Source organism: Microbacterium sp. (assembly GCF_051860965.1).
Taxonomy (GTDB): Bacteria; Actinomycetota; Actinomycetes; order Actinomycetales; family Microbacteriaceae; genus Microbacterium.
The window spans coordinates 1-110,429 of record NZ_JBIMKU010000006.1 but is presented as its reverse complement, the minus strand read 5'-3'; the positions used below and the strand labels follow the sequence as shown (position 1 = coordinate 110,429).

Here is a 110,429-nt window from a genome sequence, read left to right as displayed (position 1 = left end):
GCGGCCTTTGCGGATCGCCGGCGGCATCGCCGGCATGCCCGACGATACGTCGACATCGCAACTAGCTCAAGCAACCACAGATCGCTTGAGCATGTTGCGTACATTAGCGACTGATCTGCGTGCTATCGTTTCGCACTATGAGTTCACTCGACCACGTCGACCTCGAGCTGCTCGAAGCTCTCGCGGCCGATCCGCGCGCGACCGTCGTCGCACTCGCCGATCGCCTCGGACTCTCTCGCAACACCGTGCAGGCGCGCATGAGCCGCCTCGACCGCTCGGGCGTCTTCCTCTCGTATGAGCGCGCGATCTCCTCCGCCGCCCTCGGCTACCCGATCGAGGCCTTCATCAACGTCATCGTGCGCCAGGCCGACCTGCCCCGCATCACGGCGGAACTTCAGCGCGTGCCCGAGGTCGTCCAGGCGCACGGTCTCAGCGGTCAGGTCGATCTGCTCGTGCGGGTCGCGTGCCGCGACACGCAGCACCTCTTCGACACGGATGCCCGCATCCTCGCGATCGAGGGCGTCGAGCGCACCGAGACGTCGCTGGTCATGGGCGAGGTCATCGGCCACCGCGTGACCCCGCTCATGGAGCTGTCGCGCCGCGAACGCTGAGCGACGTCAGGGAGCGGGCACGACCGGGATGGTCGCCGCCGCACCCCGCGGCTCGCCGGCGGACGAGGCGTCCATCCTCACGAGCACGACGCCGACGAGGATGAGCGCTCCGCCGACGAACTGGATCGGCGCCGGGGTCTCGCCCAGCAGCAGCCAGGCGAAGCCCAGGGCGAACAGCACCTCGGACAGGCCGACGAACGACGCGATGCGCGAGCCGACCCGGGGAACGGCCATGACGCCGAAGGCGTAGCCGATGGTCGTCGCGACGCCGGCGACCCAGAGGAGCGGCATCCACCACGGCACCGTGACCCCGGCGAACGTCACGTCCACCATCGGCGCGACGAGCGGGAAGACGCCGATGGCGGCGAGGATCACCATCAGCGCGGTGCCCACGAGCAGTCCTCCCGACGCGAGCGCGACCGGTGGCAGGTCGTCGCCCGCGCGCTCGGAGATGAGGAAGTAGGCCCCGACGCAGATGGCCGCCGCGAGGGCGAAGAGCGTGCCGAGCAGATCGAACTGCGCACCCGAGATGTCGACGACCAGGACGAGTCCGACGATCGCCACGAGGGACCCCGCGATGACCAGCCGCGACGGCGCCGTCCGGGTGCGCGCCCACGCGAAGAGCACGAGCAGCACGGGCGCGAGGTACTGGATGAGCAGGGCCACCGCGACGGGCATCCGCTGCATCGCCGAGAAGAAGAAGATCTGGCAGCCCGCGACGGCCGTCAGCCCGAACCCGACGATGAGCACGCTGTGGCGGCGCACGAACCGCCTCTGGCGGCGGATCGCGAGGAGCAGCGCCGGCACGAGGATGAGCCCGGACACGCCCATGCGCACCAGGAGCGCGGCGCCGATCGACCATCCGGCCTCGAGGAGCGGCTTCACGAGCGGCCCGCTCGACGAGAACGCGAGCGCGGATGCCACGGCCAGCACGATGCCCGAGGACATACGGCTCGCAGGAGTGACCGGCGAGAGCACGGGGATGGGCGCGGTGGCGGTCATGGCGTCCGTCTGTCATGAGTGAAGGGTGGTTACACTGGTGACTGTACGGGATCACGATGTCAGGAGTCAACATGGTTTTCATCAATGACACGCGGCAGGCGCTGACGGCCGCCGTGCACCTCGTGAACACGCTCCCCGGCTACGACGGCGAAGACACCCTGCAGACCGCCGACGACCTCGACGTGTACCTGCGCGTCAACCCCTACACCGGCACGATCCGTCGGGATGCGGCCGAGATCGACGCCGTGCGCGGCATCCGCTCCCGCCTTCGCGAACTCTGGGACGTCGACCGCGAGAGCGCCGTCCCCCTCGTCAACCGGATGCTCTCCGACGGGCACGCCCTCCCCCAGCTCTCGAAGCACGACGAGTTCGACTGGCACATCCACGCGACGTCCGACGACGCGTCCCTCGCGACGCGCATCCTCGTCGAGGCGGCCATGGCGTTCGTGGATGTCATCCGCTCCGACGAGTACGACCGCGTGCGGGTGTGCGACGCCGACGACTGCGAGTCGGTCTATGTCGACTTCTCGCGGAACGGGTCGAAGCGGTACTGCGACACCGGCAACTGCGGCAACCGCATGAACGTCAACGCGTATCGGGAGCGGAAGGCGCGACGAAGCGCCTGATGGCGGACGCCGCGACCTGCGGCGTCTCGTAGTGGATGAGGTGCCCGACGTTCGGGATCTCGACGAGCTCGGCATCGGCGAACATCGTCGCGAGGCGCCGGACGTCTTCGATCTGGGTGATCTCGTCCTCCTGCGCGGCGATGAGCAGGGTCGGCACCTCGATGAGCGGCGCCGAGGCCCGCACGTCGTTCGAGACCGACGCGAGGAACCCCTCGTGCAGCACCGTGCGATCCGAGAACCGCGAGAAGTACAGATCGTGCTGATCGCGCACGAAGCGGCGGATGGCGGGATCCTTCGAGTTCGTCATCGAGGCGCTCATGATGCGCACCACCGCCTTGCTGCGCAGGAGCTTGTCGCCCACGCTCTCGGGCAGCTTCGCGCCGACCTGGTAGTAGAGGACGGCGAGCCGTGTGAGCACGCCCATGCCGCCTTCCAGTGCGGGCGCGCCGATCGGGTTGATGAGGATCAGGCGCGGCGTCTCGAGACCGCTCGCGACCGCCGCGGCGCTCACGATCGACCCGAACGAGTGGCCGACGAGCACCGCTCGTGGCGCGACGGCCGCCGAGAACGCGGTGAGCCACGCGACGTAGGTGTCGAGATCGTGCGTGCGACCGGGGAGGGGCGGCGTCTCGCCGAAGCCCGGGAGATCCGGAGAGACGACCCGGATGCCGGGCAGATGGGCCACGATCGGCTCGAGCCCGTGGTGCTCGCCGCGATAGCCGTGCACCGCGAGGATCGTGGTCTCCGCGTCGTCCGGACCGTAGACCCAGTAGGCGGTGGGCGAACCGAGCACCTCGACCTCTCGCCGCTCGACCGGGATCGCGTCGAGGAGGGGAGCGTAGGGGTTCACGGCAGTCACCCGTGAATTCTACGAGGCGCAGGCTGTGAACCCGGGGCGTGGCACGCTCGCCATGTCGGAGGCGTCGCATACCTTCGGAGGCATGCAGCCCGAGATGCTCCCCCTCTTCCGGAGGCCGGAGTGGGTCGAAGTCGTCGGGGTCTTCGACCTCGAGACGACCGGGGTCGACGTCGCGGGCGACCGCATCGTGACGGCATACGTGGGAGTGCTGGATGCCGCGGGCGCCGTCGTGCGCGAGCGGCACTGGCTGGCCGATCCCGGCATCCCCATTCCCGACGGCGCATCCGCCATCCACGGCGTCACGACGGCGCGCGCTCGCGCCGACGGGCGCCCCGCCGCTGAGGTCGTCCGCGAGATCGTCGCGTCGCTGCACGGGCTGCTGGATGCCGGTATCCCCGTCGTCGCGTACAACGCGGCGTACGACTTCTCGCTGCTGCACCACGAGGCGCTGCGGCACGGTGTCGCGCCGCTCGACTCCCCCGCGCCGGTCATCGACCCGCTCGTGATGGACAAGCGGTACGACCGCTACCGCCGCGGCAAGCGGACGCTGTCCGTGGTGGCCGCGCACTACGCCGTGCGGCTCGACGACGCGCACGAAGCCTCGGCGGACGCCATCGCCGCCGGCCGGGTCGCTCAGGCGCTCGCCGAGCGCTTCGCGGCCTGGCTGCCCGGCAGCGCGCACGAGCTGCACACGCGGCAGATCGCCTGGGCGCGCGCGCAGGCCGACAGCCTCACCGAGTACTTCGTCCGGATCGGCCGGATAGATCCCGACGACCGCCTCGACGGCACCTGGCCCGTGCGCTGAAACGACAAGAGCCCCGCGTGACGCGGGGCTCTTGGAAGACCTGGGCTTACTTGCCGAAGTTCTTGAAGCGCTGGTTGAACTTCTCGACGCGACCGGCCGAGTCCATGATGCGCTGCTTGCCCGTGTAGAACGGGTGCGAGGCCGACGAGATCTCGACGTCGATGACGGGGTACTCCACGCCGTCCAGCTCGATCGTCTTGCTGCTCGACACGGTCGAGCGCGTGAGGAAGGTCTCGCCCGAACCGAGGTCGCGGAACACGACGGCCTGGTACTCGGGGTGGATGTCAGTCTTCATGGGAAGTCCTTCGAGATGTGATGCCCTGGATTTTGCCAGAGCGGACAAAGTCTGAATGGTGCGAGCGCACCAACCATCTAGCCTACCAGACCGGAGTCAGGATGCCGCGCGGGCCGCGTAGCGGCCGTCGGCCTCGGTCAGCACGATCTCGACGCCGAACGTCTCGGCGAGGGCCTCGGCCGTCAGCGTCTCGCGCAGCGGCCCGGCCGCCACGACTCCGCCTTCGCGCAGCAGGAGCACGTGGGTGAACCCGACCGGGATCTCCTCGACGTGGTGCGTCACCATGATCATGGCGGGCGTCGACGGCGCCTGTGCGTAACCGCCGAGCAGTGTCAGCAGCTCCTCGCGCGCGCCGAGATCGAGACTCGCGGTGGGCTCGTCGAGGAGCAGGAGCTCGGGGTCGGTCATGATCGCGCGGGCGATCTGAACCCGCTTCTGCTCGCCGTCGCTCAGCGTGCCGAACGTGCGATCGGCGAGGTGATCGAGCTTCCACTCCGCCAGGACCCGCAGCGCGCGACGCTCGTCGATGTCCTCGTACGCTTCGCGCCAGCGACCGAGAACCGCGAACGCCGCGGTCAGCACGACATCGAGCACCGTCTCCTCGGGAGGCACGCGACGCGCCATGGCCGAGGATGCGAGTCCGATGCGCGGGCGCAGATCGAACACATCCGTCCGCCCGAGGCGCTCCCCCAGGATGGTGACGACACCGGACGTCGGGTGCAGGAGCGTGTCGGCGAGCTGAAGGACCGTGGTCTTGCCCGCGCCGTTGGGTCCGAGGATGACCCACCGCTCGTCGTCCTGCACCGACCACGTGACGTGATCGACGATGTCACGGGCGTTTCTGCGGACGACGACGTCGGAGAACTCGAGCACCTGCGGCATGCGTCCAGCCTATCGGGCGAGGCGGGTCGCCCTCTCGCGCCTCACCCGCGCGCGGCCAGAACCTCCGCATACAGCGCCTCGGTCTGCTCGGCGATCCGTGCCCAGCTGAAGGCGGTCGCGGCGCGTTCGCGGCCGGCGGCGCCGAAGCGCTCCGCCTGGGCGGGATCGCTCGTCACCTCGGTGAGCACCCGTGCGAGATCCGCGACGAAGCGGTCGGGGTCCACGGGCGTGCCCGTGCCGTCCTGCACCTGCTCGATCGGCACGAGCCTGCCCGTGACGCCGTCGACGACGACCTCGGGAATGCCTCCGGTCGCGGTGCCGACGACGGCCGCGCCGCAGGCCATCGCCTCGAGGTTCACGATGCCGAGCGGCTCGTACACGGACGGGCAGACGAACGTCGTGGCCGCCGAGAGGATCGTGCAGAGCTCATGGCGCGACAGCATCCGGTCGATCCACACCACGCCGTCGCGGGTCCGCTGCAGGCCGCGCACGAGTTCCTCGACCTCCGTCATGATCTGCGGCGTGTCGGGCGCGCCCGCGCACAGGATGACCTGGACTTCGGCGGGGAGGCGCTCGGCGGCCCTCAGGAAGTAGGGCAGGCCCTTCTGCCGGGTGATGCGCCCGACGAAGACGACCGACGGCCGCGTGGCGTCGACGCCGAGCTCCGCCAGCAGCGCGGGGTCGTCGACGGGATGCCACGCCTCGACGTCGATGCCGTTGTAGATCACCCGCACCTTGGCGGGGTCGAGCTCGGGGTAGCTGCGCAGGATGTCGTCGCGCATGCCGTCGGACACGGCGACGACGGCCGCGGCGCCCTCGTACGCGGTCTTCTCGATGTAGCTCGAGACGGCGTAGCCGCCGCCCAGTTGCTCCGCCTTCCACGGGCGCAGCGGCTCGAGCGAGTGGGCCGTGACGATGTGCGGGATGCCGTGGAGCAGGCCCGCGAGGTGACCGGCGAAGTTCGCGTACCAGGTGTGGCTGTGCACGACGTCGGCGCCCGCGACGTCCGTCACGATCTCGAGGTCGGTGCCGAGCGTCTGCACCGCCGCGTTCGCCGAGGACAGCTCGACCGGAACGCCGTACGAGGTGGTTCCCGGCTCGTCGCGGTCGGCGCCGAACGCGCGCACCCGGACGTCGATCGACGCGCGCAGCGCCTTCACGAGCTCGGTCGCGTGGACCCCCGCTCCCCCGTAGATCTCGGGCGGGTACTCCTTGGTGACGATGTCGACGCGCATGACTCGCAACCTAGTGCACGCGACACGGCATGAAAACCCGCTGACACCGGGCGCCGCGCGGATCTAGTGTGGTGCCATGCCATCAGCGCCGAAGGTCTTCGGAATCATCCTCGCCGGCGGCGAGGGCAAGCGCCTCATGCCTCTCACGGCGGACAGAGCGAAGCCCGCCGTGCCCTTCGGCGGACAGTACCGGCTCATCGACTTCGCCATCTCGAACCTCATAAACTCCGGTCTGCGCCAGCTCGTGGTGCTGACCCAGTACAAGTCGCACAGCCTCGACCGGCACATCTCCCAGACGTGGCGCATGTCGCCGCTGCTCGACTCGTACGTGGCATCCGTCCCGGCGCAGCAGCGTCTCGGCAAGCGGTGGTTCTCGGGATCGGCGGATGCGATCCTGCAGAGCCTCAACCTCATCACCGACGAGAAGCCCGACATCGTCATCGTGATCGGCGCCGACCACGTCTACCGCATGGACTTCCGCCAGATGCTGACGGCGCACATCGAATCCGGCGCACGCGCCACCGTCGCCGGCATCCGCCAGCCCATCGGACTCGCGAATCAGTTCGGCGTCATCGACGTGGATCCCGAGGATCCCGTGAAGATCCGCGACTTCCTCGAGAAGCCGCAGGACCCGACCGGACTCGTCGACTCGCCCGGCGAGGTGCTGGCGTCGATGGGAAACTACATCTTCGACACGGACGCCCTCATCGAGGCCGTCGAGTCCGACGGCGAGCTCGCGACCTCCAACCATGACATGGGCGGCGACATCGTGCCCTACTTCGTCGGTCGCGGCGAAGGGGCGGTGTACGACATGAACCGCAACGACGTCCCCGGATCCACTCCGCGGGATCGGTACTACTGGCGGGATGTCGGAACGATCGAGTCGTTCTTCGACGCGCACATGGACCTCATCTCGACGCTGCCGATCTTCAACCTCTACAACACCGAGTGGCCGATCCACTCGCAGGCCGTCAACTCGCCGCCTGCGAAGTTCGTCCGCGACTCCGTCGGGCGCATCGGCACGGCGATCGACTCGGTCGTCTCGCTCGGATCCGTGCTGTCGGGCACGCACCTCGAGCGCAGCGTCGTCGGACCGTGGACGCTCGCGGGCGGCGGCTCGACCATCACCGACGCCGTGCTGTTCGACCACGTGCAGGTCGGCGCGGGCGCTCGCATCGCGCGGGCGATCATCGACAAGAACGTCGTGCTCGAAGACGGCGCGACGGTCGGGGTCGATCGCGAGAAGGACCTCGCGCAGGGCTTCACCATCACCGAGACGGGCATCACCGTCGTGGGAAAGGGCATGCGCGTCCCGCGGTAGTTTCGGAGCATGCCCGCTCCGCGCTTCCTCGTCGTGCTCGACGCCGATTCGACGCTCATCCGCAACGAAGTGATCGAGCTGCTGGCCGATGAGGCGGGCCGCGGTGCCGAGGTGGCGGCGGCGACCGAGGCGGCGATGCGCGGCGAGGTTGACTTCGCCGCGAGCCTGCGCTCGCGGGTCGCAGCTCTCGAGGGCGTGCCCGTGTCGGCGTTCGCGCGCGTGCTCGCACGCATCGAGCCCACGCCGGGCGTGCGCGAGCTCCTCTCCGCCGTGCACGATCGCGGTGGTCGCGTCGGCGTCGTCTCGGGAGGCTTCCACGAGATCCTCGACACCATCGCCCCCGCGCTCGGCGTGGACGTCTGGCGCGCGAACCGCCTCGGAGTGCGCGACGGGTCGTTGACGGGACTCGTCGACGGCGAGATCGTAGATGCCGCGGCCAAAGCCGCGTCGCTGCGCGAGTGGGCGGCGGCAGACGGCATCCCCATCTCACGCACGATCGCGATCGGCGACGGCGCGAACGACGTGAAGATGATGGATGCCGCGGGCCTCGGGCTCGCGTTCAACGCCAAGCCGACCGTGCGCGCTCAGGCGGATCTGGTCGTCGGCCCGGTGGACCTGCGCGAGGTCATCGCTCTTCTGCCCTGACCGTGTCGGACGCCCCCAGTAGCGTCGGGCCATGGACATCATCCTCATCCCCGGACTCTGGCTCGACGCCGACTCGTGGAGCGACGTCATCCCCACGATCGAAGCGGCAGGGCATCGCGCGCACCCGCTCACGCTTCCCGGCGTCGGTGCTCCCGCTCAGGAATCAGCCGACATCGGCATCCAGGACTGGGTCGACGCGGTCGTCGCCGAGATCGATCGGATCGACGCGCCCGTCGTGGTGGTCGGCCACAGCGGCGGCGGCAATGTCGCGTGGGCGGCGACCGAGGCGCGGGCCGACCGCGTCGCGCGGGTCGTGCTCGTCGACACGGTCGCACCGCCCGAGGGCGGCCAGATCTCGGAGTTCGAAGTCGTCGACGGCGTCATCCCGTTCCCGGGGTGGGACTTCTTCGATGAGGACGACGTCGCCGATCTCGACGCCGAGACGCGAGAGCGTACGGCGCCGGCGGGGAAGAGCGTCCCGGCGCGCGTTCCGACGGATCCGATCGCGCTGGGCGAGGGCAAGCGCCACGCCGTACCGGTCACGCTGCTGTCGGGCGGAATGGATGACGCGACGTTCCGTCAGGTCATCACGCAGTGGGGTCCGTACGCCGACGAGTTCGCCGCGATCCAGGATGCCGAGGTCGTGCGCCTCGGCACGGGCCACTGGCCGCAGTTCTCGAAGCCCGTCGAACTGGGTGAGGCGATCGTCGCCGCGGCGCGCTAGTGCCCCATCCCCAGGCCGCCGTCGACGGGGATCACGGCCCCTGAGATGTAGGCGGCGTCGTCCGACGCGAGCCACGTGACGACGCCGGCGACCTCGTCGGCCGTCGCGAAGCGGCCGGCCGGGATGTTCTTCTTGTACTCGGCCTGCGTGTCCTCGGGCAGTTCGGACGTCATGTCGGTCTCGATGAAGCCCGGGGCGACGACGTTCGCCGTGATCCCCCGCGCGCCGAGCTCGCGGGTGAGTGAGCGGGCGAAGCCGACCAGCGCCGCCTTCGACGACGAGTAGTTGATCTGTCCGGCCGAGCCGTAGAGGCCGACGACCGACGAGATGAGGATGACGCGCCCCCAGCGGGCGCGCAGCATCCCCTTCGATGCCCGCTTGACCACGCGGAACGTTCCACCGAGGTTCGTCGCGACGACGGAGTCGAAATCGTCCTCGCTCATGCGGAGCAGCAGCGTGTCCTTCGTGATGCCCGCGTTGGCGACGACGACCTCGACCGGGCCGAGCTCGTTCTCGACCGCGGTGAAGGCGGCGTCGAGGGCGGCCGAGTCGGTCACATCGGCGCGGACGGTGAAGGTGCCCTCGGGGCCTTCGCCCGAACGCGCGGTGACGGCCACACGGTAGCCCTCGGCGACGAAGCGCGAGGCGATCGCGCGGCCGATGCCGCGGTTTCCGCCGGTGACGAGGACGACGCGATCGGTGGTCATGGCGATACTCCTGTACGACGGGGATGGAACCGCCCCAGCCTATCGGCGCGGCGTTTGACACCCGATGCCACGCGCTGGGAGCCTGGAGCGAGCATCGACGAAAGGCCACAATCGTGAGCACGCCCGACTCCTCGACCCCCGCAGAGCCGACGCCCCCGGCAGAGGGCACCGCCCCGCCCCCGTACGCGCCGCCCGCGTACACGCCTCCGCCCGCTTATACGGCACCGCCCGCCTACGCCCCCGCAGCCGAGCAGCCGTACGGCTCCCCGCCCGCATACGGCACCGCGCCCGCGGCACAGGGACCGGGATCGTATCCCCCGCCCTATCAGGCCGCTCCCCCCGCCTACGGCGCTGCTGCTCCGGCCTACGGGTACGGTCAGGCGCAGCCCAAGACCAACACCCTGGCGATCGTCTCCCTGGTGGCGAGCATCGTCGGCTTCCTGTGGATCCTCCCCTTCATCGGCAATCTCGCGGGCGTCATCACGGGTCACATCTCGCTCAAGCAGATCAAGCAGACGGGGGAAGGCGGTCGCGGGATGGCGCTCGCAGGCGTCATCGTCGGGTGGGTCGGCCTCGGCATCCTGATCCTCGTGGCGCTTGGATTCCTCTTCTTCTTCGTCATCGCCGTCTCGTCGGGGAACGGGCGCTACTCGTAGCCCGATACCGATCCCGACGCGCCCGGCCGGGCGTACCCTGGAACCGTGAGGAACTCCTCGGAACGCCCGTCTGCGACCTCGCTTCCCCCGTCGCCGCACGATGAGGCGCACGGCCGCGAAGTGCGGTATCTGGTCATGATGGGCATCCGCGTCGTCTGCATCATCCTGATGGTCGCCATCACGCCCTACGGCTGGTACACGTGGGTGCTGGGCGCGGGTGCCGTCTTCCTCCCGTACGTCGCGGTCGTCCTCGCCAATGTGGCGAGCGACGTCGGCGGCGCCGAGCCGGAGAACCCCGAGCGTGCGCTCCCGCAGCGTCCCTCCCCTGCGACTGCCCCCGCTCATGCGGTCGACGTGATCCGCATCCAGGAGAGCCCCGCCGTCGAACCGCCTCGTCGCGAGGAAGACGCGTGACCGAGGACGACGTCGACCGCACGTGCTCGCGGGCGGGATGCCGCGCGTCGGCGAACTGGCGGATCGACTGGCGCAATCCCAAGATCCACGGACCCGAGCGGCGCAAGACCTGGGTCGCATGCGACGAGCACGTCGACTATCTGCGCTCCTTCCTCGCCGCGCGCGACTTCCCCCTCGACGTGTCGACGCTCGAGGTCGTGCCGTGAGCCGTCGCGAGTCCGCACCGGCGGCCGTCCGCTGGACCGCGTACGTCGCCGTCGCGATCGTCTTCGCCATCGCCTGCGCGTTCCTGTCGAACTGGCAGTTCACCCGCAATGCCGCGCGTTCCGCGCAGCTCGCCCTCGTCGAGGCGAACTACGACGCGCCAGCCGTGCCCCTCTCGGACGTGCTGCAGGCGGACGGCGCCCTGAACCCGCTCGACGAATGGCAGCCCGTCGAACTGGTGGGCGAGTACCTGTCGGGCGATCAGCTCCTCGTGCGCAACCGCCCGCACGGTGGAACCGCGGCGTTCGAGGTGCTCGTGCCGTTCCGGCTCGACGACGGTCGCATCATCGTCCTCAACCGCGGGTGGGTGCCTCCGGGTCGGGATCAGCCCGATCCCGACGCCGTTCCCGGTGCCCCCGAGGGCTCAATCACGGTCGTCGCCCGCGTGCGTCCGGGTGAGGCCGATCCCGGCGGCGGGCGCACCGCCGACGCGGGCAAGGTGCCCAACATCAACCTGCCGATCATCGCCGAAGCCGTGTCGCCCGAGGTCGCCGCGGATCTGGAACAGGGCGCCTACGGCATCGTCGTCTCGGAGGATCCCGCCGCGGCGTCGATGCCCAACGCACTCGAAGCTCCGACGGAAGACCCCGGACCCCATCTGTCGTATGCGATCCAGTGGATCCTGTTCGCGATCATGGGCTTCATCTTCATCGGCTACGTCATCCGCACCGAGCTGCGGCACCGCCGCGAGGACGCGGAGGATGCCGCAGTCGGCATCACGACGGTCCGCAGGCCCGCGGCATCCGCCCGTCGCGACCGTGACGCGGAGGACGAAGACGCCCTGCTCGACGCTCGCTGAGCCGGCAGGCCGAGCGCGGGATCCGCCGCGGCTCCCCGACCTCCGTCGGCGGGCTACGCCAAGGTGATGAGGTCGGCGTAGTCGCGGCCCCAGATGTCCTCGACCCCGTCGGGCAGGATCAGCACGCGCTCGGGGTTGAGCGCCATGACGGCGCCCTCGTCGTGCGAGACCAGCACGACCGCGCCCTCGTAGTGCGCGAGGGCGTCGAGGATCTCCTCGCGCGACGCGGGATCGAGGTTGTTCGTCGGCTCGTCGAGCAGCAGCATGTTCGCCGACGAGACGACGAGCGTCGCGAGCGACAGCCGCGTCTTCTCGCCGCCCGAGAGAACGCCGGCGGGCTTGAGCACATCGTCGCCCGTGAAGAGGAAGGATCCCAGCACCTTGCGGGCTTCGGTGGCCGTGATGTCGGGGGCGGCCGACATCATGTTCTCGAGCACGGAGCGCTTCACGTCGAGGTTCTCGTGCTCCTGCGCGTAGTAGCCGATCTTGAGTCCGTGACCGGGTTCGAGCTGGCCGGTATCGGGCTGGTCCACGCCTGCGAGGATGCGCAGGAGGGTCGTCTTGCCCGCGCCGTTGAGGCCGAGGATGACGACCTTCGAACCGCGGTCGATCGCGAGGTCGACGTCCGTGAAGATCTCGAGCGAGCCGTAGGACTTCGACAGTCCCGAGGCCATGAGCGGGGTCTTCCCGCACGGCGCGGGCTTGGGGAACCGCAGCTTGGCGACGCGGTCCTCTTGACGCACGTCATCCAGTCCCGACAGCATCTTCTCGGCACGCGCGACCATCTGGTGCGCGGCGGCGGCCTTCGAGGCCTTCGCGCCGAACCGGGCCGCCTGCATCTGCAGCTGCGTCGCCTTCTTCTCGACGTTGACGCGCTCCTTCTTGCGGCGCTCCTCGTCGGCCACCCGCTGGCGCAGGTAGTTCTTCCAGTTCATGTTGTACGTGTCGATGACCTGGCGGTTCGCGTCGAGGTAGAAGACGCGGTTGACGGTCTCGCCCACCAGCTCGACGTCGTGGCTGATCACGATCAGCCCGCCCTTGTAGTTCTTGAGGAACTCGCGCAGCCACACGACGCTGTCGGCGTCGAGGTGGTTGGTCGGCTCGTCGAGGATCATCGAGTCGGCATCGGAGAACAGGATGCGAGCGAGCTCGATACGCCGGCGCTGACCGCCCGAGAGCGTCGACAGCGGCTGGTCGAGGATGCGGTCGGGCAGCGAGAGGTTGTTGGAGATGATCGCGGCCTCGGCCTCGGCCGCGTACCCGCCGAGCGACTCGAAGCGCTCCGTGAGGTGCGCGTAGCGCTTCATGGCCTTCGCGGCGACCTTCTCGTCGGCATCGCCCATCGCGAGGGTTGCCTCGTGCATCTCGATCGCGAGCGTGCCGAGCCCACGGGCGTCGAGGATGCGCGTGCGGGCCAGCATCGTCGGATCGCCCGACCGCGGGTCCTGCGGGAGATAGCCCAGCTCGCCGCTGCGCTCCACCTTGCCGTCCGCGGGCATGAGGTCACCCGCCAGGACCTTCGTGAGCGTCGTCTTGCCGGCACCGTTGCGACCGACGAGACCGACCTTGTCGCCCGCCGAGACGCGGAACGAGACGTCTGACATGAGCACGCGCGCGCCGACGCGGATCTCGAGATCGTGTACGGCGAGCACGGCGAAACGTCCGTTCCATCGGTGGAGTGTGGGGGTGAGGTCCTGGGACGAGCCCAGGGACCGCGGCAGGATCCAGAGGGATCACGGCCAGCCTCCCAGTATAGGCGGGCGCACCTGCCCGTCCGCTGTGACCGGCCCACAGGCGAACGCACGAGAGATCGTGCACTGCGTCCAAGAAGGTGCACGTTCCTGCCCCTAGGCTGAACCCATGTCTGCCATCGCCTCTGCGCCGCATCGCCCGGTGCTCGCCGATCTCATCGCCCGTCCCTCGAGCCGCGCTCGCGCGTTCGCCGTCGATGCGGGCCTCGTCCTCGCGGGCGCTGCGCTGGTCGCGGTGCTCGCACAGGTCTCGATCCCGCTGTGGCCCGTTCCGATCACCGGCCAGACCCTCGGCGTCATCGTCGTCGGGGCGGCGCTCGGCGCCCGCCGCGGCGCGGCCGCACTCGTGACGTACATGCTCATCGGCCTCGCGGGGCTGCCCGTCTTCGCCGACTTCATCGGCTCGCTGGCAGCCGTCGCCAAGCCGAGCTTCGGATTCGTGATCGGGTTCGTCTTCTCCGCCTACGTCGCCGGGTGGTTCGCGGAGCGCGCGTGGGACCGGCGCCCGGTCCTCGCGTTCGCGGGCTTCGCGGCTGCGAGCGCCGTGCCGTTCGTGTTCGGCATCCCGTACATGGCCGTCGTCCTCAACGTCGTGATGGGCCTCGACCTCTCCTTCGTGCAGATCCTGGAGGCCGGCCTGTTCCCGTTCATCGTGGGCGGTCTTGTCAAGGCTGCGATCGCGGCGCTCGCCATCCCCGGCGCGTGGGCGCTGGTCCGCAGAGCGGACGCGCGCAAGCGCTGACCCCGACGCGCGAAGAGACCCCCGACCGAACTCGGCCGGGGGACTCTCGTCTCGAGCGTCAGCCCTTCGCGACCGCCGTCGCGGCAGCGAGCTGCTCGACGATAGAGGGCAGGATCCACGGCAGCGTCAACGCCGTCGGCGAGATCGCCGCGACGTTCTCCTCGCCGACGATGGCGCCCACGGCACCCTTCGCGACGGCGGGGATGAGCTGTGTGCGAGCGGAGGTGAGGAAGGTCTCGTTGTCCGCCTCGAGCTCCGCCTGCGTGAAGATCACCTCGGCGTCGATCTGATCGAGGTTCTCGCTGCTCACGGTGGTGTAGAAGGTCGACTCGCCCGTGTCGAGCGCGGTCACCGACGGCGCCGTCACGAAGCCGAGGTCCTCGAGGATCTCGACGCGCGGGTCTGCCGGCAGGTACAGGTAGAACGTGTCGACGTCGTCATCCGCGAAGGCGATCGTCGTGCCCGCGAAGTCCGGATTCTCGGCGGCGGCATCCGCCACCTGCTGATCCAGGTCCGCGACCAGCTGCTCCGCCTCGGACTCGAGCCCGATGGCCTTGCCGGTCTCGGTGATGACGTCGCGCCACGGCGTCGACCACAGGGCCTCTTCAGGCGCGACGACGGCGATGCCGGCATCCGTCACCTGGTCGTACTCCTCCTGCGTGAGACCCGAGTACGGCGCGATGAGCACGTCGGCGTCGGCCGCGAGCAGCTCCTCGACCTTGAGCTCGTACGTGGCGTTGTCGAGGATGACGGGCTCCTCGCCGCCGAGGTCGGCGATGGCCTCCTCCACCCACGGCGTGATGCGGTTGTCGCCCCCGCCGTAGTCCATCGAGGCGATCGCGACCGGAACGATGCCCAGCGCCAGGACGGCGTCGGTGGCACCCCAGCCCCACGTCGCGATGCGCTCGGGCTTGGTCTCGATCGTGGTCTCGCCGTAGATGTGCTCGAACGTGACCGGGAAGCCCGCGCTCGCACCGGTGTCGCCGCCGGCGGTGTCGTCCGCGGCGCTGTTCGCGCCCGCGCAGCCGCTGAGGACGAGCGCTCCGGCGACGGTGAGCGCGGCGAGGGACGCGGCGCGCGTGGAGAGGGAGGTCATGCTGTGTGTTCCTTTCGGTGGGGTCAGGCCTCGTCCGCAGCAGCGTGAGCGCCGCCGGGGACCGGGATGACGAGGGGTGTGGCGGTGAGGGGGTCGGGGATGACGAGGGCGTCGAGGTCGAACGCCTGAGCGACGACCTCGCTCGTGAGCACCTCGCCAGGCGCGCCGTGCGCGACGACACGGCCCGCGCTCATCACGATGAGGTCGTCGGCGTAGCGGGCCGCGAGGTTCAGCTCGTGCAGCACCACGACGATGGTCGTGCCGTCCGTGCGGTTGAGCTCGCGCAGCAGATCGAGCACCTCGATCTGGTGGCTGAGGTCGAGGAACGTCGTGGGCTCGTCGAGCAGCAGGATGCGGGGCTCCTGCGCGAGGGCCATCGCGATCCAGACGCGCTGACGCTGACCGCCCGACAGGTCGCCGACGGGTCGCTCGGCCAGGGCCGCGACCCCGGTCTTCGCCATCGCGTCGTCCACGCGGGCCGTGTCGGCCGCGCTCCAGCGCTGGAAGACGCCGCGGTGCGGGTGCCTCCCGCGCGAGACGAGTTCCGCCACAGTGAGTCCGTCGGGAGCGGTCGGATGCTGCGGGAGCAGCCCGACGCTGCGGGCGAAGCGTCTGCGCGGCAGGGTGGCGACATCCACCCCGTCGAGCTCGACCCTCCCGCCCAGCGGCGGGTTGACGCGCGCCAGGACGCTCAGCAGCGTCGACTTTCCGCAGGCGTTCGCGCCGATGATCATCGTGATGCGGCCGGGGGCGAACTCGAGATCGAGCCCGTCGATGACGCGACGGCCGGGGTAGCCGGCGGCGAGTCCTCGCGCGGCGAGGCGCGGCGGTGCGATGGCGGAGGTCACAGCTGGCGTCCTTTCGACGTCGCGAGCAGCCAGAGGAGGAAGACGGCGCCGAGGGCTCCTGTCACGACGCCGACCGGCACCGAGATGCCCGGCAGCGCGAACTGTGCGACGAGATCCGCCCCCGCGAGGAGGGTGGCCCCGACCGCGGCGCTCGTGCCGATGCCGATCGCGCCGTGACCGAGGAGCGGGCGGGCGATGGCGGGCGCGCACAGGGCGATGAACGAGATGGGTCCGACGAAGGCGCAGGTCACCGACGTGAGGATGACCGCCGTCACGACGGCGACGATGCGCACGGTGTCCGGCTTCACGCCGAGCGACGATGCGCTCGACGCTCCCATCTGCGTGAGCGGCAGCCAGCGCGCGCAGGCGACGACGGCCGGAAGTGCGAGCACCACCACGACGAGCACTGTCACGAAGTTCCACCACGGGGTCGAGGCGAGACTCCCGGTCAGCCAGATGAGGGCAGCCTGCGCGAGCTCCACCTGCGCCCGCACCATGAGGTAGCTCGTGATCGCCGTGCACAGGAAGGCGACGCCGACGCCCGCGAGGATGAGTCGATACCCGCCGTCCGCCCGGTGGTGTCCCGCCAGGAGGAGGAACGCGGCGACTGCCAGGCCGCCCGCGAAAGCGGCGACGGCCAGCAGCGGTCCGGTCAGGCCCACGATGAGGATCGCGAACACCGCGGCGACGCCCGCTCCGCCGCTGATGCCCAGCAGATCGGGACTCGCCAGCGGATTGCGCAGCAGCGACTGCAGGAGCGCACCCGCGATGCCGAGGGCGGCACCCACGACGACGGCCATGGCGAGCCGCGGCATCCGGACCTGGAAGACGACGTAGGACTGCGCCCGGTCTCCCCCGCCCCACAGCGTGCGCCAGAGGTCCGCGGGGGCGATCGCGTACTGCCCCGCCGAGAGCGAGACGACAGCGACGGCGAGCAGGGCGACGAGCACGACGAGCACGACGAGCAGCCGCCGACGGCGCACGTGCGCTCTGATCTCGACCACCGACCGCGCGGCGACCCGGTGCTCGGCGACGACCGTCCGGTTCACAGCGCCACCGCCTTGCGGCGCAGCACGAGCGAGATGAGCACGGGTGCGCCGACGAACGCGACGACGAGCCCCGCCTGGATCTCACCGGGGAGCGCGATGACACGGCCGAGCACATCCGCCGCGAGCAGCAGGATCGCCCCCGCAGGTGCGCCGATCGCCAGCAGCCAGCGATAGTCGCCGCCGACGATCGCGCGCAGCAGGTGCGGCACGACGAGACCGAGGAAGACGATGGGTCCGGCGATCGACGTCGCGCCTCCGCAGAGAAGGATCGCCGCGAGGATTCCGAGCCCTCGCGTGCGCGCTACGTTGTGGCCGAGTCCCGTCGCGGTGTCCTCGCCGAGCGCGATCAGGTCGAGGCCGCGCGCCGACGAGAATGCGATGACGGCGCCCAGGACGATCGGGATGGCGACGATCGCGACGGTGTCGAGACCGCGCATCGTGAGACCGCCGACCTGCCAGTAGCGGAACACGTCGAACGCCGTGATGGAGGTCGTCAGGATGAGGGTCGTGACCGCCGTGAGGCCGGCCGTCACAGCGGCTCCGGTGAGGGCGAGCTTCGCGGGGCTCGAGCCGTCCGGTCCGCGAGTGCCGATGACCGCGACGAGGACGGATGCCACCGCAGCGCCGGCGAAGGCGAACCAGACGAAGCCGGACGGCGCGGTGATGCCCCAGATCGTGATCGCCGCGAGGACCGCGACCGATGCTCCGGCGTTGATTCCGAGCAGGCCGGGATCGGCGAGCGGATTGCGCGTGAGTCCCTGCATGAGCGTGCCCGCGAGCGCGAGTGCCGCTCCGGCCAGGACGCCGATGACCGTGCGAGGGACGCGCTGGGTCAGGACCACGATGTGATCGGCGATCGAGAGATCCGGTCGCAGCAGCGCGTCGATCACGACGCCGGGAGCGATGGGGCGCGCGCCCACCATGAGGCTCACGACCACCATCGCCACGAGGAGGAGGATCGAGAGGACCAGCACGAGACGCCCGCGTCGATCGCGAGCGCTCGTCATTCCTGTCGCTCGGACTGCCCGAGCCGCCAGTAGCCCATGAAGGCGACGCGCTTGCGGTCGACCCCGCAGCCGGAGACGAGGTGACGTCGGAGGCTCTTCACCATCGCTGCTTCTCCCGCGATCCAGGCGTAGAACTCGCCGTCGCTGACCTCCGGGCTGTCCCACAGCAGCTCGAGGTCGACGTCGATGTCGGCGAGCTGCTGTCGTCGCGGTGCGGCGGCGAGGGAGAGCAGGCCGGTGGATGCCTCGGTCCAGGCCGCGATCGCCTCGCCGAGCGCGGCGCCGTGCCCGCGCTCATCTCGCGCGAGCCAGGTGACACGGAATCCCGGCGGCAGCTCGAGGTCGAGGATGTCAGCGGCCGTCGGCACCTCGATGAAGGCGTCGACGTCGCAGGCCGGGTCGAGCGACTCCAGGATGCCGCTGACGGCGGGCGCGGCCGTCTCGTCGCCCGCGAGCAGCAGTCGACGGGCCGAGCCCGGACGCCAATCGATCCCCGAGCGCGAGTCGGGACTGCGCTCGTCGGGCCCGACGATCACGAGCCGCTGTCCGGGACGCACGGCATCCGCCCACGCCCCCGCCGGCCCTGCGTCGTGGTGGACGACGAAGTCGACCGTGAGCCGCCGCGACTCCGCATCGATGCGCCGGACCGTGTACGTGCGCAGCGGGTTGCGGACGTCGGCGGGCAGATCGCGCCACCGGGTGTACCAGCTGCCGTCTTCGACCTTCTCGGGGTCCTCGTGACCGATGTCGCTGAACGTTCCGTCCGGGAGCGGCAGGAGGAGCTTGATCCGCTGATCGAGACCCGCCGTGCCGAAGACGTCCAGATCCGGTGCCGTGAAGACCACGCGGACGAAGTGCGGGGACAGCCGGATGACGTCGACGACGCTCGCGAGGTACGGCCGGTACGCGGGGCGGGTGGGCGTTTCCGTCGAGGAGGTCACGAAGTAAGGCTAGCCTTGCCTTCCCCGCGTCTCCAAATCCTGGCGTCAGTCGTAGAGCTGCCTCGTCGGGTAGCGGTCGCTGATCGTGCGGTTGAAGTAGGCGCCGGGGCTCGCGGCATCCACCAATCCCCGGTGCACCGACGGAGGCACCGCGAAGCAGCGGTAGACATCGCCGCTCGTGAACTCGATCTCGAGCACAGCGGTGCCCGCGTCGTACCCGACCGACGCGATCACGCTCGAGGTCACGGGCTGTCTGCGCACGGCTTCAGGCTAGCGAGCGGCTTCGTGCGCGTGGCCCATCCGAAGGCCCGGCACGAGCGCGAGGAGCGCGAGGACGCCCGCGATCGCGAACACGATCGGGAACCCGGCATCCGTCACCGTCAACGCCGTGAAGACGAGTCCCATCGTCGCGATCGCGCTCGCGGCGCCGACGGCGTCCGAGATCGACAGCGCCGACGAGTTGAATCCCTGATTCTGCGGCGTCGAGTACGCGAGGGTGAGCACCGTCAGCCGCGGATACATGAGGCCCATTCCCGCTCCGGCCAGCGCCCAGGTCGAGATGAGCACCCATGCCGGGAGCTGCCACAGCGCCGTCGCGGCGGCGAACGCGGTCGCCGCGAACAGCAGCGTCGTCCCGATCACGGTGATGCGGGTGTTTCCGAGGCGATCGCCGAACCGTCCCTGAACGTCGGCGGCGGTCGCCCAGGTGAGCGCGGCGGCCGTGAGCCCCAGGCCGGCCCAGGTCGGCGAGAAGTCGTAGTGGTCGATGAGCAGGTACGGCACGTAGATCTCGGCCCCGAAGAGCGAGCCGGCGATGAGACCCCGCATGAGGATGACGCTCGGCAGGCCGCGACCGGACCGCAGCGTGCGCGCGGGCAGGAGCGGCCGGATCGCGAGGACGATGACGACGATGGATGCCGCGACCCCCGCCCACGCCCACTCCCCCAGTTCGCCGGCCAGGCTGAGGCCGAGCGCGCCGACGGCGACCGCGAAGGCGCACAGCATCCGGGGCAGGATGCGGTCCGTCGAGGGATGGGCGCTGTCCATGGGCGTCGTCCACAGCCGCGCGGCGACCAGGACGTACGCGACGAGGGTCAGCCCCGCGACGCCGAGGAAGACCCACCGCCAGTGCAGGTACTCCGTCACGGCGCCGGCGAGGAACGGCCCGATCAGCGAGGGGACGACCCACGCGGCCGAGAAGGCCGCGAAGACACGGCCGTGCAGCTCCGAGGGGTAGATCCTGGCGACGACGACGTAGAGGGCGACGGTCATGCCTCCCGTGCCGAGCCCCATGATCAGCCGTCCTGAGACGAGGACCTCCATCGTCGGCGCGACGCCCGCGATCACGAGCCCAGCGAGGAACAGCAGGACGGCGCTCGACAGCGGCCACGCGGGACCGGATCTGTCGCACCACGCGCCCACCGCGACCATGCCGATGACGCTCGTCGCGAGCGTGCCGGCGAACGCCACGGCGTACAGCGCCGCACCGTCGAGGTCTGCCGCGACGATCGGCATGACGGTCGTCACGGCCAGCGCCTGCATCGCGGCGAGGAAGATGAGTGCGACGGCTCCGATCGTCACCCAGAGGTACTGCGGCGCCCAGACACTCCCGGGAGCGTCCTTCGCGACGAGGTCGACCGGCCCGGTCGGAGCGGGCTCGTGCGGGTGGCTCATGGCTGCGCGAGCGCACCGACGCGCTCGATCGCTTCGCGGAGCATGTCGGGTGAGCACCCGAAGTTGATGCGCACGAAGCCCTTGCCCTCGTCGCCGAAGAGCGGACCGTGATGGAACGCGACCTTCGACCGCCGCAGGATCTCGCGCGCAGGGTTGTCGCCCCAGCCGTAGGCGGAGACATCCACCCACGCGAGATAGCCGGCGTCCGGCTCGACGTAGGTCGCGAGAGGAAGGTGCTCGGCCAGAAGCTCCGACAGCAGCGTGCGATTGATCGCGAGCGCCGCCAGCAGACTGTCGACCCAGCCGTCGCTCTCGGGCGAGCACGCGGCGACGTGCGCAAGACCTCCGAAGATCCCCGTACGCCACTCCACCTCGGCAGGAAGACGCCGGAGCTCGTTCGCCTGACGATCGGCCCCGCCGATCATGACGGCGCATTTGAGGCCCGCGAGGTTGAACGTCTTGCTCGCGCTCGTGACGGCGTAGCCGACACGACGAGCGGCATCGGAGGCCGTGAGGAACGGCGTGAACACGATGGGCGCGTGCGCGAGGGGTCCGTGGATCTCGTCGCTGACGACCGGGATGCCGAATCGCTCCGCGAGTTCGGCGAGGGCAGCCAGACTCACGCGCGAATGGACGGTGCCCGTCGGATTGTGCGGGTTGCACAGCAGGATCGCCCGCGCTCCCGCCTCGAGCGCCGACTCGACGCCGTCGAGGTCGATCTGCCACCCGACATCCGTCCGCTGCAGAGGGACGCGCTCGACGACCGCGCCCGCCTCTTCGACGGTGTCGTAGAAGGGGGGATACACGGGCGGCATGACGATGACGCGGTCACCCGGTTCGACGATGCGTCGCAGGATCTCGACGACGCCCATCATGACGTCGGCCGTCCAGAAGACGCGGGACGGGTCGACGTTCCACCCGAAGCGGCGCTGCGCGAAGCCGACGAAGGTCTCGCGGATGCCGGGCGCCGGCGGGGTGTAGCCGGTGTCGCCGAGCTCGACGGCGCGCTGGAGAGCCCCCGTGATCGCCGGCGCGAGGGGGTAGTCCGTCTCGGCGACGAAGAACGGGAGGACGTCGTCTCCGTACTTGCGCCACTTCGTGCTCGACCGCTGTCGCAGAAGATCCAGGGGAAGTGCTTCGAGGGGGGTGACGCTCACCCATCGAGCCTATCTGCGGACCGCTCCCCGACGAGAGGTGTGCGTCACCGTATGAAGGTGCCCGTCAGATGCTCGTGAACGTACTCGGCCACGACGATGCGGCACCCGCCGCGCACGTCGCCGAATCGGTCAGATGGCGAAGCCGAGGGCGCGCATCATGTCGCGGCCGTCGTCGGTGATCCGCTCGGGGCCCCACGGCGGCATCCACACCCAGTTGATCCGGAAGCGCTCGACGACATCGTCGAGTGCCTGCGCCGTCTGCTCTTCGAGCACGTCGGTCAGCGGGCAGCCGGCGGACGTCAGGGTCATGTGGATCACGAGAGCATCGTTCTCGTCGTCCCAGCCCAGGTCGTAGATTAGCCCCAGATCGACGACGTTGATCCCCAGTTCGGGGTCCATGACGTCCTTGAGCGCTTCGGTGACCTCGTCGTACTTCTCGGGTGCGAGGGTTGCGGTCATATAACGATCCTACGCGTCCGCGTCGACGACGGGCTCGAGGAACCGGTCGTAGCCTTCGTCTTCCAGGCGGTCGGCGAGCTCGGGGCCGCCCTCCTCGACGATCCGGCCCGCAACCATGACGTGCACGAAGTCGGGGCTGATGTAGCGGAGGATGCGGGTGTAGTGCGTGATGAGCAGCACACCGAGGTCGGTCTCGGCCTTGGCGCGGTTGACGCCCTCGGACACGATCTTGAGCGCGTCGACGTCGAGGCCGGAGTCGGTCTCGTCGAGCACGGCGATCTGCGGGCGCAGCAGCTCGAGCTGCAGGATCTCGTGGCGCTTCTTCTCGCCGCCCGAGAAGCCCTCGTTGACGTTGCGCTGCGCGAACTTGGGGTCCATGCGCAGGTTCTTCATGGACTGCTTGACGTCCTTCGTCCACGTGCGGATCGCGGGCGCTTCGCCGTCGATCGCGGTCTTCGCGGTGCGCAGGAAGTTCGTCACCGTGACGCCGGGGATCTCGACGGGGTACTGCATCGCGAGGAAGAGTCCGGCGCGTGCGCGCTCATCGACCGACATGGCCAGGACGTCCTCGCCGTCGAGCGTGATGGAGCCGCTGACGACCTGGTACTTCGGGTGACCGGCGATCGTGTACGCCAGCGTGGACTTGCCCGAGCCGTTGGGGCCCATGATCGCGTGGGTCTCGCCCGTGCGGATCGTGAGGGTCACGCCGTTGAGGATCGGGGTGGTTCCGGCATCCGTCTCGACGGTGACGAACAGGTCGCGGATCTCGAGGACAGTCATGAGATTTCCTTAAGGATGGTGGGGTCGATGAGCACGTCGTCTCCGTCGATCACGACGGCGTAGACGGGGACGGGCTCGTACGCGGGGAGGTTGAGGGGGCGGCCGGTGCGCAGCGAGAACGCCGAGCCGTGGGCCCAGCACTCGAGCGTCTCGCCGTCGACGAAGCCCTCGGCGAGGGAGATGTCGCCGTGCGTGCAGGTGTCGCCGATGGCGTGCACCTCGCCGTTCGAATCGAGCACGACCGCCATGGGCACGCCGTCCACCTCGACGCGGATGGCGGCGTCCTGCTCGAGTTCGCTGAGCGCGGCGACGCGCTGCGCGCTCACAGCTGCGCTCCGCGGGTGAGCTCGACCTCGATCGCCGCGAAGAGCTCCTCTTCGAGGTCGGGGATGCCGATCTTCTGCACGATCTCCGCCAGGAAGCCGAGCACGACGAGGCGGCGAGCCTGCTCTTCGTCGATCCCGCGCGCCTGCAGATAGAACAGCTGCTCGTCGTCGAAGCGACCCGTGGCGCTGGCGTGGCCTGCGCCCTGGATGTCGCCCGTCTCGATCTCGAGGTTCGGGATCGATTCGGCGCGCGCGCCGTCGGTCAGCACGAGGTTGCGGTTGGCCTCGTAGGAATCCGTGCCCGTCGCATCCGGCCCGATCAGCACGTCGCCGATCCAGACGCTGCGGGCGCCGGCACCCTGCAGGGCGCCCTTGTAGAGCACATCGCCCTTCGTGTGGGCTCCCTTGTGGTGCAGGTAGACCTGGCTCTCGAGGTGCTGTCCGGCGTCGGAGTACGACAGGCCGAACAGCTCGGCCTCGGAGCCCGTGCCGGCGAGCTCGACGGAGGGGTTCACGCGTACGACGCCGCCGCCGAAGCTCACGACGATGTGGCGGAGCTTGGCATCCTTGTCGACGCGGGCCTGGTGGGCCGACACGTGGATCGCGTCGTCCTCCCACTGCTGCACCGAGACGACGTCGAGCTTCGCGCCGTCGCGGACGATGATCTCGAGGTTCTGCGCATGGGTCGCCGTGCCGCGATGACGCAGCAGCACGGTGCCGCGCGAATTGGGCTGCGCTTCGATGACGACGTGCGCGTGGGCGAGGCCGGGGGTTCCGACGAGGTCGATCACGACGGGCTCGTCGAGCTCGACGCCCGCGGGGATCCGCACGAGCGGCGCGACCGGCTCCTGCGCCCACGCGATCGCGCTGGGCAGGTCCTCGGGGCGGAACACCTCGCCGCGGGGCGCGTCGCCGATCTTCAGCTCGATCTGCTGGACGACGTCCGGCGCGTTCACCGTGACGTCCATGACCCCCGTGGGGCCCGCCTCGTCGACGAAGAGCGGCGCGAGACGCGCGATCGGGGTGTGCTTCCAGTTGACCTCGAAGCCCGCGGGTGCCTCGAAATCGGCGGGGTCGAACGACCACGGCCGGGCGGAGCGGGTCTGCACGGGCACGAAGGCCGCGGCAGGGTCGATGTGGCCCTTCTCGCTCACGGCGGGGGCCTCTGTCGTGGAGCTCATCTAGCCGACACTGCCTTCCATGCCCATCTCGATGAGCTTGTTGAGTTCCATCGCGTACTCCATCGGCAGCTCACGAGCGATCGGCTCGATGAAGCCGCGCACGATCATCGCCATCGCCTCGTCCTCGGGCATGCCGCGGGACTGCAGGTAGAAGAGCTGCTCCTCGCTGACCTTCGAGACCGTGGCCTCGTGCCCGAGCTGGACGTCGTCCACCCGGATGTCGATCGCGGGATACGTATCGGAGCGCGAGATCGAGTCCACCAGCAGCGCGTCGCAGCGGACCGTGTTCGCGGAGTGGTGGGCGTTCGCATCCACTCTCACCTCGCCGCGGTACCCGGCGCGGCCGCCGCCTCGCGCGATCGACTTCGAGACGATCGACGACTGCGTGTACGGCGCCATGTGGATCATCTTGGCGCCGGCGTCCTGGTGCTGGCCGGGGCCGGCGAACGCGACCGACAGGGTCTCGCCCTTGGCGTGCTCGCCCACGAGGAAGATCGACGGGTACTTCATCGTGACCTTGGAGCCGATGTTGCCGTCGATCCACTCCATCGTCGCGCCCTCGTGCGCGATCGCGCGCTTGGTGACGAGGTTGTAGACGTTGTTCGACCAGTTCTGGATCGTCGTGTACCGCACGCGGGCGTTCTTCTTGACGATGATCTCGACGACGGCCGAGTGCAGCGAGTCGCTCTTGTAGATCGGGGCCGTGCAGCCTTCGATGTAGTGCACGTACGAGCCCTCGTCGGCGATGATGAGCGTGCGCTCGAACTGGCCCATGTTCTCGGTGTTGATCCGGAAGTAGGCCTGCAGCGGGATCTCGACGTGCACGCCCGGGGGCACGTAGACGAACGAGCCGCCCGACCACACCGCCGTGTTGAGCGCGGCGAACTTGTTGTCACCGGCGGGGATGACGGTGCCGAAGTACTCCTCGAAGAACTCGGGGTGCTCGCGGAGGGCCGTGTCGGTGTCCATGAAGATGACGCCTTGGGCCTCGAGCTGCTCGTTGATCTGGTGGTAGACGACCTCGGACTCGTACTGCGCGGCGACGCCGGCGACGAGGCGCTGACGCTCCGCCTCGGGGATGCCGAGCTTCTCGTACGTGTTGCGGATCTCCTCGGGGAGCTCCTCCCACGAACCCGCCTGCTTCTCGGTCGAGCGCACGAAGTACTTGATGTTGTCGAAGTCGATCTCGCTGAGGTCGGCGCCCCACGTCGGCATCGGCTTGCGCCCGAAGAGCTGGTAGCCCTTCAGCCGCGTCTTCAGCATCCATTCGGGTTCGCTCTTGAGACCCGAGATGCCTCGCACGACGTCCTCGTTGATACCGCGCTGCGCGACGGCGCCCGCGGCATCCTCGTCGTGCCAGCCGAACTCGTATTGGCCGAGCGAATCCAGCTCGGGCCGGTCGATCAGGACATCCGACATCGTCACACTCTCCATCTGGGCCGCAACGGTGTCATCCGCCCCGGCATTCCTGCTCCCCCGGTGGAGTTACCGGTGGGGGATGCCGCTGGTGGGCCCTCATCAGGTGGCGCAGTCCATCGCGCCTAAACTGTCAATGGACGGCGGCGCCTTCGCGCCCGCAGTCCGACCCCTTGATTCTACAGGCTCCGCCCCGACACCGGGTGGCGCCCGCCGCCCATTCGGGCCCGATCCTCAGGAGGCCGCGCCCCATGACGCCGGAATCGACGAGCGCCGCACGCCCGGGTCTGCCCACGCGGCTGTGGCGCCGGCTGCCCTCCCGCGTCGGTCGCGGCGCCCGTGTGCTGGCATGGCTGGTGCTGATCAGCAACGTCGTGATCGTCGCGACGGGCGGCCTCGTGCGTCTGACCGGCTCCGGAATGGGATGCGAGACATGGCCGTACTGCACGGCGGGCTCGCTCGTCCCGACGCAGGAGCTCGGCATCCACGGCCTCATCGAGTTCGGCAACCGCACGCTCACGGGTGTCCTCGTCGTCATCGCGCTCCTGGCGTTCCTCGCCGTCGTGCGCGTCCCGCGCCGTGACCTCAGGACCCTCGCCTTCGCGAACGGCATCGGCATCATCCTCCAGGCCGTCGTCGGCGGCGTCATCGTGTGGCTGCACCTGCCGCCGGTCCTGGTCGGCATCCACTTCGTCATCTCGGCCGCCCTCGTCGCCAACGGCGCGGCGCTCGTTCACCGCACGAACTCCGCGGGCGGCGCGCGCACCCGCGCCGTGTCGAGCGGATTCGCCGGGCTCGCCTGGGCGACCGCCGCGGCGACCGTCGTCACGGTGCTCGTCGGCATCCTGCTCACGGGCTCCGGTCCGCACGCGGGTGACGACGAGGCCGCCCGCAACGGACTCGACCCGGTGCTGTGGCAGCACATCCACTCGTGGCCCGCCTACGTGCTGTTCGCGCTGACGATCGCGCTGTTCATCGCATCCTGGCGCACCGAACCGGCACTGCGTCTGCGCCTGTGGGTCGGACTCCTGCTCGCGACCGAGGTCGTCCAGATCGCCGTCGGGCTCTGGCAGGCCCGTACGGGCCTGCCGATCGTCCTCGTGAACATCCACATGGTGCTGGCCGTGACGCTCGTGGCCGCGATGACGGCGGTCGTGATGAACCTCTCGGCTCCCGTCGTGACGGCGCCCGACTCGGCGACGGCCGAAGCAGAGGCATCCATCGCCCGCTGACGGTCACCGGCCCACCTTCGTAGCAGATCCATAGGAAGCGCATACGCTCGACTCGGGTCGGCAGGCGAGGGTGATGGATGCCGCGGCCGCCCGTGCCGCATCGACTCCGAGGAGACTCCCCCTATGTCCAGCCGTCCCAGCCTCGTCCGCAGCATCCCGTTCTGGGTGCTCGTCGTCGGATCCCTTGCGAGCGCCGGAGCCGGTGCCGCGATCCTCGCCGACAAGATCGGCGTCATGACGACGACCCTGACGGACGGCAGCGCGACCGGCCTCGAGGTGTACGTCGGCCAGACCGTGGCCGTCGTCGGCGCCGTGCTCGTCGGCGCGGGCGTCGTCGGCATCCTCCTGGCGCTCACCGTCGCCTCCCTCGCCACGCTCCGCCCCGCTGCTCGGATCGAGATCGTGGAGCCCATCGACTGGACCGACGAGGTCGCGGACGACGAGCCCGTGATCGCGGACGAGCCCGAGCAGCTCGCGGCGGCGGACGAGCCCGTCGCCCCCGGATCCGACCCTGTCGAGGCTCCCGCGCAGACGCCGTCGCGCTGAGCTCGCACGCACCTTCGCGCCCCCGCCCGATGACGATCGGACGGGGGCGCGTTCTCATCGGGCGCGCGGAGGCAAGATACTGACAACGTGGATCCCGTCGCTTCGATCACCTGGATCGTCCTCTTCGTCCTGACGACGGTGATCGTGACGGGCATCGTCGGCCGGATCGGCTGGTCGGCCCCCGTCGCCCTCGTCGTCGTGGGCGGGGCCGTGTCGTTCCTCCCCGGCATCCCGCAGGTCGTCGTCGAGCCCGACCTCATCCTCTACGGCATCCTGCCGCCGCTCCTGTTCGCCGCCGCGATCCGCACCTCGGTCATCGACGTGCGCGCGAGACGCGACAGCATCCTGCTGCTCTCCGTCGGTCTCGTCGCGTTCTCGGTCGTGACGGTCGGATTCGCGACCTGGCTCCTGGTGCCCGCGATCACGCTCGCCGCCGCGTTCGCCTTCGCCGCCGTCGTCGCGCCGACGGATGCCATCGCCGTGACCGCGATCGCCGGACGGCTGGGCCTTCCCCGCCGGGTCGTCACGATCCTCGAGGGCGAGAGCCTGCTGAACGACGCGACGGCGCTCGTCGCGCTGAACGCGTCGATCGCGGCCATCGTCAGCGTCGTGACGCCGCTCGAGATCGCCGGCGACTTCGTGCTGGCCGTCGTCGTCGGCGTCGCCGTCGGACTTGCGGTCGGATGGACGGTGTCGTTCGTGCGGGCACGCCTGCACTCCCCCGTTCTCGACACGAGTCTCATGCTCGTGATCCCTTTCGCGACGTTCCTGGTCGGCCAGGTCCTGCACGGATCCGGCGTGCTCGCCGTGGTCATCGCGGGGCTCTACCTCGGGCTCCGGGCGCCGACCGTCGCCTCGGCCGAGGCGCGCGTCGCGGAGCGGATCAACTGGAAGACGATCCAGTTCATCCTCGAGAACGCGGTGTTCCTGTTCATCGGTCTCAACCTGAGCGGCATCCTCGAGGGCGCCCTGCGGGCCGGCCCCGGCGTGTGGCAGACGGTCGTGATCTGCGTCGGCATCCTCGTCGCCCTCGTGGTCTCGCGCTTCGCCTGGGTGATGGCGACGACGCTCCTGTACCGCAAGGGTCCACGGCGCCTGCGGGAGCGCAGCTGGGCTTGGGGCAACGGCGTCGCCGTCGCGTCGGCCGGCGTGCGCGGTGTGGTCACGCTCGCGGCGGTGTTCCTGCTGCCGCCCGAGACCCCCAGCCGCGAGTACCTGCAGTTCCTCGCCTTCGTCGTCGTCGTCGCGAGCCTCGTCGGCGGCCTCGCGCTGCCCACGATCATCCGGTGGCTGCGCCTGCCGAAGCCGAACGACGCGCAGGAGCTCGCGGAGCGGCGTCTGCTGATGGCCGAGGCGCGGCGCGCGGGCATCCGCCGCCTCGACGAGGAGGCGACGCCGGCCGACGAGCCGAGGGTCATCGAGCAGCTGCGGGCGGACGCCGGCTTCCTCGGCGAGACGCTCGACCTCTACGGCGCGGACGCGTCGATCCCGCAGCTCCAGTCGAAGCTGCGGCTTCGCAGGTCCATGCTCGAGGCGGAGCGCTCAGCGGTGCTCGACGCACGGCGCGAGGGGCGATACCAGGAGCCCGCCATCATCGCGGCGCTGCAGGCCATCGATGCGGAGGAGACCGCGCTCCGGGCGCAGAACCCCACGTCGGAGGGCTAGAAGGGCAGCAGCGGGTCGACGGCGATCGCGACGAACAGCAGCGTCAGATACGTGATGGATGCGTGGAACACGCGCATCGGGCGGGGCTCGGTGCCGCGCACGGCCCGGTTGTAGAGCCGGTGGGACTCGTAGATGAACCAGCCGCCGAACACGAGCGACGACGCCGTGTAGACCACGCCCATGCCCGCGACGGGGATGAGGAGCAGCGAGCAGGCGACCGTGGCCCACGCGTAGAGGATGACCTGCAGACCGACCTGCGAGCCGTTGCGGGTCGCGCCGAGCATCGGCACGTGCACCTCGTCGTACTGCTCCTTGTACTTCATCGAGAGGGGCCAGTAGTGCGGCGGCGTCCAGAGGAACACGAGGGCGAAGAGGATGACGGGCGGCCAGGCGAGGGAGCCGGTGACGGCGGTCCAGCCGATCAGCACGGGGAAGCAGCCGGCGATCCCGCCCCACACGATGTTCTGCTCGGTGCGGCGCTTGAGGATCATCGTGTAGATGACGACGTAGAAGAAGATCGCGATCGCCGAGAAGGTCGCCGCGAGCCAGTTCGTCGTGAGCCAGAGCCACGCGGTCGAGAAGACCGCGAGCGACCACGCGAAGATCAGCGCGCCGCGCGGCGACACCTCGCCCGTGACGAGCGGACGGTTGACCGTGCGCTGCATGTGCGCGTCGATGTCGCGGTCGAGGTACATGTTGAACGCCGCCGCCGAACCCGCCGAGGCGGACCCGCCGATGACAGTGGCGAGAACGAGCCACAGGCTCGGGAACCCACCCTGCGCGAGGATCATGACCGGCACCGTGGTCACGAGCAGGAGCTCGAGCACGCGGGGCTTGGTGAGCGCCACGTAGGCACGGATCGTACGACCGAGGGAAGGACGCCGAGTCGGCGCCGCCACGGCGTGTGCCGCGCCGGCCGCCGACGCTGTCGAGATGTCCATCGCCCCCGCAATCGCCGTCTGAAGAACGCCCCAAGTCTAGGGCATCCGCCGAGGCGGGCTGTTTTCGCGCCGCCCGCAACATACCCGCGTCACACTGCGTCCCGCATCGCCGCCGCGGTATACGCCTTCGCTATGCTGAGAACACACGCGCGCCTTCGCGCCGGCTGCTCCTCCCGTGGTGACGCGGTCCGCGGACCGGCCTCGAATGGCGCACTCCCTCTCTCTTGGAAGGCGGCCGGGTGTCGGATCTGCGTTGGGATGAAATCGATCGGCGCGCGGTGGACACCGCCCGAGTTCTCGCGGCAGACGCCGTCGAGAAGGTGGGCAACGGCCACCCGGGAACCGCGATGAGCCTCGCCCCCGCGGCGTACCTCCTCTATCAGCGGGTGCTGCGCCACGACCCGTCCGACACGCACTGGGTGGGCCGCGACCGGTTCATCCTGTCCGCGGGCCACTCGTCGCTCACGCAGTACGTGCAGCTCTACCTCGGCGGCTTCGGCCTCGAGCTCGGCGACCTCGAGGCGCTGCGCACGTGGGGCTCGCTCACGCCCGGTCACCCCGAGTACGGCCACACCAAGGGCGTCGAGATCACCACGGGGCCGCTCGGCCAGGGTCTCGCGTCGTCGGTCGGCTTCGCCTACGCGGCCCGCTACGAGCGCGGGCTGTTCGACCCCGAGGCGCCGGCGGGCGAGAGCCCGTTCGACCACCACATCTACGTCATCGCCGGTGACGGCGACCTGCAGGAGGGCGTGACCAGCGAGGCATCCTCGCTCGCCGGTCACCAGAACCTCGGCAACCTGATCGCCATCTACGACTCGAACCAGATCTCGATCGAGGACGACACGAACGTCGCCTTCACGGAGGACGTCGCCAAGCGCTACGAGGCATACGGCTGGCAGGTCCAGATCGTCGACTGGAAGAAGACCGGCCAGTACGTCGAGGACGTCGCCGAGCTGTACGCCGCGATCGAGGCGGCGAAGGGCGAGACGGCCAAGCCGTCGCTCATCATCCTGCGCACCATCATCGGCTGGCCGTCCCCCGGCAAGCAGAACACCGGCAAGATCCACGGCTCGGCTCTCGGCGCCGACGAGCTCGCCGCGACGAAGAAGGTCCTCGGCTTCGACCCCGAGCAGCACTTCGTCGTCGCCGAGGACGTCCTCGCGCACACGCGGCAGCTGCAGGACCGCGCGAACGAGGCGCGTGCCGAGTGGCAGGAGTCGTGGGATGCCTGGGCCGCCGCGAACCCCGAGCGCAAGGCGCTGTGGGACCGCGTGTCGGCGCGCGAGCTGCCGGGCGACATCGCATCGGCGCTCCCCTCGTTCGAGGCGGGCAAGGACGTCTCGACGCGTGCCGCGTCGGGCGTCGTGATCAACGCCCTCGCCGCCGAGCTTCCCGAGCTGTGGGGTGGATCGGCCGACCTCGCCGAGTCGAACCTCACGACGATCAAGGACGCGAAGTCCTTCATCCCCGCGGAGTGGTCGACCCACGAATGGTCGGGCGACCCGTACGGGCGTGTGCTGCACTTCGGCATCCGCGAGCACGCGATGGGCGCGATCGTCAACGGCATCGTGCTGCATGGCCCGACGCGCGCCTTCGGCGGGACGTTCCTGATCTTCAGCGACTACATGCGACCGCCCGTGCGCCTCGCCGCGCTGATGGACATCCCGAGCCTCTTCGTCTGGACGCACGATTCGGTCGCCCTCGGCGAGGACGGTCCCACGCACCAGCCGATCGAGCAGCTCGCGACGCTCCGAGCGATCCCGAACTTCACCGTGGTCCGCCCTGCGGATGCCAACGAGACCGCCGCTGCGTGGCTCGAGCTGCTCCGCCGTCACGAGGGTCCCGCGGGCATCGCGCTGACGCGCCAGAACATCCCCGTGTTCCCGCGCGGCACCGACGGCTTCGCCACGACCGAGGGCGTCGCGAAGGGCGCCTACGTGCTCGTCGATGCTCCCGACGGCGAGCCCGACGTCATCCTCATCGCCACGGGATCCGAAGTGCAGCTCGCGGTCGCCGCGCGCGAGACGCTCGCCGCCGAGGGCGTGCAGGCCCGAGTCGTCTCGGCGCCCTCGCTCGAATGGTTCGCCGAGCAGACACCCGAGTATCGCGAGTCGGTGCTGCCGAAGGCCGTGAAGGCCCGCGTGTCGGTCGAGGCGGGCATCGCCCTGACATGGCGCGACATCGTCGGCGACACGGGCCGCTCGGTCTCGATCGAGCACTTCGGTGCCTCCGCCGACTACAAGACCCTGTTCGAGAAGTTCGGCATCACCGCCGACGCGGTCGTCGAAGCGGCGCGCGCAACTCTGAAGGAGAACGCATGAGCACCCCCACCGAACAGCTCTCCGCGGCGGGCGTCAGCATCTGGCTCGACGACCTCTCGCGCTCGCGCATCACGACCGGCAACCTCGCCGAGCTGATCGCGACGCGCAACGTGGTCGGCGTCACGACGAACCCGAGCATCTTCCAGGCCGCCATCGGCGGCGGCGCCGAGGCCTACACGGCGCAGATCTCGGAGCTCGCGGCATCCGGTGCATCCGTCGACGACGCCATCTTCGCGGCGACGACCGACGACGTGCGCGACGCGTGCGATCTCTTCCGCCCGCTGTACGACGCGACGAAGGGCGTCGACGGGCGCGTGTCGATCGAGGTCTCGCCCGACCTCGCGCACGACACGGCGGCGACCGTCGCCCAGGCGAAGGAGCTCTACGAGAGCGTCGATCGTCCGAACGTCCTCATCAAGATCCCGGCCACCAAGGCCGGACTCCCGGCGATCACCGAGGTCATCGCCGCCGGCATCAGCGTCAACGTCACGCTGATCTTCAGCCTCGAGCGCTACGACGAGGTCATCGACGCCTACCTCGCGGGTCTCGAGCGCGCGCACTCGGCCGGCCTCGACCTCTCGTCGATCCACTCGGTCGCATCGTTCTTCGTGTCGCGGGTCGACACCGAGGTCGACAAGCGCCTCGTCGCGATCGGCACCGACGAGGCCGTGGGTCTGAAGTCTCTCGCCGGCGTCGCGAACGCCCGGCTCGCCTACGAGCTGTTCGGGAAGAAGTTCAGCGAGGCCCGTGCGACGCAGCTCGTCGCCCTCGGCGCGAACCCGCAGCGACCCCTGTGGGCCTCGACCGGCGTGAAGGACCCTGCGCTCCCCGACACCCTCTACGTGACCGAGCTCGTGGCGCCCGACACCGTCAACACGATGCCCGAGAAGACCCTCGAGGCGACGTTCGACCACGGCGCGATCGCCGGCGACACCATCACCGGCACCTACGACGCGGCCCGCAAGGTGTTCGCCGATCTCGACGCGGTCGGCATCGACCTCGCCGACGTCACGCAGCTGCTGGAGGACGAGGGCGTCGACAAGTTCATCGCCTCGTGGCACGACCTGCAGAACACCGTTCGCGAGGCCCTGAGCGCGGCGGTGGTGGCACGATGACCTTCGACATCCACCTCACCGGCCACGTGAAGGCGGTCGTCGCCGAGACGCTGCCCGGGCTGATCGCCGACCTCGTCGCATCCGGCATCACGGCCGGCGACGCGACCCTGTGGGGTCCTGCCGCCGAGGCCGAGGCATCGAAGCGCCTCGGATGGGTGCAGGCCGTCACCGTCTCTCGGCCCCTCGTCCCCGAGATCGAGGCGCTCCGCGCCGACCTCGTCGCGAAGGGCGTCACGCGTGTCGTGCTGGCCGGGATGGGCGGATCCTCGCTCGCCCCCGAGGTCATCGCCCAGACCGCCGGCGTGCCGCTGGTCATCCTCGATTCCACGGCCCCCGGGCAGGTGCTCGCCGCGCTCGACGGCGACGCCGAGTCCGGCGGACTGCAGCAGACCGTGCTCGTCGTGTCGTCCAAGTCGGGCTCGACGGTCGAGACCGACTCGGCGAAGCGCACGTTCGAGGCGGCGTTCCGCGACCTCGGCATCGACCCGCTCGAGCGCATCGTGGTCGTGACCGATCCGGGCTCGCCGCTCGACGTCGCGGCGCGCGCAGACGGCTACCGCGTCTTCAACGCCGACCCGACCGTCGGCGGACGCTACTCGGCCCTGACCGCCTTCGGCCTCGTGCCGACGGGTCTCGCGGGCGTCGACATCGGCGAGCTGCTCGACGAGGCGGATGCGACGCTGCTCGAAGTCGCGATCGACAGCCCCGACAACCCCGCACTCGTGCTCGCGGCGGCGATCGCCGGCGGCAGCCCGCGTCGCGACAAGCTCGGCCTCGTCACCGACGGCACCCACATCGTCGGCCTGCCCGACTGGATCGAGCAGCTCGTCGCCGAGTCCACCGGCAAGGAGGGCACCGGCATCCTGCCCGTCGTCCTGCTCCCGGTCTCGCCCGAGCTCGAGGCGCGACCCGCCGACCTGCAGATCGTCCGACTCGTCGACGAGGCGAACCGGTTCCACCTGTTCGAGCACCACGAGGGCGAGGTGCTCGTGTCGGGTTCGCTCGGCGCGCAGCTCATCGTCTGGGAGTACGCGACCGCGATCGCCGGCCGGATGCTGGGCATCGACCCGTTCGACCAGCCCGACGTCGAGTCGGCGAAGATCGCCACGCGCGGCCTCCTCGACGCGCGCCCCGAACCGACGGCGCCCGCCTTCACGGTGGACGGTGTCGAGGTGCGCGTCTCGGACCCGGAGCTCGCGGCATCCGGCACCATCGCCGGCGTCCTGGACGCCCTGTGGTCGCGACTCGACGCCGACGGATACGTGTCGGTGCAGGCGTACGTCGATCGTCTGCGACTCCCCCAGCTGCAGGGCCTGCGCGAGCTCGTCGCCGCGGACTCGGGTCGCCCCGCGACCTTCGGCTGGGGACCGCGCTTCCTGCACTCGACCGGGCAGTACCACAAGGGCGGGCCCGCGAACGGCGTGTTCCTGCAGATCCTCGAGCAGACCGAGGTCGACCTCGAGATCCCCGGTCGTCCGTTCACGTTCGGCCAGCTCATCCAGGCGCAGGCGGCGGGCGACGCGAGCGTGCTCGCCGATCACGGCCGTCCCGTCGTGACGCTCACGCTGACCGACCCGCTGGTCGAAGTGCTGACGCTGTTCGAAGCAGCCCAGTAGCAATCCGCACGGATCACCAGGAAGCGACACATGTCAGTCGAGATCTCGCGCGGGCACAATCCGCTGCGCGACCCTGAAGACCACCGCCTGAACCGCATCGCCGGACCCAGCGCACTCGTGATCTTCGGGGTGACGGGAGACCTCTCCCGCAAGAAGCTCATGCCCGCCGTCTACGACCTCGCCAATCGCGGGCTGCTGCCGCCCGGTTTCGCGCTGGTCGGATTCGCACGCCGCGACTGGGACGACCAGGACTTCGCCCAGGTCGTGCACGACGCCGTCAAGGAGCACGCACGCACGGAGTTCCGCGACGAGACCTGGCAGCAGCTGATGGAGGGCATCCGCTTCGTCCAGGGCGAGTTCGACGACGAGAAGGCGTTCCAGCGTCTCAAGGAGACGGTCGACAAGCTGGATGTCGAGCGGGGCACGATGGGCAACCACGCGTTCTACCTGTCGATCCCGCCGAAGGACTTCCCGATCGTCGCGGAGCAGCTGAAGGCCTCGGGGCTCGTCGACGACACGGCGGACCAGCCCGAGCGGTGGCGCCGCGTCGTGATCGAGAAGCCGTTCGGCCACGACCGCGAGTCGGCGCAGGCGCTGAACGACGCGCTGCGATCGGCGTTCCCGACGGACTCGATCTTCCGCATCGACCACTACCTCGGCAAGGAGACCGTCCAGAACATCCTGGCGCTGCGCTTCGCGAACGAGCTGTACGAGCCGATCTGGAACGCGAACTACGTCGACCACGTCCAGATCACGATGGCCGAGGACATCGGCGTCGGCGGACGTGCGGGCTACTACGACGGCATCGGTGCGGCACGCGACGTCATCCAGAACCACCTCCTGCAGCTGCTGGCGCTCACGGCGATGGAGGAGCCCATCACCTTCGACGCGAAGAATCTCCGCGCCGAGAAGGAGAAGGTGCTCGCGGCGGTCACGCTGCCCGACGATCTCGCGCGCACGACCGCCCGCGGTCAGTACGCGGGCGGATGGCAGGGCGGCGAGAAGGTGCTCGGCTTCCTCGAAGAAGAGGGGATGAACCCCGAATCGACGACGGAGACCTACGCGGCCGTGACGCTCGAGATCAACACGCGCCGGTGGGCGGGTGTGCCGTTCTACCTGCGCACGGGCAAGCGCCTCGGCCGCCGCGTGACCGAGATCGCCGTGATCTTCAAGACCGCTCCCGAGCAGCTCTTCTCGCGCTCGCAGACGGCGGGGCAGGGCCAGAATGCGCTCGTCATCCGCGTGCAGCCCGACGAGGGCGTGACGATCCGCTTCGGCTCGAAGGTGCCGGGTGCCGGCGCCCAGGTACGCGATGTCACGATGGACTTCGGCTACGGCCACGCTTTCACCGAGGCGAGCCCCGAGGCCTACGAGCGACTCATCCTCGACGTGCTCCTCGGGGATCCGCCGCTCTTCCCCCGCCACGAAGAGGTCGACCTCTCGTGGAAGATCCTCGACCCCATCGAAGAGTTCTGGGCCCAGCAGGGCGGCCCCCTCGAGCAGTACGCGCCCGGCTCGTGGGGACCGGCATCCGCCGACGAAATGCTCGCCCGTGACGGGCGCACCTGGAGGCGACCGTGATCGTCGATCTGCCCGACACCACCGTGAGCAAGATCTCGCGGGCTCTCGTCAACGTCCGCGAAGAGGGTGGCGCCGTCGCCCTCGGTCGAGTGCTCACCCTCATCATCCTGACCCGCGAGGGCGCGATGGAAGAGGTCATCGAGGCCGCGAACGACGCCTCGCGCGAGCACCCGATGCGTGTCATCGTGCTCGTGATCAACGAGGACGACACGGACTCGCGTCTCGACGCCCAGATCCGCGTGGGTGGGGATGCCGGAGCCAGCGAGGTCGTGACGCTGCACGCTTTCGGCGAAGCGGGTTCCTCGAATCTCGAGAGCCTCGTCACGGGCCTCCTGCTCCCTGACGCACCGGTCGTCGTGTGGTGGCCCAACAAGACGCCGGACTCGCCGTCGACGACGTCGATCGGTCGCATCGCACAGCGTCGGATCACGGATGCCGCGACGAAGTCCGATCCGTCGGCCTGGGTGGCACATCTCGGCGCGAACCACGCCGACGGCGACACCGATCTCGCCTGGACGCGTCTCACGCACTGGCGCGAGCAGCTCGCGGCCGTGCTCGACCAGCCGCCCTACGACGCCGTGACGGCGGTCGAGGTGCGGGGCGCGAGCACCTCGCCCTCGACGGCTCTCCTCGCGGCGTGGCTGCGGCTCAAGCTCGACGTCCCCGTGGACTGGCGCTACCTGCCCGAGGACCAGTGGCACGACGGCATCAAGTCGGTGCGGCTCATCCGCGACAGCGGCGACGTGCTGCTCGAGCGCTCCTCCCCCGCGATCGCGTGCCTGACGCAGCCCGGTCAGCCGATGCACGACCTGGTCCTGCCGCGCCGAACGCTGCGGGAATGCCTCGCGGAGGAGCTCCGTCGACTCGATCCTGACGTCCTGTATGGTCGAGTCATCACCGAGGGCTGGGCCCTCTTGGATCCACCCGCGACGACGGAGACGCATGCCTGAGAACTCGACCGAGAAGCGCGTCGTGATCGCCTCCGATCCCCGTGCTCTCGCCGAGTCGGTGGCCGAGCGCTTCCTCCATCGCATCAAGAAGCGCACCGCGCTGGGCAAGCGCGTGCACATCTCGCTCACCGGCGGTTCGATGGGCGGCGCCGTGCTCGCCGCTGCGGCCACCCAGCACCGCTCCACCGAGATCGACTGGTCGCTCGTGCACTTCTGGTGGAGCGACGAGCGCTTCGTCGCCGTGAACGATCCGGAGCGCAACGAGGTGCAGGCCCGTGCCGCGATGCTGGACGCGCTGCCCATCCCGCCCGAGAACATCCATGCCGTCGCCGCGACCGACGACGGCCTCTCCCTCGACGAGGCCGCCGAGGCCTACGCCGACGAACTCGCCCGGTTCCGCTGCGCCGAGTTCGCGTGGCCGTCGTTCGACGTGTGCTTCCTCGGCGTCGGACCCGACGCGCACATCGCATCGCTCTTCCCCGATCGGCCCGAGATCCAGATCGTCGACCGCGCGGTCGTGCCCGTGCGCGACTCGCCGAAGCCGCCCGCCGAGCGGGTCACCTTCACCAGGCCCGTCATCAACTCGTCGAAGCGCGTGTGGATGGTGCTCGCCGGCGCCGACAAGGCCGCGGCTCTCGGTCTCGCCCTCGCGGGAGCCAGTTACGAAGGCGTCCCGGCGGCGGGTGCCAAGGGACGCAAGCGCACGATCTTCTTCGTCGATCAGGCAGCGGCCGCCCAAGTGCCGCCCGAGCTCATCGACAGCGAGTACTGAACGCCCGAGGATACGAGAATCGCGGGTGCCGAGGCATCCGCGATTCGTCGTCTGACGCTCTCTCAGTCCTGACCGCGACGCTCGCGCAACTGGTGCAGGGCGTCGTCGAGGAGGCTCTCGGCCTCTTCTTCGGTGCGGCGCTCCTTCACGTAGGCGAGGTGCGTCTTGTAAGGCTCGGTCTTGGCCACCGCGGGCGGATTCTCCTTGTCGCGCCCGGCGGGCAGACCGGAGTGCGGAGAGTCGATCGTCTCGGGGATCTCCTCTTCGGGGATCCCTGCGGCGAAGTAGCGCACCGTCTCGTTGCCCAGGGCGTCCCAGTACGAGATCGGGATGCGATCCGCGTGGAAACCGTGGTCCTGCTCGCCCATCGGACCCGCACCGACGCGGGTGCCGCGGATCGCGTTGCCACCGGTGGCCATCAGATGCCCTGGAACTTCGTGATCAGGCCGAGGGCGACGATCGAGACGAACCACGCGAGCGCGAGCACGATCGTGAAGCGGTTGAGATTGCGCTCCGCCAGACCCGACGAGCCGAGCGCCGACGTCATACCGCCGCCGAACATGTCGGACAGGCCACCGCCGCGCCCCTTGTGGAGCAGGATGAGGAGGGTCAGCAGGAGACTCGTGATGCCGAGGAGCACCTGCAGGACGAACTCGAGGATCTGCACTGTTCTTCAAAGCCTTTCAGGACGACCCGTCGGATCGCACAAGGGTCAAGTATACGCGGCCGGTGCGTTTCGTCTCGTCGCACCGCTTCTCGCCCGGCGAACGGGAGTCGGACCGGTCGTCGAGCGAGGAGCGAGACGAACGTGCCTAGACGCCGACGTGCTTCTGATAGCGGATGATCGCTGCGAACTCGTCCACGACGAGGCTCGCACCGCCCACGAGCGCTCCGTCGACATCGGGCTCGCGCATGAAGCTCGCGATGTTGGATGACTTGACAGAGCCGCCGTAGAGGATGCGCGTGCGAGCCGCCGCATCGTCGCCCAGCTTGTCGGCGATGACGGCGCGCAGAGCTGCGCAGACCTCCTGCGCCTGGTCGGGCGACGCCACCTGGCCGGTGCCGATCGCCCACACGGGCTCGTAGGCCACGACGACGCCGGCAGTCGAGGGCACGCCCTCGAGCGCGACCTCGAGCTGTGCCACCGAGACCGCCGTCGGGCCGGACTCCTCGCGCTGCTCGAGCGTCTCGCCGACGCAGATGACCGGCACGAGTCCGTGACGCAGAGCCGCCTGCACCTTCGCCGCGACGACCTCATCGGTCTCGGCGTGGTACTGCCGGCGCTCGGAGTGCCCGATGATGACGTAGCCGCACTGCAGCTTCGACAGGAAAGCGCCCGAGATCTCGCCGGTGTAGGCGCCCGCATCGTGGGCCGAGAGGTCCTGCGCGCCGAAGGCAAACGGGATCTTGTCGGCGTCGATGAGCGTCTGGACCGTGCGCAGGTCGGTGAACGGCGGGAAGACCGCCACCTCGACCGACGAGTCGTCGTGCTTGGCGTCCTTCAGCGCCCAGTGCAGCTTCTGCACGAACGCGACCGCCTGCAGGTGGTCGAGGTTCATCTTCCAGTTGCCCGCGATGAGCGGGGTTCTGCTGTTCACTGCCATCCGAGGACCTCCAGTCCGGGGAGCTTCTTACCCTCGAGGAACTCGAGACTCGCGCCGCCGCCGGTCGAGATGTGACCGAACTGGTCGTCGCGGAAGCCCAGCTGCCGCACCGCGGCGGCGGAGTCGCCGCCGCCGACGACCGACAGCCCGTCGACCTCGGTGAGCGCCTGCGCGACGGTCTTCGTTCCCGCGGCGAAGGCCGGCATCTCGAACACGCCCATCGGCCCGTTCCAGAAGACCGTCTTCGACGTGCGGATCGCCTCGGCGAAGATCTTCGCCGTCTCGGGTCCGATGTCGAGGCCGAGTCCGGTCGCGCCGAATGCGGTCTCTTCGAGGGAGTCGGCCGGCGCGACGACGTGATCGGCGTCGGCGCTGAAGGATGCCGCCATGACGGCATCCACAGGCAACAGCAGCTCGACGCCCTTCTCGGCCGCCGTGGCCATATAGCCCTTGACGCGCTCGATCTGGTCTTCTTCGAGGAGGGACTTGCCGACCTTGAAGCCCTGCGCGGCGAGGAAGGTGAACAGCATCCCGCCGCCGACCAGGATCTTGTCGGCGCGCGGCAGGAGGTGCTCGATGACGCCGAGCTTGTCGCTCACCTTCGAGCCGCCGAGCACGACCGTGTACGGGCGCTCGGGGTTCTCGGTCAGGCGGTCGAGCACGTCCAGCTCGGTCGCGATGAGCAGACCGGCTGCCGAGGGCAGGATCTCGGCGAGCTCGTAGACGGATGCCTGCTTGCGATGGACGACACCGAAGCCGTCCGAGACGAGCGCGTCACCCAGCGTCGCGAGCTCCTCGGCGAAGGCACGGCGGGTCGCGTCGTCCTTCGCCGTCTCACCCGCGTTGAACCGCAGGTTCTCGATCACCGCGACGTCGCCGTCTTCGAGCACGTCGACCGCTTCGTGCGCGGACTCCCCCACCGTGTCGCGCGCGAACGCGACCGGCTTGCCGAGGAGCTCGGACAGCCGCTGCGCGACCGGCTCGAGGCTGTACTTCGCGTCGGGAGCGCCGTCGGGGCGACCGAGATGAGAGCACACGACGAGGCGTGCTCCCTGGTCGATGAGGGCGTTGAGCGTGGGAAGCGACGCCCGCACGCGGCCATCGTCCGTGATCCGGCCGTCCTTCAGGGGGACGTTCAGATCGCAGCGGACGATGACACGCTTGCCGGCGAGCGACCCCAGCGAATCGAGGGTGCGCAGGGCCATGACCGTCAGAGCTTGTCGGCGACCAGCTCGGTGAGGTCGACCAGGCGGTTCGAGTAACCCCACTCGTTGTCGTACCACGCCGAGACCTTCACGAGGTTGCCGCTGACGTTGGTCAGGCCGGCGTCGAAGATCGACGAGTGCGGGTCGTGCACGATGTCGGTCGAGACGATGGCATCGGTGTTGTACTTCAGGTAGCCGGCGAGGGCGCCCTCGGCTGCCGCCTTCTCGTAGGCGGCGTTGATGACGTCGACCGTCAGGCCCTCGGTGGGCGTGATGATCGTGAGGTCGACGATCGAGCCGGTGGGGATCGGCACGCGGTACGACGAGCCGCTCAGCTTGCCGTTGAGCTCGGGCAGCACGAGGCCGATCGCCTTCGCCGCGCCGGTCGAGGCCGGGACGATGTTGATCGCGGCGGCGCGAGCGCGGTGCAGATCGCTGTGCGGGCCGTCCTGCAGGTTCTGGTCGGCGGTGTACGCGTGCGCCGTCATCATGAAGCCGCGCTCGATGCCGAAGTTGTCGTTGAAGACCTGGGCGAGCGGCGCGAGGCAGTTCGTCGTGCACGACGCGTTGGAGATGATGTTCATCGTCGCCGGGTCGTAATCGCCGTCGTTGACGCCCATGACGAACGTGCCGTCGACGTCGGTGCCGGGAGCGGAGATGAGGACCTTCTTCGCGCCGCCGTCGATGTGCTTCTGCGCGTCGACGGCCTTCGTGAAGCGACCGGTCGATTCGATGACGATCTCGACGCCGAGCTCGCCCCACGGGAGGTTGGCGGGATCGCGCTCCTCGAACACCTTGATCGACTTGCCGTTGACCGTGATCGAGTCGGCGTCGTACGAGATGTCGGCGTCGAGGCGCCCGCCGACCGAGTCGTACTTCAGCAGGTGGGCGAGGGTCTTGTTGTCGGTGAGGTCGTTCACCGCCACGATGTCGAGGTCCGCGCCCTGCTCCAGCGCTGCGCGGAGGAAGTTGCGTCCGATGCGGCCGAAGCCGTTGATCCCGATCTTGACAGTCACGGAATGTCTCCTGAGTGTGTCGTGCGCGAATGCGCGAAATGATGCGATTACGACGGTGGACAACGGCGTCCCGGCGGGCGAACCCGTCGGGACGCCGCGCTTGCTATGACAGTACCAGCAGGCCCGAGGTCTTCTCGCGGGCGGCCGCCAGTCGATCTGCGACGTTCTGCCAGTTCGCGATGTTCCAGACGGCCTTGACGTAGTCGGCCTTGACGTTGAGGTAGTCGAGGTAGAAGGCGTGCTCCCACATGTCGAGCTGGAAGACGGGGATCGTGCCCTGCGCGGTGTTGCTCTGCTGGTCGAAGAGCTGCTGGATGATGAGCTGCTCGCCGATCGGATCCCAGCTCAGGACCGCCCAGCCGGAGCCCTGGATGCCGGTCGCGGCCGCCGTGAAGTGGGCCTGGAACTTGTCGAATCCGCCGAAGAACTCGTCGATCGCGGCCTTGAGCTCGCCTTCGGGCTGTCCGCCGCCGTCCGGAGACAGGTTCGTCCAGAAGATCGAGTGGTTGACGTGGCCGCCGAGGTTGAAGGCGAGATCCTTCTCGAGCTTGTTCACGTTCGCGAGGTTGCCCGAATCGCGGGCCTCGGCGAGCTGCTCGAGGGCGGTGTTCGCGCCCGTCACGTACGCCTGGTGATGCTTGTCGTGGTGCAGCTGCATGATCTTGCCGCTGATGTGCGGCTCGAGCGCCGCGAAGTCGTAGGGGAGGTCGGGCAGGGTGTACTTCGCCATGTTCTCTTCTTCCTGTCGACACCGCGCACGGAGGCTCCTCGCGCGGCGAGGGTGACGGGTTTCATCCTACTGAGAGGCAACGCAGGAGCGAGGGGGTTGTTCCCTCGATGACGGGCTGTTATCAGTCCTCGGCGCCGACCGGAACAGCCGACTCGGTGTCGGGCAGACCCTCGACTTCGGCCTTCTTGTCGGCCATCGCGAGGAGGCGACGGATGCGGCCGGCGACAGCGTCCTTCGTGAGCGGCGGGTCGGCGTGGTGGCCGAGCTCGTCGAGGCTCGCGTCGCGGTGCGCGAGGCGCAGCTCGCCCGCTTCGCGCAGGTGCTCGGGCACCTCGTCGCCGAGGATCTCGAGCGCACGCTCGACGCGGGCGCACGCCGCGACGGCGGCCTGCGCCGAGCGACGCAGATTGGCGTCGTCGAAGTTCACCAGACGGTTCACGCCGGCGCGCACCTCGCGGCGCTGTCGCATCTGATCCCAGTCGGCCGCGGCGTTCCTGGCCCCCATCATCGCGAGGGCGACGCGGATCGCCTCGCCTTCGCGGACGACGACCCGCGGGATGCCGCGGACCTCTCGCGCCTTGGCGGGGATGCCGAGCCGGCGGGCCGCGCCCTCGAGCGCCATCGCGGCTTCGGGCGCGGGGCACGTGATCTCGAGCGCGGCGGAGCGACCGGGCTCGCTCAGCGAGCCCGCGGCGAGGAACGCACCCCGCCAGATGGCGGCGAGGTCCTCCCGCGAACCGGTCGTGAGCTTGTTGGGCAGGCCGCGCACGGGCCGGCGGCGCTGGTCGAGGAGCCCGGTCTGGCGCGCGAGCGTCTCGCCGCCCTCGATGACACGGACGGCGTAGCTGCCGCTGCGCCCGCCGGAGCCCTGGACGTGGACGAGCTCGGGCCGGACGCCGTAGATCTCCATGAGGTCGCGCGCGACCCGGCGTGCGAGAGCGTCGGTGTCGAGCTCGGCCTCGACCGCCACCCGGTTCGCGATCGAATGCAGCCCGCCCGAGAATCGCAGCAGCGAGGTGAGTTCGGCAACGCGAGCGGTCGGGCGCGGGTCGCGCACGGCGGTCAGCTCGGCCTTCACGTCGGCTGTCAGCGACACGTTTCTCCTCTGGGAATGGGACGGGGCACGATCGTCCAGCCTACCCCGACGTCACTCGCGACCGAGATCGCGATGCTTGACCCGCACCGCGACCCCCGGCACCTGCGCGAGCCGCGACGCGAGTTCGCGCGCGGTGACGACGGAGCGGTGCTTGCCGCCCGTGCAGCCGATCGCGACGACCGAGTGGCGCTTGTTCTCGCGCTGGTAGCCGGCGAGCACGGGACGCAGCGCCGCGGCGTAGGCGTCGATGAACTCGACCGCGCCCTCCTGCGCGAGGACGAACTCCCGCACGGCGTCGTCCTCCCCCGTGAGGGCCTTCAGGTCGTCGTTCCAGAACGGGTTCGGCAGGAACCGCATGTCGGCGACGATGTCGGCGTCGGGCGGCAGGCCGTACTTGAAGCCGAAGCTCATGATCGTGAGCGTGTGACGGGCGGAGCCTTCGTCCGAGAACAGATCGACGATGCGGGTCGCGAGCTGGTGGATGTTGTAGGCCGACGTGTCGATGATGACGTCGGCGCTCTCCCGCACGGCGGCCAGACGCTCGCGCTCGAGGCGGATGCCGTCGATGATCGTGCCCTCGCCCTGCAGCGGATGAGGGCGACGCACGGCTTCGAACCTGCGGACCAGGACGTCGTCGGAGGCATCCAGGAACAGCAGTCTGAGCTTGCGCCGCTCGCGCAGCGAGAGCAGTGCGACGGGAAGCTCGGCGAAGAGGTCCCGCCCGCGGACGTCGACGACGACGGCGACCCTCGGCAGCGCGTCCGCGGCGATCTCGGTGAGATCGAGCAGGGGCTTGAGCATCTGCGGCGGCAGGTTGTCGACGACGTACCAGTCGAGGTCTTCGAGCGCGTTCGCCGCCGTCGAGCGCCCGGCGCCCGACATCCCCGTCACGATGAGAACTTCGCCGCTCTCGCGTCGCGACACATCGTCGCTCATGACCACCCCCGTCGTCGGGTCCAGCCTAGCCACTCGCGAGGTGCTCGTGAATCGTGGAAGCGAGCTTGGGACCGACACCCGGCAGTTCGGCGATCTCGTCCGGCGTCGCGCTCTTGAGCGCCGCGACCGAGCCGAAGTGCCGCAGCAGCGCGCGGATCCGGGCGTCGCCGAGCCCCGGGATCTCGGCGAGCACGCTCTGGATGTCGCGACGGCGGCGCTTGCGCTGGTGCGTGATGGCGAAGCGGTGCGCCTCGTCGCGCAGGCGCTGCAGCAGGTACAGCGCCTCGCTCGTGCGGGGCAGGATCACGGGGTACTCCTCCCCCGGCATCCACACCTCCTCGAGGCGCTTCGCGATGCCGCACAGCGCGATCTCCTCGTGCCCCGCGTCGCGCAGTGCGCGAGCGGCGGCCTCGACCTGCGGCTTGCCGCCGTCGACGACCAGGAGCTGCGGCCGGTAGGCGAAGCGCGGCTTCTTGCGGGTGGTGACGACGGAGCCGTCGGCCGCGGCATCCGGGATCTCCTCCTGCTCCTCGGGGCGATCGAGATAGGCGAGCCGGCGCCGGAGCACCTGGTAGAGCGAGTCCGTGTCGTCGGTCGTCTCAGGAACGCCGAACGACCGGTACTGGTCCTTGCGCGCCAGTCCGTCCTCGAACACGACCATCGAGGCGACCACGTTCGTGCCGCCGAGGTGCGAGACGTCGAAGCACTCGATGCGCAGCGGCGCCTCGGCGAGGTCCAGCGCCTCCTGCAGGTCGGTGAGCGCCTGCGTGCGTGCGACGTAGTCGCTCGTGCGCCGGGTCTTGTGCAGCATGAGCGCCTGCTGCGCGTTGAGGTGCGCGGTCTTCATCAGCTCGGCCTTGCGTCCGCGCTGCGCGACCTGGATCACGACGTTCTTGCCGCGCTTGTCGCGCAGCCACTGCTCGAGGTCGGCGGCATCGTCGGGCAGGGACGGCACGAGCACCTGCTTCGGGATGTCGGATGCCGGAGCATCGCCGTAGGCCCGCTGGATCACCTGGTCCACGAGATCGGCACCCGCGATGTCGATCTCCTTCTCGATCGTGGTGGCGCGCACGCCGCGCACGCGACCGCCGCGGATGACGAAGTGCTGCACGGTCGCGGCGAGCTCGTCCTCGGCGATGCCGAACAGGTCGGCGTCGGTGTCCTCGGCGAGCACGAGCGCGCTCTTCTTCAGCACGGCGTCGATCGCCTGGAGCCGATCGCGGTACGTCGCAGCGGCTTCGTAGTCCATGGCGGCGGATGCCTCGCGCATGCGCCGCGTGAGGTCGCGCGTGAAGCGCTGGTCGCCCCCCGCCATGAAGGCCACGAAGTCGTCCACGATCGCGCGGTGCTCCTCGATCGTGACCTTCATCGAGCACGGACCGCCGCACCGGCCGATCTGCCCCGGGAAGCAGGGACGCCCCGTGGCCATCGCCTTCTTGTACGACGAGTCGCTGCACGTGCGGATCGGGAACACGCGGATCATCTGGTCGATCGTGTCGTGCACAGCCCAGACCTTGGGGTAGGGGCCGAAGTACTTCGCCCCCGGGATGCGACGGTTGCGCGTCACGATGACGCGCGGCGCCTCATCGCCGAGCGTGATCGCCATGAAGGGGTACGACTTGTCGTCGCGGTAGCGCACGTTGAACGGCGGATCGAACTCCTTGATCCACATGTACTCGAGCTGCAGGGAGTCGACGTCGCTCGCGACGACCGTCCATTCGACGGATGCCGCGGTCGTCACCATGCGGCGCGTGCGCTCGTGGAGCGTATGCAGGGGCGCGAAGTAGTTCGACAGGCGCGCGCGGAGGCTCTTCGCCTTGCCGACGTAGAGCACACGACCGTCTTTGTCGCGGAAGCGGTAGACCCCCGGGTTGGTCGGGATCTCGCCCGGCTTCGGCTTGTAGGAGACCGTGGGGCGACGGGATGCCGGCATCCGCTCAGCCTGCCTTGCGGGCCGCCTGCGTGCCGAGCACCTCCGCGAGGAAGGTCGCCGTGTGGCTGCCCTCGACCAGAGCGACCTGCTCGGGTGTGCCCGTCGCGATGACCTCGCCGCCGCCCGAGCCCCCTTCGGGTCCGAGATCGATGACCCAGTCGGCGGACTTGATCACGTCGAGGTTGTGCTCGATGACGATGGCGGTGTTGCCTTTGTCGACGAGGCCGTTCAGCACCTCGAGGAGGCGCGCGACGTCTTCGAAGTGGAGCCCCGTCGTCGGCTCGTCGAGCACGTAGATCGAGCGGCCGTTCGAGCGGCGCTGGAGCTCGGTCGCGAGCTTGACGCGCTGCGCCTCGCCACCCGAGAGCGTCGTCGCCGACTGCCCGAGCCGCACGTAGCCGAGGCCCACGTCGACGAGGGTCTTCAGGTAGCGGTGGATCGCCTGGATCGGCTCGAAGAAGTCGGCCGCCTCGGAGATCGGCATCTCGAGCACCTCGGCGATGTTCTTGCCCTTGTAGTGCACCGCGAGGGTGTCGCGGTTGTAGCGCTTGCCGTGGCAGACCTCGCAGTCGACGTACACGTCGGGGAGGAAGTTCATCTCGATCTTGATCGTGCCGTCGCCCGAGCACGCCTCGCAGCGGCCGCCCTTGACGTTGAAGCTGAACCGACCGGGCAGGTAGCCGCGGACCTTCGCCTCGGTGGTCTCGCTGAAGAGGGTGCGGATGCGATCGAAGACCCCCGTGTAGGTCGCGGGGTTCGATCGCGGCGTGCGGCCGATCGGAGCCTGGTCGACGTGCACGACCTTGTCGAGGTTGTCGAGACCCGTCACGCGCGTGTGCTTGCCGGCGACCCGGCGTGCGCCGTTGAGGCGCTGCGCGAGGACTTCGTACAGGATGCCGTTCACGAGCGAGGACTTGCCCGAGCCGCTCACGCCGGTGACGGCGGTCATGACGCCGAGCGGGAAGTCGACGGTGACGTTCTTGAGGTTGTTCTCGCGAGCGCCGACGACCGTGATCTGACGCTTCTTGTCGACGCGGCGCCGCTTCTTCGGCGTCTCGATCGAACGCCGACCGGTGAGATAGTCGGCCGTGATCGAGCGCGGCTCGTCGAGGAGCGCGGCGAGGGGCCCGGAGTGCACGACGTCGCCGCCGTCCACCCCCGCCCGCGGGCCGATGTCGACGATCCAGTCCGACGCGTGGATGGTCTCCTCGTCGTGCTCGACCACGATGAGCGTGTTGCCGAGATCGCGGAGGGTCAGCAGCGTCTCGATGAGACGGCGGTTGTCGCGCTGGTGCAGACCGATCGACGGCTCGTCGAGCACGTAGAGCACACCCGTGAGACCGGAGCCGATCTGCGTCGCGAGCCGGATGCGCTGCGCCTCGCCGCCCGAGAGCGAGCCCGCCGAGCGACTGAGGCTCAGGTAGTTCAGGCCGACCTGCAGGAGGAAGTCGAGGCGCGCACGGATCTCACGCAGCACCTGCGCGGCGATCTTCGCCTCGCGGTCGGTGAGCTGGAGGTTCGCGAAGTACGCGTGCGCGTCGGCCAGACTCAGGCGCGCGGCATCCGCGATCGAGTGTCCGTGCACGAGGACGGCGAGCACCTCGGGCTTGAGCCGGTTGCCGTCGCAGACGGGGCACGGCACCTCGCGCAGGTACTCCGACCACCGCTGGCGCTGAGAGTCGGAGTCCGCCTGCACGTACTGGCGCTCGATGTAGGGCACGACGCCTTCGAAGCCCGACGAGTAGCGCATCTCGCGGCCATAGCGGTTCTTCCACTTGACGGTGACCTTGTAGTTCTCGCCCCGCAGCACGGCCTCCTGCACGTCGACGCGCAGGTCTTTCCACGGCGTCTCGAGCGAGAAGTTCAGATCGGCCGCGAGTCCCTCGAGCAGACGCTCGTAATACTGGAACAGCCCCTTGCCCTGCGTGGTCCACGGGATGAGCACGCCCTCGCGGATCGAGAGGTCCTCGTCGCCGAGCATGAGCTCCTGATCCACGGACATGCGGGTGCCGAGACCCGAGCATGCGGGGCAGGCGCCGAAGGGCGCGTTGAACGAGAACGTGCGCGGCTCGATCTCGGTGAGCTGCAGGGGATGTCCGTTGGGGCACGCGAGCTTCTCGGAGAACGACTGCCATGCGGCATCCCCCTCTTCGTCGACGAAGTTCACCTGAACCACGCCGCCGGCGAGACCGAGGGCCGTCTCGACCGAGTCGGTCACACGACCGAGGATGTCGTCGGCGGCGACGAGACGGTCGACGACGACGGCGATGTCGTGCTTGTAGCTCTTCTTGAGCACGGGCGGCTCGGCGAGCTGGATGAGCTCGCCGTCGACGATGGCACGGGCGTAGCCCTTGGCGCCTAGCTCCTTGAAGAGGTCGACGAACTCGCCCTTCTTCTGCGTCACGATCGGCGCGACGATCTGGTAGCGCGTGCGCTCGGGCAGCTCCATGAGCTGATCGGCGATCTGCTGCACCGTCTGGCGCTGGATGACCTCGCCGCACTCGGGGCAGTGCGGCACGCCGATGCGCGCCCAGAGGAGCCGCATGTAGTCGAAGATCTCGGTGATCGTGCCGACGGTCGACCGGGGGTTGCGGTTCGTGGACTTCTGGTCGATCGACACGGCGGGCGACAGACCCTCGATGAAGTCGACGTCGGGACGGTCCACCTGACCGAGGAACTGGCGCGCGTAGGCGCTCAGCGACTCGACGTAGCGGCGCTGGCCCTCGGCGAAGATCGTGTCGAACGCGAGGCTCGACTTGCCGGAGCCCGACAGGCCGGTGAACACGACGAGCGAATCGCGCGGGATGTCGAGATCGACGTTCTTGAGGTTGTGCACGCGCGCGCCGCGGACGCTGAGCGTGCCGCTCGAGTTGCCCCGCGGGTGCGCGTCACGCCCCCCGGGAGACGACGGGAATCCGGGCGCGACGACAGGAACGATGGGCACAGTACAAGTCTAGGCGGGGCCTCCGACACGGAGGCCGGAGACCCCGCCCTGACAGGTTGCTACCAGATGAGCACGGGGAACGCCGGGCTCTTGGAGGCCTTCACCGTGTCGCTGCCCGCGTAGGACGCCGACAGCAGGTGCAGGCCCTTGCCGAGCGCCGGGAGCGTCACCGTGACGAGGCCGTTGCTTCCCGCGGCGATCGTCGCGGTGGCGATCGGCTTCTTGCCGTCCAGGATCGTGACCTCGCCCGTGACCGGCGCCCCGCCCTCGGCGAAGACGATCGCGGTGTACTTCACCGTGGCGCCCTTCTTCGCGAGGATCTTGCTCGGGATGCCGAAGGTGTACGAATCCGCCTTCTCGAACACCGTGATGGGCACCTCGACGGATGTGCCGGTCGCAGCGCCCGTGAGGACGAGCGACTGGGCGCCGGCCGGCGCGTTCGCCGGGAGCGTCACCGACACCGAGGCGGTGCCGTAGTCGTCGTACACCGCGGTGCCGATGGTGTTGTCGACGGGGAAGCTTCCGAGCGACACCCCGCCGAGCGACACGTCGATCGCCGTGTCCTTGACGTCGGCCGCAGTCGACAGGGCCCACGACTTCACGTCGAAGGCGACCGTCGATCCGACCTCGTACGACGCGGGCGCGCCGGCCGGGAAGGTGACCTCGACGGCACGCTGGGCGTAATCGACCGGAAGCGGGGTCTCGGCGGCGAACGCGTCCATGTAGTCGACCATCGCCGACAGGTCGATCTTGCCCGTGTCGCGCTTGGCGGTGCCGTTGGCGAGCTCGCGGAAGTTGTCACCACCGGTGGAGAGGAACGAGTTGACCGTGACCGAATACGTCGCGGTCAGGTCGATCGCCTCGCCGTTCAGCCACATGCCCGTGATCGTTCCCTTCGGCGCCTGATACGTCAGTCCCTCCTCGTTCACCGCGGCCGTGGCAGGGTTGTCGCGCTGCGTCTCGGTCACGATCTGCTGCGTGTAGGTGTACTGGAAGGCGTCCGACACACCGAGGCGCAGGAAGGGCCGCGACGGCAGCGCGTTGTAGGCGTCGCGCTGCCACTGCTGCTCGAGCACCGTCTTGATCTGGGCGCCGGTCAGCTGCAGGTTCACCAGGGTGTTGGCGAACGGCTGCACGACGGCCGCCTGCTTGTACGTCAGCGTCCGCGGGAAGGCACCTGTTCCGGTGCCGACCATGTCGGCGCGGAGGCCGCCCGGGTTCATGAACGCGATCTGCGCCGATCCCGATTCCGGCTCCTGCGTCGCCCACCGCTGGACCTCGGCGACGAGGTTGCCGAGCGTCGATTCCCCACCGCGGTTCTCGTTGGGAAGGCCCGTCGTCGGGTTGACGCTGCTGAGCTGGGCACGGTTGAACGCCCCGGCGATCTGTCCGAGCGGCTGAGCGCCGAGCTCGTCCGCGGCGACCTTCGCCGCGTCGACGATCGGCACGACGGACGGGTCGGGCGGGTACACCGAGCCCGTGAGACCGAGGATCGTCTGCGTCTTGGCCGTGACCACGCCCTCGTCGACCGTGAAGGTCAGCTTGTTGAGGTTCGTGCCGTACTGGCCGGCCGAGACGACGGGACGCGTCGTGACGGGACGGTTCTCCCATCCTGCGACGGGGAAGTCGCAGTTGTACGCGAGATGCGTGTGGCCGGAGACGATCGCATCCACGTCGCCCGAGACGTTGTTGACGATGTTCGCCCACGCGCCGGTGCCCTGGTTCATGGTCGCGCAGCTCGTCGACGGCGCGCCCTCGTGGACGAGCATGACGACGATGTCGGCGCCCTCGGCGACGAGGTTCGCGGCCTCCGTGTTGACGGAGTCGACGATCGACGTCACTTCGAGGTCGGCGATCCCTCCCGGACTCACGAGCGCCGGAAGCTCCTCGGTCACTGCTCCGACGAAGCCGACCTCGACGCCGCCGCGCTCCTCGATCCACGTGGCGGGGACTGCGGGGTCGCCGGTGGCCTTCAGCTTGAGGTTGGCCGCGATGTACTGCCACTCGGCTCCGCCGTAGGGGTTGTCGGCGCTCTCGGGGGCCATCACGCGATTGATGAGATCGTCGTAGCCCTGGTCGAGCTCGTGGTTGCCCACCGCCGACACGTCGAGCCCCGCTTCGTTGAGGGCGTCGATCGTGGGCTTGTCGCTCTGGATGAAGGACTCGAAGATCGACGCGCCGATGAGGTCGCCCGCCGCCGCGAAGATCGTGTTCGGGTTCTGACCGCGAAGCTGCTTGACGGCGCCCGAGAGGACTGCGGCGCCTGCGGCGTTCGCGCCGTCGGCGAGGATGCGCCCGTGGAAGTCGTTCGTCGCGAGGATCTGGATCTCGACGGGAGCAGCCTGCGCGGGGGCTGCCGCGAGCAGGCTCGCGCCGAGCGCGGCGACGGTCGCGGCCGCCAGAGCGGCGCCGCGGCGGCGGGTGGGTGATGACGGGTGGCCGGGGTGTGACCGAGATCGCATGGAATTCCTCTGGTGTCGGACCGATGGGGACGCGCAATGGGCACGATCATGTCGCGCCGCGGTGCGCACCTACGACCCTATGATTCCGCCGAGAACATGCCCACAAAGATGAGAAGGAGTTCATCGAACGGCAACGAAACCGAGACAGTTCGATCCCCTGGCTGTCACATCGCGCTCGTCGCGCCCGCTCCGCGCCCCGCGAATCGCGAGAGCGCATCGCGCAGCGTTCCGATCTCCGCGACGTCGAGTCCCGTGCGCGCCATGATCTGGCGCGGCACGTCCAGAGCGTCCGCCCTCAGCGCTCGCCCCTCGTCGGTCAGGTCGATGTCGAGCACCCGCTCGTCGTCCGCCCGTCGGGCTCGGCTGACGCGGCCCTGCGCCTCCAGCCGCTTGACCAGGGGGCTCAGCGTGGCCGGCTCCATGGCGAGCTCGTCCGCCAACTCCCCCAGTGCGCGCGGAGAGCTCTCCCACAGCGCGAGCATCACGAGGTACTGCGGATGCGTCAGCCCGAGCGGCTCGAGCACCGGACGGTAGACGGCCACGACGTTGCGCGCCGCCGTCACGACGGCGAAGCAGAGCTGGTTCTCGAGCCGCAGCAGGTCCTCGTCGCTCATGCGGAGCATCCTATCGACACGAATAGTTAGTACACTAATTGATATGGATGAGATGGATGCCCCCGACTCCGGCACGCCGGCCGAATCCCGCTCGCTGCGCGAGCGGGCGCGTGCGGCCGGGGGCTGGTACGCGTATCTGAACGCGCGGCTCATCCGCCTGGCCGGTCCGGCCGCGGTCGGACCCTATGAGACGACGCCCGAGCCGGTCCGCACCGAGCGTCCGTGCCCGCTCTGCGGCGCGGCCATGTCGGCGCACACGTTCGACCGCACGGGCCCGAAGCCGCTCATGCACTGCCCGTGAGGGCGGTGGCCGGGGTCAGGCGTGCCCGGCCCGTTCCATGGCGCGGAGCTCCTTCTTCATGTCCTGCACCTCGTCGCGCAGACGCCCCGCGAGCTCGAACTTGAGCTCGCCCGCCGCTGACAGCATCTGAGCCGTCAGGTCGGCGATCGTCGCCTCGAGCTGTTCCGCGCCCTCGGCGGCGATGCCCTCGCGACGCAGACTCGGCGTCGGGGACTTGCCCTTGCCGCTCTTGGTCTTGGCCGAGGCGCGCGACAGCATCTTCTCGGTGTCGGCGCCTTCGCGCGCGAGCGCGTCGGTGATGTCGGCGATCCGCTTGCGCAGCGGCTGCGGATCGATGCCCCGCTCGAGGTTGTAGGCGACCTGCTTCTCGCGTCGACGGTCGGTCTCGTCGATCGCCTTGCGCATGGAGTCGGTGATCGAGTCGGCGTACATGTGCACTTCGCCCGACACGTTGCGCGCGGCGCGGCCGATCGTCTGGATGAGCGACGTGCCGGAGCGGAGGAAGCCTTCCTTGTCGGCGTCGAGGATCGCGACGAGCGACACTTCGGGCAGGTCGAGGCCCTCGCGCAGCAGGTTGATGCCGACCAGGACATCGTAGACGCCCTGACGCAGTTCGCTCAGCAGCTCGACGCGACGGAGGGTGTCGACGTCGGAATGCAGATAGCGCACGCGGACTCCGTGCTCGCCCAGGAAGTCCGTCAGCTCTTCGGCCATCTTCTTCGTGAGCGTCGTGACGAGGACGCGCTCGTCGCGACCGGCGCGGACGCGGATCTCTTCGAGCAGATCGTCGATCTGACCCTTGGACGGCTTGACGATGATCTGCGGATCGACGAGACCCGTCGGCCTGATGATCTGCTCGACCACGCCGTCGGCGATCCCCATCTCGTAGCGACCGGGCGTGGCCGAGAGGTACACCGTCTGGCCGATGCGCTCCTTGAACTCGTCCCAGCGCAGCGGTCGGTTGTCCATCGCGCTCGGCAGGCGGAAGCCGTGCTCGACGAGCGTGCGCTTGCGCGAGGCATCCCCCTCGTACATCGCACCGATCTGCGGCACGGTCGCATGCGATTCGTCGATCACCATGAGGAAGTCGTCGGGGAAGAAGTCCAGGAGCGTGTGAGGCGGCTCGCCCGCCATGCGGCCATCGAGGTGACGCGAGTAGTTCTCGATGCCCGAGCAGAAGCCGAGCTGCTGCAGCATCTCGAGGTCGAAGGTCGTGCGCATGCGCAGGCGCTGCGCCTCGAGCAGCTTGTTCTGCGACTCGAGCTCCTTCAGCCGCTCTTCGAGCTCGTGCTCGATCGTGCCGATCGCGCGCTGCACGGTCTCGGTGCCGGCGGCGTAGTGCGTCGCCGGGAAGATCGGCACCGAGTCGAGGCGCTGCACGACGTCGCCCGTGAGGGGATGCAGCATGTAGAGCGCCTCGATCTCGTCGCCGAACAGCTCGATGCGGATCGCGTACTCCTCGTACACCGGGATGATCTCGATCGTGTCGCCGCGCACACGGAAGTTGCCGCGCGAGAAGTCGACGTCGTTGCGGTTGTACTGCATGGCGATGAACTTGCGGATGAGGGCGTCGCGGTCGTAGCGCTCCCCCACCTGCAGGGCCACCATCGCGCGCATGTACTCCTCGGGCGAGCCGAGGCCGTAGATGCACGACACCGTCGAGACCACGATGACGTCGCGGCGGGACAGCAGCGAGTTCGTCGTCGAGTGCCGCAGGCGCTCCACCTCGGCGTTGATCGAGGAGTCCTTCTCGATGAAGGTGTCGGTCTGCGGCACGTAGGCCTCGGGCTGGTAGTAGTCGTAGTAGCTCACGAAGTACTCGACGGCGTTGTGCGGCATGAGCTCGCGGAACTCGTTGGCGAGCTGCGCCGCGAGCGTCTTGTTGTGCGCGAGCACGAGCGTGGGCCGCTGCACCGCCTCGACGAGCCACGCCGTCGTCGCCGATTTGCCCGTGCCGGTCGCTCCCAGGAGAACGACGTCGGTCTCACCCGCGTTGATGCGCGCGGCGAGGTCGGCGATCGCCTGCGGCTGGTCGCCCGAGGGCTCGTATTCGCTCACGACCTCGAACGGCCGGACGGAACGTGTGGTCTGCACCATTCCAGGCTAGACGCGGCCACCGACACCGCGGCCCGATCCGCTCAGAGCGCAGAGCGGATCAGTTGACGTCGTCGTCGCCCGACTCGAAGTCCCCCATCGCGAAGTCGTCCCAGTCGCCGTCGTCGAAGCCGATCGGAGCGTCGGATCTGCGCGTCATGTCGGTACCCCCTGGTCGAGGTGGTGCTCACGTCATCGGTGCGAGGCTACCGACCCCGTGTGAACAGGGAGTATCACGGATGTATCGGGGCGCTCACATCCCGCCGCCGTCGAACCCGCCGCCGAACCCGCCCCCGTCGAATCCGCCGCCGAAGCCTCCGCCGTCGAATCCGCCCCCGCCACCGCCGTCGAGTCCCCCGGGACCGCCGTCCCAGCCGACGCCGCCCCCCGAGCCCGGATCGAACGTGGCACCGACCCAGGCGGGCTCGCCGGCGAGGCCGATCGAGCCGGCGCCCTGCGTGAAGTAGACGGCGATGACCGCCGAGGCGAGGAACTGGTTGGCGACGAGACCCATCACGCCGGCGTTCATGAGCATCGCCCGCGAGTCCACATCGTCGCGGGGATCGGGCTCTCGCACGGCGGTCGAGGTGGAGGCCGTCGCGGCGGCCGCATCCGCTCCCCCCGCCGCGCGCTGCGCCCGATGCTCCTCCGCGCGGCGCAGCAGCTTCGCGAGGACGATCGGATCGTCGGATGCCGCGTCCCGCTCGCTCTCGGCCATGAAGGGGCGGAGCTCTTCGAACATCTCCCGGCGCCGAGCGGCCGGAATCTCGGCGAACGCGGTCGCGTGCGCGGACTCGATGACGGATGCCGGCAGCGTGTTGAGCAGGTACACGTACCGTGAGGCCTTCTCCTCTTCGGTGACCGCCGCGTACGGAGCCCTGCGCCGGCGGAATCGTGACAGAAAGCCCATGCCGCACCTCCTCGGAGAATGCCCCCAGGCTACCGTCGCGAGCCGCGTCGCGACAGCGTCAGCGGGCGGCGATGCGCTCGGGAAGCGTCGCCCACAGCTCGTCGACCTGTGCGAGCGTGCCCTCCATCGAGCCCGCGGTGTCGATCACGACGTCGGCGAACGCGAGACGCGCGTCGTCGGAGACCTGCGAGGCGAGGCGGGCCGCGGCATCCTGCTCCGTCATGCCCCGCAGCTCGACCATCCGTCGCGCACGGACGTCCGCCGGGGCATGGGCGACGACGATGAGCTCCCACGGGTCGCTCGCGCGCGCCTCGACGAGCAGGGGCACGTCGTAGACGACCACGGCGTCAGGATCCGCAGAGAAGGCCTGCGCGAACCGGCGCGCGGACTCCGTGCGCACCGCCGGATGCACGATCGCATTGAGACGTGCGACCGCGTCGGGGTCCCCGAACACCCGCGAGCCGAGCGCCGCACGGTCGAGCGACCCGTCGGCGGCGACGACGTCGGAGCCGAACTCGTCGGCGATCGCCGAGAGCACGGGCGATCCGGGCTGCTGCACGTCGCGCACGATCCGGTCGGCGTCGACGACGACGGCTCCGTGCTCTGCGAGCCTGCGGGCGATCGTCGACTTCCCGGACGCGATTCCACCCGTGAGCGCGATGAGAGGCATGACTTCGAGGATGCCACGGCGCCGGCATCCCGGGACGTCCTGACTCAGCTTTGCCTCAAGACGGGCATCTGAAGTCGCTCCTGAGCCTCAGCCAAGGGGGCCCTGAGGACGGGCTCATAACGTCTCTCATGTCACCGCGAACGGAGTCGAAAGATCCGGGGGGATCACTCCAGGCGACACCCACACTTCCTCGAAAGGCACATCATGTCGGACCTCACCACGCAGCCCATCACCCGCCGCGAGAACCGCGCCGCGGCTCCCAAGAAGAACAAGCGCCGCCCCATCGTGGCCTTCGCCCTCGCGACCCTCGCGGTCGGCGGCGTCGGCGCCGCGCTCACCAGCGCCGCATGGACCGACAACGTCTTCTTCTCGGCCGCCGCGGACGCCGCGACGTTCGACCTGCAGGGCTCGCTCGACGGCAAGACCTGGCAGCAGTCCGACGACAAGAAGGCCATCCAGCTCGTCGTCCCCGCCACGACCTTCGCGAAGCTGCTTCCGGGCCAGACGCGCACCGTCCCGCTCTACGTCAAGAACTACGGCAACGTCAACGCCGCGCTCACCTCGTCGGTGGAGTGGGCCACGGGCGCCACCTTCGCGAAGAACCCGACGGCCGCCGTCTCGGACCTCGCCGCGACCTTGACGCCCGCCGGTTCGACCGGTGACACCGACGTGTTCAACCTCACGGTGACCGCTCCCGCCGACTGGGACGTCGCCAACAAGGGCAAGGCCGGCACCATCATCGTCACCGTCAGCGGCGAAGCCACCTCCTGACCCTGATCCACCCGCTTCCGCAGCAGACGAGACCCAGAGGAGACCGACATGAACACGCTTCGCCGCATCGCCATGACGGCTCTCTGGGCTCTCGCCGCTGTCGGAGTCGCCTGCGGCCTCGTCTGGGGAGCGACCGCCGCCGGCATGATCAAGCCGCTCATCGTGATCTCGGGCTCCATGGAGCCGGGCATCATGACGGGCGACCTGCTCGTCGCGACGAAGGCATCCGCCGCCGATCTGGGGGTCGGCGATGTGGTGAGCCTTCCGAGCGAACTCACGAGTCACCTCGTGACGCACCGCATCGTGGCGATCGAAGCCGAGGGGGATGGCTTCCTCGTCACGATGAAGGGCGACAACAACGAGTTCGAGGACGCGCTCGACTACCACATCGCTGGGGACGTGTGGAAGCCGATGATGCAGGTGCCGGGCGCCGGCGCCGCCATCTCGCGCGTCACGACTCCGGCCGTCGCGATCCCCCTCATGATCGGTCTCGTCGCCCTTCTGGGCATCACGTGGCTGATTCCGGCACCGGTCGCGCGTGACCCGAAGACGCGCAGCCGGATGCCGCGTGTGGCCGAGGCCGCACGATGAGGCGGATCACGGCGATCGGCCTCGCGGCCGTCATCGGTGGCGCGGTGGGGGCCGCGTCGGTGACGGCCGCGACGGCCGTCACGGTGCCGCTCGACGCCGACTTCGGCATCGTCCTGCCGGGCGAGACGGCCCAGGCCTCGACCGATCTCGCCGTTCCGGCGCGCTCGATCGTGACGAAGGCGGAGTGGGTCGAGGTGAGCGGATCGGGCGTCTGGGGCGCCGCGCTCTGCTCGGCCTCGGAGTGCACGCCCCTCGAGGAGCTCGCCGGGACCGCCGTCGACGCGGGTCGGTACCGCGTCGTGATCGATGTGACCATGCCGATGGATGCCTCGGCGACCTCGCGCACCGCAGCCAGCGGCGAGATCGCCCTCATGGAGTCGGTCGAGCTTCCGCTCACCGACGGCCGGCTCGCCGCGACCGGCGGCACCATGCCCTGGATCGCCGCACTCGCCGGTGCCGCCGCACTCGCGGGCGGCACCGCCATCCTGATCCGCCGACGAAAGCACGAAGAGGAGGACGCCCGATGACCGGTGTCTCGCACTCCCTGCGCTCGCGGCTGATCTCCCTCGCCGCGGCGCTCGCTCTCGTTGCGGGCGTCGGCGCGGCCGCGGCATCCATCGCCCCCACGCACAGCGCGTGGACGGATGCCTCGTACTCGTCGGCCGCCGTCACATCCGGCGACTGGACGCCCGCCCCGCCGCCCGCGAGCTTCGGCTGCGTCGCGATGAACGCCGACGGCTCCGTCATGAAGGACGGCACCTGCAAGGTCACGCGGGTCGTCTTCGACCAGTGGGGCGACAACTCGCAGCACAATCGCAACTACTACGTCGATGTGGCTTCCAACGCCGGGTCGGGCTACGTCCAGCTCACGCTCGACCTCTCCGCCGCGACCATCAACAGCGACACCGGCACCGGCACCTGGAAGTGGACCAACGCGGCCACCACCGGCGGCGAGATCACCCCGACGTCGGCGTGCTCCGCGCTTCCCAGCCTCGTGGCCAACACGACGACGATGTGGCAGTCCACGCGAACGTTCTACTTCACGATGGTCGACAAGCGCAGCAGCGGATCGGCGACGTGCAAATGAGCAGTGACGTGGCGGGCCGCCGCTTCCGAGAGGTCTTCTGGGATATCATCGCGGATGTCACGGGGCCCCGGGCTTCCGACGAATCGATGAGCGGGAGTGTGAACGTGCCAGAGAACCGCGTCGCCGTCGTGATCGAGGACGAAGCCGACATCCGGCAGCTCTTGAGCGATGTCCTCGCCTCGGCCGGTTTCGAAGTCCATGCCGCCTCTTCGGGCCTCGAGGGCATCGAGCTGGTCCGCGAGCACCGACCCGTCGTCACGACCCTCGATGTCAGCATGCCCGGCATCGACGGGTTCGAGACGGCCAAGCGCGTGCGTGCGATCAGCAGCACGTACATCGTCATGCTGACCGCCCGCAGCGAAGAGATCGACGCGCTGCAGGGCCTCGAGGCGGGGGCGGACGACTACGTCACGAAGCCCTTCCGTCCGCGCGAGCTGCGAGCCCGTATCGAGGCGATGCTGCGTCGGCCCCGCGTGCACAGCGCGGCGCCGTCCGAAGCGGCGGCGACGGGCGCCGAGCCCGCGGCGGCCGCTCCCGTCGCCGCGAACGCCGAGACGACGTCCGACGACGGCGCCTGGCTCGAGCATCGCGGTCTGCGGGTGCACCCCGCGATGCGCATCGTGAGCCGCGACGGCGACGACGTCGACCTGACGCGCAGCGAGTTCGACATCCTCGCCGAACTGCTGGCCGCGCGCGGTCGTGTCGTCGGCAAGACCGACCTCGCGCTCATGCTCCGGGGCGACAGCTACGGCAGCGACTACGTCAGCGACGCCGACGCACGCGCCATCGAGGTGCACATGGCGAACCTGCGTCGCAAGCTCGGCGAGACGCCGGCCAATCCGCGCTGGATCGAGACCGTCCGCGGCGTCGGCTACCGGCTCACGCGCTGACGGCGCGGCGCTCAGTCGCCGCGCGCGAGCACCACGACCTTGTCGGGACTCGCCGCCGCCTCCCGCGCCGCCGTGCGCGCCTCGCGGATGAGGACGCCCGGTTCGTAGCCGCAGCGCGTGCTGAGGCTGATTCCGACGCCGACGACGGGCAGGATGACGCCCACGACGCCGCTCAGCTCGTCGAACAGTCCGCGCCGGATCCGCATCGCGATGCGGCTCGCGTCCGTCTCGGAATCCGCCTGGATGCCGACGAGCAGGCCCGTCTGACCGTCCATCCCGACGAAGGCGCTCGTGGGGGCGTAGCGGCGCACGATCGCCCGGAAGGCGTTGCCGACGCCCGCCGCGGCCTCGCTGCCGAACGCGGTCGCGATCGCGGGCAGGTCGTCGATGCGCAGCGAGACGACGCCGACGAGGTCCTCGCGGCGCCGCGCGCGTGCGGTCATGTCGAGCAGCACATGCGCGAAGGAGACCTCGGGGAGCACATCGTCGTCGCTGAGGGTGAGTCGTTCGGGATCGACGGATGCCGTGAGCCGCGCGCGACCCGACAGCAGCACAGTGGTCACGACGACGGCGACGATGGACAGCGTGATCGTGAGGAAGCTCGCCGGCACGGTGTCGAGCCACGTGAGGAAGAAGTCGCTCTCGGTGCCGAGCGAGAAGTAGGCGACCACCCGGATGGCGAAGAAGACCGCGACGAGTCCGAGGACGACCGAGAGCGCCCACGCGAGCCGGTTCTGGCCGATCTCGCCGCGGAGCGACTCGTACGATCCGAGCGCCGCGAACACCGTGATCCCGATCAGGAAGAAGGGCGCTCCGGCCCAGTCACCGCCGCCGGACCCTTCCACCGCGACCGCCGCCCCCGCCGCGACGGCGCCCGCGCCCACGACGCCGTATGCGATCGCCATCGGACGGTTGTTGAACCTCCGCGCTCCCAGCCACATGGAGCCGATGTTCGCGACGAACGCGGCGTTGCCGACCGCGACCGCCCACCAGGACTCGGGCGCGGCGGCCCACACGAGATACGACACGACGGTGAGCAGGCCCATGAGGAACGCGAGGCCCCAGAGGCGACCCGCATCCTCGTCCTTGCGCAGCAGCATCCCGACCAGGAAGACGACGCTCGACACGACGACCACGAGCGAAGTCAGCAGCGAGACCGTGTAGAGATCCAGATTCATGATTCCTCCTGAGGAGTCGACTCGCCGATGACGTCGATCAGTCCCGTTCCGGGCGCGGCACGCAGGGGCAGACGTACCACGAAGGTCGTTCCGACGCCGAGTTCGCTCTGCACCGTGATCTCGCCGCCGTGCGACCGGACGATGTCGCGACTGATCGAGAGTCCGAGACCGCTTCCGTGCGTCGAGGTCTTGCGCACCGCGTCGGAGCGGAAGAACCGCCCGAACAGCTGCGGCAGCTCGGTGTCCGAGATGCCGGTGCCGGAGTCCCGGACGACGATCCAGGCGTGGTCGGCGTCCATCGTCGTGCCGACGTCGATCGTGCCGTCGTCGACGTTGTACTTCACGGCGTTGGAGAGCAGATTGTCGAGCACCTGTCGCAGCCGCGACGGGTCGACGTTGGCGATCGCGGGCTCGAGCCCCGACGCGTCGATCGTGATGCCGCGCTCGGCGGCGCGCGGCGTGTGCAGCTCGACGGCGGCCGCCGCGATCACGGAGATGTCGGTGGATTCGGGATGGATGCTGAGCTCGATCGTCGAGCGTCCGCGACCCGATGCGGCGAGGATGTCGGCGATGATGGTGAGCAGTCGGTTCGCGTTGCGCTCCGCGACCTCGAGACCGCGGCGCGCGGACGGCGTGAGGCCCTCCTCGTCGAGCACGAGCTCGAGGTAGCCGACGATCGACGTGAGCGGCGTCCGCAGCTCGTGCGACACCGAGGCGACGAGGTCCTCGCGGGCGCGGATCGCGCTCAGCTCCGCCGTGATGTCGCGCGAGATGACGACGGCGCCCGCGGCCCCGCCGTCGTCGTTGTGCACGCGCCGCGTCGTGATCGTGAGGGCGCGGCGCTCCTCGCCCGGCTCGCCGAACCAGACCACCTCGTCGTCGAACGCCTCGCCGCGCAGGGCGCGCGCGAGCGGCTGACGTCTCGCCGCGAGGAGCGTGATGCCGTCGCGCGCATAGGCCGGGCGCACGATCGGCGGACCGTCGGGGTCTGCCGGGTCGGGAAGGCTCTGCAGCGCCCAGTGCGCCTCGTTCGTGACCGCGATGCGCCCATCGGCGTCGATGCGGATGATGCCGAAGTCGACCGCGTCGAGGACTTCCGTGACCGTCTCCTCCTGCTGACGGGCCTGCGACAGCGCCTGTCCGAGCAGGCGCGTCTGGGCGTCCAGGAGGTAGCGCTGCATGCGGGCGCGGCGCGCCGTCACGTAGCTGGTCGTCGCGAGAGCGATGACCGCAAACGGCGGGAGCAGGGTCGTGATGGACACATCGTTCTCGTCGGTGATCGACTGCACGGTGTAGACGATGCAGATGAACGCCACGCCGAACACGAGTCCCGGCATCCCGAAGCTGCCCGCGAGCCACATGGCGGGGAAGATGTACAGCAGGCTGAAGCCCGACGACGAGCTCGCGTCGGTCATCAGCACGATCGCGACGATGTCGACGATCGGCACGATCGCACTCGCCGACGCGGGGACCCGGTTCCACGGCACGACGATGGCGGCGGCGGTCGCGAGGAAGACGATGACGACCGCCAGGTAGAAGAGCGCCCGATCGCCCGCGAACGGGCGGATGAAGCCGACGATCGCGAGCAGCAGGACGACGGCGCCGAGGAGCAGCTGGTTGAGGAGCGCCGTGCGGGCGCGAGTACGCCCCTCGAACAGCTCGCCTCTCAGGATGCGCGAGGGGCGTGAGGGCGGGGCCATGCACCGACGCTATCGCTCCCGCGGCCGTTCATCCGCGCGACGCGACCGCCTCGCTGATCCAGCGAGCGTGGCGATCCCACGGATCGACACCGCCGGCGACGACGTCGATGTGGGCGAGGAGGGCGATGGATGCCGCGAACCACTCGGTGCGCGCGAAGCGCTCGACCGCGAACTGCTCGTGCCGGCGGCGCTCGATCATGCGATCGCCGCGCTCGAACGCGAGCACCTCGTCGTGCCAGATGGCCGCGAACCGCTGGCGCGGATTGGCGGTCGTGCCGATCTTGATCCGATCGTCGAAACGCAGGTAGTAGACGACGTCGACGCGCGGCGGGGGCAGATCGGCGTCGGGGATCTCGCCGTACGGCCACTCGCACACGGCGCACTGCCACCCCGACGGCCACCGCACGCCGAGCCGGGATCGGCACAGCAGGCACGGTGACGGCAGCAGGTCGGTGACGCCGAAGGACTCGGCGGCGTCCTCCCCCGCGATCGCGAGGTGCACCTGGCACAGCGGGATCGACGCCGCGGGTGGCACGGGGCCGCGGCATCCATCGCCGACGAGACACGAACGAGAGGGCACGGGTCGACGGTACCGACGACCGCGGACAGCGCGACGGGGCCGCCACCCCGAAAGGTGACGGCCCCGTGTGTTCAGCGTGTGCTGCGGATCAGCGACCCGAGAGCTTCTCGCGCAGAGCCGCGAGCGCCTCGTCGTCGGCCAGGGTGCCGCCCGAGCCGGTCTCCGAGGAGAACGACGACGAGGACGAACCCGACTCGACGGCCGGAGCGTTCGCCTCGGCCTCGAGGGCCTTCGCGACGGTGGCCTTGTGCTGCTCCCAGCGAGCCTGGGCAGCGGCGTACTCCTGCTCCCACTTCTCGCGCTCGGCGTCGAAGCCTTCGAGCCAGACACCGTTGACGGCGTCGAAGCCGTCGGGGTACTTGTACTCGCCGTTCTCGTCGTACTCGGTGACCATGCCGTACAGCGCCGGGTCGAACTCGGTGCCGTTGGGGTCGACCGACTCGTTCGCCTGCTTGAGCGAGAGCGAGATGCGGCGACGCTCGAGGTCGATGTCGATGATCTTGACGAAGACCTCTTCGCCGACCGAGACGACCTGCTCGGCGAGCTCGACGTGCTTGCCCGAGAGCTCCGAGATGTGCACGAGGCCCTCGATGCCGTCTGCGACGCGCACGAACGCGCCGAACGGGACGAGCTTGGTGACCTTGCCCGGCGCGACCTGACCGATCGCGTGCGTGCGAGCGAAGACCTGCCACGGGTCCTCCTGCGTCGCCTTGAGCGAGAGCGACACGCGCTCACGGTCGAGGTCGACCTCGAGGATCTCGACGGTGACTTCCTGACCGACCTCGACGACCTCGGACGCGTGCTCGATGTGCTTCCACGAGAGCTCCGACACGTGGACGAGACCGTCGACGCCACCGAGGTCGACGAACGCACCGAAGTTGACGATCGACGAAACGGTGCCCTTGCGGACCTGGCCCTTGTGGAGGTTGTTGAGGAACGTGGTGCGCGACTCGGACTGCGTCTGCTCGAGCAGGGCGCGGCGCGAGAGCACGACGTTGTTGCGGTTCTTGTCGAGCTCGAGGATCTTGGCCTCGATCTCCTGGCCGAGGTACGGCGTGAGGTCGCGGACGCGACGCAGCTCGATGAGCGAGGCGGGGAGGAAGCCACGGAGGCCGATGTCGACGATGAGGCCGCCCTTGACGACCTCGATGACCTGACCGGTCACGACGCCGTCGTTCTCCTTGATCTTCTCCACGTCGCCCCACGCGCGCTCGTACTGCGCACGCTTCTTGGACAGGATGAGACGGCCTTCCTTGTCCTCCTTCTGGAGAACGAGCGCCTCGACGGCGTCGCCGACCTTGACGACCTCGTTGGGGTCGACGTCGTGCTTGATGGAAAGCTCGCGCGAGGGGATGACGCCCTCGGTCTTGAAGCCGACGTCGAGGAGGACCTCGTCGCGGTCGACCTTCACGACGGTGCCTTCGATGAGGTCTCCGTCGTTGAAGGACTTGATGGTCAGTTCGACCGCGGCCAGGAAGTCCTCAGCAGATCCGATGTCGTTGATGGCGACCTGCTTGGTGGCCGGGGCGGTCGTTGCGATAGTCATGTAGGGGGTTGTCCTTGTTGGGTGTGGGTATCGGGCTCCGGCTCGAGTGCACACGCGAACGCATGCAGATGCCTCGGCAGAAGCGGATGGATTTTTAACGATTGTCTCGGACGCACGGCAATGAAGCCACACGTGTGACATCTCAAGACTACCAGAACGGCCAGGGCGGCCGGAATGCTCCTCAGCGCACGTCCCGGTCGAGGTACCACCAGCGCCCGCTCTGACGGACGAAGCGACTGCGCTCGTGCAGCTCCCCCGCGACGCGACCCTCGCGCCACTGCGCGCGGAACTCGACCGCGCCGCGCTTCTCGCCCGTGACCGCGTCGATCACCTCGAGTCCGGTCCACCGCAGCCCCGGCGTGGGGTCGATCCGCTCGGGCGCGGTGCCCGGATGCCACGTGCCCGCGACGTGGGCGAGGTCGCCGATCGCGTACGCGGTGTAGCGCGAGCGCATCAGCGCCTCGGGCGTCTCGGCCGCAGTGCCCGCGAGGATCGGGGCGCAGCATCCGTCGAAGGCGACGCCGCTGCCGCACGGACACGGTGACGCGGCATCGGGTCTCATGGCGCCACTCTACGAGCCGTCTCCTAGACTGTCCGCGTTCGAGAGGGGTGAGCGTGACGGATGCACCGGTCGCCGCGTGCGCGGCGGGGACCTTCCGCGGCGAGACGTCGCGCGGCGTGAACGTGTGGCGGGGCATCCGCTACGCGCAGGCGCCCACGGGGCTTCGGCGATTCCGCGACCCGGTCGCCGCCGAACCCCTCGGCGATGTTGACGCGCTCGCTTTCGGGGCGGCCGCACCCCAGCAGCGGCTCCCCGTGCTCGATCTCGGGTCCGAGGCGCTCCTCGACGAGGACTGCCTGTTCCTCAACGTCTGGACGCCGTCGGCGCCCCCGCACGCGCCCCGGCCCGTCATGGTGTGGCTGCACGGCGGCGCCTACACGTACGGCGCGGGCAGTCAGCCCCTCTTCGAGGCGTCGAACCTCGTGAGGAGGGGCGATCTCGTCGTCGTGACCATCAACTACCGCATCGGCGCGCTCGGCTTCCTCGACCTGTCGTCGTTCTCGACGGCCGACGACACGTACGACTCGAACCTCGCGCTCAAGGATGTACTCCTGGCGCTGCGCTGGGTGCGGGCCAACATCGCCGCCTTCGGCGGGGACCCCGACCGCGTGACGATCTTCGGCGAGTCCGCGGGCGGCGGCCTGGTCACGACCCTGCTCGCCACCCCGTCGGCCGACGGACTCTTCCACCGCGCGATCGCGGAGTCCTCCCCCGCGACGAGCATGTACGGGCCCGTGCGTGCTCGTCGCGTCGCAGAGCAGTTCCTGACGGCGGCGGGGTTGGACGCCTCGTCGGCCTCCGGCGCACGGGAGCTCGCCGTCGACGACGTCGTCACCGCCGGCATGGTCGTGTACGCCGGCGTGCCCACCGAGGCGCCGGGCACGCTCGCGTTCGCCCCGGTCGTCGACGGCGAGCTGCTGCCCGAAGCACCGGCGGACGTCCTGTCGTCCGGCCGCGGCATCCCGGTCCCCCTTCTCATCGGGACCAACCGCGACGAGGCGTCCTTCTTCATCCACATGAAGAGCCCGCTCATGCCGGTCACCGAGGATCGCATCCTGAAGATGTTCGCCGACATGCGCGCCGAGCGCCCCGATCTCGCCCTCCCCGATCGCGCGACGGTGCTGCAGGCCTACGAGGGTGTGCGCCAGCGGGCCGTGGGCTCGGGCGTCGCACGCGACATCGCGTTCCGCCTGCCGACGATCTGGATCGCCGAGGGGCACAGCCGAGCCGCCGACGTCTGGCTCTACCGCTTCGACCACTCCACGCCGGCACTCGACGCCCTCGCGATCGGAGCGACCCACGGCGCGGAGCTCGCGTACGTGTGGGACAACTTCTCCCGCGGGCGCATCGACCCGACGTTCTGGCTCGGCGGACGCCGGGTCGCCGAGGAGGTGTCGCGGCGGGTCCAGGCGCGGTGGATCGCGTTCGCACGAGGCGCGACGCCCGGTGGCGAGATCGACGCGGCCGAGCCCGTGTGGCCGCGGTACGACCTCGAGGCCCGCTCGACGCTGGTGATCGATTCGGTCGACCGGGTCGTCGACGATCTGGACGCGGCGCTGCGGCGCAGCTGGGGCGATCGGGTGCTCGCCTTCGACTGAACGCGCTGAGCGCGCTTCCTCCGCGCGGCTAGGCGCCCGCGCGCTCCGCGCAGGTCACGCAGCGGGTGGCATCGGGACGCGCCGCGAGGCGCGTGGGAGGGATGACGCGGCCGCAGTCCGCGCAGATGCCGTACGAGCCGTCGGCGACGCGGGCGAGCGCGGCATCCGCCTCGGTGATCTCGCGCGCCGCCTCGGCACGCAGGCCCTCCAGTCGCGACCATTCGCCCGAGAGCGTCGCGCCCTCGGGATCGTGCTCGTCGTCGGCGCTGTCGGCGCCGCGGTCCTGGCGCAGACCCGCGAGTACCTCGTCGAGGTGCGCGAGGCGCGCGACAGCGTCCTGCCGTCGCGCCTCCAGTGCCGCGCGGGCATCGGTCACGGGCGGAGCAGCACCTTCGTCGCGCGGCGCTCGTCCATCGCGGCGTACGCCTCGGCCGCCTCCGTCAGCGGCAGCTCGAGGTCGAAGACGAGACCGGGCTCGATCGCACCGGAGCGCACGTCGGGCAGGAGCTCCTCGATGTACCCGCGCACGGGCGCCACGCCGCCGTTGACCCCCACGTTGCGGCCGAACATCGACCGGATCGGGAGCTCGGGGCCGCCGTTGGGCGCGCCGACGTAGCCGACCATGCCACCGGGCCGCGTGGATCGGAGCGCCTGATCCATCGACTCCTTCGTCCCGACGCACTCGAGCACCCGGTCGGCGCCGATGCCGTCGGTGAGCTCGCGGACGGCGGCGACCCCGGCATCCCCCCGCTCCTCGACGACGTGGGTCGCGCCGAATCGGCGGGCGAGGGCCTGGCGCTGCGGATGCCGCGACATCGCGATGATCGTCGTGGCGCCGAGTCGCTTCGCGGCGATGATCGCGCACAGCCCGACGGCGCCGTCGCCGACGACGGCGACCGACTCCCCCGCCTGCACGCCGGCGGAGACGGCGGCGTGCCAGCCCGTGCCCATGACGTCGCTGAGCGTGAGCAGGCCCGGGATCTCGTCGTCCGCGACGGGGCCGGGAACGACCGCGAGGGTGCCGTCGGCGAGCGGCACGCGCACACGCTCGCCCTGGCCGCCGTCGGCGAAGCCGCCGAGGCGGTCGTCGGTTCCCCACCATCCCCCGTTCAGGCACGAGGTCGAGACGCCGTTGCGGCAGTTCGCGCACGTGCCGTCGCACACGTAGAACGGGGCGATGACGAAGTCGCCCGCGGCGACGTTCCGGACATCCGGACCCACCGCCTCGACGACGCCCACGAACTCGTGGCCGATGCGCTGGGGCTCGGCGGTGTCGGTGACACCGCGGTACGGCCAGAGGTCCGAACCGCACACGCACGCGGCGGCGACGCGCACAATCGCATCGCCTCCCGTCGAGAGCACGGGGTCGGGGACCTCTTCGACGCGGATGTCACGGGCGGCATGGATGACGGTGGCGAGCATGCATCGAGCCTACGACCGCGCATAGCCTGGAGGAATGGCACTCACACCGCAGCAGCTCGGCGCGGCCCTCGACGAGGCGGCACGGGAGAAGGGGATGTCGGGGACGATCCGCATCGACGTCCGCGGCGAAGTGGTCTTCGCCGAGGCGTACGGTCTCGCGGACCGCGCGCACGGCATCCGGAACGACACCGACACGCGGTTCGCGGTCGCGAGTCTGTCCAAGGGCTTCACGGCGCTCGCCGTCATGTCGCTCATCGACGACGGAGTGCTGACGCTCGACACGCCCGTGCGCCCGGTGCTCGGTGCGGATCTGCCGCTCGTCGACGACGGCGTGACGGTCGAGCATCTGCTCTCGCACACCTCGGGCATCGGCGACTACCTCGACGAAGAGGCCGAATGGGAGGTGGATGACTACGTCATGACCCTTCCGGTGCATACGCTGACCGACGTCGAGGCGTTCGTGCCCATGCTGGACGGCTTCGCGCAGAAGACGCCTCCCGGCGAGACGTTCCAGTACAACAACGGGGGCTTCATGCTGCTCGCGCTCGTCGCGCAGCGCGCGAGCGGCATCCCGTTCCACGACCTCGTGCAGACACGAGTCTTCGACCCCGCAGGACTCGAACGCACGGCGTACCTGCGCACCGACGAACTGCCCGGCGACACCGCTCTCGGCTACCTCGCCGAGGACCCCGCATCGCTGCGGACGAACATCCTCCACCTGCCGATCCGAGGGAGCGGGGACGGCGGCGCGTTCACGACGGCATCCGACATCTCCACGTTCTGGCGCGCGTTCACCGAAGGACGGATCGTGGATGCCGCGACCCGCGACCTCATGACCGCGCCGCGCAACGTCGCCGAAGACGAGGACCTCCGCTACGGACTCGGGTTCTACCTCGACGAGGACGGGCCGGGCGTGATCCTCATGGGCTATGACGCCGGTGTCTCGGCCTGGACGCGCCACGACCCCGAGAGCGGGCTGGGCGTGACGATCCTCTCGAACACGTCGGAGGGCGCGTGGGGCGTGCTTCGCCGGTACATCGACGTGTTCGAGGAGGGCGACGAGGCGAGCTGACTCCGTCTCGTGCTCGGCCCCGCCGCGCGGCGCGAGCGCGGCTACGCTCGTGCCATGCGCATGACCGCCGCTCTCCGCGCGCCGCGTCGCTCCCCGTTCCTGCAGGTGCTGAAGTCCGCGGCCGCGACGGTCGCGGCCTGGCTGATCGCGGGATGGCTCATCCAGGGTCCGCCACCCGTCTTCGCGGCGATCGCCGCCCTGCTCGTGGTGCAGCCGAGTGTGAACCAGTCGCTCACGAAGGCGCTGGAGCGCTCCATCGGGGTCATCGCCGGCGTCGTCATCGCGTCGGCGCTGGGAATCGCCTTCGGCGGCGCGACGTGGGTCATCCTGCTCGCGACCGTCATCGCACTGCTCGTCGCCTGGGCGCTGCGGATGACCCCGGGCACCGCCAATCAGGTCGCGATCAGCGCACTGCTCGTGCTCGCCCTCGGCGGGACGACGCCGAGCTACGCCCTCGACCGCATCCTCGAGACCCTCCTGGGCGCGGCGATCGGCATCGTGGTAAACCTCGTGATCGTGCCGCCCGTCGCCGTCGCGCCCGCGCGCGGCGCCGTCGACGCGCTCGCGGCCGAGCTCGCGTCGTCGCTCGAGCGCCTCGCGGCCGCCCTCGAAGCGCCCCGCTCACGCGCGGAGGTCGAGGAGCTGCTGCTCGAGGCGCGACTCATGAAGCCGATGCGCGAGAAGGCGGATGCCGCGCTGGCCGAGGCATCCGACTCCCTCACCCTCAACCCGCGGCGCGCGCATCGTGGCGAGCTCTCGACGCTGCGGGCACAGCTGGATCGCTTCGCTCCGATCGTGACGCAGACGATCGGCATGACCCGCGCCTTCGCCGATCATTACGATCCGTCGGTCACCGACGAGCCGGTCGTGCGGGCGATCGCCGAGCAGCTGCGGCGCGCCGCGCACGACGTGCGGATCGTCGGCGGCGGAGCGGCCGTCGAACCCGACGAGCTGCCCGCGCTCACGCGACCGCTCGAGGTCGGCGTCCCGAACTCCGAGCACTGGATGCTGATCGGGTCCATGCTGGAAGACCTGCGACGAATCCACGAGGCACTGAGCGAATGATCGAACCCGGCAGATATCGGCACTTCAAGGGCGCGGAGTACGACGTCATCGGCGTCGCCCGGCACAGCGAGACCGAGGAGGAGCACGTCGTCTACCGCGCGCTCTCCGGCGCCGGCGGTCTGTGGGTGCGGCCCGCGACGATGTGGACCGAGCACGTCTCCCGCGACGGCTACTCGGGGCCGAGATTCGTCAGGGTGCGACCGTGACCGTGAAGGTCACGTCTTCGATGCCCCCGTCGGAGTTCGACAGCACGACCTTCGTCGACCCCTCGGCGAGCGCGGTGACGCCGGGGTTGTAGGTCGTGCCGTCTTCTTCACGGCCCTTGACGAACTCGGCGACGCTCGGGTCTTCGACCTCGCCGCTGTAGCTGTCGACGGCGAGGTCGCCGGTGTTGATGTTGAGCACCCCGCCGACCTTGAGGTCGACGGTCGTGCCCTCGAGATCGCCCACGTCGACCGTGACGGGGGCGATGACGGGCGTGTTGGGCTGTGCGCAGCCGCTGAGTCCGAGGACGACGGCGACGAGGGCGACGGCGGCGATGCGGCGAATGCTCATGGGGAAAGGATGGCAGGAACACCGTCTCCTGCACAGGGTTTCGCGTGTGGATAAGTCACGGGTCGGTTCGGGTGCCGGTGCTTACGGTGGTCCGCGTGAAGTTCCGGATGCTGAGTGCCACCGCCGTCGTGCTGTCGGTCGTCCTCGGTGCGAGCGGGTGCGCTGCTGCGTCCCCGGTCGCGGTGCCGACGGAGACTCCGGCCTTCGCCACCGACGAAGAAGCGTTCGCGGCGGCGGAGCAGACCTATCGGGCGTATGTGGATGCGCTGAACCAGGTCGACCTGTCCGACCCGGCGACGTTCGAGCCGGTGTACGCGTTGACTACGGGAGAAGCCAACGCGGGATCTCGAGAGGAGTTCAGTCAGATGCACGCCGAGGGGCTGACAGTCGCTGGATCCACATCTATCGATCTCATCGATCTGCACGGCGAACGGCCAATCGAAGTCGACGTCTGCTTGCGAGTGTCCGATGTGACGCTAACCAACCCAAGTGGTAAATCGGTGGTCGCTCCTGATCGGCCAGATGTCCAGATGATGCGCGTCCGGTTTGCGCCCGGTGATACCCGCACGGGGCTCTTGATCGACTTATTCACGGGACGTAGAGACGGACAGGCATGCGAAAGCTAGCCTTTCTCGCCGTCGGAATCCTGATCGGGGGAATCGCTGCAGTGTCGGGGTCGAGCGCAGCCTCAGCAGGTGTATGCGAACGCCCCTGGGCCGGTCTATGCGCAACCAACGGCGGCGACCACGTCGACATCGCCGGCTCGACCTCCACTCCCGGCTCGAGACCTGGCTCCGAGCCCGGATCGACGCAGCCCGGCATCCCGACCCCGCGTCCGATCCCGGGCCGGGACCTGTGCAGCGATGATCTCGACGACCGCTGCGGTTACGCGGTCGGCGCCCTGCCGACCGTCTACGCCGACGATCTCGTGTCCTTCCGGCCGGCGGCGCCGAGCCTCGCGACGGAGCCCGCCGGACTCGGGGTCGTGGGGCTGCCGACGAATCTCGTGGCCGCGGCATCCACCCAGCACGTCTCCGGCGACCTGCTGGGCTACCCGGTGACCGTGCGGTTCGTGCCGTCGGGCTTCGTGTTCGACTACGGCGACGGCGCCACCCAGCGTTCGGCGAGCGGCGGCGCGACGTGGGCGCGACTCGGAGCAGCGCAGTTCACGCCCACGGCGACGAGCCACTCCTATCGCGCCCGGGGCGACTACACGGCGGGCGTCCGCGTGCTGTACGACGCGGCCGTCGACTTCGGCACCGGGCACTGGCGACCCGTCATCGGCCAGGTCACGGCATCCACCGCGGGCCACAGCATCCGGATCTTCGAAGCGCGCACCGCCCTCGTCCTGGACTCGTGCGCGGAGAACCCGCGAGGCCCGGGCTGCTGATCAGGCTCCGCGGCGCAGAGGCGAGCCCACGACGTCGAAGCGCGTGCCGCCCATCGCCCCGGACAGCAGCGGCCGCGCTTCGCTGATGGCGGCGATCACCGACGGCAGCGCGAGCGACGCGCGGTGAGCCTCGGCCGACGTCCACAGCTCGGCGACGTAGACGGTGTCGGGCTCGTCCTCGGACACCCCGACCTCGTAGAGCAGACAGCCGATCTCGCCGAGTTCGGCGCTGGGTCTCGTGAGCAGCGCGACGAGGTCGTCCCGCTTGCCGGGCAGTGTCCCGAGGTGGCCGATGTTCGCGAACATCCCCCGATCGTCCCACGTCCCCCCGACGCCGCGTCCGCCCACCCTGCCAGACTGTCGTCATGGCCGACCGTCTCATGCTCCTCGACTCCGCGTCGCTGTACTTCCGCGCGTTCTACGGCGTACCCGACACCGTGCGCGCGCCCGACGGGCGGCCCGTCAACGCGGTGCGCGGGTTCCTCGACATCATCGCGAAGCTCGTGACGCTGTACGAGCCGACGCACCTCGTCGCCTGCTGGGACGACGACTGGCGCCCGCAGTGGCGCGTCGACCTCATTCCGACGTACAAGACGCATCGCGTCGCCGAGGTCGTGGCGGGCGGTCCCGACGTCGAAGAGGTGCCCGATCCGCTCGAGATCCAGATCCCGGTCATCCGCGAGGCACTCGCTGCGGCCGGCATCGTCATCGTGGGCGCGGCGGAGCACGAGGCGGATGACGTCATCGGCACGCTCGCGACCACCGCCGACATGCCCGTCGACGTCGTGACGGGCGATCGCGATCTCTTCCAGCTGATCGACGACGACCGCGTCGTGCGCGTCGTCTACACGGCGCGCGGGATGAGCAACCTCGAAGTCCTGACGGATGAGTCGGTCGTCGCCAAGTACGGCGTCCTGCCGAGCCAGTACGCCGATTTCGCGACGCTGCGCGGCGATTCGTCGGACGGGCTCCCCGGCGTGGCCGGCATCGGCGAGAAGACCGCCGCCGGCCTGCTGGCTGCGCACGGCGACCTCGACGGCATCCTCGCCGCGGCGGACGCCGGCGACGGCATGTCGGCGGGCGTCCGCGCGAAGCTCTACGCGGGCCGCCCCTACCTCGCCGTCGCCCCGACGGTGGTGGCGGTCGTTCGCGACCTCGACCTGCCCGCGGTGGATGCGCGCCTGCATCCCCTGACCGACGACCAGAAGACGGATGCCGCGGCCCTCGCCGAGACGTGGGGCCTGGGCACCTCGATGACCCGCCTGGTGGAGGCCCTCGACCAGATCGGCTGACGCCGGGCCCGGACGACCCGGCGCCGGTGTCCCCGCCGAGACGGCTCGATCTCGGCGGGAACGCGCACCGCGCCGGCCGACGGGACCGCCCAGATCCCGCGCGCGCAGGTCAGTCCGCCGCGACGGGCACGACTCCGAACGTCCAGGTGACGCCGAAGCGGTCGGCCAGCATGCCGAAGCCGGCGCTCCAGGCCGAAGCCGCAAGCGGCTCGATGATCGTCGACCCCTCGGCGAGGCGGTCCCAGTACCCCGAGACCTCGTCCAGGGTCTCGGCCGACACCGACACGAAGAAGGGCTGCTCGGTGAGGGTCATCCCGTTCTCACGGCGGGTCGATCCCGCCTTCACTGTCGCTCCCGACGCCACCGCCCCGGGGATGTCGTACGCCATGATGCGGAACCCGCTCTCGGCCGCGACGAGACCGAAGACGACCGCGTCCGCTCCGGGGGCGTCCGCCGGCATCCCGACATCGCCGTACGTCGTGACGGCCAGATGGCCGCCGAACACGGTCTGGTAGAGCTCGAGCGCAGAGCGGGCCTCGCCGCGGAAGTTGAGGTGGGTCGTCGTCGTGATGGTCATGGCCGCTCCTTGCGGTTCGAAGAGGCGGGTCGGTCCCGCTCGTGTTCCACGCTTCCACCCGTATAGGTCGGTTTCTGTCCTGCACTCTCCCTATGCTGTGGGAATGACGACGACCGCCCGACTGCTGAGCCTGCTGTCGCTTCTGCAGACGCGTCGCGAGTGGCCGGGTGCGACCCTGGCCGAGCGCCTCGACGTGAGCCACCGCACGGTGCGCCGCGATGTCGATCGTCTTCGCGAGATGGGCTACAGCATCCGGGCGACGATGGGCCCGACCGGCGGCTACCGCCTCGACGCCGGCGCAGAGCTCCCGCCGCTCCTCTTCGACGACGACCAGATCGTCGCACTCGCCGTCGCACTCCGCGCCGCCGCCACGACCGGCGCCGATGTCGGCGAGGGCGCGCTGCGGGCGCTCACCACTGTGCGCCAGGTCATGCCCCCGCGTCTGCGGCATCGCATCGACGCGATCGAGTTCACCTCGCTCACCGAGAGCACCTCCACCGACGCCGACGTGCTCATCGAGCTCTCGAGCGTCGTGCGGGCCCGCGAGGTGCTGCGCTTCGACTACACGAACAGCGAGGGCGCGACATCCCGTCACCGGGCCGAGCCGCACCATCTCGTGACCGCAGGCGGACGGTGGTATCTCGTCGCCTGGGATCTCGATCGTGACGACTGGCGGCTGTTCCGGGCCGACCGGCTGACCCCGCGTCCGCCGCACGGGCCGCGGTTCGCTCCTCGTGAGCTGCCGGGCGGCACGGCCGCCGCGTTCGTCTCGGCGCGGTTCAAAGGATCCGAGACGGACGCGTGGCCGTGCATCGGCACGGTCGAGCTGCACCTTCCGGTCTCGGCGGTCGTGCCGTTCGCCGGGGACGGCGTCGTCGAGGCCGTCGATGCGAACCGATGCCGCTTCACATCCGGCGCGTGGTCGTGGGCGGCCCTCGCGGCATCCCTCAACCGCTTCGACGCCGACATCGACGTCATCGGGCCGCCCGACCTCGTCGACGCCTTCGCGACCCTTGCGGCGCGCAACGCACGCTCGGCTCTACTCCCCCGGGAGTAGAGCCGAGCACTCCCCCACTCAGACGACGCTCAGCGGCGTCGGGCGTAGGCTCGCAGGCATGCCGGGGCCGTACGGGGACGACGTCGGGCCGCGCTTCCGACCGCCGCCCGGACTCACCCTCTACCTGCCCGTGGTCCTCGCCCTCCTCATCCAGGTCGGCGGCACGATCGTGATCGCCGCCTGGACGCGGACACCGCTCGCCCCGGCGTCGGCGAGCATCGCGCTGTCCGCGGCATCCGCCCTCGCTCTGCTCGCCGCGCGCCGATTCCCGGGATCCACTGTCGTCATCGTCGCCGCGCTCACGGCGCTGGACCTGTTCGTCGCACCCGAGACGGGCCCGCCGTTCGTGGCGCTCGCCTTCGCGATCGTCGGCGCGGTCGTGCGCCGCGCCCGCCTGTGGGCGCTCGTGTCGGTCGGCACGGCATGGCTCGCCACGATCGTCGCCGCGGGGGTGCTCGGGATGCCGTGGCATCCGTTCCGCGTCGCCGTCACGACCCTGGCACTCGCGTTGTGCTTCGCGATCGGCGAAGGCATCCGGTCGCGGCGCGAACGCGGTGCGGAACACCGGGCACAGCTGGCCGAGCGGCGCCGCGTCGCCGAACAGGAGGAGCGCGCCCGCATGGCCCGCGAGCTCCATGATGTGCTCGCGCACTCGCTCAGCCAGATCGCCGTGCAGTCGGGCGTCGGACTGCACCTGTTCGACCGGGAGCCCGAGCGTGCGCGCGAGGCCCTCGCGAGCATCCGCAGTCTCAGCGCGACGGGACTCGACGAAGTGCGCGGCGTGCTGTCGTTCCTGCGCGGCGAAGAGGCCGGCGCGCCGGCGACGGCTCCCCTCACGCCGCAGCCTCAGCTCGCGGAGCTTCCGGCGCTCGTCTCGCAGCGCACCGGACTCGGGCTCACCGTCACCCTCGACGACCGCCTGGCCGACCAGCGCCCGCTCGGCGCCGTGCAGACCACCGCCTACCGCATCGCGCAGGAGGCGCTCACGAACGTCGTCCGCCACTCCGCCGCCACGCACGCGAGCGTCGTGCTCGATCATCGCGACGATGTGCTGATCCTCTCGGTGACCGACGACGGCACGGGCGTGCGCGCGGGCGAGGGCGCCGGCATCCGCGGGATGCGCGAACGCGCCGAGCTGGCGGGCGGAGACCTCGCCGTCGGTCCGGGGACCCCGAACGGCACCGTCGTGACCGCCCGCCTGCCGTGGGACGGCGCGTCGTGATCCGCGTCGCGCTCGCCGACGACCATCAGCTCGTGAGGGCGGGGTTCCGCGCGCTCCTGGAGTCGGAGCCCGACATCGAGGTCGTGGCCGAGGCATCCGGAGGCGAACAGCTGCTGCGGACCCTCCGGACGACGCCCGTCGACGTGGCGATGATCGACATCCGGATGCCGGACGGCGACGGCCTGTGGACGACCGAGCAGATCGCCGCCGACCCGTCCCTGGCGGGCGTGAGGGTCGTGATCGTGACGACCTTCGAGCTCGACGAGTACGTCGCACGCGCGATCCGCGCCGGCGCGAGCGGCTTCCTCGTGAAGGACACGGAGCCGGTCGACCTCATCCGCGCCGTGCGCGTCGTCGCAGCGGGCGACGCGCTGCTCTCACCGGGGATCACCCGGCGACTGCTCGAACGTGCCGCCACCGGGATGCGGGATGCACCCGATCCGGTCCTTCTGCAGACGCTCACCGAGCGCGAGGTCGACGTGCTGCGTCTGGTCGCCGAGGGGCTCACGAACGACGAGATCGCGCAGCGCCTGTTCCTCTCGCCGCTGACCGCGAAGACCCACGTCTCGCGTGTCATGCAGAAGCTGCACGCGCGCGACCGCGCGGGCCTGGTCGTCATCGGCTACGAGGCGGGGATCGTGACACCCGGGTGGCGGGCCGACTGACGCCGTACTCCCCCGGGAGCAGGACGGATCACGCCGACGGGCGGATTCCGGGACGACGCGATCGGAGTGGACTCGACGGTGCGCTCGGCGACGTGCCGACGCACAGCGAGAGGAAAGCCCATGTCCGAAGTTCTCACCGCCGTCGCCCTCCACCCCCACGGACCGTGGGGCTGGGGTCCGGGACCCGGCCTGTGGTTCCTGCTGATCCCGCTGTTCTGGATCGCCGTCGTCGCACTGCTGTTCGCGATCTTCGGACGCCGCTGGCGCCACGCGGCGGCGGAACGGCGCCGCACGCCCGGTCGTCAGGCCGAGAGCACGCTCGCCGAGCGCTTCGCGCAGGGCGACATCGACGAGGTCGAGTATCGAGCGCGTCTCGAGGTGCTGCGCGCGAACGCCACGCCCTAGCGGTCAGCCGCGGGGACGGCGGGTCCACTCCCGCAGCCGGTCGAGCGGCCACGTCGTGACGATCCGCTCGGCCGGCACACCCGCCCGCTCGGCCCGTTCGGCGCCGTAGTCCAGGAGCGACAGCTGTCCGGGCGCGTGCGCATCGGAGTCGATCGAGAACAGGCATCCCTCGTCCAGCGCGATCGCGATCAGATCGTCAGGCGGATCCTGCCGCTCGGGGCGGGAGTTGATCTCGACCGCGACACCGTGCTCGGCGCAGGCGGCGAAGACCGGGCGGGCGTCGAACGTCGAGGGCGGCCGCGTCCCCCGCGCACCCTCGACGAGCCGACCCGTCACGTGGCCGAGCACATCGACCCGCGGATTCGAGACGGCCTTCACGAGTCGTCTCGTCATCGGCCCGCGCTCCATGCGCAGCTTCGAGTGCGCGGATGCCACGACGATGTCGAGCTCGTCGAGCAGACCGGGCTCCTGATCGAGCTCGCCGTGGTCGAGGATGTCGACCTCGATGCCCGAGAGCAGCGTGAAGCCGTCGCCGCTCATCCCCGCGACGATCTTCAGCTGAGCGCGCAGGCGCTCCGCCGAGAGGCCGTTCGCCACGCGGAGCCGCGGAGAGTGGTCCGTCAGGGCGAGGTACTCGTGTCCGAGCGCTCGGGCGGCCTCGACCATCAGGTCGATCGAGGTCAGGCCGTCCGACCATTCGCTGTGCGCATGCAGGTCGCCCCGCAGCAGCCCCCTCAAGGTCGACGAGCGCTGGACGCCGGCGCGTTCGCGCAGATCCGCGAGGTAGCCGGGCACGTCACCCGCGAGCGCCTGCTGGATGACCGCGAAGGTCGAGTCGCCGATGCCCTTGCGGCGGCGGAGGGATGCGGCATCCCGCACCTCCTCGTCGCTCAGCCCTTCGATCGCGTCCGCGGCCGCACGGAACGCCTTCGACTTGTAGCGCGACGAACGCTCGCGCTCGAGCAGCGTCGCGATCTCGGAGAGCGCCTCGTGCGGGTCCACCCCGGCAGACTACGCGTCGGCGAGCCGCGCGCGCTTGACGACCACGGGCGCGCTCGCGAGGCGATGCAGCGCCCAGCCGAACAGGATCGACAGGATGCCCATCCCCATCGCGAAGAACGCGACGCCGAACGAGACGACCGACGTGAACAGCGAGGCGCGCAGGAACGACGCGTTCATGAGGGTCGCCCGCACGGGGTCGTCCATGTCGAGCTCGGCGTAGGTCTTGCCGTCCGACAGCGCGAGCGCGTGGTGCTGGATGATGTCGGCCTGCACGTACGCCGTGAACGGCCCCGCGACGGTCTGACCCTGGAACGCCATCGCGTCGTCGGGGATCGTGATGTTCTCGGCCCGAAGCTGCGACGACACGACGATCCACACGACGATGCCCGCGACGATGAGCACGATGCCGGCGAGGATGCCGAGGATCCCGACCACCTTGACCGGGCCGAGCGATCGTGTGGGCGGCTCGACGGCTGCGGCGGTGTCTGAGGCGGTGATGTCGATCATGGCGTCCTCCTTGCGGAACAGGAACCTGTCACCGTCACGCTATCGGCGGGCCGGAGGCGAGCGGAAGAGCATGAGCGGCCCGGTGGCGGCTCTCAGCGCGCGAGCTCCTGCGTGACGGCGACCCAGGTGTCGAGAGTGCGCTGCGCCCGCCCGTCGTCGATGGATGCCGCGGCATCCCCCATCGCCTCGGCGAGCCGCTCGACGATGGGGCGCTGGACCTGCGCGGCATCGCGGAACAGCCGGAAGGCCACCATCCCGGCCGCCGCGTTGAGCAGCACGATCTCGCGCACCGGCCCCGCCTCGCCCGCCATCACGCGCCGCACGACGTCGGCATTGTGCGCCGGGTCGCCGCCCAGAAGGTCGTCGATGTCGGCGAGCGGGATGCCGAGGTCGCGCGGATCGAGGTCGTGTTCGTGGATGTCGCCGCGGCTGACCTCCCAGATGCGGCTGTGGCCCGTCGTGGTCAGCTCGTCGAGGCCGTCGTCACCCCGGAAGACGAGCGCCGTCGCGCCGCGCGTGCGGAAGACGCCCGTGATGAGGGGCACGCGATCGAGCTGTGCGACGCCCACCGCGTTGGCCTCGGCGCGGGCCGGGTTGCAGAGCGGACCGAGGAAGTTGAAGACCGTGGGCACGCCCAGTTCGCTGCGCGTCGGACCGGCGTGCTTGAAGCCCGGGTGGAAGGCCGACGCGAAGACGAACGCGATCCCGGCGCGGGAGAGCGTCTCGGCGACGGACTCCGGCGTGAGGGTGAGGTCGATCCCGAGCGCCCCCAGGACGTCGGAGGAGCCCGACGCCGAGCTGGCGGCACGGTTGCCGTGCTTGACGACGGGGATCCCGGATGCCGCGGCCACGATCGCCGCCATCGTCGAGACGTTGACGGTGCCGAATCGGTCGCCGCCCGTGCCGACGATGTCGAGCACACCCGCATCCACCGGCAGCGGCACGGCCGCCTCGAGGATCGCGTCGCGGAATCCGACGATCTCGTCGACCGTCTCGCCCTTCGCCCGCAGCGCGACGAGGAAGCCGCTGATCTGCGACGGGGTCGCCTCGCCGGCCATGATCTGACGCATCGCCCAGGTCGATTCCGAGACGCTCAGATCGCGCCGATCGAGGAGGTTCGTGAGCACATCGGGCCAGGAGAACAGATCCGCCATGTCACCAGAGCCTAGCCGCGGCCACCGGTCGGCTCTCGCCGAGCGGACTCGCGGCGGATTCCCGGCGGGCTCTTAGGCATGCCTAAGTTCGCATCGACCCAAACTCGGTACCCCAGATGGGAATAACGTGCTCCGTAATCGGCAATAATGGGGAGCGTGACGACCACCTCAGCGACCTACTCTCAGGCGATGCGGTCCGTGAAGCGACCGGATCCGGTCGCTGTCGGAACCATCGTGTGGCTCGGCAGCGAGGTGATGTTCTTCGCGGGCCTGTTCGCGATCTACTTCACCCTTCGCAGCACCTCCCCCGGCCTGTGGGCCGAAGAGACGCAGCTGCTCAACGTCCCCTACGCCCTGGTCAACACGATCATCCTCGTGCTGTCCTCGGTGACCTGCCAGATGGGCGTCTTCGCGGCCGAGCGGTTCCAGCCGTACACCGTCAAGTCCAACCGCTTCTGGCACCGCTGGGGCATGGTCGAGTGGTTCTGGCTCACCTTCGCGCTCGGCGCGATCTTCGTCTCCGGCCAGGTGTGGGAGTACGCCCAGCTCGTCTACGAAGGCATGCCGATCTCGGCCAACGCGTACGCCTCGGCGTTCTACATCACGACGGGCTTCCACGCGCTCCACGTGACCGGCGGTCTCATCGCCTTCCTCCTCGTGATCGGCCGCGCATACGCCGTCAAGAACTTCGGCCGCAAGGAGATGACCTCCTCGATCGTCGTCTCCTACTACTGGCACTTCGTCGATGTCGTCTGGATCGCCCTGTTCCTCGTCATCTACTTCCTGAAATAAGAGCGGAGCTGAACCCTCACATGGCACGACACAAGACGAGCCGTCAGGCCGGCCGCCGCAGCCCGTGGGCTGCCGCCGCCCTCATCGGCATCGGTCTTCTGCTCACCGGCGGCATCTACGCCGGCGCCTCCGCGGCGATGGCCTCGACGAGCGACACCCAGATCTCCTCCGCTCTCTCGGTCGAAGACGGCAAGAAGCTGTTCCAGGCCAACTGCGCCACCTGCCACGGTCTCGATCTGCAGGGCACCGAGAGCGGTCCGTCGCTCTACGGCGTGGGCGAGCTCGCGGTCGAGTTCCAGGTCGCGACCGGCCGCATGCCGCTGCAGATGCAGGGCCCCCAGGCACCGCAGAAGCCCGTGCAGTTCACCGAGGACCAGATCAAGGCGATGGCCGCCTACGTGCAGTCGATGGCGCCCGGCCCGACGTATCCGTCCGACGAGACGATCGACGGCGAGGGCGACGTGGCACGCGGTGCGGAGCTGTTCCGCATCAACTGCGCCATGTGCCACAACGTCGCCGCGGCGGGTGGGGCGCTCACCGAGGGCAAGTACGCCCCCGGCCTGCAGAACACGAGTGCGCTGCACATGTATGCCGCGATGGTCACGGGCCCGCAGAACATGCCGGTCTTCAACGACATGAACCTCACGACGGAGGACAAGCGCGACATCATCTCGGCGCTGCTCTTCCTGCAGCAGAACGAGTCGCCCGGCGGCTTCTCGCTCGGCTCGCTCGGCCCGGTATCCGAGGGCCTCTTCATCTGGATCTTCGGCATCGGCTCGCTGATCGCCCTCACCGTGTGGATCACGGCGAAGTCCAACTGACGAACGATACGAAACACAGCACGAACGAGGAGCAGCATGGCACACGAGGATGACGCGCTCGAGCACGAGAGGGCTTCCTGGAAGCCCTCCCCCGGGCTCGCCGTCGCGGTCACCGACCCGGTGCAGAACCCGGAGCTGCCGCCGCACCGCGCGCGGATGACCGACAAGGACCCGGCGGCGATGACGCGCGCGGTCCGGACCGTCTACACGCTCTTCTACCTCTCGGTCGCAGCGTCCATCTGGGCCGTCGCCGCTTACATGATCTTCCCGATCGAGAGCGGTCGGATCGTCGACATCCGCAACAACAACCTCTTCATCGGACTCGGCATCGCCCTCGCGCTGCTGGCCATCGGCATCGGCGCCATCCACTGGTCCAAGGCCGTCATGTCCGACAAGGAGTTCGTCGAGCCGCGTCACGCGACCCGCGGGCGCGACACGACCCGCGCGGCCGCCGTCCAGGCCTTCGCCGAGGCGAACGAGGAGTCCGGCTTCGGACGCCGCACGATGATCCGCAACTCGCTCATCGCGGCGGTCGCGGCATCCGTCGTCCCCGGCATCGCGCTCTTCCGCGGTCTCGCGCCGCAGGACACCCCGCTCAAGCCCAACGCCGGCAACCCGGTGTTCCTGCTCAGCCACACGATGTGGAAGAAGGGGATGCGTCTCGCGCACGACCCCGAGGGCACGCCGATCCGCGCCGCCGACATCACGCTCGGCTCCGCCGTGCACGTCATCCCCGAGCCCCTCGCGGAGCTCAGCCACTCGGACGGCTATCTCGAAGAGAAGGCGAAGGCGATCGTCCTGCTCATGCGCCTGCTTCCCGAGCAGCTCAACCCCGAGACCAACAAGCTCGACTGGACGTACGACGGCATCGTCGCCTACTCGAAGGTCTGCACGCACGTCGGCTGCCCCGTGGCCCTGTACGAGCAGCAGACCCACCACCTGCTGTGCCCCTGCCACCAGTCGCAGTTCGACGTGGCCAACGGCGCAGCGGTCATCTTCGGCCCGGCAGCCCGCCCGCTGCCGCAGCTGCCCATCGAGGTCGATGACGAGGGCTACCTCGTCGCCAAGAGCGACTTCGAAGAACCCGTCGGCCCGAGCTTCTGGGAGCGTCATTGAGTACCGCCACTGTCTCCGAAGAGCACGGCACCGACACGACGGCGCCGCCTGAGAAGCCCCTCGGCGGGCGTTTCGTCGCCGCGACGGCCAACTACCTCGACGAGCGCACGAGCCTCTCGGGCATCGTCAAGGAGCTCGGTCGCAAGATCTTCCCCGACCACTGGTCGTTCATGCTCGGCGAGATCGCGCTGTGGGCCTTCGTCGTGGTCCTCCTGTCGGGAACGTTCCTGACGTTCTTCTTCCAGGCCTCGATGGTCGAGACCCACTACATGGGCTCGTACCTGCCCATGCGCGGTCTCGAGATGTCCGCGGCGCTCGACTCGACACTGCGGATCTCGTTCGACATCCGCGGCGGCCTGCTCGTGCGTCAGATCCACCACTGGGCGGCGCTCGTCTTCGTGGCCGGCATCGGCGTCCACATGCTCCGCGTGTTCTTCACCGGCGCCTTCCGCAAGCCCCGCGAGCTGAACTGGGTCATCGGCTTCATCCTCTTCATCCTCGCGATGGCCGAGGGCTTCACCGGCTACTCGCTCCCCGACGACCTGCTCTCGGGCAACGGCCTGCGCATCATCGACGGCATGGTCAAGGGCATCCCCCTCATCGGCACGTGGACGTCGTTCCTGCTCTTCGGCGGCGAGTTCCCGGGTACGCAGATCGTGGGTCGCCTCTACACGCTGCACATCCTGCTGCTGCCGCTGATCCTCATCGGTCTGCTCGTGCTGCACCTCATGCTCATGGTCATCAACAAGCACACGCAGTTCGGCGGCGCGGGTCGCACGAACAGCAATGTCGTGGGCTACCCGATGATGCCCGTGTACATGACCAAGATGGGCGGCTTCCTGTTCATCACGTTCGGCGTCATCGTGCTGATCGCATCGCTGTTCACGATCAACCCGATCTGGAACTACGGCCCGTACGACCCGTCGCCCGTCTCGGCCGGAACCCAGCCCGACTGGTACATCGGATTCGCCGACGGCGCGCTCAGGCTCGTGCCGCCGCATCTCGAGAGCGTGTTCCTCGGACACACGTGGTCGTGGAACATCCTGATCCCGCTCGCCGTGATCGGCATCTTCATCGTGCTCGTCCTGATCTACCCGTTCATCGAGGCGTGGGTCACGGGCGACAAGCGCGAGCACCACATCGCGCAGCGTCCCCGCCAGGCGGCGACCCGCACGGCGATCGGCGCGGCCGGTGTCACGTTCTACGCGGTGCTGTGGGCTGCGGCGTCCTCCGACATCATCGCGACGCACTTCTGGCTCACGATGGAGGGCGTCATCCACAGCCTTCAGGCGCTGCTCATCGTCGGGCCGATCATCGCCTACTTCGTCACGAAGCGCATCTGCATCGCGCTTCAGAAGAAGGATCGTGAGATCGCGCTGCACGGCTACGAGTCCGGTCGCATCGTGCGCCTCCCCGGCGGCGAGTACATCGAGGTGCACCAGCCCGTCGACGAGTACGAGCGCTGGAAGCTCGTGGGCTACGAGACGTACGAGCCGCTCGTCGTGCGCCCCAACTCGCGCGGTCGCATCCCGTGGCACGAGAACATCCGCGCGTCCATCTCGCGCTGGTTCTTCGAGGATCGGCTCATCCCGGTGACGCAGGCCGAGATCGATGCCGCGGTCGCGCATCAGCACCACGAGCTCGAGCACATCGCGCACGAAGAGGACGCCGAGATCCAGGGCGCCCACGAGCGTGCCGGGGTTCCGGATGCCCCGCACGTGCCGATCGACGACGGCGTGCACTCCGAGACCGCCGTGCGGCCCTCGAACGTCATCATCCCCGACGAGGGCGACGAGAAGAAGCCCAAGAAGTAGTCGGCAGTCATCCGACGAAGTGTGGCGCTCTCCGGATCGGGGAGCGCCACACTTCTGTCCTAGCGTGGAGCCATGACCGACGCCCTCACGTACTTCACCGCCAAACTCGCCCTCGAGACCGACGCCTCCGACGTCTATGCGGCGCAGAAGGCCGGCGACGAGTTCGTGCTCGTCGACGTACGAGGAGAGGATGCCTGGGCCCAGGGTCGCATCTCGGGCGCCGTGCACATCCCCCACCAGCAGATCGCGGAGCGCGCGCCCGCCGAGCTCGACCCGGCGGTGCCCATCGTCGTCTACTGCTGGAGTCCGGGCTGCAACGGCGGCGCGAAGGGCGCCCTGGCGTTCGCCAAGCTCGGGTATCAGGTGCGCGAGATGATCGGGGGCTACGAGTACTGGGTGCGCGAGGGCCAGCCGACCGAGAACGACGAGGGGCCTCTCCCCCGCACGTTCGACTCACAGGTCATGGTCGTGCGGGCGCCGCAAGGCTCAGGCCGTCGCTGAGCCGAGATCCTCGGTGAACCGTTCTGCGGCACTGCCCCAGAACACCGGCTCACCGGCCTGTGACGATCCCGCGACGACATCGCAGACGACCACCGTGACGTTGTCACGCGTGCCGGCCTCGAGTGCGAGCGCCACGCAGGCCAGTGCCGCCTCGGCGGGCGTCCCGATCGTGAGGAGCGCTCTGACCTCGGGCTCGGGGACGTAGTCCGTCAGACCGTCGGAGCACAGCATCCATCGATCCCCGATGAGCGGCTGTCGAATGCCGACACTCGCCTCATCGGTCTCGCCGCCGGCGAAGGACGCCATGATGATGTTGCGTTGAGGATGCGTCTCAGCGGCCTCGGGCGCGAGGAGGCCGTTGTCGACGAGCGCCTGCACGTACGAGTCGTCGCGCGTCTCGCGACGCAGCTCCCCATCGCGCAGAAGGTAGGCGCGCGAGTCGCCGGTGTGTGCGAGCAGCAGTTCACCACCACGGCCTACGAAGACGCCCGTGAAGGTCGTCGCCATCCCGCGCAGGGAGCCGTCGTGGTCGACACGAGCACGGAGGTCCCAGTTGGCGAGCCGCAGCCGCTCGGCGAGCTGAGGGGCATCCAGCGCCGCGGCGGAACTCGCCACCAGACGGTGGAGGAGCGTGGCTGACGCGAGATCCCCCGATGGACCGCCGCCCACACCGTCGGCGACCGCCGCACCCCAGGGTGCCGTGAACGCAGCATCCTGATTCACCGCACGGTGCGCGCCCACATCGGACGCTCCGGCCGCGACGAGGCGGATCAAACGATCAGCCGATCAGCGCGCGAAGTAACCGCGGTAGTACTCGTAGACCCAGCCGACGATGGCGACGACGAAGATCGCGAGCCCGATCGGGAACATCCAGACACCGACCGCGAGACCGAGGATGCCGACCGCCGCAGAAGCCGCGAGAACGATGGGCCACCACGACCACGGGCTGAACTCGCCCGCCTCGGGGTCGCCGTCGTCGATGTCGGCGGTCAGGATGTCTTCGGGCAGCTCACCTCGCTGCGCCTTGTGCACACGACCGATGTAGAACGCGATGAACGCGGCCATGAGCGTGACGAAGAGCAGGGCGACGGTTCCCACCCACTCGGTCGAGAGCGTGAACACCTCCCACCCGCTGACGCCGGGGGCGACATGGGTGTCCCAGTGCGCGATGACGTTCCAGACCGTGTAGACCACGAACATCAGGAAGAAGAACGCGCTCAGCAGCCACCAGAGGCCGGTATTGGTCTTCACTTACTTGACCTCTCGCGTCTCGGCGTCCACAACGGGGGCATCGGGAGCATCCTTCGCCGGGCCCACGCCGACGGGCACGCCCGCCTCGGGGTGGTTGAGGTCGAACGCGGGACGCTCGCTGCGGATGCGCGGGATCGACGTGAAGTTGTGGCGCGGCGGCGGGCACGACGTCGCCCACTCGAGCGAGGCGCCGTAGCCCCACGGGTCGTTCACCGTCACCTTGGGCGCCTTGCGCGCGGTGATCCAGACGTTGAACAGGAACGGGATCATGGATGCGCCGAGCAGGATCGCACCGATGGTCGACACCTGGTTCTGCCACGTGAAGTTGTCGGCTGCCGAATAGTCGGCGTAGCGGCGCACCATGCCCTCGACGCCCAGCCAGTGCTGGATGAGGAATGTCATGTGGAAGCCGATGAACAGCATCCAGAAGTGCACCATGCCGAGCCGCTCGTTCAGCATGCGACCCGTCCACTTGGGCCACCAGAAGTAGAAGCCGGCGAACATCGCGAACACGACCGTGCCGAAGACGACGTAGTGGAAGTGGGCGACGACGAAGTACGAGTCGGACAGGTGGAAGTCGAGCGGCGGCGAGGCCAGGATGACGCCGGTCAGACCACCGAAGACGAACGAGACGAGGAAGCCGAGTGCGAACACCATCGGCGTCTCGAAGGTCACCGATCCTCGCCAGAGCGTGCCGATCCAGTTGAAGATCTTCACACCCGTCGGCACCGCGATCAGCATCGTCATGAGCGCGAAGAACGGCAGGAGCACGGCGCCCGTGACGTACATGTGGTGCGCCCAGACCGCGACCGAGAGGGCGGCGATGGCGATCGTCGCGTAGACGAGCGTCTTGTACCCGAAGATCGGCTTGCGGCTGAACACCGGGAAGATCTCGGACACGATGCCGAAGAACGGCAGCGCGATGATGTACACCTCGGGGTGGCCGAAGAACCAGAACAGGTGCTGCCACAGCAGTACGCCGCCGTTGGCCGGGTCGTAGATGTGGGCTCCCAGCACGCGATCGGCGGCGGCGGCGAGGATCGCGGCGGCGAGCACGGGGAACGCCATCAGCACGAGGATGCTCGTGATGAGCGTGTTCCACGTGAAGATCGGCATGCGCCACATCGTCATGCCCGGTGCGCGCATCGTGATGATCGTCGTGATGAAGTTGACGGCGCCGAGGATCGTGCCGAAACCGCTCATGCCGAGGCCGAGCATCCAGAGATTGCCGCCCACGCCTGGTGAGAACGTCGCACTCGCGAGCGGCTGATACGCGAACCAGCCGAACGCCGCGGCGCCCTGCGGGGTCAGGAAGCCCGCGACGGCGATCGTCGAGCCGAAGAGGAAGAGCCAGAACGCGAAGGCGTTGAGACGCGGGAACGCGACGTCGGGCGCACCGATCTGCAGCGGCATGATGACGTTCGCGAAACCCGCGAACAGCGGCGTCGCGAACATGAGCAGCATGATCGTGCCGTGCATCGTGAACAGCTGGTTGTACTGCTCCTTGGTCGGGATGATCTGCATGCCCGGCTCGAAGAGCTCCGCCCGGATGATGAGCGCCATCACGCCGCCGAGCATGAAGAAGATCACCGAGGCGATGAGGTACATGTACCCGATCGTCTTGTGGTCGGTGGAGGTGATCCACTTGACGACGATGTTGCCCTTCTGCTCGACACGCGAGGAGCTGAGCAGGGCCGCCTGGCGGGGCGGCAGCGTCGTGGGCCGGCCGTGGGTCGGCTCGTTGAGGGGAAGTGTCGTAGCCATGATCAGTCGTCTCCCTCGGACGTGCTGCCGTCCGTGCCGGGCAGGTTCTGCAGTCGGTCGTACTCGTCGTTGATGTCGCCCGTCTGGCCCGCGGCGCGCAGCGAGTCGAGGTACTGCTCGTACTCCTCGGGGCTCACGACCTTGACGTTGAACAGCATCATCGAGTGGTACTCGCCGCAGAGCTCCGCGCATTTGCCGGCGTACTCGCCCTCACGCGTCGGCGTGAACGACCAGTAGTTGTCGCGCCCGATGTACATGTCCTTCTTGTAGAGGAAGTCGATGATCCAGAACGAGTGGATGACGTCGCGCGACTGCAGCTTGATCTTCACCGTCTCGCCGACCGGCAGGTACAGCGTCGGGAGCTTGCTGACGATGTCGCCGGCTTCGTCCGTCTGCGCCTGGACGCCCATCGACCAGACGGTGTCGTCCTCGGACTCGCCGTCGTACTGGAAGTCCCAGGCCCACTGCTTGCCGATCGCGGTGATCGACACGTCGGGGTCTTCCGTCTGCGTCTCGAGGATCGTCTGATCGCGGGCCGTGAAGGCGAAGAAGCCGATGACGAGGATGAGCGGCACGATCGTGTAGAAGATCTCGATCGGCATGTTGTAGCGCAGCTGCACCGGCAGGCCGCTCTGGCCACGGCGACGACGGTAGGCGATCGCCGCCCAGCCCATGAGACCCCACGTGATGACACCGACGGCGAGCAGCACGATCCACGAGTTGACCCACAGGCCCGAGATCATCTCGGTGTGGTTGGTGGTGGGCGTTCCGTCTTCGACGAAGCCGGGCAGGAAGCCGTTCAGCTCGGTCGGGGTGCACCCCGCAAGTACGACGGCCGTTGCGATCCCGACGGGGAGAACGGCCCAGCGGATGCGGCGTTTCGAGGGCACGGATGCACCTTTCCGGATCGCGAACAGGACTCTCGCCAGTCTAGAGCAAGCGCCCAGCGGATTCAGGCCATCCGCCCAGCTTCTCGCACCTTTTCGGGCATGAAAAGACCGGGCCCGGCGCTCGAAAAGAGCGGCCGGACCCGGTCGAAAGATCTTGCGTCAGTGGAAGCTGTCGCCGCATGCGCAGCTGCCTGCCGCGTTGGGGTTGTCGATCGTGAATCCCTGCTCCGAGATGGTGTCCTTGAAGTCGATCGACGCGCCGTCGAGGTAGGGGACGCTCATGTCGTCGACGATGACCTCGACGCCGTCGAAGTCCACCGCCTTGTCGCCGTCGAGGAAGCGCTCGTCGAAGTACAGCTGGTAGATCAGGCCGCTGCATCCGCCCGGCTGGACGGCGACGCGCAGGCGCAGGTCATCGCGGCCCTCCTGCTCGAGGAGCGAGCGCACCTTGAGGGCGGCGGCCTCGGACAGCGAGACGCCGTGCGCGGGAGCGGAGACCTCGGTGGCGAGTGTCGTGTCAGTCATGTGGTTCCTCCGGTGGAAGAGCGGCGGGATGCATCGATTCTACGACGGGATCCTGTCAGTAGGCCGGTCAGAGCGTCCTCGCGTCGAGTTTCTCCAGCAGCAGCGCCTCCGAGAGGAGGGCGTTGCGGAACGTCTCGACGTGGAGCGACTCGTTCGGGCTGTGCGCCTTCGCGTGGGGATCTTCGACCCCCGTCACGAGGATCTGCGCGGCGGGGAACTCCCGTACGAGGTCGGAGATGAACGGGATCGATCCGCCCACACCGAGGTCGAGGGATGCCACGCCGTACCCCTCGGCGAGGGCTTCGCGGGCCGTCTCGACGGCCCACCCGCTCGTGTCGACGAGGAATCCGTCGCCGAGATCGAGGTCGCGGATCTCGATCTGCGCCCCGAACGGCGCATGAGCCCGGACGTGCTTCTCGAGCGCCGCGTAGGCGTCGCTCGACGACTGCCCGGGCGCGATGCGCGCGCTGATGACGACCGAGATCTCGGGGCTCAGCGTGTTCGAGGCGTTGACCACGCTGGGCGCATCGATGCCCGTGACCGTGATCGAGGGCTGGTTCCAGATGCGATCCAGGATGCTGCCGTTCCCGATCGGCTGGACGTCCGCCGGCAGCCCCGCCTCGTCGCGGAGCGTCGCCTCGGAGTACTCGGGGGTCGCGGCATCCCGCGTCGTCATGCCCTCGACCGCGACCGAGCCGTCCTCGGCCCAGAGACTCGACAGGAGCTTGACGGTCGCCATCATGGCGTCGGGCACGGCGCCCCCGAACATGCCCGAGTGCGACGCGTGGTCGAGGGTGCGCACACCGAGCGTGAAGCGGACGTTGCCCCGCAGTGAGACCGTGAGCCCCGGCGTCTTGTCATCCCAGTTGCCGGAATCGGCCACGACGATGACGTCGGCCCGCAGGGCGTCGGCATTGTCGGAGAGGAACTGTGCGAACGAGCGCGAGCCCGCCTCCTCCTCGCCCTCGATGAAGAGCGCGACACCGAGGTCGAAGTCCTCCCCCAGCGCCTCCTTCAGAGCGCGCAGAGCGCCGATGTGGGCCATGACGCCGGCCTTGTCGTCGGCTGCGCCGCGTCCGAAGATGCGTCCGTCGCGCAGCGTGGGCTCGAACGGAGGCGACTGCCAGAGCGACTCGTCGCCGATCGGCTGCACGTCGTGATGCGCGTAGAGGAGGATGGTCGGTCGGCCGTTGCGGGCCGCCCGTGACGCGAGCACCGCGGGCATGCCGCGCTCGTCCGTGCCGGGGATCACCGCGTCTCGGATCTCGACGCTGTCGAAGATGCCGAGTCCCTCGGCGAGGGATGCCACCGCCTCCGCGCTGCGGCGGACTTCGGCGGGGTCGAAGCCCGGGAAGGCGATCGAGGGAATCCGCACGAGGGTGCCGAGATCGGCGAGGGCAGCGGGGATCGCGGCGGCCGCGGCATCCCGCACCGCCTGGGGTCGAGAGAGCTCAGTGGTCATGCGGGTAATCTTAAGGGCGAACCCGTCCCGCTTCCCCGAGGATCATCGTGGCCAAGACTCCCGCAGCTCCGGCTCCCAACGACGCGCCGTCCGAGGGGACGACCCTGAACGGTGTGCCCGTCGGGCCCACCGGGAAGGGCCGCGCCACGCCCTCGCGCGCCGAGCAGGAGGCCGCGCGCAAGCGCCCCCTCGTGCCCGACACGAAGGAGGCCAAGGCGCGTGCCCGCGCCGACCTCAACGCGCAGCGCGAGAAGGCGCGCGTCGGCATGGCCGCCGGCGACGACAAGTACCTTCCCGCTCGCGACAAGGGTCCGCAGCGCAAGTTCGTGCGCGACTTCGTCGACGCGGGCTTCCACCTCGGCGAGGCGGTCATGCCCGCCATGGTCGTCGTCATCATCGCGACGTTCGTCCCCGTGGTCGGCATCCAGTACTGGGCGTTCGTGGCCCTGTGGATCTTCATCCTCTTCGTCATCGGCGACATGGTGATCACGTCGATCCGCGTCAAGCGCGCGGCGAAGGAGAAGTGGGGCGACCGCGTCGAGAAGGGCCTGGGCTGGTACGCCGCGATGCGGTCGATCCAGATGCGGTTCCTGCGCCTGCCGAAGCCCCAGGTCAAGCGCGGACAGCGGCCCGTCTGAGCTTCTTCAGCCCCCTGTTGATCTGCCGGGCCCACAGCGGGCCGCGGTAGAGGAACGCGGTATAGCCCTGCACGAGAGTGGCTCCGGCATCCAGACGCTCCTGCACGTCCGCCGCGCTCTCGACGCCGCCGACCGAGATGACGCAGAACCCGGACGGCACGACGGACCGCACGAGAGCGAGCACGTCCAGCGCACGGCCCTTGAGCGGAGCGCCCGACAGACCGCCCTCCCCCGCCGCCGCGACGACGGCCGGATCGGTGCGCAGGCCCGACCGCGAGATCGTCGTGTTCGTCGCGATGATGCCCGCGAGCCCGGCGTCCACCGCGAGACGCGCGATGGCCCGGACCTCGTCGTCCTCGAGGTCGGGCGCGATCTTCACGAGGAGCGGCGTGGACCCTGCCGCGCCGCGCACGGCATCCAGCAGCGGGCGCAGCGTCTCGACGGCCTGCAGACCGCGCAGTCCCGGCGTGTTGGGCGATGAGACGTTGACGACGAGATAGTCCGCCAGGGGCGCGAGCAGCGAGGCGCTGCGCACGTAGTCGGCCGTCGCGTCGGCGACATCGACGACCCGGCTCTTGCCGATGTTGACGCCGATCACGGCGCGATGCGAGCGCGCACGCAGACGGCGCAGGCGCGCGGCCGCGGCATCCGCCCCCCGGTTGTTGAACCCCATGCGGTTGACGACGGCGCGATCGGGGATGAGCCGGAACAGTCGGGGCCGCGGATTGCCGTCCTGTGGGATCGCCGTGAGGGTGCCGACCTCGACATGACCGAAGCCGAGGGCCCACAGCCCCTGTGCGCCGATGACGTCCTTGTCGAAGCCCGCGGCGACGCCGAACGGCGAGGGGAAGGTGAGGCCGAGGGCTTTCGTCTCGAGCGAGCGATCGGGCTTCGCGATCGCACGCGGGGCCCAGGACAGCGCGGGCAGCCCGAGGACGCGGATGACGGCCATCGCCGCGTGGTGCGCCGACTCGGGGTCCATGCGCGAGAGGACGACGCGGAAGAGGAGGGGATACATCCCGTCCAGATTATCGGTCGACGGATGCCGTCTGCGCGCTGCCGTCGCGGGGGTGATCCACGCGCAGCTGCTCGATCGCGGACTCGAAGTCCTCGAGCGAGTCGAACGCCTGGTACACGCTCGCGAAGCGCAGGTAGGCGACCTCGTCGAGCTCACGGAGCGGGCCGAGGATCGCGAGGCCGATCTCGTTCGCGTCGAGCTGCGAGGCGCCGGTCTGCCGCAGTGTCTCCTCGACCGTCTGCGCGAGCACGGCGAGGTCGCTGTCGGTCACGGGACGACCCTGGCAGGCTTTGCGGACGCCCGAGATGACCTTCTCGCGGCTGAACGGCTCCATGACGCCCGACCGCTTGACGACGTTGAGACTCGCCGTCTCGACGGTCGTGAAGCGTCCGCCGCACTCGGGACACTGACGACGGCGACGGATGCTGAGGCCATCGTCGCTGGTCCGCGAATCGATGACGCGCGAATCGGAATGACGGCAGAACGGGCAATGCATTGCGGTAAGACTACGCCTGTGCGCCGGTGAACCGGGCTGCGACGGCCTCGCCGTGGGCGGGCAGCTGCTCGGCGTCGGCGAGGGTCACGATGGCGTCGCGGACCTCGGCCAGCGCCGCGCGGTCGTACTCGATGACCTGCTGCGGGCGCAGGAAGGTCGCCGCCGAGAGGCCTGCGGCGTATCGCGACTGACCGCCCGTCGGGAGCACGTGGTTCGACCCCGCGAGATAGTCGCCGAGGCTCACGGGCGAGTCGGGACCGACGAACACGGCGCCCGCGTGCACGAAGTCCTCGGGGCGGGGCGCGGCGAGATGCAGCTCGAGGTGCTCGGGCGCGTACGCATTGCTGAACGCCGTCGCCGCGGCGAGATCGTCGACCAGGACGATCGCCGACTGCGGGCCGGCGAGCGACGTGGCGACACGCGCCGCGTGATGGGTGGCGGTCGCGGCGACACGCGTCTCGGCGTCGACGGCGACGGCGAGCTCGGGCGAGTCGGTCACGAGCACGGCGGCGGCCTGCTCGTCGTGCTCGGCCTGACTCACGAGGTCGAACGCGATGAGACGCGCGTCGGCCGCGGCATCCGCGACGACGAGGATCTCGGTCGCGCCGGCCTCGGAATCGGTCCCCACGCGCCCGGCGACGGCGCGCTTGGCCGCCGCGACGTAATTGTTGCCCGGACCCGTGACGACGTCGACTGGATCGAGCCCGAGCGACGCGACGCCCGCGGCGAAGGCGCCGATCGCGCCCGCGCCGCCCATCGCGTAGACCTCGTCGACGCCCAGCAGGCGGGCGGCGGCGAGGATGACGGGGTGCACGCGCCCGCCGTGCGAGCGCTGAGGCGGTGAGGCGAGAGCGATGCGCTGCACACCCGCGACCTGGGCCGGGACGACGTTCATGACGACGCTCGACGGGTACACCGCCTTGCCACCCGGCACGTACAGGCCGACGCGCCGCACGGGCTGCCAGCGCTGCGACACGCGGGCGCCCGGAGCGAGCTCGGTCACGACGGGTGCGGGGACCTGGGCGCGGGATGCCGTTCGCACGCGCGAGATCGCCTCTTCGAGCGCCGCGCGCACCGACGGGTCGAGCTGCGCGAGGGCTTCGTCGAGGTGCTCCGACGGCACGCGGATGTCGTGACCGGTCACCCCGTCGAAGCGTTCGGCCTGGGCGCGCAGCGCGTCCTCGCCGTCAGCCGCGACATCGGCGACGAGCTGCGCTGCGGAGGCGAGGGCCTCGTCGCGCGCCGCGGTCGCCCGCGGAACGGCGGCGAGAAGCTCGGCGGGCGACAGGTCGCGCCCGCGGAGGTCGATCGTGCGGAGCAAGAGCTACCCCCGCGTGATGTCGGTCACATCGAGCAGGTAGCCGACGCGGCCGTCCTCGTGACGCACCACGAAGCGGCTGCCGTGGTCTTCGATGACGAGCGCCCACGCGGTCGGCCCGATGCGGAACAGCGGGATGCCGTTCTCGTCCACGACGTCGCGCTCGACCGGCGCGAGGGCCCAGAACGCCTGGTGACGGACGGGCGCCTGCTCGACGGGGGCCTCGTACGTTCCTCGCGTCTGCGGCGGAGTCCACGCCTCGCCCGAGGCGTCGACCGGCTCAGGCGTGTAGACGGGCTCACCCTGAGTGCTCGCGTCGTAGGCGGCCTGCTCCTGCACGGGCGCGTACGGAGCGAACTCGCCCGTCTGCGCGTAGTCGCTCGCGGCGTACTGGGCCGTCGGGGCGAACTCCTGCTCGGGCGCAGCCGCGGGAGCGGGGCGCGGCTCGCGGGCAGGTCGCGGCGACACGGCGCGGATCGGGCTCGCGTTGCGGTGGGCGCGAACCTCGGCGCGGCCGCGGAAGTCCTCGTCGAAGGGCGGGATGAGCGGGGCGAACACGGTCAGCACGACGCCGACGAGCATCAGGACGAGCTCGACCCAGATGACCCACGTACGGGCCCAGACACCGGACTGGATCGCGAAGGCCACGGTCTCCCAGACGATCTGGAGCCACACGACCGAGGAGACCGAGAACGCGACCGAGGCGAACTGATCGACGCCGAGAGAGCCCACACGACGGATGCCTTCGGGCGAGAGCCGGCGCAGGACCAGGAGGAAGACCGCCACCGTAGGCAGGCCGATCGTCAGGATCCACTGCAGACCCGACGTCCAGACGGAGTCGAAGCGACCCTCGGCGATCGAGAAGAACGACACGACGAACGCGACGATCCAGACGCCGACGAGGGCGACTTCGCGGATCGAGAAGGGCCCGACACCGTACTGCGGGGGCTCTTCGACGGTCTCGAACGTCTCGCCGTCGAATTCGGTCAGTGCGGGGGTCTCGTCCAGCTGGTCGCTCACGATGGGGGTCCTTTCGGCTCGGGGGCGTGGAGCCGATCCTACTCGGAGGGGCTATGCACGCCAGGTCGCGGGTCGGGGTGTGTCAGAGGGAGGACGGGAGGGGACTCAGCCCAGGCACTGGGGCCCGAGCAGTCCTTTGAGCTCGCCGAACAGATCGGCGCTCACCGACACCGGCATGGGGACCTCGAAGACCTTCGCCGCCGAGCCCTTGTAGAGCCGCAGCGTCACCTCGGTGTCGCCCCGGTGCCGACGCAGCACCTCGGCCAGTTCGTTCACGAGGCTCTCGCTCGCGCGATGCTCGGGCATGACGAGCATGAGCGGGCCCGAGGCATCCGTCGTGCCCAGGTCGGGCGAGAAGGCCGCCTGCGCGTGCAGGTTGAGCCCGTCGTCGCGTCGGGACACGCGCCCGCGCACGACGAGGATCGAGTCGGCCTGCAGCATGGACTGGAATTCGGTGTAGGTCTTGCCCATGAACATGACGGTCACCTCGCCGTTGAAGTCCTCGATCGTGATCATGCCGTAGGGATTGCCGCTCTGCTTGGCGACGCGGTGCTGCACGCTCGTGACGAGTCCCGCCACCGTGACCTGGTCGCCGTCGTCGATCGACTCCGATGAGAGGAGGTCGTGGATGTTGAGCGACGCGTGCTTCGCGAGGGGGATCTCGAGCCCCGCCAGCGGGTGGTCCGACACGTACAGGCCGAGCATCTCGCGCTCGAAGGCGAGTTTGTCCTTCTTCGTCCATTCGGGGCGCTCGGGCACCTTGGCGGGCTGGATCTCCTCCGCCTCGTCGTAGAGGGAATCGAAATCGAAGCCGATCGCTCCGGTCGCGGCCTTTCGCTTGGTCTCGACGGCGGCCTCGGTGGCATCCTCGTGGATCTCCATGAGGGCGCGCCGCGTCGAGCCGAGCGAGTCGAACGCTCCGGCTTTGATGAGCGACTCGACCGTCCGCTTGTTGGCCACGTGCATCGGCACCTTGGTGAGGAAGTCGTGGAAGCTGACGAAGCTGTCATCGGCACGCGCGGCGACGATGCCGTCGACGACGTTCGCGCCGACGTTGCGGACCGCGCCGAGACCGAAGCGGATGTCCTCGCCGACGGCGGCGAAGTACCGGATCGACTGCCCGACGTCGGGCGGGAGCACCTTGATGCCCATGCGGCGGCACTCGTTGAGATACACCGCCATCTTGTCCTTCGAGTCGCCCACGCTCGTAAGGAGCGCAGCCATGTACTCGGCGGGATAGTGCGCCTTGAGGTAGGCCGTCCAGTACGACACGAGCCCGTAGGCGGCGGAGTGGGCCTTGTTGAACGCGTAGTCCGAGAACGGGAGCAGGATCTCCCACAGCGTCGTGATCGCCTCGTCGGAGTACCCGTTGGCCTTCATGCCGGCCTCGAAGCCCTCGAACTGCTTGTCGAGCTCGGACTTCTTCTTCTTGCCCATCGCGCGCCGCATGATGTCTGCCTGGCCGAGCGAGAACCCGGCGACCTTCTGGGCGATGGCCATGACCTGCTCCTGATAGATGATCAGGCCGTAGGACGTGTCGAGGATCTCGGCGAGGCTCTCGGCGAACTCCGGGTGGATCGGGGTGATCGGCTGCTGCCCCGTCTTTCGCAGCGCGTAGTTGATGTGCGAGTTCGCGCCCATCGGACCCGGACGGTAGAGCGCGATGAGGGCGGAGATGTCCTCGAAGTTGTCGGGCCGCATGAGCCGCATGAGGCTGCGGAGAGGCCCGGAGTCGAGTTGGAAGACGCCGAGGGAATCACCGCGAGTCAGGAGCTCGTACGCCGCGGCGTCGTCGAGGCCGAGGTCCTCGAGCACGAGCTTCGTCCCGCGGTTGGCCTCGATGTTGTCGAGCGCGTCGTTGATGATCGTCAGGTTGCGCAGCCCCAGGAAGTCCATCTTGATGAGGCCCAGCGCCTCGCACGACGGATAGTCGAACTGCGTGACGATCTGGCCGTCCTGCTCCCGCTTCATGATCGGGATGATGTCGATGAGCGGCTCGGACGACATGATCACGCCGGCGGCGTGCACGCCCCACTGGCGCTTGAGGTTCTCGAGACCGACGGCGGTGTCGAAGACCGTCTTGGCCTCGGGGTCGGTCTCGATGAGGGCCCGGAACTCGCTCGCCTCTTTGAAGCGGGGGTGGTCCTTGTCGAACATGCCCTCGAGCGGCATGTCCTTGCCCATGACGGCCGGCGGCATGGCCTTCGTGAGCTTCTCGCCCATGCTGAAGGGGAACCCGAGCACGCGACCGGCGTCCTTCAGAGCCTGCTTCGCCTTGATGGTGCCGTAGGTCACGATCTGCGCGACGCGTTCGTCACCGTACTTCTCGGTCACGTACGTGATGACCTCGCCGCGGCGCCGGTCGTCGAAGTCGACGTCGAAGTCGGGCATCGAGACGCGATCGGGATTGAGGAAGCGCTCGAAGATGAGTCCGTGCTGCAGCGGATCGAGGTCGGTGATGCCCATCGCGTAGGCAGCCATGGAGCCGGCTCCCGAGCCACGACCCGGACCGACGCGGATGCCGTTGCGCTTGGCCCAGTTGATGAAGTCGGCGACGACGAGGAAGTAGCCGGGGAAGCCCATCTGCAGGATGACGCCGGTCTCGTACTCTGCCTGCGTGCGGACGTGGTCGGGGATGCCGCCGGGGTAGCGCTTCTCGAGTCCGATCTCGACCTCTTTGACGAACCAGGAGTCCTCGGTCTCGCCCGGCGGAACGGGGAACCGCGGCATGTAGTTCGCGCTCGTGTTGAACTCGACCTCGCACCGCTCGGCGATGAGCAGCGTGTTGTCGCACGCCTCGGGGTGATCGCGGAAGATCTGGCGCATCTCGGCCGGCGTCTTGACGTAGTAGCCGTCGCCGTCGAACTTGAACCGCTTCGGGTCGTCGAGCGTCGACCCCGACTGGACGCACAGAAGGGCGGCGTGGCTGCCGGCGTCGTGCTGGTGCGTGTAGTGCAGGTCGTTCGTCGCGACCAGCGGGATGTCGAGATCCTTCGCGATCTTGAGCAGATCGGTCATGACCCGGCGCTCGATCGACAGGCCGTGGTCCATGATCTCGGCGAAGTAGTTCTCTTTGCCGAAGAGGTCCTGGAACTCCGCCGCGGCCGCGCGCGCTGCGTCGTACTGACCGAGACGCAGCCGCGTCTGCACTTCCCCCGACGGGCACCCCGTCGTCGCGATGAGACCGTCGCTGTAGGTCTGGAGCAGCTCGCGGTCCATGCGGGGCTTGAAGTAGTAGCCCTCCATGCTCGCCTTCGACGACAGCCGGAACAGATTGTGCATGCCCGCCGTCGTCTGGCTGAGGAGCGTCATGTGCGTGTAGGCGCCCGAGCCCGAGACGTCATCGTCGTTCTGCTCGGGTGTGCCCCAGCGCACGCGCGCCTTGTCGGAGCGATGCGTGCCCGGCGTGACGTACGCCTCGATGCCGACGATCGGCTTGATGCCGGCATCCTTCGCCGTCTTGTAGAACTCGAACGCGGCGAACGTGTTGCCGTGGTCGGTCACCGCGATCGCCGGCATCTCTTGACGCACGGCCTCGTCGATCATCGGTTTGATGCGCGCGGCCCCGTCGAGCATCGAGTATTCGCTGTGCACGTGCAGATGAACGAAGGAGTCGGATGCCACGGATCGAGTCTACGGACGGCTCCGACATCGGTCGCCCGACGCCGACGCGGGTCGTCGATGTCACCTCACCTTCGCGTTGAGGGTGAGACCGGATGCCCGTCGGGCTACGGCGACCTCCCGCGGGACTACGCAAATCTGCCGGAGTGCTACGGCATCCACCCCCCTCCACGGGCCGCGGACGACCGCCTTCGTAGCGTGGAAGTGCGGCGCCGGGACGAGGAGTCCGTGGGGGATGTCACCCGGACCGGCGCCGCAACCATCTTGTTCAGAAGTCGAGACGCATGAGCACGCGTGGGAAGCCGTTGAGGACGGAGTCGGTGTCGGACGCCTTGCGGAATCCCGCCTTCTGGAACAGCGCACGCGTGCCGACGTAGGCCATCGTCAGATCGACCTTCGCACCCTCGTTGTCGACGGGATACCCCTCGATGGCCGGAGCACCGTTGTCGCGAGCGAACTCGACGGCGCCCTGCAGGAGCGCGTGCGAGATGCCCTGACCGCGATGACCGGGACGGACGCGGATGCACCACACGCTCCAGACGTCGAGATCGTCGACGTGCGGGATGCGGCGGTTCGTCGCGAAAGACGTGTCGGCGCGCGGATGCACCGCTGCCCACCCCACGACCTCGTCGCCGTCGTAGGCGAGGACTCCGGGCGGACCCTGGCGAAGGAGCGCCGACATCTTGCGCCCGCGCTCCTGGCGGTGGAGCGCCTGGTTCTCCTTCGACGTCAGCCGATAGCTCAGACACCAGCAGACATCGGAGTCGGGACTCTTGGGCCCCACCATCGTCTTCACATCGGCGTAGGTCGAAGCCGGCCGGATCTCGATCGCCATGAGGACACCCTGGCACCGGCGCCCGACATCCGTCACTCGTCTCGCAGGACCTCGAGGGCGTGGGCGAGATCGGCGGGGTAGTCCGATGCGAAGGTGACCCACTCCCCCGTCGCGGGATGCGAGAACGAGAGCTCGTGCGCGTGGAGCCACTGGCGGGTGAGCCCGAGGCGCGCGGACAGCGTCGGGTCTGCGCCGTAGAGAGGATCCCCGACGCAGGGATGGCGGTGCGCAGCCATGTGCACGCGGATCTGGTGGGTGCGTCCCGTCTCGAGATGGATCTCGAGGAGCGAAGCCCCGCGGAACGCCTCGAGCGTCTCGTAGTGCGTGACGGAGTCCTTGCCGTCGGGGACGACGGCGAACTTCCACGAGTGGGAGGGATGCCGCCCGATGGGGGCGTCGATCGTCCCGGCGAGCGGATCGGGGTGCCCCTGGACGACGGCGTGGTAGATCTTGTCGACCTCGCGCGCCTTGAACGCGTGCTTCAGCGCCGTGTAGGCGTGCTCGCTCTTGGCGACGACCATGAGTCCGCTCGTGCCGACGTCGAGGCGATGCACGATCCCCTGGCGCTCCGCGGCACCCGTCGTCGCGATGCGGAATCCCGCCGCGGCGAGTGCGCCGAGCACCGTCGGGCCCTCCCAGCCGAGCGACGGATGCGCCGCGACGCCGGACGGCTTGTCGATCACGACGATGTCGTCGTCGTCGTACACGATGCCCAGTTCGGGCACGGCGAGGGGCACGATCTGCGGCTCGAGCCTGTCGGTCCACGTCACGTCGAGCAGAGAGCCGGCCGCGACGCGGTCGGACTTGCCGACGACGCGCCCGTCGAGCTGCACGCCGCCCTGCTCGGCGACCTCCGCGGCGAACGTGCGCGAGAAGCCCAGCATCTTCGCGAGCGCCTGATCAACGCGCGCGCCCTCCAGCCCGTCGGGGACGGGAAGCAGCCGCGACGGCATGTCAGACGTCGGAGCGGCGCTCGCCCCGCGCTTCGCGATCGGCCTCGGCCGCGACGGCCTCCTGCTCGGCTTCGCTCAGGGGCGGGAGGCCCCGCTCGTCCGCCGGGATGCCGGCATCCGGATCAGCGGCGGGGAACTCGTTCCCGAACCCGGCGATGGGGCCGTCGGGCGGCGTCTCGTCGCCCTCGCCGAGGATCGTCTCTTCGTCCTTGCGCGCCCGGCGGGGCTCGCGGGATCCGTCCATGTGCACTCCTACGACGACGAGCAGTGCGACGAGGATCATGTCGCACACGATGAAGATGTCGGCGACGTTGTAGATCGCCGGCATCATCCACGGGGTGTTGATGAAGTCGATGACGTGACCGACGGGGAATCCCGGCTCGCGGAAGAGGCGGTCGGTCAGGTTGCCGAGCACACCGCCCAGCAGCAGGCCGAGCACGACGGCCCAGCGCCGCGACTGCACGCGGCGCGCGGCCAGCCAGCCGATCGAGACCGCGACGACCGCGAGCGCGATCGTGAAGATCCAGGTGACGCCCTCGCCGAGCGAGAAGGCGGCACCGGGATTCTTGACGAGATAGAAGATCAGGAAGTCGCCGATGATCTTCACCGGCTGTTCGAGCGGCAGATTCTGCAGCGCGAGATACTTCGTGAACTGGTCGGCGGCCAGCACCAGCACCGCGAGAACCGCGATGATGGCGCCGGCCGCCGTGTGACGCAGAGGCTGGCGTTCGGACACGCCGGCCTTACAGGCCGATGGCAGAGACCGGGGTCGATCCTGACGTGGTTGCCGTGGTCTCGAGGTCGCGGAGCTTGCCCTCGATGTAGCTGCGCAGCTGCGAGCGGTAGTCGCGCTCGAAGTTGCGCAGCTCGGTGATGCGCGTCTCGAGCACGCTGCGCTCGCGGTCGAGCTTCGCGAGCTCCTCGCGACCGCGCGTCTCGGCGTCGGTCACGATCGCGGCGGCCTGCGACTTCGCGTCGGAGATGAGCTGGTCGCGCTGGGCGATGCCCTCGGCGACGTGCTCGTCGTGCAGACGCTGGGCGAGCTCGATGATGCCGGCGGAGGCACCGGCGCCCGAGGCGGCTGCGGCGGGCTCGGCGGCGACCGGCTCGGGGGCTGCAGGCGCTGCAGCCGGTGCGGCGGCGGGTGCGGGTGCGGCGGCGCCCGACTCGTAGGCCGCGAGCTTGGCCTTCAGCTCCTCGTTCTCGGCGAGGGCCTTGCGCCACTCGACGACGATTTCGTCGAGGAAGTCGTCGACCTCGTCGGGGTCGAAGCCGTCCTTGAAGCGGACGTGCTGGAACTGCTTGGTGACGACGTCATCGGGGGTCAATGCCATGGTGGTTCCTCTTTCGAGCGCTCAGGTCGCTGGCAGCTGTCTGTGGCGGGCCTACTGGGGGCGGGCCGTATCAGCCAAGCATAGTCTCGGCATCGCGGCTGTGTGGAAGTGGGTGCGGCGTTCGCGTCACGAACCCGCGACGACGCGGGTGACCGCGAGCAGCACGAAGCACAGGAGCATCGTGAGCGCGAAGCCGAAGTCGATCGCGATCGCTCCGACCCGCAGCGGGGGGATGAAGCGACGGAAGAATCGAATGGGTGGATCGGTGACGGTGTAGATGATCTCGGCGACGACGAGACCCGCGCCGCGCGGACGCCACTCGCGGTTGAAGAACGGAATCCAGTCCAGGATCAGCCGCGCGAGCAGCACGAGGACGTAGATGACGAGCGCGGCGTTGAGGATCGCCGCGATGAGGCGGACGATGTCCACGGGCTACTGCTGCGAGAACGGAACCGACTCGGGGTCCGCCTGCGCCACCGCGCCGTCGCCCGAAACGGCGACGTTCTCGGGCGAGAGCAGGAACACCTTGCTCGTGACCCGCTCGATGCGTCCGTAGAGCCCGAGCGAGAGTCCGCTCGCGAAGTCGATCAGCCGGCGCGCGTCGGCGTCGCTCATCTGCGAGAGGTTGATGATGACCGGGATGCCCTCGCGGAAGTTCTCGGCGATCACCTGCGCATCGCGGTACTGCTTGGGGTGCACCGTGAGGATCTCGCTGATCGCGCTGGGCGACGGCTGGCGCACGACGGTCGGCCGGTGGATCGGCGTCACGGGCGCGGCCTTCTCGACCACGGCGTCGGAGCGGCGTCCGCGAGACTGCGGCGCAGGCTCCTCGTAGACCTCTTCCTCGTCGGCGAGGCCCAGGTACACCATGGTCTTCTTGAGCGGGTTCGACATCGCATCCTCCTGATCGCTCGTCTGTTCCGAGGTTAACCGCGTATCGGGCGCGGACCCGTGATTGCCGACCCGATCCGTAGGTGTGTCGCGCCTGCGGCGATCGCTTCGGCGAAGTCGGCGGTCATGCCGGCCGAGATCCAGTCGGCATCCGGCACGACCGTCCGCAGCCGGTCGCTGTACGTGTGCAGCCGCGCGAAGGCGGCGGCAGGCGCCTCGTCGAGCGGTGCGACGGCCATGACCCCGCGCACGCGGAGGGTGGGGCATCCATCGACGTGCTCAGCGAGGGCCTCGAGCTCGGCGGGCGCGACCCCGCCGCGCCCCGGGTCGTCGGTGAGGTTGATCTGCAGCAGCACGTCGAGCACGGAGGCCTCGTCGGGTGCCGCCGCGTCGAGGACGTCGGCGAGTCGTGCGCGGTCCACGGAGTGGACGATGGATGCCGCGGCCCGCACCGCCCGCGCCTTGTTGGTCTGGATCTGGCCGATGAAGTGCCACTCGACAGGGAGGTCGGGCAGCTCGGCGCGTTTGGCGGTGAGCTCCTGCTGCTTGTTCTCGCCGACGTCGCGCACGCCGAGCGCCGCGAGCTCGGCGACGAGCGCCGCGGGATGGAACTTCGTCACGACGATGCGCGTGAGCGACGCCGGGTCGCGTCCGGCGTCGCTCGCGGCCTGAGCGATGCGACCGTCGACCTCGTCGAGACGGGCGGCGAGATCACGGTCCATCGGGTCGCTACTTGAGGAAGTCGGGGATGTCGAGATCGTCGTCGCCGAAGGCCGAGTCGTAGCCGTTGTCGGTGACGGCGGCCACGGCGACCGGTTCGGGGGCGTCGAACTCGCGGGACGCCTCGTCGGCGGACTCCGCCGGGATGACGGGCAGCGCGGGCGCCGAGACGACCCTCGAGGCGTTCACAGGATCGATCCGCAGCGACGGCTCGCCGCCGTCGAAGCCGGCCGCGATGACGGTGACCCGCACTTCGTCGCCCAGCGTGTCGTCGATGACGGTTCCGAAGATGATGTTCGCCTCGGGGTGCGCGGCCTCTTTCACGAGCTGCGCCGCGTCGTTGATCTCGAAGATGCCGAGGTTCGATCCGCCCTGGATCGACAGCAGCACGCCGTGAGCGCCCTCGATCGAGGCTTCGAGGAGCGGCGACTCGACCGCGAGCTCGGCGGCCTTGATGGCGCGATCCGCGCCCCGTGCCGAGCCGATGCCCATGAGGGCCGAGCCCGCACCCTGCATGACCGACTTGACGTCGGCGAAGTCGAGGTTGATGAGACCGGGGGTCGTGATGAGGTCGGTGATGCCCTGCACACCGGCGAGAAGCACCTGGTCGGCGGTCGCGAAGGCCTCGATCATGGAGATGCCGCGATCGCTGATCTCGAGGAGGCGGTCGTTGGGCACGACGATGAGGGTGTCGACCTCTTCCTTCAGCTTGCCGACGCCGGTCTCGGCCTGCTGCTGGCGACGGCGTCCCTCGAACGAGAACGGCTTCGTCACGACGCCGATCGTGAGGGCGCCGATGGACTTGGCGATCTTGGCCACGACGGGCGCGCCGCCCGTGCCGGTGCCGCCGCCCTCGCCCGCGGTGACGAACACCATGTCGGCGCCGCGCAGGGCCTCTTCGATCTCCTCCGCGTGGTCCTCCGCCGCGCGTCGACCCACTTCGGGATCGGCGCCCGCGCCCAGGCCGCGCGTGAGCTCGCGGCCCACGTCGAGCTTGACGTCGGCGTCGCTCATGAGCAGCGCCTGCGCATCGGTGTTGATCGCGATGAACTCGACGCCGCGCAGACCGAGGTCGATCATGCGGTTGACGGCGTTCACGCCGCCGCCACCCACTCCGACGACCTTGATCACCGCGAGGTAGTTCTGGTTCTGGCTCATGCCGGCCTCCGTCTGACCCAACCTTCAACCTCATGTAGAGGTTTAAAGAATTGCTCGGTATGCAATTCCTAGATCGAAAGTAGGCGGATGCCGGCGCACACCGTGGAGCGAGGCGGGCGTGTCGGGGAATAGCGCGTCGATCAGCGCACGACGACGGCGCGCGGCGACGACACGTCGTACTCGCTCACGGTCGCGGGCGGCCGGGCGGCCATCGCCGACGCGAGCACGGTGCCCTTCAGCGCCGACTCCTCGGCGCTCCCCCACATGACGATCGTGTTCGTGCCGCCGAGGGTCAGTGTCACATCGTCGGGGGTGGATGCCGCGACCGCTGTGACCTGCGCTCTGATGCTCGCCGGGAGCGAGCGCATGACGGCACCCGCCGCCGCGAACGCCGGCGTGCCGGAGCCGCCCTCGATCGTGAAGAGCGGAGCGTCGGGTCCCGGTGCCGGCACCGTCGAGAGGACGACGCCTGCGGCATCCACGAGGGAATACCCCGAGCGCGTCTCGAGGTAGCCGACCGGCGTGCGTTCGACGATGCGCACGACGAGCTCGTGGGGCGGGCGTGCTTCGAGCGTGTACGACTCGACGAGCGGGAACGTGACGAGGGCGGCCTTGACCGCGCTGTCGTCGACGAGCGGCAGCGGCGTGCCGAGCTGGCCGTCGAGAGCGGCCTCGACGGCGTCGACGTCGAGCTGCGAGGTTCCCACGACCCGGATCCGCTCGACGGCGAACAGCGGGCTGTAGGCGGCGCCCAGCGTGGCGAGCACGAGAAGGACGATCGATGCCGCGACGCCGATCCACGTCGCACGGCGACGTCGCTGGCGCACGGTGAAGCGGCGCACCTCGGCGCGCAGGGCCTTGCGCCGGGCCCGGGCGGCGGCCCACACGGCGCGGAGCCCGACGGGGGTGCCGGGATCGCCTTCCGCGCCTACGGCCTCCGCGGGCGCGGTGGGCGATCGCTCGGCACCAGTCGACTCGGGGGGGACGATCGGAATCGGCCGCGCAGCCGGGGGCACGGCCTCGTTCGTCTGCAGCGACCCGGCGTCCCGCCCCCGGGTGATGGGGATCGGCTCGGTGATCGCGGCATCCGGCGCCTTCGAGGAGGTCGAGGCGTCGAACACCACGTCCTCCTGCTCCTCCGCGGGTGCGACGACGTCGGGCGTCCGCGCGGGCGGCATCGCCGGCTGCGGCAGCGGCGAGGGCCGACGCATCCGCCTACTCCCCCGCGGCGGTGGTCCGCGCGAGCGCGTCGAGCACCTGCGGGACGATGAGGTTGACGTTGCCGCAGCCCAGCGTGATCACGAAGTCGCCGTCACGGGCGACGGAGGCGGTGTAGTCGGCGGCAGCCTGCCAGTCCGCCACGAAGCGCACGTGCTCGGGCTCGGTGAAGGCGCCGCTCACGAGTGCTCCCGTGACGCCCTCGACCGGGTCCTCGCGCGCGCCGTAGACGTCGAGCACGACGGTGTGGTCGGCGTGCGACTCGAGCACGTCGGCGAACTCGCGGAACATCGCCTGCGTGCGCGAGTACGTGTGCGGCTGGTGCACGGCGATGATGCGTCCGTCGCCGACGACGGTGCGCGCGGCCGCGAGGGCGGCTGCCACTTCGGTCGGATGGTGCGCGTAGTCGTCGTACACGCTCACTCCGCGGACGACGTCGTGCAGCTCGAAGCGCCGGGCCGTGCCCGCGAATCCCTCGACCGCCCGCGCGGCGTCGAGGAAGCCGTGGCCGAGCGCGACGAGGACGCCGATGGCTCCCGCGGCGTTGATCGCGTTGTGGGCCCCCGGCACGGCGAGCTGCACCTCGGCGGCGGCGATGCCGTGGCGCACGGTGAAGCGCACCGGACCGTCGGTCACGATGTCGGTGACGCGGATGTCGGCATCGGGCGCCTCGCCGAAGGTGATGACCTTCTCGTGCGTGAGGCGCGTGCGCACCGAGACGGCTCCTTCGTCGTCGGACGAGATGACGACGGCCTCTCGGGCGCTGTTCGCGAACTCGGCGAAGGCCGCGTCGAAGGCGTCGCGCGATCCCCAGTGGTCGAGGTGGTCGGGGTCGACGTTGGTGATGAGCGCGATGGAGGTGTCGTAGAGCAGGAACGTGCCGTCCGACTCGTCGGCCTCGATGACGAAGACGTCGTCCGCGCCGCTGCCGCTCGACACGCCGAGCTGGGCGATCACGCCGCCGTTGACGAAGGTGGGGTCGACGCCCAGCGCCTGCAGGGCGGTGACGACCATTCCGGTCGACGTCGTCTTGCCGTGGGCGCCCGCGACCGAGACGAGTCGGCTGCCGCCGATGAACCAGTGCAGCGCCTGCGAGCGATGGATGACGTGCAGTCCGCGCTCCTTGGCCAGGAGGAACTCGGGGTTCTCCGGCCAGATCGCGCCGGTGTGCACGACCGTGTCGACATCGCTCGCCAGGTGTGAGGCTTCGTGACCGACGTACACGGTCGCACCGAGGGCCTCGAGCTGGCGCAGACCGGGGCTGTCGGCGCGATCGGAGCCGGAGACGCGGATGCCGCGTTCGAGGAACATGCGCGCGAGCCCCGACATGCCGGAGCCGCCGATGCCGATGAAGTGCGCGGCCTCGATGCTCTCGGGCAGGGGCAGGCTCAGGTCGGGACGAATCATGACCGGTCAAGTCTAAGTCGGCACCCGAGGGCGGCCGCCTCGGCGCGCGGAACGGTTTGTGTTGACACATTGATACAAACGACGTACAAAGGAGGCATGGACGGCCTCTACCCCGACATGACACGCGCTCTCAACGTCGTGCTCACGATCGCCGTGACGATCATCGCGGTCTGCGTCCTCGTGGCGATGTCGAGCAGGAGCTCGTCGCAGGCGAGGGCCGACAGGTTCTCGATGCGCGTCCAGCTCCCGTACGGCTCGGAGCAGACCCGCGCGTCTGTCGCACGAGCGCTGCGCGCGAGGTCGATCGTGGGTGGTGCAGCGATCCTCGCCGGCGCGGCGATCTCCGCGGCCCTGCTCTTCACGCCCGTCGCGACGAGCCCGTTCTTCGTCTTCTACACGCTGCTCACCGCACTCGTCGTGGGCAGCGTCGTCGGAACCACGATCGTCGCGGTGCGCGAACGTCTCTTCCACCCCGCGCCGGACGCGCCGCGCATCGCCCGCGCCCGCACGCTGAGCGTCGCGGAGTACATCGGTCCCGTGCGTCGCGCGCTCCCCTGGCTGATCGCCGTCCTGGCGGCACTGGCCGCCGGCAGCGTCGCATTCTTCGCGGTCTTCGCACCAGCCCGCGTGCAGAGTCCCGCAGCGATCGCCGTCGCCGTCTTCTCCGTCGTCGCGCTCGCCGTCTTCATCGCCCTGCCGCGACTGGAGCGACTCGTGCTCGACCAGCCGCAGCCGGCCACGCACTCTCTCGAGCTCGCGTGGGACGACGCGCTGCGTGCCGCGACGATCATGTCCCTGCGGCTCTCAGGCGCGATCGCGGCCTGGCTCGTCCTGTCGCTCGCGATCATCGCGCTGACGACTCCGCTCGACAGCGTGTGGAGCGGATGGGCGACGCAGCTCCCCACCTGGGGCGTCATCGCACTCAGCTTCCTCTACCCCTCCACCGGCCGGCCGCTCCCCGCGCCGCTGTACCCCGAGTGGCTGCGGCATCCGGTACCCGCGGGGGGTGCGACGTGATCGTCGTCGACCCGCGTTCGCCCGTCCCGCCGTACGAGCAGCTGCGCGCGCAGCTGCTCGAGGCGGTGACATCGGGCGAGCTCGCGGCCGGCGCGCGCCTGCCCACCGTCCGCCGCCTCGCGGAGGACCTCGGCCTCGCGCCGGGCACGGTCGCGCGCGCCTACCGCGAGCTCGAGGCATCCCGTGTCATCGAGACCCGCGGACGCAACGGCACGTTCGTCTCACCGCACGGCGATCCGGCCCGGCAGGAGGCCCAGCGCGCCGCGGCACGGTTCGCCGAGCAGGTGCGGATGCTGCGCCTCGACGCCGACGAGGCTCTCGCGCTCGTCGCAGCCGCGCTGAAGTCCGAGCCCGCGACCTAGGTGTTCTTCCCCGACACGTTGTGATCACGTGAGGTGAGCGAAGACCTCCGGGACGATGTGGGTACCACCCTCA

115 protein-coding genes are annotated in these 110,429 nt (G+C 69.5%); 45 read left to right on the top strand and 70 right to left on the bottom strand.

Going from position 1 to position 110,429, the window contains the following annotated elements:
- The first annotated feature begins 137 nt into the window (after positions 1-137).
- Positions 138-611, top strand: coding sequence for an Lrp/AsnC family transcriptional regulator (locus tag ACTIFV_RS12915; protein WP_439593197.1), 474 nt, complete (start codon positions 138-140; stop codon positions 609-611).
- Positions 612-617: 6 nt separating this feature from the next.
- Here the strand turns inward: ACTIFV_RS12915 and ACTIFV_RS12910 are convergent, their stop codons facing one another.
- The gene (locus ACTIFV_RS12910) at positions 618-1,613 is read right to left on the bottom strand and encodes an EamA family transporter (protein WP_439593196.1); all 996 of its coding nucleotides are present in this window, start codon (positions 1,611-1,613) and stop codon (positions 618-620) included.
- Positions 1,614-1,684: 71 nt separating this feature from the next.
- Here ACTIFV_RS12910 and ACTIFV_RS12905 point away from each other — a divergent pair, with 71 nt between their 5' ends.
- Complete coding sequence (locus ACTIFV_RS12905) at positions 1,685-2,239, top strand: CGNR zinc finger domain-containing protein (protein ID WP_439593195.1); 555 nt, start codon at positions 1,685-1,687, stop codon at positions 2,237-2,239.
- Here the strand turns inward: ACTIFV_RS12905 and ACTIFV_RS12900 are convergent.
- Entirely contained in the window at positions 2,199-3,098 is a 900-nt protein-coding gene (locus tag ACTIFV_RS12900) for an alpha/beta fold hydrolase (RefSeq protein ID WP_439593194.1), read from the bottom strand. The two genes, ACTIFV_RS12905 and ACTIFV_RS12900, sit on opposite strands and share 41 nt — an antisense overlap.
- Before the next feature lie 82 nt (positions 3,099-3,180).
- On the opposite strand from ACTIFV_RS12900, the gene ACTIFV_RS12895 reads away from it, so the two are divergent.
- Positions 3,181-3,903, top strand: a complete 723-nt coding sequence (locus ACTIFV_RS12895) for a 3'-5' exonuclease (protein ID WP_439593361.1) — start codon at positions 3,181-3,183, stop codon at positions 3,901-3,903.
- 46 nt (positions 3,904-3,949) lie between these two features.
- Here ACTIFV_RS12895 and ACTIFV_RS12890 read toward each other — a convergent pair whose 3' ends face one another.
- The 3 genes from ACTIFV_RS12890 to glgA all read right to left on the bottom strand — a co-directional run bounded on the left by ACTIFV_RS12890 (position 3,950) and on the right by glgA (position 6,315).
- Entirely contained in the window at positions 3,950-4,198 is a 249-nt protein-coding gene (locus ACTIFV_RS12890) for a type B 50S ribosomal protein L31 (RefSeq protein WP_439593193.1), read from the bottom strand.
- 96 nt (positions 4,199-4,294) lie between these two features.
- On the bottom strand, positions 4,295-5,080 hold the full coding sequence (locus ACTIFV_RS12885; RefSeq protein WP_439593192.1) for an ABC transporter ATP-binding protein: 786 nt from the start codon (positions 5,078-5,080) through the stop codon (positions 4,295-4,297).
- A gap of 41 nt (positions 5,081-5,121) precedes the next feature.
- Positions 5,122-6,315 (bottom strand): glycogen synthase, encoded by a 1,194-nt coding sequence (gene glgA / locus ACTIFV_RS12880; protein WP_439593191.1) that lies wholly within the window; start codon positions 6,313-6,315, stop codon positions 5,122-5,124.
- A gap of 76 nt (positions 6,316-6,391) precedes the next feature.
- Here glgA and ACTIFV_RS12875 point away from each other — a divergent pair, with 76 nt between their 5' ends.
- Genes ACTIFV_RS12875 through ACTIFV_RS12865 form a run of 3 tightly spaced genes read left to right on the top strand, consistent with a single transcriptional unit; the run spans position 6,392 to position 9,005 of the window.
- Positions 6,392-7,636 (top strand): glucose-1-phosphate adenylyltransferase, encoded by a 1,245-nt coding sequence (locus tag ACTIFV_RS12875; protein ID WP_439593190.1) that lies wholly within the window; start codon positions 6,392-6,394, stop codon positions 7,634-7,636.
- 9 nt (positions 7,637-7,645) lie between these two features.
- On the top strand, positions 7,646-8,281 hold the full coding sequence (gene serB / locus ACTIFV_RS12870; RefSeq protein ID WP_439593189.1) for a phosphoserine phosphatase SerB: 636 nt from the start codon (positions 7,646-7,648) through the stop codon (positions 8,279-8,281).
- A 31-nt stretch (positions 8,282-8,312) separates the two neighbouring features.
- On the top strand, positions 8,313-9,005 hold the full coding sequence (locus ACTIFV_RS12865; RefSeq protein WP_439593188.1) for an alpha/beta fold hydrolase: 693 nt from the start codon (positions 8,313-8,315) through the stop codon (positions 9,003-9,005).
- On the opposite strand, the gene ACTIFV_RS12860 is transcribed toward ACTIFV_RS12865, so the two are convergent.
- The gene (locus ACTIFV_RS12860; protein ID WP_439593187.1) at positions 9,002-9,712 is read right to left on the bottom strand and encodes a beta-ketoacyl-ACP reductase; all 711 of its coding nucleotides are present in this window, start codon (positions 9,710-9,712) and stop codon (positions 9,002-9,004) included. The two genes, ACTIFV_RS12865 and ACTIFV_RS12860, sit on opposite strands and share 4 nt — an antisense overlap.
- A gap of 113 nt (positions 9,713-9,825) precedes the next feature.
- Between ACTIFV_RS12860 and ACTIFV_RS12855 the strand changes: the two genes are divergently transcribed.
- Genes ACTIFV_RS12855 through ACTIFV_RS12840 form a run of 4 tightly spaced genes read left to right on the top strand, consistent with a single transcriptional unit; the run spans position 9,826 to position 11,845 of the window.
- Positions 9,826-10,368, top strand: coding sequence for a DUF4190 domain-containing protein (locus ACTIFV_RS12855; RefSeq protein WP_439593186.1), 543 nt, complete (start codon positions 9,826-9,828; stop codon positions 10,366-10,368).
- Between the two features lie 45 nt (positions 10,369-10,413).
- The gene (locus tag ACTIFV_RS12850) at positions 10,414-10,782 is read left to right on the top strand and encodes a DUF3099 domain-containing protein (RefSeq protein WP_439593185.1); all 369 of its coding nucleotides are present in this window, start codon (positions 10,414-10,416) and stop codon (positions 10,780-10,782) included.
- The gene (locus tag ACTIFV_RS12845; protein WP_439593184.1) at positions 10,779-10,988 is read left to right on the top strand and encodes a hypothetical protein; all 210 of its coding nucleotides are present in this window, start codon (positions 10,779-10,781) and stop codon (positions 10,986-10,988) included. The genes ACTIFV_RS12850 and ACTIFV_RS12845 overlap by 4 nt, the downstream gene beginning before the upstream one ends.
- Entirely contained in the window at positions 10,985-11,845 is an 861-nt protein-coding gene (locus tag ACTIFV_RS12840) for an SURF1 family cytochrome oxidase biogenesis protein (RefSeq protein WP_439593183.1), read from the top strand. Before ACTIFV_RS12845 ends, ACTIFV_RS12840 begins: the two co-directional genes overlap by 4 nt.
- A gap of 53 nt (positions 11,846-11,898) precedes the next feature.
- Here ACTIFV_RS12840 and ACTIFV_RS12835 read toward each other — a convergent pair whose 3' ends face one another.
- Positions 11,899-13,497 (bottom strand): ABC-F family ATP-binding cassette domain-containing protein, encoded by a 1,599-nt coding sequence (locus ACTIFV_RS12835; protein ID WP_439593182.1) that lies wholly within the window; start codon positions 13,495-13,497, stop codon positions 11,899-11,901.
- Positions 13,498-13,705: 208 nt separating this feature from the next.
- Between ACTIFV_RS12835 and ACTIFV_RS12830 the strand changes: the two genes are divergently transcribed.
- Positions 13,706-14,338: a biotin transporter BioY gene (locus tag ACTIFV_RS12830; RefSeq protein WP_439593181.1), complete on the top strand. Its 633-nt coding sequence runs from the start codon at positions 13,706-13,708 to the stop codon at positions 14,336-14,338.
- 58 nt (positions 14,339-14,396) lie between these two features.
- Here ACTIFV_RS12830 and ACTIFV_RS12825 read toward each other — a convergent pair whose 3' ends face one another.
- The 13 genes from ACTIFV_RS12825 to sufB all read right to left on the bottom strand — a co-directional run bounded on the left by ACTIFV_RS12825 (position 14,397) and on the right by sufB (position 26,275).
- The gene (locus tag ACTIFV_RS12825; protein ID WP_439593180.1) at positions 14,397-15,434 is read right to left on the bottom strand and encodes an ABC transporter substrate-binding protein; all 1,038 of its coding nucleotides are present in this window, start codon (positions 15,432-15,434) and stop codon (positions 14,397-14,399) included.
- A 23-nt stretch (positions 15,435-15,457) separates the two neighbouring features.
- A complete protein-coding gene (locus ACTIFV_RS12820) occupies positions 15,458-16,282 on the bottom strand; it encodes an ABC transporter ATP-binding protein (protein ID WP_439593179.1) in 825 nt (274 codons plus the stop codon).
- On the bottom strand, positions 16,279-17,331 hold the full coding sequence (locus ACTIFV_RS12815; protein WP_439593178.1) for a FecCD family ABC transporter permease: 1,053 nt from the start codon (positions 17,329-17,331) through the stop codon (positions 16,279-16,281). The genes ACTIFV_RS12820 and ACTIFV_RS12815 overlap by 4 nt, the downstream gene beginning before the upstream one ends.
- A complete protein-coding gene (locus tag ACTIFV_RS12810) occupies positions 17,328-18,338 on the bottom strand; it encodes a FecCD family ABC transporter permease (protein ID WP_439593177.1) in 1,011 nt (336 codons plus the stop codon). Before ACTIFV_RS12810 ends, ACTIFV_RS12815 begins: the two co-directional genes overlap by 4 nt.
- Positions 18,335-19,279, bottom strand: coding sequence for a siderophore-interacting protein (locus ACTIFV_RS12805; RefSeq protein WP_439593176.1), 945 nt, complete (start codon positions 19,277-19,279; stop codon positions 18,335-18,337). The genes ACTIFV_RS12810 and ACTIFV_RS12805 overlap by 4 nt, the downstream gene beginning before the upstream one ends.
- A 45-nt stretch (positions 19,280-19,324) precedes the next feature.
- Positions 19,325-19,540, bottom strand: a complete 216-nt coding sequence (locus tag ACTIFV_RS12800) for a KTSC domain-containing protein (RefSeq protein WP_439593175.1) — start codon at positions 19,538-19,540, stop codon at positions 19,325-19,327.
- 9 nt (positions 19,541-19,549) lie between these two features.
- Complete coding sequence (locus ACTIFV_RS12795; protein ID WP_439593174.1) at positions 19,550-20,953, bottom strand: MFS transporter; 1,404 nt, start codon at positions 20,951-20,953, stop codon at positions 19,550-19,552.
- Positions 20,950-22,110 carry a MalY/PatB family protein gene (locus ACTIFV_RS12790; protein ID WP_439593173.1) on the bottom strand — a complete coding sequence of 387 codons (1,161 nt, stop codon included), beginning with the start codon at positions 22,108-22,110 and terminating at the stop codon, positions 20,950-20,952. Before ACTIFV_RS12790 ends, ACTIFV_RS12795 begins: the two co-directional genes overlap by 4 nt.
- Positions 22,111-22,239: 129 nt before the next feature.
- Positions 22,240-22,569 (bottom strand): metal-sulfur cluster assembly factor, encoded by a 330-nt coding sequence (locus ACTIFV_RS12785; RefSeq protein WP_150921129.1) that lies wholly within the window; start codon positions 22,567-22,569, stop codon positions 22,240-22,242.
- A 9-nt stretch (positions 22,570-22,578) separates the two neighbouring features.
- Positions 22,579-23,349 (bottom strand): Fe-S cluster assembly ATPase SufC, encoded by a 771-nt coding sequence (gene sufC / locus ACTIFV_RS12780; protein WP_439593172.1) that lies wholly within the window; start codon positions 23,347-23,349, stop codon positions 22,579-22,581.
- The gene (locus ACTIFV_RS12775) at positions 23,346-23,675 is read right to left on the bottom strand and encodes a non-heme iron oxygenase ferredoxin subunit (RefSeq protein ID WP_439593171.1); all 330 of its coding nucleotides are present in this window, start codon (positions 23,673-23,675) and stop codon (positions 23,346-23,348) included. Before ACTIFV_RS12775 ends, sufC begins: the two co-directional genes overlap by 4 nt.
- Complete coding sequence (gene sufD, locus ACTIFV_RS12770; RefSeq protein ID WP_439593170.1) at positions 23,672-24,856, bottom strand: Fe-S cluster assembly protein SufD; 1,185 nt, start codon at positions 24,854-24,856, stop codon at positions 23,672-23,674. The genes ACTIFV_RS12775 and sufD overlap by 4 nt, the downstream gene beginning before the upstream one ends.
- The gene (sufB, locus tag ACTIFV_RS12765; protein WP_439593169.1) at positions 24,857-26,275 is read right to left on the bottom strand and encodes a Fe-S cluster assembly protein SufB; all 1,419 of its coding nucleotides are present in this window, start codon (positions 26,273-26,275) and stop codon (positions 24,857-24,859) included.
- Between the two features lie 248 nt (positions 26,276-26,523).
- Here sufB and ACTIFV_RS12760 point away from each other — a divergent pair, with 248 nt between their 5' ends.
- The 3 genes from ACTIFV_RS12760 to ACTIFV_RS12750 all read left to right on the top strand — a co-directional run bounded on the left by ACTIFV_RS12760 (position 26,524) and on the right by ACTIFV_RS12750 (position 29,715).
- Positions 26,524-27,504: a COX15/CtaA family protein gene (locus ACTIFV_RS12760; protein WP_439593168.1), complete on the top strand. Its 981-nt coding sequence runs from the start codon at positions 26,524-26,526 to the stop codon at positions 27,502-27,504.
- Between the two features lie 123 nt (positions 27,505-27,627).
- A complete protein-coding gene (locus tag ACTIFV_RS12755; protein WP_439593167.1) occupies positions 27,628-28,050 on the top strand; it encodes a dinucleotide-utilizing enzyme in 423 nt (140 codons plus the stop codon).
- 87 nt (positions 28,051-28,137) lie between these two features.
- Positions 28,138-29,715: a Na+/H+ antiporter gene (locus tag ACTIFV_RS12750; protein ID WP_439593166.1), complete on the top strand. Its 1,578-nt coding sequence runs from the start codon at positions 28,138-28,140 to the stop codon at positions 29,713-29,715.
- Here the strand turns inward: ACTIFV_RS12750 and ACTIFV_RS12745 are convergent.
- Positions 29,712-30,656 carry a heme o synthase gene (locus ACTIFV_RS12745; protein WP_439593165.1) on the bottom strand — a complete coding sequence of 315 codons (945 nt, stop codon included), beginning with the start codon at positions 30,654-30,656 and terminating at the stop codon, positions 29,712-29,714. The two genes, ACTIFV_RS12750 and ACTIFV_RS12745, sit on opposite strands and share 4 nt — an antisense overlap.
- Before the next feature lie 239 nt (positions 30,657-30,895).
- Between ACTIFV_RS12745 and tkt the strand changes: the two genes are divergently transcribed.
- The 6 genes from tkt to pgl are packed head-to-tail and all read left to right on the top strand — an operon-like array spanning position 30,896 to position 39,011.
- Complete coding sequence (gene tkt, locus ACTIFV_RS12740; RefSeq protein WP_439593164.1) at positions 30,896-32,977, top strand: transketolase; 2,082 nt, start codon at positions 30,896-30,898, stop codon at positions 32,975-32,977.
- A complete protein-coding gene (gene tal, locus ACTIFV_RS12735) occupies positions 32,974-34,092 on the top strand; it encodes a transaldolase (RefSeq protein ID WP_439593163.1) in 1,119 nt (372 codons plus the stop codon). Before tkt ends, tal begins: the two co-directional genes overlap by 4 nt.
- The gene (locus ACTIFV_RS12730) at positions 34,089-35,708 is read left to right on the top strand and encodes a glucose-6-phosphate isomerase (protein ID WP_439593162.1); all 1,620 of its coding nucleotides are present in this window, start codon (positions 34,089-34,091) and stop codon (positions 35,706-35,708) included. The genes tal and ACTIFV_RS12730 overlap by 4 nt, the downstream gene beginning before the upstream one ends.
- Positions 35,709-35,738: 30 nt before the next feature.
- Positions 35,739-37,289, top strand: coding sequence for a glucose-6-phosphate dehydrogenase (zwf, locus tag ACTIFV_RS12725; RefSeq protein ID WP_439593161.1), 1,551 nt, complete (start codon positions 35,739-35,741; stop codon positions 37,287-37,289).
- On the top strand, positions 37,286-38,239 hold the full coding sequence (locus tag ACTIFV_RS12720) for a glucose-6-phosphate dehydrogenase assembly protein OpcA (RefSeq protein WP_439593160.1): 954 nt from the start codon (positions 37,286-37,288) through the stop codon (positions 38,237-38,239). The genes zwf and ACTIFV_RS12720 overlap by 4 nt, the downstream gene beginning before the upstream one ends.
- Complete coding sequence (gene pgl, locus ACTIFV_RS12715; protein WP_439593159.1) at positions 38,232-39,011, top strand: 6-phosphogluconolactonase; 780 nt, start codon at positions 38,232-38,234, stop codon at positions 39,009-39,011. Before ACTIFV_RS12720 ends, pgl begins: the two co-directional genes overlap by 8 nt.
- Positions 39,012-39,073: 62 nt before the next feature.
- Here the strand turns inward: pgl and ACTIFV_RS12710 are convergent, their stop codons facing one another.
- The 12 genes from ACTIFV_RS12710 to ACTIFV_RS12655 all read right to left on the bottom strand — a co-directional run bounded on the left by ACTIFV_RS12710 (position 39,074) and on the right by ACTIFV_RS12655 (position 53,551).
- On the bottom strand, positions 39,074-39,430 hold the full coding sequence (locus ACTIFV_RS12710; protein WP_439593158.1) for an RNA polymerase-binding protein RbpA: 357 nt from the start codon (positions 39,428-39,430) through the stop codon (positions 39,074-39,076).
- Positions 39,430-39,678, bottom strand: coding sequence for a preprotein translocase subunit SecG (gene secG / locus ACTIFV_RS12705; protein ID WP_344091755.1), 249 nt, complete (start codon positions 39,676-39,678; stop codon positions 39,430-39,432). The genes ACTIFV_RS12710 and secG overlap by 1 nt, the downstream gene beginning before the upstream one ends.
- Positions 39,679-39,823: 145 nt before the next feature.
- A complete protein-coding gene (tpiA, locus tag ACTIFV_RS12700; protein ID WP_439593157.1) occupies positions 39,824-40,615 on the bottom strand; it encodes a triose-phosphate isomerase in 792 nt (263 codons plus the stop codon).
- Positions 40,606-41,820: a phosphoglycerate kinase gene (locus ACTIFV_RS12695; RefSeq protein WP_439593156.1), complete on the bottom strand. Its 1,215-nt coding sequence runs from the start codon at positions 41,818-41,820 to the stop codon at positions 40,606-40,608. Before ACTIFV_RS12695 ends, tpiA begins: the two co-directional genes overlap by 10 nt.
- A 5-nt stretch (positions 41,821-41,825) precedes the next feature.
- A complete protein-coding gene (gene gap, locus ACTIFV_RS12690) occupies positions 41,826-42,836 on the bottom strand; it encodes a type I glyceraldehyde-3-phosphate dehydrogenase (protein WP_439593155.1) in 1,011 nt (336 codons plus the stop codon).
- Between the two features lie 103 nt (positions 42,837-42,939).
- Positions 42,940-43,566: a superoxide dismutase gene (locus ACTIFV_RS12685; RefSeq protein ID WP_439593154.1), complete on the bottom strand. Its 627-nt coding sequence runs from the start codon at positions 43,564-43,566 to the stop codon at positions 42,940-42,942.
- 121 nt (positions 43,567-43,687) lie between these two features.
- Positions 43,688-44,662, bottom strand: coding sequence for a DNA-binding protein WhiA (gene whiA, locus ACTIFV_RS12680; RefSeq protein ID WP_439593153.1), 975 nt, complete (start codon positions 44,660-44,662; stop codon positions 43,688-43,690).
- 51 nt (positions 44,663-44,713) lie between these two features.
- Positions 44,714-45,598, bottom strand: a complete 885-nt coding sequence (gene rapZ, locus ACTIFV_RS12675) for an RNase adapter RapZ (protein ID WP_439593152.1) — start codon at positions 45,596-45,598, stop codon at positions 44,714-44,716.
- Positions 45,599-45,623: 25 nt separating this feature from the next.
- Positions 45,624-47,531, bottom strand: coding sequence for an excinuclease ABC subunit UvrC (gene uvrC / locus ACTIFV_RS12670; RefSeq protein ID WP_439593151.1), 1,908 nt, complete (start codon positions 47,529-47,531; stop codon positions 45,624-45,626).
- 4 nt (positions 47,532-47,535) lie between these two features.
- Positions 47,536-50,475 carry an excinuclease ABC subunit UvrA gene (uvrA, locus tag ACTIFV_RS12665; RefSeq protein ID WP_439593150.1) on the bottom strand — a complete coding sequence of 980 codons (2,940 nt, stop codon included), beginning with the start codon at positions 50,473-50,475 and terminating at the stop codon, positions 47,536-47,538.
- 59 nt (positions 50,476-50,534) lie between these two features.
- Positions 50,535-52,937: a 5'-nucleotidase C-terminal domain-containing protein gene (locus tag ACTIFV_RS12660; RefSeq protein ID WP_439593149.1), complete on the bottom strand. Its 2,403-nt coding sequence runs from the start codon at positions 52,935-52,937 to the stop codon at positions 50,535-50,537.
- Positions 52,938-53,101: 164 nt separating this feature from the next.
- Positions 53,102-53,551 carry a MarR family winged helix-turn-helix transcriptional regulator gene (locus ACTIFV_RS12655; protein ID WP_439593148.1) on the bottom strand — a complete coding sequence of 150 codons (450 nt, stop codon included), beginning with the start codon at positions 53,549-53,551 and terminating at the stop codon, positions 53,102-53,104.
- A gap of 43 nt (positions 53,552-53,594) precedes the next feature.
- Here ACTIFV_RS12655 and ACTIFV_RS12650 point away from each other — a divergent pair, with 43 nt between their 5' ends.
- The gene (locus ACTIFV_RS12650; RefSeq protein WP_439593147.1) at positions 53,595-53,852 is read left to right on the top strand and encodes a hypothetical protein; all 258 of its coding nucleotides are present in this window, start codon (positions 53,595-53,597) and stop codon (positions 53,850-53,852) included.
- A gap of 15 nt (positions 53,853-53,867) precedes the next feature.
- Here the strand turns inward: ACTIFV_RS12650 and uvrB are convergent, their stop codons facing one another.
- The 3 genes from uvrB to coaE all read right to left on the bottom strand — a co-directional run bounded on the left by uvrB (position 53,868) and on the right by coaE (position 57,526).
- Positions 53,868-55,946: an excinuclease ABC subunit UvrB gene (gene uvrB / locus ACTIFV_RS12645; RefSeq protein ID WP_439593146.1), complete on the bottom strand. Its 2,079-nt coding sequence runs from the start codon at positions 55,944-55,946 to the stop codon at positions 53,868-53,870.
- 253 nt (positions 55,947-56,199) lie between these two features.
- Positions 56,200-56,856, bottom strand: coding sequence for a hypothetical protein (locus ACTIFV_RS12640; RefSeq protein WP_439593145.1), 657 nt, complete (start codon positions 56,854-56,856; stop codon positions 56,200-56,202).
- Between the two features lie 58 nt (positions 56,857-56,914).
- Positions 56,915-57,526 carry a dephospho-CoA kinase gene (gene coaE, locus ACTIFV_RS12635; protein WP_439593144.1) on the bottom strand — a complete coding sequence of 204 codons (612 nt, stop codon included), beginning with the start codon at positions 57,524-57,526 and terminating at the stop codon, positions 56,915-56,917.
- Positions 57,527-57,730: 204 nt separating this feature from the next.
- Here coaE and ACTIFV_RS12630 point away from each other — a divergent pair, with 204 nt between their 5' ends.
- The 5 genes from ACTIFV_RS12630 to ACTIFV_RS12610 all read left to right on the top strand — a co-directional run bounded on the left by ACTIFV_RS12630 (position 57,731) and on the right by ACTIFV_RS12610 (position 60,865).
- Positions 57,731-58,297 carry a hypothetical protein gene (locus ACTIFV_RS12630; protein ID WP_439593143.1) on the top strand — a complete coding sequence of 189 codons (567 nt, stop codon included), beginning with the start codon at positions 57,731-57,733 and terminating at the stop codon, positions 58,295-58,297.
- 48 nt (positions 58,298-58,345) lie between these two features.
- On the top strand, positions 58,346-58,888 hold the full coding sequence (locus ACTIFV_RS12625; RefSeq protein WP_439593142.1) for a signal peptidase I: 543 nt from the start codon (positions 58,346-58,348) through the stop codon (positions 58,886-58,888).
- A complete protein-coding gene (locus ACTIFV_RS12620) occupies positions 58,885-59,415 on the top strand; it encodes an LPXTG cell wall anchor domain-containing protein (protein WP_439593141.1) in 531 nt (176 codons plus the stop codon). The genes ACTIFV_RS12625 and ACTIFV_RS12620 overlap by 4 nt, the downstream gene beginning before the upstream one ends.
- Complete coding sequence (locus tag ACTIFV_RS12615; RefSeq protein WP_439593140.1) at positions 59,412-59,975, top strand: hypothetical protein; 564 nt, start codon at positions 59,412-59,414, stop codon at positions 59,973-59,975. Before ACTIFV_RS12620 ends, ACTIFV_RS12615 begins: the two co-directional genes overlap by 4 nt.
- A gap of 104 nt (positions 59,976-60,079) precedes the next feature.
- A complete protein-coding gene (locus ACTIFV_RS12610) occupies positions 60,080-60,865 on the top strand; it encodes a response regulator transcription factor (protein WP_439593139.1) in 786 nt (261 codons plus the stop codon).
- Between the two features lie 11 nt (positions 60,866-60,876).
- Here ACTIFV_RS12610 and ACTIFV_RS12605 read toward each other — a convergent pair whose 3' ends face one another.
- The 5 genes from ACTIFV_RS12605 to ACTIFV_RS12585 all read right to left on the bottom strand — a co-directional run bounded on the left by ACTIFV_RS12605 (position 60,877) and on the right by ACTIFV_RS12585 (position 66,431).
- Positions 60,877-62,043, bottom strand: a complete 1,167-nt coding sequence (locus ACTIFV_RS12605; RefSeq protein WP_439593138.1) for a hypothetical protein — start codon at positions 62,041-62,043, stop codon at positions 60,877-60,879.
- Positions 62,040-63,743: a sensor histidine kinase gene (locus ACTIFV_RS12600; RefSeq protein ID WP_439593137.1), complete on the bottom strand. Its 1,704-nt coding sequence runs from the start codon at positions 63,741-63,743 to the stop codon at positions 62,040-62,042. Before ACTIFV_RS12600 ends, ACTIFV_RS12605 begins: the two co-directional genes overlap by 4 nt.
- A 28-nt stretch (positions 63,744-63,771) precedes the next feature.
- A complete protein-coding gene (locus ACTIFV_RS12595; protein WP_439593136.1) occupies positions 63,772-64,323 on the bottom strand; it encodes a GIY-YIG nuclease family protein in 552 nt (183 codons plus the stop codon).
- Positions 64,324-64,411: 88 nt separating this feature from the next.
- Positions 64,412-65,869 (bottom strand): 30S ribosomal protein S1, encoded by a 1,458-nt coding sequence (gene rpsA, locus ACTIFV_RS12590; protein WP_439593135.1) that lies wholly within the window; start codon positions 65,867-65,869, stop codon positions 64,412-64,414.
- A gap of 181 nt (positions 65,870-66,050) precedes the next feature.
- Entirely contained in the window at positions 66,051-66,431 is a 381-nt protein-coding gene (locus tag ACTIFV_RS12585; protein ID WP_439593134.1) for a YchJ family protein, read from the bottom strand.
- 53 nt (positions 66,432-66,484) lie between these two features.
- Between ACTIFV_RS12585 and ACTIFV_RS12580 the strand changes: the two genes are divergently transcribed.
- Positions 66,485-68,029 carry a carboxylesterase/lipase family protein gene (locus ACTIFV_RS12580; RefSeq protein WP_439593133.1) on the top strand — a complete coding sequence of 515 codons (1,545 nt, stop codon included), beginning with the start codon at positions 66,485-66,487 and terminating at the stop codon, positions 68,027-68,029.
- A gap of 28 nt (positions 68,030-68,057) precedes the next feature.
- On the opposite strand, the gene ACTIFV_RS12575 is transcribed toward ACTIFV_RS12580, so the two are convergent.
- Both ACTIFV_RS12575 and ACTIFV_RS12570 read right to left on the bottom strand, forming a co-directional pair.
- On the bottom strand, positions 68,058-68,405 hold the full coding sequence (locus ACTIFV_RS12575) for a TraR/DksA family transcriptional regulator (RefSeq protein WP_439593132.1): 348 nt from the start codon (positions 68,403-68,405) through the stop codon (positions 68,058-68,060).
- The gene (locus ACTIFV_RS12570) at positions 68,402-69,451 is read right to left on the bottom strand and encodes a zinc-dependent alcohol dehydrogenase family protein (protein WP_439593131.1); all 1,050 of its coding nucleotides are present in this window, start codon (positions 69,449-69,451) and stop codon (positions 68,402-68,404) included. The genes ACTIFV_RS12575 and ACTIFV_RS12570 overlap by 4 nt, the downstream gene beginning before the upstream one ends.
- Positions 69,452-69,485: 34 nt before the next feature.
- Between ACTIFV_RS12570 and ACTIFV_RS12565 the strand changes: the two genes are divergently transcribed.
- Genes ACTIFV_RS12565 through ACTIFV_RS12555 form a run of 3 tightly spaced genes read left to right on the top strand, consistent with a single transcriptional unit; the run spans position 69,486 to position 71,794 of the window.
- Positions 69,486-70,523, top strand: coding sequence for a serine hydrolase domain-containing protein (locus ACTIFV_RS12565; RefSeq protein ID WP_439593130.1), 1,038 nt, complete (start codon positions 69,486-69,488; stop codon positions 70,521-70,523).
- Between the two features lie 60 nt (positions 70,524-70,583).
- Positions 70,584-71,588 carry an FUSC family protein gene (locus ACTIFV_RS12560; RefSeq protein WP_439593129.1) on the top strand — a complete coding sequence of 335 codons (1,005 nt, stop codon included), beginning with the start codon at positions 70,584-70,586 and terminating at the stop codon, positions 71,586-71,588.
- Positions 71,585-71,794, top strand: coding sequence for a DUF1653 domain-containing protein (locus ACTIFV_RS12555; RefSeq protein ID WP_439593128.1), 210 nt, complete (start codon positions 71,585-71,587; stop codon positions 71,792-71,794). Before ACTIFV_RS12560 ends, ACTIFV_RS12555 begins: the two co-directional genes overlap by 4 nt.
- On the opposite strand, the gene ACTIFV_RS12550 is transcribed toward ACTIFV_RS12555, so the two are convergent.
- Entirely contained in the window at positions 71,778-72,143 is a 366-nt protein-coding gene (locus tag ACTIFV_RS12550) for a hypothetical protein (RefSeq protein WP_439593127.1), read from the bottom strand. The two genes, ACTIFV_RS12555 and ACTIFV_RS12550, sit on opposite strands and share 17 nt — an antisense overlap.
- Positions 72,144-72,238: 95 nt before the next feature.
- Here ACTIFV_RS12550 and ACTIFV_RS12545 point away from each other — a divergent pair, with 95 nt between their 5' ends.
- Both ACTIFV_RS12545 and ACTIFV_RS12540 read left to right on the top strand, forming a co-directional pair.
- Positions 72,239-72,769, top strand: a complete 531-nt coding sequence (locus ACTIFV_RS12545) for a hypothetical protein (RefSeq protein WP_439593126.1) — start codon at positions 72,239-72,241, stop codon at positions 72,767-72,769.
- On the top strand, positions 72,757-73,533 hold the full coding sequence (locus ACTIFV_RS12540; protein ID WP_439593125.1) for a hypothetical protein: 777 nt from the start codon (positions 72,757-72,759) through the stop codon (positions 73,531-73,533). The genes ACTIFV_RS12545 and ACTIFV_RS12540 overlap by 13 nt, the downstream gene beginning before the upstream one ends.
- Here the strand turns inward: ACTIFV_RS12540 and ACTIFV_RS12535 are convergent, their stop codons facing one another.
- Positions 73,534-73,839, bottom strand: coding sequence for a putative quinol monooxygenase (locus tag ACTIFV_RS12535; RefSeq protein ID WP_439593124.1), 306 nt, complete (start codon positions 73,837-73,839; stop codon positions 73,534-73,536).
- Positions 73,840-73,898: 59 nt separating this feature from the next.
- Between ACTIFV_RS12535 and ACTIFV_RS12530 the strand changes: the two genes are divergently transcribed.
- Complete coding sequence (locus ACTIFV_RS12530) at positions 73,899-74,825, top strand: 5'-3' exonuclease (RefSeq protein ID WP_439593123.1); 927 nt, start codon at positions 73,899-73,901, stop codon at positions 74,823-74,825.
- 109 nt (positions 74,826-74,934) lie between these two features.
- Here ACTIFV_RS12530 and ACTIFV_RS12525 read toward each other — a convergent pair whose 3' ends face one another.
- Entirely contained in the window at positions 74,935-75,402 is a 468-nt protein-coding gene (locus ACTIFV_RS12525; protein ID WP_439593122.1) for a VOC family protein, read from the bottom strand.
- Between the two features lie 103 nt (positions 75,403-75,505).
- Between ACTIFV_RS12525 and ACTIFV_RS12520 the strand changes: the two genes are divergently transcribed.
- From ACTIFV_RS12520 to ACTIFV_RS12505, 4 genes are all read left to right on the top strand, one after another.
- Complete coding sequence (locus tag ACTIFV_RS12520; protein WP_439593121.1) at positions 75,506-76,459, top strand: helix-turn-helix transcriptional regulator; 954 nt, start codon at positions 75,506-75,508, stop codon at positions 76,457-76,459.
- Between the two features lie 58 nt (positions 76,460-76,517).
- Positions 76,518-77,681, top strand: coding sequence for a histidine kinase (locus tag ACTIFV_RS12515; RefSeq protein ID WP_439593120.1), 1,164 nt, complete (start codon positions 76,518-76,520; stop codon positions 77,679-77,681).
- Positions 77,678-78,346, top strand: coding sequence for a response regulator (locus ACTIFV_RS12510; RefSeq protein WP_439593119.1), 669 nt, complete (start codon positions 77,678-77,680; stop codon positions 78,344-78,346). Before ACTIFV_RS12515 ends, ACTIFV_RS12510 begins: the two co-directional genes overlap by 4 nt.
- 120 nt (positions 78,347-78,466) lie before the next feature.
- The gene (locus tag ACTIFV_RS12505) at positions 78,467-78,751 is read left to right on the top strand and encodes an SHOCT domain-containing protein (protein WP_439593118.1); all 285 of its coding nucleotides are present in this window, start codon (positions 78,467-78,469) and stop codon (positions 78,749-78,751) included.
- 3 nt (positions 78,752-78,754) lie between these two features.
- Here the strand turns inward: ACTIFV_RS12505 and ACTIFV_RS12500 are convergent, their stop codons facing one another.
- The 3 genes from ACTIFV_RS12500 to trpD all read right to left on the bottom strand — a co-directional run bounded on the left by ACTIFV_RS12500 (position 78,755) and on the right by trpD (position 81,414).
- A complete protein-coding gene (locus ACTIFV_RS12500) occupies positions 78,755-79,753 on the bottom strand; it encodes a PHP domain-containing protein (protein WP_439593117.1) in 999 nt (332 codons plus the stop codon).
- Between the two features lie 9 nt (positions 79,754-79,762).
- Entirely contained in the window at positions 79,763-80,260 is a 498-nt protein-coding gene (locus ACTIFV_RS12495; RefSeq protein ID WP_439593116.1) for an aromatic ring-opening dioxygenase LigA, read from the bottom strand.
- 92 nt (positions 80,261-80,352) lie between these two features.
- Positions 80,353-81,414: an anthranilate phosphoribosyltransferase gene (trpD, locus tag ACTIFV_RS12490; RefSeq protein ID WP_439593115.1), complete on the bottom strand. Its 1,062-nt coding sequence runs from the start codon at positions 81,412-81,414 to the stop codon at positions 80,353-80,355.
- 147 nt (positions 81,415-81,561) lie between these two features.
- Here trpD and ctaE point away from each other — a divergent pair, with 147 nt between their 5' ends.
- The 5 genes from ctaE to ACTIFV_RS12465 all read left to right on the top strand — a co-directional run bounded on the left by ctaE (position 81,562) and on the right by ACTIFV_RS12465 (position 86,458).
- Positions 81,562-82,206 carry an aa3-type cytochrome oxidase subunit III gene (ctaE, locus tag ACTIFV_RS12485; RefSeq protein WP_248147743.1) on the top strand — a complete coding sequence of 215 codons (645 nt, stop codon included), beginning with the start codon at positions 81,562-81,564 and terminating at the stop codon, positions 82,204-82,206.
- 20 nt (positions 82,207-82,226) lie between these two features.
- Positions 82,227-83,027, top strand: a complete 801-nt coding sequence (gene qcrC, locus ACTIFV_RS12480) for a cytochrome bc1 complex diheme cytochrome c subunit (RefSeq protein ID WP_439593114.1) — start codon at positions 82,227-82,229, stop codon at positions 83,025-83,027.
- Between the two features lie 36 nt (positions 83,028-83,063).
- Entirely contained in the window at positions 83,064-84,143 is a 1,080-nt protein-coding gene (gene qcrA, locus ACTIFV_RS12475) for a cytochrome bc1 complex Rieske iron-sulfur subunit (RefSeq protein ID WP_439593113.1), read from the top strand.
- Positions 84,140-85,957, top strand: coding sequence for a cytochrome bc1 complex cytochrome b subunit (gene qcrB, locus ACTIFV_RS12470; RefSeq protein ID WP_439593112.1), 1,818 nt, complete (start codon positions 84,140-84,142; stop codon positions 85,955-85,957). Before qcrA ends, qcrB begins: the two co-directional genes overlap by 4 nt.
- Positions 85,958-86,029: 72 nt before the next feature.
- A complete protein-coding gene (locus ACTIFV_RS12465; RefSeq protein ID WP_439593111.1) occupies positions 86,030-86,458 on the top strand; it encodes a rhodanese-like domain-containing protein in 429 nt (142 codons plus the stop codon).
- Here the strand turns inward: ACTIFV_RS12465 and ACTIFV_RS12460 are convergent.
- The 6 genes from ACTIFV_RS12460 to ACTIFV_RS12435 form a co-directional block, all read right to left on the bottom strand.
- Complete coding sequence (locus ACTIFV_RS12460) at positions 86,444-87,232, bottom strand: PP2C family protein-serine/threonine phosphatase (RefSeq protein ID WP_439593110.1); 789 nt, start codon at positions 87,230-87,232, stop codon at positions 86,444-86,446. The genes ACTIFV_RS12465 and ACTIFV_RS12460 overlap by 15 nt on opposite strands.
- A 12-nt stretch (positions 87,233-87,244) precedes the next feature.
- Positions 87,245-87,709 (bottom strand): cytochrome c oxidase subunit 4, encoded by a 465-nt coding sequence (locus ACTIFV_RS12455; protein ID WP_439593109.1) that lies wholly within the window; start codon positions 87,707-87,709, stop codon positions 87,245-87,247.
- On the bottom strand, positions 87,710-89,473 hold the full coding sequence (gene ctaD / locus ACTIFV_RS12450; protein WP_439593108.1) for an aa3-type cytochrome oxidase subunit I: 1,764 nt from the start codon (positions 89,471-89,473) through the stop codon (positions 87,710-87,712). It lies immediately after the preceding gene.
- 2 nt (positions 89,474-89,475) lie between these two features.
- Complete coding sequence (gene ctaC / locus ACTIFV_RS12445; RefSeq protein WP_439593107.1) at positions 89,476-90,363, bottom strand: aa3-type cytochrome oxidase subunit II; 888 nt, start codon at positions 90,361-90,363, stop codon at positions 89,476-89,478.
- 159 nt (positions 90,364-90,522) lie between these two features.
- The gene (locus ACTIFV_RS12440) at positions 90,523-90,888 is read right to left on the bottom strand and encodes a HesB/IscA family protein (protein WP_439593106.1); all 366 of its coding nucleotides are present in this window, start codon (positions 90,886-90,888) and stop codon (positions 90,523-90,525) included.
- A 67-nt stretch (positions 90,889-90,955) separates the two neighbouring features.
- Complete coding sequence (locus ACTIFV_RS12435) at positions 90,956-92,350, bottom strand: M20/M25/M40 family metallo-hydrolase (RefSeq protein WP_439593105.1); 1,395 nt, start codon at positions 92,348-92,350, stop codon at positions 90,956-90,958.
- Positions 92,351-92,397: 47 nt separating this feature from the next.
- On the opposite strand from ACTIFV_RS12435, the gene ACTIFV_RS12430 reads away from it, so the two are divergent.
- Positions 92,398-92,988: a DUF3043 domain-containing protein gene (locus ACTIFV_RS12430; protein WP_439593104.1), complete on the top strand. Its 591-nt coding sequence runs from the start codon at positions 92,398-92,400 to the stop codon at positions 92,986-92,988.
- Here ACTIFV_RS12430 and ACTIFV_RS12425 read toward each other — a convergent pair.
- From ACTIFV_RS12425 to murC, 15 genes are all read right to left on the bottom strand, one after another.
- A complete protein-coding gene (locus tag ACTIFV_RS12425; protein ID WP_439593103.1) occupies positions 92,963-94,006 on the bottom strand; it encodes a quinone-dependent dihydroorotate dehydrogenase in 1,044 nt (347 codons plus the stop codon). The two genes, ACTIFV_RS12430 and ACTIFV_RS12425, sit on opposite strands and share 26 nt — an antisense overlap.
- Positions 94,007-94,016: 10 nt before the next feature.
- A complete protein-coding gene (gene nrdR, locus ACTIFV_RS12420) occupies positions 94,017-94,502 on the bottom strand; it encodes a transcriptional regulator NrdR (protein ID WP_439593102.1) in 486 nt (161 codons plus the stop codon).
- A 10-nt stretch (positions 94,503-94,512) separates the two neighbouring features.
- Positions 94,513-95,823, bottom strand: coding sequence for a histidinol dehydrogenase (hisD, locus tag ACTIFV_RS12415; protein ID WP_439593101.1), 1,311 nt, complete (start codon positions 95,821-95,823; stop codon positions 94,513-94,515).
- 3 nt (positions 95,824-95,826) lie between these two features.
- Positions 95,827-96,840, bottom strand: a complete 1,014-nt coding sequence (locus tag ACTIFV_RS12410; RefSeq protein ID WP_439593100.1) for a hypothetical protein — start codon at positions 96,838-96,840, stop codon at positions 95,827-95,829.
- Between the two features lie 105 nt (positions 96,841-96,945).
- Complete coding sequence (dnaE, locus tag ACTIFV_RS12405) at positions 96,946-100,416, bottom strand: DNA polymerase III subunit alpha (RefSeq protein ID WP_439593360.1); 3,471 nt, start codon at positions 100,414-100,416, stop codon at positions 96,946-96,948.
- 313 nt (positions 100,417-100,729) lie between these two features.
- Entirely contained in the window at positions 100,730-101,296 is a 567-nt protein-coding gene (locus ACTIFV_RS12400) for a GNAT family N-acetyltransferase (RefSeq protein WP_439593099.1), read from the bottom strand.
- 32 nt (positions 101,297-101,328) lie between these two features.
- The gene (locus ACTIFV_RS12395; protein ID WP_439593098.1) at positions 101,329-102,249 is read right to left on the bottom strand and encodes an RluA family pseudouridine synthase; all 921 of its coding nucleotides are present in this window, start codon (positions 102,247-102,249) and stop codon (positions 101,329-101,331) included.
- 1 nt (position 102,250) lies between these two features.
- The gene (lspA, locus tag ACTIFV_RS12390; protein WP_439593097.1) at positions 102,251-102,985 is read right to left on the bottom strand and encodes a signal peptidase II; all 735 of its coding nucleotides are present in this window, start codon (positions 102,983-102,985) and stop codon (positions 102,251-102,253) included.
- Between the two features lie 7 nt (positions 102,986-102,992).
- On the bottom strand, positions 102,993-103,583 hold the full coding sequence (locus tag ACTIFV_RS12385; protein ID WP_439593096.1) for a DivIVA domain-containing protein: 591 nt from the start codon (positions 103,581-103,583) through the stop codon (positions 102,993-102,995).
- A 126-nt stretch (positions 103,584-103,709) separates the two neighbouring features.
- Positions 103,710-104,012 carry a YggT family protein gene (locus ACTIFV_RS12380; protein ID WP_439593095.1) on the bottom strand — a complete coding sequence of 101 codons (303 nt, stop codon included), beginning with the start codon at positions 104,010-104,012 and terminating at the stop codon, positions 103,710-103,712.
- Positions 104,013-104,015: 3 nt separating this feature from the next.
- Complete coding sequence (locus ACTIFV_RS12375) at positions 104,016-104,477, bottom strand: cell division protein SepF (RefSeq protein WP_439593094.1); 462 nt, start codon at positions 104,475-104,477, stop codon at positions 104,016-104,018.
- A 32-nt stretch (positions 104,478-104,509) separates the two neighbouring features.
- A complete protein-coding gene (locus ACTIFV_RS12370; RefSeq protein WP_439593093.1) occupies positions 104,510-105,196 on the bottom strand; it encodes a YggS family pyridoxal phosphate-dependent enzyme in 687 nt (228 codons plus the stop codon).
- A gap of 7 nt (positions 105,197-105,203) precedes the next feature.
- Complete coding sequence (ftsZ, locus tag ACTIFV_RS12365; RefSeq protein ID WP_439593092.1) at positions 105,204-106,352, bottom strand: cell division protein FtsZ; 1,149 nt, start codon at positions 106,350-106,352, stop codon at positions 105,204-105,206.
- Positions 106,353-106,492: 140 nt separating this feature from the next.
- Positions 106,493-107,563: an FtsQ-type POTRA domain-containing protein gene (locus ACTIFV_RS12360; protein WP_439593091.1), complete on the bottom strand. Its 1,071-nt coding sequence runs from the start codon at positions 107,561-107,563 to the stop codon at positions 106,493-106,495.
- A 4-nt stretch (positions 107,564-107,567) separates the two neighbouring features.
- Complete coding sequence (gene murC / locus ACTIFV_RS12355) at positions 107,568-108,977, bottom strand: UDP-N-acetylmuramate--L-alanine ligase (RefSeq protein WP_439593090.1); 1,410 nt, start codon at positions 108,975-108,977, stop codon at positions 107,568-107,570.
- A 96-nt stretch (positions 108,978-109,073) separates the two neighbouring features.
- Between murC and ACTIFV_RS12350 the strand changes: the two genes are divergently transcribed.
- Entirely contained in the window at positions 109,074-109,994 is a 921-nt protein-coding gene (locus ACTIFV_RS12350; RefSeq protein ID WP_439593089.1) for a hypothetical protein, read from the top strand.
- Complete coding sequence (locus ACTIFV_RS12345) at positions 109,991-110,356, top strand: GntR family transcriptional regulator (protein ID WP_439593088.1); 366 nt, start codon at positions 109,991-109,993, stop codon at positions 110,354-110,356. The genes ACTIFV_RS12350 and ACTIFV_RS12345 overlap by 4 nt, the downstream gene beginning before the upstream one ends.
- The last annotated feature ends 73 nt before the right edge of the window (positions 110,357-110,429 follow it).

What these genes read in the sequence shown, in the direction of transcription:
- ACTIFV_RS12915 (WP_439593197.1), top strand. Translation starts at nt 138, where the DNA reads ATGAGTTCACTCGACCACGTCGACCTCGAGCTGCTCGAAGCTCTCGCG.
- ACTIFV_RS12910 (WP_439593196.1), bottom strand. Translation starts at nt 1,613, where the DNA reads ATGACCGCCACCGCGCCCATCCCCGTGCTCTCGCCGGTCACTCCTGCG.
- ACTIFV_RS12905 (WP_439593195.1), top strand. Translation starts at nt 1,685, where the DNA reads ATGGTTTTCATCAATGACACGCGGCAGGCGCTGACGGCCGCCGTGCAC.
- ACTIFV_RS12895 (WP_439593361.1), top strand. Translation starts at nt 3,181, where the DNA reads ATGCAGCCCGAGATGCTCCCCCTCTTCCGGAGGCCGGAGTGGGTCGAA.
- ACTIFV_RS12890 (WP_439593193.1), bottom strand. Translation starts at nt 4,198, where the DNA reads ATGAAGACTGACATCCACCCCGAGTACCAGGCCGTCGTGTTCCGCGAC.
- ACTIFV_RS12885 (WP_439593192.1), bottom strand. Translation starts at nt 5,080, where the DNA reads ATGCCGCAGGTGCTCGAGTTCTCCGACGTCGTCGTCCGCAGAAACGCC.
- glgA (WP_439593191.1), bottom strand. Translation starts at nt 6,315, where the DNA reads ATGCGCGTCGACATCGTCACCAAGGAGTACCCGCCCGAGATCTACGGG.
- ACTIFV_RS12875 (WP_439593190.1), top strand. Translation starts at nt 6,392, where the DNA reads ATGCCATCAGCGCCGAAGGTCTTCGGAATCATCCTCGCCGGCGGCGAG.
- serB (WP_439593189.1), top strand. Translation starts at nt 7,646, where the DNA reads ATGCCCGCTCCGCGCTTCCTCGTCGTGCTCGACGCCGATTCGACGCTC.
- ACTIFV_RS12865 (WP_439593188.1), top strand. Translation starts at nt 8,313, where the DNA reads ATGGACATCATCCTCATCCCCGGACTCTGGCTCGACGCCGACTCGTGG.
- ACTIFV_RS12860 (WP_439593187.1), bottom strand. Translation starts at nt 9,712, where the DNA reads ATGACCACCGATCGCGTCGTCCTCGTCACCGGCGGAAACCGCGGCATC.
- ACTIFV_RS12830 (WP_439593181.1), top strand. Translation starts at nt 13,706, where the DNA reads ATGTCTGCCATCGCCTCTGCGCCGCATCGCCCGGTGCTCGCCGATCTC.
- ACTIFV_RS12825 (WP_439593180.1), bottom strand. Translation starts at nt 15,434, where the DNA reads ATGACCTCCCTCTCCACGCGCGCCGCGTCCCTCGCCGCGCTCACCGTC.
- ACTIFV_RS12810 (WP_439593177.1), bottom strand. Translation starts at nt 18,338, where the DNA reads ATGACGAGCGCTCGCGATCGACGCGGGCGTCTCGTGCTGGTCCTCTCG.
- ACTIFV_RS12795 (WP_439593174.1), bottom strand. Translation starts at nt 20,953, where the DNA reads ATGAGCCACCCGCACGAGCCCGCTCCGACCGGGCCGGTCGACCTCGTC.
- ACTIFV_RS12785 (WP_150921129.1), bottom strand. Translation starts at nt 22,569, where the DNA reads ATGACCGCAACCCTCGCACCCGAGAAGTACGACGAGGTCACCGAAGCG.
- sufC (WP_439593172.1), bottom strand. Translation starts at nt 23,349, where the DNA reads ATGACTGTCCTCGAGATCCGCGACCTGTTCGTCACCGTCGAGACGGAT.
- sufD (WP_439593170.1), bottom strand. Translation starts at nt 24,856, where the DNA reads ATGAGCTCCACGACAGAGGCCCCCGCCGTGAGCGAGAAGGGCCACATC.
- sufB (WP_439593169.1), bottom strand. Translation starts at nt 26,275, where the DNA reads ATGTCGGATGTCCTGATCGACCGGCCCGAGCTGGATTCGCTCGGCCAA.
- ACTIFV_RS12760 (WP_439593168.1), top strand. Translation starts at nt 26,524, where the DNA reads ATGACGCCGGAATCGACGAGCGCCGCACGCCCGGGTCTGCCCACGCGG.
- ACTIFV_RS12755 (WP_439593167.1), top strand. Translation starts at nt 27,628, where the DNA reads ATGTCCAGCCGTCCCAGCCTCGTCCGCAGCATCCCGTTCTGGGTGCTC.
- ACTIFV_RS12745 (WP_439593165.1), bottom strand. Translation starts at nt 30,656, where the DNA reads ATGGACATCTCGACAGCGTCGGCGGCCGGCGCGGCACACGCCGTGGCG.
- tal (WP_439593163.1), top strand. Translation starts at nt 32,974, where the DNA reads ATGAGCACCCCCACCGAACAGCTCTCCGCGGCGGGCGTCAGCATCTGG.
- ACTIFV_RS12730 (WP_439593162.1), top strand. Translation starts at nt 34,089, where the DNA reads ATGACCTTCGACATCCACCTCACCGGCCACGTGAAGGCGGTCGTCGCC.
- zwf (WP_439593161.1), top strand. Translation starts at nt 35,739, where the DNA reads ATGTCAGTCGAGATCTCGCGCGGGCACAATCCGCTGCGCGACCCTGAA.
- pgl (WP_439593159.1), top strand. Translation starts at nt 38,232, where the DNA reads ATGCCTGAGAACTCGACCGAGAAGCGCGTCGTGATCGCCTCCGATCCC.
- ACTIFV_RS12710 (WP_439593158.1), bottom strand. Translation starts at nt 39,430, where the DNA reads ATGGCCACCGGTGGCAACGCGATCCGCGGCACCCGCGTCGGTGCGGGT.
- tpiA (WP_439593157.1), bottom strand. Translation starts at nt 40,615, where the DNA reads ATGGCAGTGAACAGCAGAACCCCGCTCATCGCGGGCAACTGGAAGATG.
- ACTIFV_RS12695 (WP_439593156.1), bottom strand. Translation starts at nt 41,820, where the DNA reads ATGGCCCTGCGCACCCTCGATTCGCTGGGGTCGCTCGCCGGCAAGCGT.
- ACTIFV_RS12685 (WP_439593154.1), bottom strand. Translation starts at nt 43,566, where the DNA reads ATGGCGAAGTACACCCTGCCCGACCTCCCCTACGACTTCGCGGCGCTC.
- rapZ (WP_439593152.1), bottom strand. Translation starts at nt 45,598, where the DNA reads ATGAGCGACGATGTGTCGCGACGCGAGAGCGGCGAAGTTCTCATCGTG.
- uvrC (WP_439593151.1), bottom strand. Translation starts at nt 47,531, where the DNA reads ATGCCGGCATCCCGTCGCCCCACGGTCTCCTACAAGCCGAAGCCGGGC.
- ACTIFV_RS12660 (WP_439593149.1), bottom strand. Translation starts at nt 52,937, where the DNA reads ATGCGATCTCGGTCACACCCCGGCCACCCGTCATCACCCACCCGCCGC.
- ACTIFV_RS12655 (WP_439593148.1), bottom strand. Translation starts at nt 53,551, where the DNA reads ATGAGCGACGAGGACCTGCTGCGGCTCGAGAACCAGCTCTGCTTCGCC.
- ACTIFV_RS12650 (WP_439593147.1), top strand. Translation starts at nt 53,595, where the DNA reads ATGGATGAGATGGATGCCCCCGACTCCGGCACGCCGGCCGAATCCCGC.
- ACTIFV_RS12640 (WP_439593145.1), bottom strand. Translation starts at nt 56,856, where the DNA reads ATGGGCTTTCTGTCACGATTCCGCCGGCGCAGGGCTCCGTACGCGGCG.
- coaE (WP_439593144.1), bottom strand. Translation starts at nt 57,526, where the DNA reads ATGCCTCTCATCGCGCTCACGGGTGGAATCGCGTCCGGGAAGTCGACG.
- ACTIFV_RS12630 (WP_439593143.1), top strand. Translation starts at nt 57,731, where the DNA reads ATGTCGGACCTCACCACGCAGCCCATCACCCGCCGCGAGAACCGCGCC.
- ACTIFV_RS12625 (WP_439593142.1), top strand. Translation starts at nt 58,346, where the DNA reads ATGAACACGCTTCGCCGCATCGCCATGACGGCTCTCTGGGCTCTCGCC.
- ACTIFV_RS12620 (WP_439593141.1), top strand. Translation starts at nt 58,885, where the DNA reads ATGAGGCGGATCACGGCGATCGGCCTCGCGGCCGTCATCGGTGGCGCG.
- ACTIFV_RS12615 (WP_439593140.1), top strand. Translation starts at nt 59,412, where the DNA reads ATGACCGGTGTCTCGCACTCCCTGCGCTCGCGGCTGATCTCCCTCGCC.
- ACTIFV_RS12605 (WP_439593138.1), bottom strand. Translation starts at nt 62,043, where the DNA reads ATGAATCTGGATCTCTACACGGTCTCGCTGCTGACTTCGCTCGTGGTC.
- ACTIFV_RS12600 (WP_439593137.1), bottom strand. Translation starts at nt 63,743, where the DNA reads ATGGCCCCGCCCTCACGCCCCTCGCGCATCCTGAGAGGCGAGCTGTTC.
- rpsA (WP_439593135.1), bottom strand. Translation starts at nt 65,869, where the DNA reads ATGACTATCGCAACGACCGCCCCGGCCACCAAGCAGGTCGCCATCAAC.
- ACTIFV_RS12585 (WP_439593134.1), bottom strand. Translation starts at nt 66,431, where the DNA reads ATGAGACCCGATGCCGCGTCACCGTGTCCGTGCGGCAGCGGCGTCGCC.
- ACTIFV_RS12570 (WP_439593131.1), bottom strand. Translation starts at nt 69,451, where the DNA reads ATGCTCGCCACCGTCATCCATGCCGCCCGTGACATCCGCGTCGAAGAG.
- ACTIFV_RS12565 (WP_439593130.1), top strand. Translation starts at nt 69,486, where the DNA reads ATGGCACTCACACCGCAGCAGCTCGGCGCGGCCCTCGACGAGGCGGCA.
- ACTIFV_RS12560 (WP_439593129.1), top strand. Translation starts at nt 70,584, where the DNA reads ATGACCGCCGCTCTCCGCGCGCCGCGTCGCTCCCCGTTCCTGCAGGTG.
- ACTIFV_RS12555 (WP_439593128.1), top strand. Translation starts at nt 71,585, where the DNA reads ATGATCGAACCCGGCAGATATCGGCACTTCAAGGGCGCGGAGTACGAC.
- ACTIFV_RS12550 (WP_439593127.1), bottom strand. Translation starts at nt 72,143, where the DNA reads ATGAGCATTCGCCGCATCGCCGCCGTCGCCCTCGTCGCCGTCGTCCTC.
- ACTIFV_RS12540 (WP_439593125.1), top strand. Translation starts at nt 72,757, where the DNA reads ATGCGAAAGCTAGCCTTTCTCGCCGTCGGAATCCTGATCGGGGGAATC.
- ACTIFV_RS12535 (WP_439593124.1), bottom strand. Translation starts at nt 73,839, where the DNA reads ATGTTCGCGAACATCGGCCACCTCGGGACACTGCCCGGCAAGCGGGAC.
- ACTIFV_RS12530 (WP_439593123.1), top strand. Translation starts at nt 73,899, where the DNA reads ATGGCCGACCGTCTCATGCTCCTCGACTCCGCGTCGCTGTACTTCCGC.
- ACTIFV_RS12525 (WP_439593122.1), bottom strand. Translation starts at nt 75,402, where the DNA reads ATGACCATCACGACGACGACCCACCTCAACTTCCGCGGCGAGGCCCGC.
- ACTIFV_RS12520 (WP_439593121.1), top strand. Translation starts at nt 75,506, where the DNA reads ATGACGACGACCGCCCGACTGCTGAGCCTGCTGTCGCTTCTGCAGACG.
- ACTIFV_RS12515 (WP_439593120.1), top strand. Translation starts at nt 76,518, where the DNA reads ATGCCGGGGCCGTACGGGGACGACGTCGGGCCGCGCTTCCGACCGCCG.
- ACTIFV_RS12505 (WP_439593118.1), top strand. Translation starts at nt 78,467, where the DNA reads ATGTCCGAAGTTCTCACCGCCGTCGCCCTCCACCCCCACGGACCGTGG.
- ACTIFV_RS12495 (WP_439593116.1), bottom strand. Translation starts at nt 80,260, where the DNA reads ATGATCGACATCACCGCCTCAGACACCGCCGCAGCCGTCGAGCCGCCC.
- trpD (WP_439593115.1), bottom strand. Translation starts at nt 81,414, where the DNA reads ATGGCGGATCTGTTCTCCTGGCCCGATGTGCTCACGAACCTCCTCGAT.
- ctaE (WP_248147743.1), top strand. Translation starts at nt 81,562, where the DNA reads ATGGGGAGCGTGACGACCACCTCAGCGACCTACTCTCAGGCGATGCGG.
- qcrC (WP_439593114.1), top strand. Translation starts at nt 82,227, where the DNA reads ATGGCACGACACAAGACGAGCCGTCAGGCCGGCCGCCGCAGCCCGTGG.
- qcrA (WP_439593113.1), top strand. Translation starts at nt 83,064, where the DNA reads ATGGCACACGAGGATGACGCGCTCGAGCACGAGAGGGCTTCCTGGAAG.
- ACTIFV_RS12465 (WP_439593111.1), top strand. Translation starts at nt 86,030, where the DNA reads ATGACCGACGCCCTCACGTACTTCACCGCCAAACTCGCCCTCGAGACC.
- ctaD (WP_439593108.1), bottom strand. Translation starts at nt 89,473, where the DNA reads ATGGCTACGACACTTCCCCTCAACGAGCCGACCCACGGCCGGCCCACG.
- ACTIFV_RS12440 (WP_439593106.1), bottom strand. Translation starts at nt 90,888, where the DNA reads ATGACTGACACGACACTCGCCACCGAGGTCTCCGCTCCCGCGCACGGC.
- ACTIFV_RS12435 (WP_439593105.1), bottom strand. Translation starts at nt 92,350, where the DNA reads ATGACCACTGAGCTCTCTCGACCCCAGGCGGTGCGGGATGCCGCGGCC.
- ACTIFV_RS12425 (WP_439593103.1), bottom strand. Translation starts at nt 94,006, where the DNA reads ATGTATCCCCTCCTCTTCCGCGTCGTCCTCTCGCGCATGGACCCCGAG.
- nrdR (WP_439593102.1), bottom strand. Translation starts at nt 94,502, where the DNA reads ATGCATTGCCCGTTCTGCCGTCATTCCGATTCGCGCGTCATCGATTCG.
- dnaE (WP_439593360.1), bottom strand. Translation starts at nt 100,416, where the DNA reads ATGCTCGACGGGGCCGCGCGCATCAAACCGATGATCGACGAGGCCGTG.
- ACTIFV_RS12400 (WP_439593099.1), bottom strand. Translation starts at nt 101,296, where the DNA reads ATGGCGATCGAGATCCGGCCGGCTTCGACCTACGCCGATGTGAAGACG.
- ACTIFV_RS12395 (WP_439593098.1), bottom strand. Translation starts at nt 102,249, where the DNA reads ATGCCGTCGCGGCTGCTTCCCGTCCCCGACGGGCTGGAGGGCGCGCGC.
- ACTIFV_RS12385 (WP_439593096.1), bottom strand. Translation starts at nt 103,583, where the DNA reads ATGGCATTGACCCCCGATGACGTCGTCACCAAGCAGTTCCAGCACGTC.
- ACTIFV_RS12375 (WP_439593094.1), bottom strand. Translation starts at nt 104,477, where the DNA reads ATGTCGAACCCGCTCAAGAAGACCATGGTGTACCTGGGCCTCGCCGAC.
- ACTIFV_RS12370 (WP_439593093.1), bottom strand. Translation starts at nt 105,196, where the DNA reads ATGGACCGTGATCTCGCCGCCCGTCTCGACGAGGTCGACGGTCGCATC.
- ftsZ (WP_439593092.1), bottom strand. Translation starts at nt 106,352, where the DNA reads ATGAGCCAGAACCAGAACTACCTCGCGGTGATCAAGGTCGTCGGAGTG.
- ACTIFV_RS12360 (WP_439593091.1), bottom strand. Translation starts at nt 107,563, where the DNA reads ATGCGTCGGCCCTCGCCGCTGCCGCAGCCGGCGATGCCGCCCGCGCGG.
- murC (WP_439593090.1), bottom strand. Translation starts at nt 108,977, where the DNA reads ATGATTCGTCCCGACCTGAGCCTGCCCCTGCCCGAGAGCATCGAGGCC.
- ACTIFV_RS12350 (WP_439593089.1), top strand. Translation starts at nt 109,074, where the DNA reads ATGGACGGCCTCTACCCCGACATGACACGCGCTCTCAACGTCGTGCTC.